Consider the following 112,987-nt stretch of genomic DNA (forward strand, 5'->3'; position numbering starts at 1 on the left):
GCGGCGGAGGACGTGGGCGGCGCGCGCTCGCGGACGGTGCGCCTGTTCCTGGACTCGGGCCGGGTGACGGTGCAGTCGGGCGAGGAGATCGCGCCGCTGTGACCGCGTGACCCCGCTCAGGGGAGCGCGCCGTCCGTGAGCCGCAGGAGCTCCGGGGCGATGCGGTCGAGCGGGAGCGTGCGCTCCACCGCCCCGGCCTCCACCGCGACCTTCGGCATCCCGTACACCACGCAGGATCCCTCGTCCTGCGCGACCGTGCGCGCGCCCGCCTCGCGCATCGAGAGCAGGCCCTGGGCGCCGTCGCCGCCCATGCCGGTCAGGATCACCCCCACCGCGTTGCGCCCGGCGGTGCGGGCCACCGAGCGGAACATCACGTCCACCGAGGGCCGGTGCCGGTTCACCCGGGGCCCATCCTTGACCTCGACCACGTAGCGGGCGCCAGACCGCCGGAGGAGCATGTGCCGGTTGCCCGGCGCGACCAGCACCGTCCCCGGCACCACCGACTCGCCGCCCTGCGCCTCGCGGGCGTCGAGGCCGGACTGGTCGCGCAGGCGCTTCGCGAAGAAGCGGGTGAACAGCTCGGGCATGTGCTGGGTGATCACGATGCCGGGCGCGCTGGGCGGGAGCGCCACCAGGATCCGCTCGATGGCGACCGTGCCGCCGGTGGAGGCGCCGATGGCGACCACCTGGTGCGTGGTCCGGGACAGGGCGCACGACGTCGCGGCGCGCGCCGGCGGCGGCAGCGGCGCGGGCGCGCGCACGCCGGCGGCGGCCGCCTCCTTCACCTTCTCCACCAGGTCGGCGGTCATCTCGCCCACCGAGTACGCCGCCCCGGGCTTGCACATCACGTCGCAGGCGCCGGCGGCGAGCGCCTCCAGCGCGAGCGCGCCGCCGGCGGGCGTGAGCGAAGACACCACGATCACCGGCGTGGGCCGGTAGCGCATGATCTTGTGGAGGAACGTGAGGCCGTCCATGCGCGGCATCTCCACGTCCAGCGTGATCACGTCGGGCGAGCGCTCCAGGATGAGGTCGCGCGCCGCGAACGGATCCGGCGCCGTCCCCACCACCTCGATCTCCGGGTCGGCCGAGAGCTCCTGCTGGAAGACGTTCCGCACCACGGCGGAGTCGTCCACCACCAGCACCCGGATGCGCCGGGGGCCGCTCGCTGGCGCGCCGGCGTCCACTAGAAGTCCCGGATCTCGGCGTCGTCGTCCATGGGGAACGCCTGCTCCGCGAGCGCGCGGGAGCTCGCGAGCGCGCCCGCGCCGTTCGTGCCGGGGCGCGGGCGGGCGCCGGGCGGCGCCGCAGGGGGCGAGCGGACCGGCGCGGCGGCGGGACGGCGCGGCGCCGCCTGCCGCTGCGAGCGGTCGAGCTGGAACGCGCCCACCATCGCCGCGAGCTCCTCCGACTGCCCGGACAGCTCCGAGGCGGCGGACGACGACTCCTCCGCCGAGGCGGCGTTCTGCTGGGTGACCTTGTCCATCTCGGCGATGGCCTTGTTCACCTGCTCGATGCCGGTGGACTGCTCCCGGGCCGCGGCCGCGATCTCCGAGACGATGTCGGTGACCTTGCCGATGCCCTGCACGATCTCGCCGAGCTTGGCGGCCACGTGCCGCGCGGTGACCTCGCCCTCGCCGGCCTGCTTCACCGAGTCGCGGATGAGGGCCTCGGTCTTGTTGGCCGCCTCCTTGGAGCGGAGCGCGAGCGAGCGCACCTCCTCGGCGACCACCGCGAAGCCGCGGCCGGCCTCGCCGGCGCGCGCCGCCTCCACCGCCGCGTTGAGCGCGAGCAGGTTGGTCTGGAACGCGATCTCGTTGATGTCCTTGATGATCTGCGCGGTGCCCTCGGCCGACGCCTTGATGCGCGCCATGGCGCCCTGCATCTGCTCGACCGCGGTCGCGCCCTCGGTCGCGGCGCCGCGCGCGGTCACGGCGAGCTGGTTCGCCTGCTGCGCGTTGTCCGAGGATTGCTTGGTCATGCCCGAGACCTCCTCGATCGAGCTGGAGGTCTGCTCCAGCGAGGAGGCCTGCTGCGAGGCGCCGGACGCCACCGCCTGCGACGAGGCGGCGATCTGCGCCGCGGCGCTGGACACCTGCTCCACCGCCTCGTTCACCTGGGCGAGCGCGTCGTGGAGCGCCGTCGCCGTGCCGTTCACCGAGTCGGCGATGCGGGCGTGGCCGCCCTGGTAGGTGCCCTGGACGCGCGCCCGCAGGTCGCGGTGCGCCAGCCTCTCCAGCACGCCGGCGGCCTCCTCCACCGGCGCGAGGACGGCGTCCAGCGTCCGGTTCACCCCCTCCACGATGCGCCGGAAGTCGCCCTGGTGGCGCGCGGCGTCGGCGCGCGCGTCGAGGCTGCCGGCGACCGCGGCGTCGGCCAGCCGGTTCGCGTCGGCCACGAGCGCGTTCACCGCGGCGATGCAGCCGTTCAGGTGATCCTTCAGCCGGACGAAGTCGCCGGACCAGGCCTCGGCCACCGGCGGCGGGATCGCGCCGCGCGAGATCTCGTCCACCACGTTCGACGCCACCTTGAGCGGGCCGACGATCGCGTCGAGCGTGCCGTTGACGCCCTCGACCAGCGTGCGCCAGTCGCCCTGGAAGCGGGCGGCGTCGGCGCGGGTCGACAGCCGCCCCTCCGCGGCCGCGGCGGTGAGCGCCTGGACCTCGGCGGCGACCGCGCGCAGGTTGTCGCGGATCCGGTCGCAGGTCTCGTTCGCGACCGCCTGCTTGCCCTTGCGCGGCGCCAGCTTCGGCTCGAAGTCGCCCTCGCCGTACGCGCCGAACGTGGTGAGCATCTCGAGGATCGCGGAGACGTGGGTGCGGAGCCCGGCGTTCATGCTCGCCGCGACGCGGCGGTAGGCGCCCTGGAACCGCTCCTCCTCGACGAATGCCTCGATGTCCCCCTCGTCCTGGGCCCGGCCGGTGGCCTCCATGGCGCCGAGGACGCCGGACAGGCTCGCGATGCAGCCGTTGAGCGCCTCCTTGATGCGGTCGAAGTCTCCCTCGTACCGGTCGGTGATGGGCTCGGGGATGTCGCCCAGTGCGATGCGGGTGACGCAGTCCGCGGCCATCCGGATCGGGCGCGCGTAGGCGTCCATGGTGGCGTTGATCCCCTGCACCACCGGGCGGAAGTCGGGGTCGACGCGCGCGAGGTCCCCTCGCACGTCCAGCCGCCCCGCCTCCACCGCCGCCGAGAGGCGGCCGGTCTCGGTCACCATGGCACCGATGGCCCGCGACACGCGCCGGGCGAGGAGCCACGCGATGGCCAGCATCGCGATCGAGCCCGCGATCACCAGGACCGCGACCGTGAGCTGGCTGCGGCCTGCCGCCACGGCGGACTCCGCCTCGAGCGCCTGCGCGTCCTTCGCCGACGCCTCGATCATCCCGTCGAGCAGCGGCGCGAACTCGACCTGCTTGGCGCGGAGCCGCTGGTACAGGGTCCAGCAGCGCTCGTCGGCCTCGGGGGTGAGCTGCGTCTCGCGCCGGCGGACCGCGTCCACGTAGGCCGCGACCAGGCCGTTCCAGGCATCCAGGGACCCGCTCACGCGCCCCCACACGTCGCGCTCCGCGGCCGCGTGCGTGAGCCCGTCGAGCACCTTCCGGGCCTGGGCGAGGTCCCGCAGCGAGCCCTCCGCCAGCGTGAACACGGCCTCGCGGGTCTCGGCGTCGCCGGAGATCCGCGGGCTCATCATCCCGTTCGCGGCGCGCATCACGCCGTTGACCGCCGCGCGAACCCGCGCCAGCGCCAGCGCTGCGGGCAGCTCCTGGTTGGTGACGGCCGTGAGCGAGCCGGACAGGCGCCGCACCGTGAAGAAGGAGGTGGCGCCGATGGCGACCGCCAGGATGTTCGCGGCGAGGAACCCCGCGAAGATGAGCTTCCCGTTGTTGGTGTTGCGGGTCTTCATGGCACGTCTCCCGTCGTCTCGGGGCCAGGGGTGACGCCGGCGGGCGCGCCGGCGCCGGACGCGCGGCCCAGCTCGCGGGCGTCGTCCGAGGAGAGGATCCGGGCGATGTCGAGCAGGAACACGATGCGCCGGTCGTGCTTGCCGACGCCGAGGATGAAGTCCTCCTCCGGCGCGGCCTGCCCGAGCGCGGGCGTCGGCTCGATCATCGCCGGGCCGATGGAGAGGACCTCGAGCACCTGATCCACCAGCAGGCCCATGGTGAGCGGCCTCCCGTCGACCGCGCAGTGCACCACGATGATGACGGTCTGATCGGAGGGCTCGCACCGCTCCATGCCGAACTTGAGGCGCAGGTCGATGACCGGGATGACCTTGCCGCGCAGGTTGATGACCCCGCGGATGAAGTCGCGCGTGCGCGGCACGCGGGTCATCTCCAGCAGCCCGATGATCTCGCGCACGGTGAGGATCTCGATCCCGTACTCCTCGCGCGCGAGCTGGAACGTCATGTACTTCCCGGCGAGGCGGCGGCCCAGCTCGGTGGCCGTGCCCGCCGCTCCGTCGGCCTTCGCCAGCTCCGTCGTCACGTGCGATCCTCCCGTCTCGTCTCGCGGCGTCGCGGCCGCGCCGCGGTCCTGGCGCCGCGAGCTCCGCGCCGCGATGGAGCACCCGGCGTGCCAGCCGGGCGCGAGCCGCCGGCGCGCGCCACGGGACCGGCGCGCCCGCCCGGAGCCGCGCCGGGACGCGCGCGCCGGGGCCGCGGCGGCGTCAGGAACGCGACGCGCGCGGCGCCTGCGGGCGCGTGCGGCGCGGGTGGCGACGCACCTGAGTCCCGCGGCTCGCCCCGGGCGGCGCGCGCCCGCGGCTGGGGCCGCCTCCACTCCGGGGTGCGTTTCACTGCGCGCGCGGGGTGCCCGCCGGATCCTCGCGCTGGGGGCCACTCTCGCGCCGGCGCCGTGGCCGGGGCGGGCGGGTCGCCGCGCACCGCGCCCATGAACCCCGGGTGAAGTCGGCGCCGCCATGCGCCGGCGACGCTGGCGCGTGCGACGCGGCGCGATTCCGGCGCGCGCGCGGGCGGTGGCACGGGCGGTGCTGAGCGGGGCGCTCGGCCCCCCCGGCCGGTGCCGGGGCGGCGCGACGCGGCGGTCTCGGCGCGTGGAGGATGAGCGAGCGCATGGAAGCCGTTCCGTCCGGACCGGCGCCGGAGGCCCCGGCGGCACTGCTCGAGGCGACCCGCGCGCAGCTGCGCGGCGTGGCCGAGCGCCTCTCTGCGCTCCTCGACGGTTCGGAGGACGTGTTCCTCGAGGCGGGCCACCGCCTCGGCGCGCTGGAGGGGCGGGCCCGCGGTATGGTGGACGCGGCGCGCCGGGCCGCGGGGTCGGGCGGGGCCGGGAGCGACGCCGACCCCGCGGCTGAGCTGGCCCCGGCGCTCGAGCGGCTCGCCTCGTACCTGGGCGAGAGCCGGGCCGGCGCCACGCGCCAGCGGGAGGCGCTGCAGGGGGTGGGGGCGCGCGCGGACGTGCTCGCCGCGGCCGGCGGCGCCCTCGCGGACGTGCCGCGCACGCTGCGGGCGCTCGGGGTGAACACGCGGATCGAGAACTGCCGGGCGGCGGTCCCGAACGCGGGGGTGGAGACGGTCGCTTCCGACGTGCGCCGCCTGGCCGACGAGGTCGAGGCGCGCTTCGCGGCCATGGTCGCCCGCGCGGGCGAGCTCGCCCAGGCGGTCGGGGCGGCCCGCGCCGCCGCCGAGGCGTTCGCGGGGCGCGAGCGGGCCTGGTCCGACCGGATGCTGGGCGACACGCACCAGGCGCTCACGGCGCTGCGGGCGCTCGCCGCCGCGCAGGCTCGCGTGGTGGCCGGGGCGGCGGACGCGTCGGTCGGGATCGCTGGGAGCGCGGCCAGCGTGGTGGTCGGCCTCCAGGGGCACGACGCCACCCGACAGATCCTCGAGCACGTGGCCGAGGTCCTGCGCGAATTCGACTCGGACGCCGGCGAGACGGCGGGCAGGTCCCCCGAGCCGGCGGCGTGGCTCGCCGAGGCGGCGGGGGTGTGCCGGCTGACCGGTGCGCAGGTGGGCGGGGCGCGGGCGCGGCTGCTGGAGGCGCTGGAGGGCATCCGCGAGAGCCTGCGCGCCATGGCATCGCGCGCCGACGCGCTCGGGCGCGAGCTCGGTCAGGTGGCGGGCGACGGGGCGGAGGGCGCTCCCATCGCGCGCGTGGAGCGCGGGGTGGGCGCGGCGACCCGCACGCTCGGCGAGCACCTGGCGCAGACGCGCGCCGGGGCCGACTCGGCGCGGCGGGTCGCCGAGGCGGTGGGCGGGATCGCCGAGCAGGTCCGCGCGACCCGGGCCATCGGGCACGCGGTGAAGATCATCGCTCTGAACGCGCTGGTGGAGACGGAGCGGGCGGGCGTCGGCGGGCGCGTGCTGGCCGTGCTCGCGCGCGAGATCCAGGTGGTCGCGGCAGAGGTGGTGCGGCGCACCGACGAGGTGTCCGCGTCACTCGACGCGATCACCTCGGCCGCGGCGGCGCTCGAGGTGGACCGCGCGGCCGCGGCCGCGTCCGAGGGCGAGGCGCTGACGGAGGCGATGGGCGCGCTCGTCGCGCGGCTGGGCGCGCAGCACCTCGCGCTCGCCGAGGGCACCCGGCGCCTGCGCGAGGACAGCGCGGCGCTGCGGCGAGAGGTGGACGAGATCGCGGCGCGGCTGGAGCGGCAGCTCGAGATCTCGCGCGGGCTGGACGCGCTCGAGCGGGAGCTCGCGAGCGCCGGCGCGCGCGCGGCGGAGGGGGCCGGCGCGGCCGCGCCGGCGGCGCGGGCGGGCGGGCGGGCCGCGCTGGAGCGCTACACCATGTCGTCGGAGCGCGACGTCCACGCGCGCGTGACGGGCGAGGCGGCGACGCCGGCCGCGGCGGGCGTCGCGGCGCCGGCGGCGGCCCACGACCTGGGCGCGAACGTCGAGCTGTTCTGAGGAGCGGGAGGAGCGGGATGCGGATCGAGCTGCCGGAGGACCTGACGATCGCGCGGGCGGAGGCGCTCCGGGCGCTGCTGCTCGAGGCGCTCGAGCGCGGGGAGGATCTCGCGCTGGGCGCCGGGGTGGTCGCGTCGGCCGATGCGGCGGGGCTGCAGGTGCTGTGCGCCGCCGCGCGCAGCGCCGCCGCGCGCGGCGTGCGGTTTGGGCTCGACGCGCGCAGCGAGGCGCTCGCGGCCGCGGTGGCGCGGTCCGGGCTCGGTCGCGCGCTCGAGGGAAGCTGGCTGGACGTGGAGGATCGAGATGGCTAGGTGCGTGCTCGTCGTGGACGACTCCGCGAGCGTCCGGCTCGCCGAGCGGGTCGTGCTCACCGGGGCGGGGTACGAGGTGCTGGAGGCGGTCGACGGGCAGGACGCGCTCGCGAAGCTGGCGGCGCGCCCGGTGCAGCTCGTGCTCACGGACCTCAACATGCCCAACCTCGACGGCGTCGGGCTCATCCGCGCGGTGCGCACCGACCCCGCGCACCGGCTCACGCCGGTGGTGATGGTGACCACCGAGTCGGAGCAGGCGCGCAAGCTGGAGGGGAAGGCCGCCGGCGCCACCGGCTGGATCGTGAAGCCGTTCACCCCCGAGCAGCTCCTCGCCGTGGCCGCGCGCCTGCTGGGCGCCTGAGGAGGACACGATGCGCTCCCTGGAGCAGCTGGCGGCGAGCTACCGCGAGGAGGCGGGCGAGCGGGTGGCGGAGCTGGAGGCCACCCTGCTCGAGCTGGAGCAGGCGCCGGACGACGCCGAGCTCGTGTCGCGCGCCTTCCGCGCGCTGCACACGATCAAGGGCTCGGGCGCGATGTTCGGCTTCGACGAGGTGGCGGCGTTCACCCACGAGCTGGAGACCGTGTTCGAGCACGTCCGCGGCGGACGGCTCGCCGTCACCCGCGAGCTGATCGGGCTCGCGCTCGCCGGCAAGGACCTGGTCCGCGGCATGCTGGACGGCGAAGGCGGCGCGGACGGGCGCGAGCGCGATCGGCTCGTGGCGGCCTACCGGGCCCTCGCGCCGGACGCGCAGGGCGGGGCGCGGGCGCCGGCCGTCGGCGAGCTGGCGGACGCCGGATGCGGCGCGGGCGGGGACGCGGCAGCGGCCCTCGGGCCGCGCACCTGGCGCATCGCCTTCGAGCCCAGCCCGGACCTGTTCGAGAACGGCACCAATCCGCTGGGGCTGCTGGACGAGCTGTCGACGCTCGGCCCATGCGTGGTGGTGGCGCGGACCGACGGGATCCCGCCCCTCGAGGAGCTCGCGCCGGAGCGGTGCCACCTGGCCTGGGAGGTGACCCTCACCACGGACCGCGGCGAGGACGCCATCCGCGACGTGTTCGCCTTCGTCGAGGACCGCTGCACGCTGCGCGTCCAGGCGCTCCCCGACGCGGAGGCCGCGCCTGCCGCCCCTGCCGCCCCCAGCCCGGCCCTGGCGGCCGGGGCCGGGGAGGTCGCGCGCTCCACCGGCGGCCCGGCCCGGTCGCCCGAGGCGGCCTCCAGCGTGCGGGTCGCAGCGGCCAAGCTCGACCACCTGGTGGACCTGGTGGGCGAGCTGGTGACCGCGCAGTCCCGGCTGGCGCGGCTCGCCGCGCAGGCGGAGGACGCGGAGCTGGCCGCGGTGTCCGAGGGGCTGGAGCGGCTCACCGCCGACCTGCGCGACACCGCGCTCGACCTCCGCATGGTGCCCATCGGTACGGCGTTCGGGCGCCTGCGGCGGGTGGCGCGCGACCTCGCGGCCGACCTCGGGAAGGAGATCGAGCTGGTGACGGAGGGCGCCGAGACGGAGCTCGACAAGACCGTCATCGAGCGGCTCGGGGACCCGCTCGTGCACGTGATCCGGAACGCCTGCGATCACGGCATCGAGACTCCCGAGGCCCGGCGCGCCGCCGGCAAGCCGCCGCGCGGGACCATCTCGCTCTCGGCCCGCCAGGCGGGCGGCAGCGTGGTCGTCGAGGTCCGCGACGACGGCGCCGGCATCGACCCGGCGGCGGTGCGCGCCCGGGCCGAGGCCCGGGGCCTGCTGCAGCCCGGCGCGCGCGTCGGCGAGGCGGACCTGCTCAACCTCGTGTTCCAGCCCGGGTTCTCCACCGCGCGGACGATCACCAGCGTCTCCGGGCGCGGCGTCGGCATGGACGTGGTGAAGCGGTCGGTCGAGGCGCTGCGCGGGACCGTGGCCCTGGAGAGCGCGCCGGGGGCCGGCACGGCGCTGCGCATCGAGCTGCCGCTCACGCTCGCGATCATCGAGGGGCTGCTGGTGGAGGTGGGCGGGGGCAGCTACGTGCTGCCGCTCGCGGCGGTGGAGGAGTGCGTCGGGCTCACCGCCGCGGAGGTGGAGGCCGCGCGCGGGGCGCACCTCGCGCCGGTGCGGGGCGAGCTCGTCCCGTACCTGCGCCTCCGGGAGGTGTTCGAGGTGCGCGGCGCGCGGCCGGAGCACGAGCAGATCGCGATCGTGCGGACCGAGGCCGGGCGCTGCGGCCTGGCGGTGGACCAGGTGGCCGGCCAGCTCCAGGCCGTCATCAAGTCGATGGGGCAGATGTTCCGCAGCGTGAAGGGGCTCTCCGGCGCCACCATCCTCGGCGACGGGAGCGTCGCGCCCATCCTGGACGTCGCGGCGCTGTTGAAGGAGCACGCGGCCCGCGCTGCGTGAGGCGAAGTCGACCGCAGGACGCCGGCCCCTCGGCGGGGCCGGCGCAGACGCGCCGCTCGCCCTCGCGCGCGACGCAACGGAGACCGTATGCGCTGGTACGAGAACCTCGGGATCACCGCGAAGCTGCTCGTCGGGTTCACCCTGGTCGCGCTGATGGCGGGGGTGGTGGGCGGGGTGGGGTACAGGCAGCTCAACACCCTGAACGCGGCCGACAGCTTCCTTTACCACAAGTGCACCCTGTCCCTGAAGTACCTCGCGGAGATGGTCGCGAGCTACCGCGGCCAGAAGTCCGAGCTCCAGGACGCGCTGGGCGAGAGCAACCGCTCGGCGCGCGAGGCGCCGCTCGCGAAGCTCGAGGCGTACGAGGCGCGCTTCCAGGACCGCATGAAGCGCTACCCGGAGACGTTCTCCACCGACGCGGACCGCAAGGCGTTCGCGGAGCTGGAGGGGCTGCACCGCGCGTACTCGGCCGCCCGCGACCGGGTGGCGGCGCACATCCGGGCGGGCGAGGACCAGCGCGCGCAGGAGGTGCTGCGCGGGGAGCTGGCGACCGCGTTCGAGGCCGAGCGCGCGGCGCTCCAGGCGATGCTGGACTCGAACGACGAGGTCGCGCGCCAGACCAGCGAGGCGAACGACGCGCTGGCCGAGCGGGCCAACCGGCTGATGCTGGTGATCGCCCTGGCGGCCATGCTGCTCGCGGTGGGCCTCGGGATCCTCGTCGCGCGCACCATCAGCCGGCCCATCGGGGCGATGGTCACCGCGGCGGAGCGGATGGCGATCGGCGATCTGGACGTCCAGCTCCGCGAGGACCGCAAGGACGAGGTGGGCGTCCTCGCCCGCGCGTTCGCGGCGATGAACCACGCGCTCGGCGGCATCACCCGGGCGGCGCAGGAGGTCGCGGGCGGCAACCTGCAGGTCCGGCTCGAGGCGCGCTCGGACAAGGACGAGCTGCTCCGCGCGCTCTCCGAGATGGTCCACCGGCTCACCGAGGTCGTGCAGGGCGTGAAGGTGGCCGCGGACGGCGTGGCAGCCGGCTCGGAGCAGCTCAGCGCCGCGTCCGAGCAGACCAGCCAGGGCGCCACCGAGCAGGCCTCGTCCATCGAGGAGATCTCCGCGTCGATGGAGGAGATGGGCTCGAACATCCGGCAGAACGCGGACAACGCCTCGCAGACCGAGCAGCTCGCGACGAAGGCGGCCGGCGTCGCGGCCGAGGGCGGCGAGGCGGTGGCCCGCACGGTGGAGGCCATGAAGCAGATCGCGGGCAAGGTCTCGATCATCGGCGAGATCGCCCGGCAGACGAACCTGCTCGCGCTGAACGCCGCCATCGAGGCGGCGCGCGCGGGGGAGCACGGCAAGGGCTTCGCGGTGGTCGCCTCCGAGGTGCGCAAGCTCGCCGAACGCAGCCAGAAGGCGGCCGGGGAGATCAGCGAGCTCTCCGCGAGCAGCGTGTCGGTGGCGGAGAAGGCGGGGGAGCTGCTCGGGCGCATCCGGCCCGAGGCGCAGAAGACCTCCGAGCTGGTGCAGGAGATCAGCGCCGCGAGCCGCGAGCAGGACACCGGCGCCGCCCAGATCTCCAAGGCCATCCAGCAGCTCGACCAGGTGATCCAGCAGAACGCGGCCGGCGCCGAGGAGATGAGCTCCACCGCGGAGGAGCTGACCGCCCAGGCGGTGAAGCTGCAGGAGCTGATCGCGTTCTTCCGCCTTGCGGACGGCGCCGGGCGTGGCGCGGTGCGCGCGGTGGCGCCGGCGCGACCGGCCGCCCCGCCGGCCCTGCGCGCCCCGAAGGCCTCGAAGGTTCCGAACGCCCCGGCGCGGCCCGCGCCGGGGGCGACGCCGCCGGTGCCGAAGCCGGTGCCGAAGCCGGCCCGGCCCGCCGCCGCGCCGTCCGAGGCCGGCGTCCGCATCGAGCTCGCCGAGGCCCCGGAGCCGGAGCCGGGCTACCAGGCCTACTGAGCGCCCCGCGCGACCGGAGAACGCCATGGACGCGTCGGCCTCGACCCGAAGCCAGCAGTACCTGACCTTCACGCTCGACGGCGAGCACTACGCCGTCGAGATCGAGCGGGTGCGCGAGGTGCTCGAGTTCACCGGGGTGAACAAGGTGCCGCGCACCCCCGACTTCCTGCGCGGCATGATCAACCTCCGGGGCGACATCGTCCCGGTGGTGGACCTGCGCCTGAAGCTCGGCCTCTCCCCCACGGAGCGGACCATCGACACCTGCGTCGTCATCACCGAGGTCACGGCCGACGGCGAGCCCCTCGTGCTCGGCGCCCTGGCCGACTCGGTCCAGGAGGTGATCGAGCTCGATCCGGCCGCCATCGCGCCGCCGCCGCGGATGGGCGCGCGGGTGGACACCGCCTTCATCCGCGGCATGGGCCGGCGCGAGGACCAGTTCCTCGTGATCCTCGACATCGAGCGGGTGCTCGCGGAGGACGGGCTGCGCGCCCTGACGGAGCCGCTGGGTGCGGGCGTCCCTCCGGGCGCGGCGCCGGACGGCGCCGGGGCGGAGCGGGTGGGCGATGCAGGGCTCGCGGGCTGATCGGCACGCGGCGGACGGCGGCCCGACCGGTCCGGCGGCGAGCTGGCTCGGCGGGCCGCCCGCGCTCTCGCCGCGCGACTTCGCGCGCCTGAGCGCGTTCATCGAGGGGCGCTGCGGCATCCGCATGCCCCCCTCGAAGCGGACGCTGCTGGAGTCGCGGCTGGGGCGCCGCGTCCGCGAGCTGGGGCTCGCCGGCTTCGGCGAGTACTGCGAGCACGTGCTGGGCGGCGCGGCAGGCGACGAGGTGGTCCGGATGGTGGATCACGTGACCACCAACAAGACGGACTTCTTCCGCGAGCCGCACCACTTCGAGCTCCTGGCCCGCGACGTGCTGCCGGCGCTCGCCGCGGAGCGCGGCGCGGGGACGCGGCGGCCGCTCCGGCTGTGGAGCGCCGGCTGTTCCACCGGCGAGGAGCCGTACACGCTGGCGATGGTGCTGCTCGAGGCCGGGCGGCAGGCGGCCGGGCTGCGCTTCGGGATCCTCGCCACCGATCTCTCCACCCGCGTGCTCGAGCGCGCGCGCGGCGCCGAGTACACCGAGGCGCAGGTCAGGCCCGTGCCGCTCGCGCTGCGGCGGCGATACCTGCTGCGCAGCGTCCGCGATCCGCAGGTCGTCCGGGTGTGCCAGCGGGTGCGCGAGCTCGTCGCGCTCGAGCAGCTCAACCTGCTGGACCCCGACTACCGGCTCCGCGACCGGATGGACGTGATCTTCTGCCGCAACGTGTTCATCTACTTCGAGCGCTCGGTGCAGGAGCGCGTCCTCCTCCAGTTCGCGCGCGTCCTCTCCCCGGGCGGCTTCCTCTTCCTGGGACACGCGGAGAGCATCGCCGGGCTGGAGGTGCCGTTCGATGCGGTGGCGCCGACCGTCTACCGCCGGCGGGAGGGCGGCTAGCGCATGCCGCCCGGGCCGGAGCGCCCCGCGCGGCGCGTGCGCGTGCTGGTGGTGGACGACTCGGCGCTGGTGCGCGAGACGCTCACGGCGGTGCTCGCCTCCGACGCCGGGATCGAGGTGATCGGCGCCGCCGGCGACCCGTACGCCGCGGTGGAGCGGATGCGCCGGCAGGCGCCCGACGTCATCACGCTCGACCTCGAGATGCCGCGCATGGACGGGCTGACCTTCCTGCGCAGGCTGATGGCGCAGCACCCGATCCCGGTGGTGATCTGCTCCAGCCTGGCGACGGCCGGCGCCGAGCCGGCCCTGCGCGCGCTGGAGTGCGGGGCGGTGGACGTGGTGGCGAAGCCGCGCGTCGGCACGCGGCGGTTCCTGGAGGAGTCGCGGGTGCGCCTCTGCGACGCGGTCAAGGCGGCCGCGCGGTCCCGGCTCGGCCGGCCGCGGGCCGGCGCGCCGCTGGTGCAGCCGAAGCTCACCGCCGACGCCGTGCTGGCCCGCCCGTGCCCGGACGCGGTGCTGCAGACGACCGAGCGGGTGGTGGTGGTGGGCGCCTCCACCGGCGGGACCGAGGCGCTGCGCGAGCTGCTCGCCGCGCTCCCGGGGGACGCGCCCGGGCTGGTGATCGTGCAGCACATGCCGGAGGTCTTCACCGCCGCCTTCGCGCGCCGCCTCGACGGGCTCTGCGCGATCGCGGTGAAGGAGGCCGCCGACGGGGACGCGGTGGTGCCGGGGCGGGCGCTGATCGCGCCCGGGAACCGGCACACGCTGCTCCGGCGCAGCGGCGCCCGCTACCACGTGGAGGTGCGGGACGGCCCGCTGGTGTCCCGCCACCGCCCCTCGGTGGACGTGCTGTTCCGATCCGCGGCGCGCTACGCGGGCCGGAACGCGGTGGGCGTCATCATGACCGGGATGGGCGACGACGGGGCGCGCGGCCTGGCCGAGCTGAAGCGCATGGGCGCCGACACGATCGCGCAGGACGAGGCCACCTCGGTCGTGTTCGGCATGCCGCGCGAGGCCATCCGGCTGGGCGCGGCGGACCGCGTGCTCCCGCTGCCGGCCATCCCGCCGGAGCTCTTGCGGCTGTGCCGCTGAGCCGCGCGCCGCGGCTACTCCTCCTGCGCCGCGGCCCCGAGCAGCTCGTCCTTCGGCTCCAGCTCCAGCACCAGCTCGACGCGCCGGTTCCGCTCGTGCGCCTCGGGCGTCGCGTCGCCGGAGAGCGGGTGCGCCGAGCCGAGGCCCACCGCGGAGAGCGCGGCCGGCCGGGCCGCGTGCGCCTGCTCCAGGTAGCCGACCACCGTGGCGGCGCGCGCCGCGGAGAGCTCCCAGTTGCTGATCCACCGCCCGCCGCCGCCCACCGGCGTCTCGTCGGTGTGGCCCTCCACCCGCAGCGGGCGGCCGAGCGGCACCAGCTCCTCCGCGATCGCGTCGAGCAGGGCCAGCGCCTGCGGCCGGAGCGCGGCCTGGCCCGGGTCGAAGAACTCGGTGGCGGCGAGCCGGACGGTGAGCCGGCGCCCCTCCACCAGCACCGAGACCACCGGCACCGGCCGGCGCTCCATCACGAACGGCCGCACGCGCCGCTCGATCCGCTTGCGCAGCAGCTCGATGCCGCGGTGCTCCTGGCGCATGCTGGTGCCGGCCTCGAGGGCCGGCCCGCCGCCCTCGCTGGGCGGCCCGTCGAACAGCGGCAGCGCCCCGGTCCCGCCGGTGCCGGAGAAGTGCATGGCCCAGCGGATGGACTCCGCCGCCTGGACCACGCGCTTGTTGTCCACGCGCGACACCGCGTACATGACCACGAAGAACGCGAACAGCAGGGTCATGAAGTCGGCGTAGGACACGAGCCAGCGCTCGTGGTTCTCGTGCTCCTCCTCGCGGCGTCGGCGGGCCATGGGTCCTCGCGCCGCCTAGGCGGCCTTGCGGCGGGGCTCCGCCTCGCGCGCGGCCGGCGGCTCCCCGCTGTAGGCGCGCAGCTTCTCCTCCAGGACGCGCGGGTTGATGCCCTCCTGGATGGCGAGCACGCCCTCGGTGACGAGCGTCTTGCGGTCGCGCTCCGCGGCCAGCTTGCGCTTCATCTTGTTCGCGAACGGGAGGAACAGGACGTTCGCGCTCCCCACGCCGTAGACGGTCGCCACGAAGGCGACGGCGATGCCGCCGCCGAGCTTGGACGGATCCGACAGGTTCTCCATCACGTGGATGAGGCCGAGCACGGCGCCGAGGATCCCGACGGTGGGGGCGAACCCGCCGGCCGCCTCCCAGACCTTCGCCCCGACCGCGCGCTCCTCGAAGTCCGCGTCCACCGCGGCCTCCAGGGTGGAGCGGGTCACCGAGGCGTCCACGCCGTCCACCACGAGCTGGAGCGCGCGGCGCAGGAACGGGTCCGGGATCCCGGGGAGCTTCCCCTCGAGCGCGAGCACGCCGTCGCGGCGCGCCACGCCGGCGTAGTCCACCAGTTCGCGCGAGAGCGCGCCCAGGTCCACCTTGCGCTCGGTGAATACGAGCTTGAGCTGCGAGAGCGCCCTGCCCACGTCGCGGCGCGGGAACGCCACCAGCACCGCGCCGAAGGTCCCGCCGAACACGATCAGCGCCGCGGTGGCCTGGAGGAGCGAGCCGACGTGCCCACCCTCCAGCGCCTGGCCCAGCAGGATGAGGCCCACGGCGACGACGATCCCGGCGATGGTGGTGACGTCCATGGCTCACTCCTCGGGTGCGGGGCGGGGGAGCGCGACGAGCGCGCCGGGCCGCGCCGGGCCCGCGGCGATCCGGCGGCGGAACGCGATCACCCGCTCGACCACCTCGTCCGGCGGCTCGCGCACCATGAGGTGCAGGCCGCCGTCGAGCAGCAGCACGGTGTCGGGGGTGGCCTCGGCGGTGAGGATCCGGTCGGCGTTGACGACGAGCGGCCTGCCGTCGAGGCGCGTGAGGACGATCATGAGCGGCTCCCGATCGTCCATCGGCACGCCGGGCGGCGGCCTTTAGCGCTTCATGGCGATGAGCTCGGAGAGGAGCTGATCGGCGGTGGTGATGGTCTTGGAGTTGGCCTGGAAGGCCCGCTGCGCCGCGATGAGCCGCACGAACTGCTCTGCCAGGTCCACGTTGGACTGCTCCAGCGAGCCGGCCACGATGGACGCGCGCCCGCCCGAGCCGGCCGCGCCCACCACCGGCTGGCCCGAGCCCGGCGTCTGCTGCAGCAGGTTGCCGCCGGCGCGATCGAGCTGGTCGGGCGCGGCGAAGCCCGCCACCGCCACCTGGCCGAGCACGCGGGTCTGGCCGTTGGTGAACACGCCGGAGATGACGCCCTCCGGCCCCACGCGGACGGAGGCGAGCTGCCCCGAGCCGTAGCCGTCCTGGCCGATGAACGTGCTGGCGGAGGCGGCCGCGAACTGGGTCACGCCGGCGAGGCCGGTCCCGCCGGCGGCGGTGGGATCGCCGAAGGAGAAGTCGAGGGGCTGGGGGGCGGCCTGGCCGGCCGGGGTGAAGCTCGAGGACTGCGTCATCGCGGTGAGCTCGCCCGCGTCGCCGAACGCGAGCGTGCCGCCGGCGATCTCGGTGAGCTGGCCGGCGGTGCCGCCGGCCACGCCGGCGCCGTCGGTGAGGGCGTGCCAGTCCCAGGCGCCGTCGCCGGTCTTGCGGAAGTAGACCTGCACCGCGTGGCTGCCGCCGAGCGCGTCGTACACCGTCATGGTGGTGGAGAAGTTCGAGGTCGCGCCCGGGCTGGCCGGATCCCACGCGGCGGCCGGCACCGCCGCGTCGGCCTGGAGGTTCGCCTTGAGCGTGAGCCGGGTGGTGGCGCGCGGCTGGGCGGAGGCGGTGCCGACGAGCAGGTCGGCGGGCAGGCCGGCCAGCGCGCCGGCGGGATCGGCGGGGAACCCCTGCACGCGCAGGCCCTCCAGGTTCACCAGGTAGCCGTCGTCGTCCACCGTGAACTGGCCGTCGCGCGTGTAGAACGTGCCGGTCTGGCCGGCGTGCGCGCCGCGCACCACGAAGAAGCCGTTGCCCTGCAGCGCCAGGTCGGTGGCGAGGCCGGTGGAGGCGAGGGCGCCCTGGGTCAGGATCTTCTGGACGCCGCCGAGGCGCGCGCCGAGGCCGATCTGGCCGTTGCCGCCGATGACGGTCTGCGAGAGGGCGTCCTCGAAGGCGGCGCGGCCGGACTTGAAGCCGACGGTGTTGGCGTTGGCGATGTTGTCGCCGACCACCGAGAGCTCGAGCGAGGAGGCCTGGAGGCCGGTGGTGCCGGAGGAGAGCGCGGTGAGGAGGGACATGGGGCTTCCTTTCGTGCGGCGGGGCTGGGGATCAGGCCGCGGGGGCGGCGAGCTGGAGGACGTCGGAGAGCTTCACGTGGCGCCCGCCCACCAGCAGCTCGGGCGCCTGGTTCTCGAAGGTGACGCCGGTGACCGTGCCGCGCAGGCTGGTGGCCGCGTCGAGCTCGGTGCCGTCGGCGCGCGTGGCGGAGACGGTGAGCAGGTAGTCGCCGGCCGGGAGCGGCTCGCCCGACGCGTCCCGGCCGTCCCAGCTCACCGGGAACGTCCCGGCCTCGCGCGCGCCGAGCGGGAGCGTGCGCACCACCCGGCCGCTCGCGTCGGCGAGGATCGCCACCGCCTCGCCGGCGTCGGCCGGGAGCGTGACCTCGAAGCGGGCGGGCGCGCCGGGGTCGAGGCGCACGCGGTCGGCGCGGAAGAGCACCTCCTTGCCCACCAGCGCCGCGGTGCCGAGCTGGTTCGACGAGGCCTGCGCCACCGCGAGCGTGTCGAGCTTGTCGCCGAGCGCGCCGAGCTGCTCGACCGACGAGAACTGCGCGAGCTGCGCCACGAACGCCTGGCTGTCCATGGGCGACAGCGGATCCTGGTGCTGGAGCTGCGTGGTGAGGAGCTTCAGGAACGCGTCCTTGCCGAGCGCGCTCGAGGCGGGCGCGGGCGCCTGGCCGGGCTGCGGGAGCGCGCCGAGGGCGCTGGTGACGGGGGAGGTGGACACGCGGGCTCCTAGGCGGTGACGTCGTGGGCGCCCCGGCGCGCGCGGGCGGCGCGCGCGGGGGCGGCAGGGAAGGGGGGAGGGGCGCGGCCGGCTCGCGCCCGGGCTCGCGGCCTCCGGAGCCGCCGCCGGAGCCGCCGCCGGTCGCGGCCTGGCCGGAGCGCTGCTCGACGGGACCCGCGGCCGGCGCGGGCGCGGCGCCGCGCGGCTCCACCTCGAGCCGGGCGAGGCCGAGCCCCTCCGCGGCGAGCGCGCGCGCGAGCTCGGGGGCGCGCGCCTCGAGCGCGGCCGCGGCGGCGGTCTCCACGCGCACGTGCGCCGCCCCATCGGCGATCCGCAGGTGCAGCGCCAGGTCGCCGAGCGCGTCGGAGCGGACCCGCAGGTGGGCGGCGGACGGGAGCAGCGCGCCCGCCACCGCGGGCTCGGCGGGCTCGGGCGGGAGCGGGGGAAGGGGCGCGCGCGGGGCCTCGGCGCGGGCCGCGGCCCCGGCATCCGGGGCGCGCGGGGTGGCGCCCTGGCCGCCCACCGGGCCGGCGCCCGCGCCGGCGTCCGCGGGTGCGGGGGCGCGCCGGTGCGCCGGCTCGGGCTCGGCGGGCGCGCCCGGGCCGCGGGGGCGGCCGCCGCGGGCGTCGCGGGCAGCCGGGATCCCGGTCTCGGCGTCGGCGAGCCGCGCGACGACCGCGGCGTGCACGGGGCTGCCGCCGGGCGTGCCCGCCGCGCCCGCGGCGGACGGGCCTGCGCCGGGCGCGCGACGGCCCGCGGGGTGCGGGCGCGGGGGCGCGGGGCGCAATCCGGTGGCGGACGCGTGTCCCCGTTCGGCCTGCGCGCCGCCGGGCGTCCGGGACGCGGCGCGGCGCGGTGCGCCCGCCTCCGGGCTCGAGGTGGTTGCCGGGCCGCCCATGCCGGGCACCGCGCCGGCGCGGTCGCCTCGGGCGCTCGCCTGGGACGGAGCGCGGGGCGCAGGGGACGGGCGGGGCGCGCCGGCGTGCGCGGCGGCCGCCAGCGCGGCCTGCGCCGCCAGCGCCGCGGGCGCGAGCGCGCCGCCGTCGGACCCCGGGGCGGCGTCGTCCACGCGCCGGCGGCCGGTCGCGGGCGCCGCGTGCCCCGGGCCGCCCGCGACGGTGCCGCCGGCGGCGCGGGCGGCGCGCTCGGCCGCGGGGTGGGCGGCGCGGAGCGCGTCCTCGAACGGCGACCCCGCGGCGTCGGTCTGCGCCGGGCGCGGCTCGGCGGCGGCGGTCGATGTGCCGGGGTGGACCGGTGCGGCGATCATGGCGCGGGGCTCCGGGCGAGCAGGGTGAGCAGCTCGGCGCCGGCGTCGGGCGCCATCCGGTCCACCACGGCGGCGGCGTCGGCCGGGCGCATCTCCCGCAGGATGGCGGCGGCCGCGCCGCGGTCCAGGTGGGCGAGCATCGCGGCGGCCTGCTCCGGGCGCAGGTTGCGGACGGTGCGCGCCGCGAGCGCCGCGGGCGTGGGCGGTGGCTTCGCGCCGGGGCGGAGGCCGGTGGGGCGCGCGGCGGGCGCGCGCGGTGCCTCCGGCGGCGCCGGGGCCTTGGAGGCGGCCGCGGCCAGCGCCTGCAGGCGGGCGGTCTCCTCGCGGAGCGCCGCGCGGGCGCGCTCGATGTCGGCGGCGAGCGCCTCGAGGCGCTGCCGCTCCTGCGCCAGCGCCGCCTGCTCGACGCGCCGGTCGCGCGCGGCGCGCTGCAGCTCCTCGCCGAGCGCGCGCCCGGAGAGCGCGGGCGGCACCGGCGCCGTGGCGGAGGGCGTCGCGGGTGCGGCCGCGGCCGGCGCAGGCGGAGCTGCGGGGGGAGCGGGCGCGTCCGCGGCGAGCAGCGCCGCGGCGAGGCAGAGGACGGCGAGGCTAGCCATGTGCGGCCTCCTTCCTCGCGGCCGGCGCGGGCGCGGGCGGGGAGAGCAGGCGCGCCAGGCGCTCCAGCGCCTCGGGCATCGGCGTCCGCTCCGCCGGGTCCTGCCGGAGGAACGTCCGGAGCGCCTCGATGCAGCGGAGCGCGCGGTCGACGCGCGGGTTTGAGCCGGCGGCGTAGGCGCCCACCTCCACGAGGTCGGCGGCCTCGCGGTGCGCCGCGAGCACCTCGCGCGCCTCGCGGGCCAGCGCCCGGTGCTCGGGCGGGACGACGTCGTTCATCACGCGCGACACCGACGCGAGCACGTCGATGGCCGGGAAGTGGCCCGACTCCGCCAGGCGGCGCGAGAGCACCAGGTGGCCGTCCAGCGTGGCGCGCGCGGCGTCGGCGATGGGATCGCCGGCGTGGTCGTCGCCCTCGGCCAGCACGGTGTAGAACGCGGTGATGCTGCCCGGGCCGGCGTCGTTGCCGGCGCGCTCGACCAGCCGCGGCAGGATGGCGAACGCCGACGGGGGGTAGCCGCGGGTGGTGGGCGGCTCGCCCGCGGCGAGGCCGATCTCGCGCTGCGCCTGCGCCACGCGCGAGAGCGAGTCCACCAGCAGGAGGACCCGGAGGCCGCGCCCGCGGAACCACTCGGCGGCGGCCGTCGCCGCCATGGCGGCGCGGAGCCGCTCGAGCGGCGAGGCGTCGCTGGTGGCCACCACCACCACCGCGCGCGCCAGGCCCGGCCCGAGGTCGCGCTCCACGAACTCGCGCACCTCGCGGCCCCGCTCGCCGATGAGGCCGACCACCACGACGTCGGCGGTGGCGGAGCGCGCCAGCATGCCGAGGAGCACGCTCTTGCCCACGCCCGGCCCGGCCATCACCGCCAGGCGCTGGCCCTCGCCGACGGTGAGGCACGCGTCCACCGCGCGGATGCCGAGCGGCACGGGCCGCTCCACCCGCCGCCGCGTGAGCGCGGGCGGCGGCGACGCGTGCAGGGCGGTGCGCTGCCGCAGCATGGGCACCGGACCGCCGTCCACCGGGCGGAGCGACGCGTCCACCACGCGCCCGAGCAGCGCCTCGCCCACCGGGATCCGATCGGCGCTGGCGCGCGGCACCACCGCGCAGCCCTCCGCCACGCCCTGGATCCCGGACAGCGGCATGAGGCGCGCCGTGCCGCCCTGGAACCCGATCACCTCCGCGAGCACCACCGCGCCGTCCTGCGCGTGGATCTCGCAGGCCGTCCCCACCGGCACCTGCGGGAGCAGCGCCTCCACGAGCAGCCCGGCCGCGCGCACCACGGTCCCGGTGAGCGGGGTGGGATCCGCGGCGGCGAGCGCGCGGGCGAGGGCGTCGCGATCCACGAGCGTCACGCGACCTCCTCCTCGGCGGCCGCCACGGCGGCGCGGTGCAGCTCCTCGAGCCGCGTGCGGAGGCGCCCGTCCACCCGGCCGAAGTCGGTGTCCACCAGGCAGTCGCCGCGCTCGAGCGACGCGTCGCCGACGAGCTCGATGGCCGCGGCCGAGAGCCCGGCGGCCTCGGCGGCGGCGGCCGGGGCGACCCGCGGCACGTCGTCGGGGTGCAGCCGCACCGTCACCCGGCGCGACCCTCCCGCCTTGCGCAGGGCCGAGCGCACCAGCGCGAACAGCGCGTCGGGCGAGGTGGCCACCTCCGCCTCCAGGATGCGCCGCGCCACCTGGAAGCCGACCTCCAGCGCGTCGGTGCGCGCCTGCTCGGCGAGGCGGGCGGCCTGCAGCCGGAGCACCTCGACCGCGTGGGCCACGCGCTCGAGCGCCTCGGCGCGCAGCGCCTCCAGCGCGGGCGCCTCGGCCGCGGGCGGCGGCTCCGGCGCGGCCCGCGGCTCGGCCGGGCGCGGCGCGGGCGGCTCGGCCGGCGGGGCGGCGGCCACCGCGAACGGCGCGGTCCGCACCGCGGGGGCAGCGGGGCGCGCGGCGAGGAAGGCGGGAGGTCTGGGCGTGCCGGTCATGGCGAAGGACCTGGCTAGAGCATCTTCTCGGCGGGGTTGACGATGGTGATGCGGCCCTCCTGCGCGAGCTCCTGGGCCGCCTTGGCGATCTCCTGCTGCGCCGCCTCCACCGAGGCGAGCTTCACCGGGCCCATGGCCGCGAGGTCGTCGGCGAGCATCTCGGCCGCGCGGGCCGAGAGGTTCTGCAGGAAGCGGTCGCGCAGCTCGGCGGTGGCGCCCTTCAGCGCGACGGTGAGCCGCTGCCCGTCGATCTCGCGCAGCAGGAGCTGCAGGTCGCGATCGGCCAGGCCGACCAGGTCGCCGAAGGTGAACAGCCGGCCCCGGAGCTCGCCGGCGAGCTGCGCGTCGTCGCGCTCGATCTCGCCGAGCACCTGCGCCTGCTCCTGCGGCGGCGAGCGGCGCAGGATCTCGAGCGCGGTGGCCTTGCCGTCCACCTTGCGCATCCCGCCCGCCACCACCGCCCTCAGCTCGGAGGAGAGCGCCTGGCCCACCTCGCGGAGCACCTCCGGCGCCACCGACTCGATGGTGGCCATGCGGCGGAGCACGTCCGGCCGGAGCTTCTCCGGCAGCCGCTCCATCACCCCCACGGCGCGGGGCCCATCGAGCGACGAGAGCACCAGCGCCACGGTCTGCGGCTGCTCGCGCTGCAGCACCATGGCGAGCGCCTCCGGATCGGCCTGCGAGACCGGGCCGAGCACCTCGTCCGGCGGGGGCGGCGGGACCACGCCGTCGAAGGCGCGCCGGGCCGCGTCGGCGCCGAGCGCGCGCTCCGCCACCTCGCGCAGCAGGTCGTCGCCGGCGGCCGCGTCGCCGCCCACCGTCTCCATGCTGGTGACGAACTGCTCCAGCGCCTCGGTGATGGCCTTCGGGCCGCGGGCGCGGAGCGCCTTGGCGCCGAGCGCGATGCGGCGCAGCTCGGCCTCGCCGAGCAGCTTGAACACCGCGCCGGCGACCTCCGGGCCGACGCCCAGCAGCACCGCGGCGGCGCGCTGCGCGCCGGGGCCGGGGCGCTCCGGGGCGGGCGCGGGCGGCGGGGAGGGTGGGGCGGGGGCGAGGTCAGGCATCGGCGTTGCTCCGCTCGGGCTGGACGGGCTGGCCCGGCTCCTGGGCGATCCAGGCCTTCAGGAGGTGGGCGGTGCGGGTGGGATCCTGGCCGGCGAGGTCGCGGGCGCGGTCGCGCAGCGTGGCGGAGGGGTCGGCCAGGGCGGCGGGCCGGGGCGCCGGCGCCCCGGGCAGCGCGGCGTCGCGGGCCAGCGCCGCCTCGATCTCGGCGACGCGGGCGCCGGGGCGGAAGGGCAGCGCCTCGGGCGCGGCGGGCGCGCGGCGGCGCAGCGCCAGCGCGAGGACCGCGAGCGCGAGCAGCGCGCCTGCGCCGAGCGCGCCCCACCGGATCGCAGGCCGCTCCAGCAGCGTGGGCGGCGGCGCCGGGGGCGGGGCGGGCTCCTCGGCGCGCACGAACGGCGACGAGGAGATCTCGAAGGTGTCGCCGCGGTCGGCGTCGAAGCCCACCGCGCGCTTGGCCAGCTCGCCCAGCCGCGCGATCTCGGCGTCGGGGCGGGGCTGCCCGCCGGCGCCGTCCACCAGCACCGCCACCGAGAGCCGCTCCAGGCGCGGCACGCGCGCCACCGAGGTGGTGGTGGTGGTGGAGACGTCGTAGTTGCGGGTCTGGTCCTCGGTGGAGGCGCTGCTGCGCCCGCGGCCGCCGGTCGCCGGGGCCGGCGGCGCGAGCGGCTGGTTGGCGGCGGCGCCGGCCACGCCGGCCGGCCCCGTGCCGTCGCTCGACGACTGCTGGGTGAGCTTGCGCTCGCTCCGCAGCGTGGCCGAGTCGGGATCGAGGACCTGGGCGCTGCTCTGGACCTCGGTCTGGTCCAGCGAGGCGGTCACGCGCGCCACCACCGCGCCCGCACCCACCGCCTGGCCGAGCAGGTCCACGATGCGCCGCTCCAGGTCGCGCTCCATCCGGCGCTGGTAGCCCATGGCCTCGCCCAGCGGGCCCTCGTCGGAGAGGACCTCGCCGCGGCCGTCCACCACCGACACGCCCGCCGGGGCCAGTCCGGGCACCGCGGAGGACACGAGGTGCCGGATGCCGGAGATCTCGCGCTGGTCGAGCGCGCGGCCCGGCTGCAGGTTCACCACCACCGCCGCCGCCGCGGGGCGGTCCTGGTCGCGGTAGAGCCCCTTCTCCGGCAGGGTGAGGTGCACGCGCGCGGAGCGGACCTGCGCGAGGCGCGAGATGGTGCGCGCCAGCTCGCCCTCGGTGGCGCGGCGCAGGTTCACCTTCTGCGTGAACTCGGAGACGCCCAGGTCGCCGCGGTCGAAGATCTCGAACCCCACGCCGCCGCCGCGCGGCAGGCCGGCGCCGGCCAGCAGCAGGCGCGCGTCGTACACGCGCGACGCGGGCACCGCCAGCGCCGAGCCGCCCGCCTCCAGCCGGTAGGGCACGCCGGCCGCGCCGAGCGCGGCGGCCGCCTCCGTCGAGTCCTCCGGCGTGAGGTTGGTGAAGGCGTACTGGTACGCCTCGGAGGAGCGAACCGCGGTCAGCGCGGCGACGCCGATGGCCGCGATCGCGCCCGCCACCAGCACCACCTTCAGGCCGCCGGGGAGGGCGCCGAGGAGGCGCGGGAGCTCGCGGAGCTGCTTGAGGAGGGGCTCCATGGACGGGTCCGGGGCGCGGCGCTACACGCTCATCCGCATGACTTCCTGGTAGGCCTCGACGAGCTTGTTGCGGACGCGGGTCGCGACCCGCATCGCCACGTCGGCCTTCTCCAGCGCGAGCGCGGTCTCGTGCAGGTTGCCCTCGCCGAGCGCGGAGCGCGCGGCCTGCGCGTCGGCCGCGCCCTGCAGCGCCTCGGCCTGCGCCAGCGCCTCGCCGAGCGCGCGTCCGAAGGCGCCGCCCTCCGGCCGCGCCGCCGGCGCCGCCGCGGGCTGGAAGAGGGCCGGGCCGATGCCGCGGATGCCGTCCATGGCCTACCTCGCGATCTCGAGGGCGCGCTGCGCCATCGTCTTGAGCGTGTCCACCGCGGTGGCGTTCGCCTCGTAGGCCTTCTGCGCCGACATGAGGTTCACGATCTCGTGCACCGGGTTGACGTCCGGGAGCGTCACGAAGCCGTCGGCGTCCGCGTCCGGGTGGGCCGGGCTGAACACGCGGCGCCCGGGGCCGTCGCCCTCTGCGATGGCGGCGACCCGCACGCCCGACGGCGACGGGCCGGCCGCGCCCAGCGCGGCGTCGAACGGCACCGCCTCGAGCACCGGGTCGAGCCGGCGGTACGGCCGGCCGTCCGGGCCGCGGGTGGTCTCGGCGTTCGCCAGGTTGGAGGCGGCGAGGTTGACGCGGACGCGCTCGGCGGCGAGGCCGGAGGCGCTGACGTTCAGGGCGGAGAGGAAGTCCATGGCGGCTCCCGGCGCTAGGCCGCGCCGTCGGAGGCGACGTAGCGGAGGATGGCGAGCTTCTTGGCGGCGGCCCGGGCGGCGGCGCCGTACTGGATGGCGTTCTCGGCGATCGCGGCGGTGGTGCGGTCGAGGTCCACCGCGTTGCCGTCGAGCCCCGGCGCGGCGCCCGGCACCTCCGCCACGAAGCGCTCCGGCGCCGCGGGGCCGGGCGGCGGCGCGACGGCGTCCGTCGTCATCACCGCGGCGAGCGTCAGGGGGATGTCGCCCGGGCGCGCCGCCACGGCCGGCGGAGGGGCCGCGGGCGCGGCCGGGCCGGGCGCGGGCGCGGCGGCCATGGCGGCGCGGAAGTCGAGGTCGAGCGGCGTGAAGCCGGGCGTGTTGGCGTTGGCGAGGTCGCCGCCGAGCACGGTCTGCCGGGCCAGCCGGACGTCGAGCGCGCGTTCCAGCGTCGAGAGCGTGGCGTCGAAGATCCTCATGCCGGCTCCCTTTGCGAGCGCCGTGCCCGGCGTCGCGTCAGGGGCGCGTCGCCGGGGCGGCGCCGAGCCGGGCCGCCTCCACCGCGGCGCGCGCGGCGCGGAGGTCCGGGTCGTCGGCGGGCGGGGGCGCGGCCGGCGCCGGCGCCGGGGCCGCGGGCGGCGCCGGGCGCAGCGCGGCGAGCGCGGCCCGCCAGGCCGGGCGCGCCAGCTCGGCGGCGGGGAGGCGGGTGCGCGCGAACCGCGCCACCTCCCGGCCGCGCACCGCGTCGCCGGCGGCGGCGTACAGCTCCACCACGCGCCGCAGGTGATCGGCGAGCTCGTCCTTCGGCACGCGGCCGGTCTGGCCCGCCAGCAGCGCGGCGGCGAAGCGCGGCGCGCCCGCCTGCAGCGCGCGATCGGCGGCGGCGCGCGCCAGCTCCAGCGCCAGCGGCCCGTCGGCGCGCCCCGGCACGTCCAGGTAGGCGGCGAGCGCGGCCGCCCCGTCCGCGCCGGGCTGGCGGAGGGCCACGAGGAGCACGTGCCGGCACCAGGCCGCCGCCGCGGCGCACGCGCCGCCGGGGCGCGAGTCGTCGGCGACCGCGCGGGCCGCGCCGCCCAGATCGCCCGCGAGCGCGCGGAGCCGGATGCGCCGCAGGACGAGGTCGGCCCGCAGCGGCCGCTCCACCGCGAGCGCGTCGAACACGGCGGCCCGCCCGCCCGCGGCGAGGCACCCCGGCTCGAGCTCGCACAGCCGCTCCGCCGCGAGCCGGCCCCACGGCGCCTCGGCGCGCGCGCGGCGCCAGCGCTCCACCGCCGCGGCGGGGCGGTCGTCGCGCAGGTCGAGGTCGCCGAGGCGGAGCTGGGCGTGCGCCGATGCCCCGGCGGCGAGCGCCTCCTCGAACGCGGCGCGCGCCGCCGCGAGGTCGCCGGCGGCGAGCGCGCACTCGCCGCGCGCGGCGGGCCGCTCGCCGGGGCAGGGGCCGAGTCCCAGCGCCGCCCCGTCGAACGGGACCAGCGGCGGCCCCTCCTCCTCCGGGCGCCAGGGCGGGACCGACAGCTCGAACAGCTCCAGCGACGGGCCGGGGACGCCCTCGACCACGGCGGCGCGGACCCAGCGCGCGGTGCAGCGCAGCACCACCTCGCCCGGCCCGGCGTCCACCGCCGGGCAGAGCCGCGACGCGCCGCGCAGGCGGCGGGCCAGCGCCGCCGTCGCGGCGGCCGGCACGCGCAGCGACACCCTGTGCTCCAGCGGGCGGGCCTCGAGTCGCACCGGGGCGGCCGCGGCCGGGAGCGCGATGCGCTCGGCCGAGACGGTGAGCGCGAGCGGGGGCGGCGCCGCGAGGGCGAGCGCCAGGAGCGCGGCGGGGGCCGTCACGCGCCCTCAGGCCTGGGCGGCGTGGGCGAGCGGCGTGCTGCCCGCCTCGCGGCTGCGGCGGCGCAGCTTCTCGACGAGCGTGGTGCGCTGCAGGCCGAGCAGGTCGGCCGCCGCCTTCTTGTTGCCGCCGGTGCGGGCCAGCGCGGCCGTGATGTACGCGTCCTCCAGCCGGCGCAGCAGGCCCGGGAGGTCCACCGGCCGGCCCGCGGCGAAGCTCGGCTCGGCAGGCGGGGGCGCGTCCTCGGTGGTGAGCGCGCGCAGCAGCGCCGGGTCGATCCCCTCGCCGAACGCGAAGGGTGCGCCGGCGGTGAGGGGCGCGACCTCGGCGGCGGTGCTGGGCGCGTCGCCGGACGGGACCGGCTCCGGGGCCGGCGCCGGGAGGGTGACGGCGGCCGGGACCGCCGGGACGGCCGCGGCCTCCGGGGCAGAGGCGCCGGGGACGGCGAGCGCGCGCGTCGCGTCGTTGGCGCGCCGGCAGCGCAGCGCGATGGGGAGGTCGGCCGCGCGGATGACGGAGCCCTCGGCGCAGACCGAGAGCCGCTCGACCAGGTTCTCCAGCTCGCGGACGTTGCCCGGCCAGTCGTACGCGGTGAGCGCCTCCGCCACCGCGGGCTCGATGGGACGACGCTCGCCGCGCGCGGCCCAGAAGTGCTGGAACAGGCGCAGCGCGTCGCCCTTCCGGGCGCGGAGCGGTGGGATCTCCAGCGGGCAGACCAGCAGGCGGTAGTAGAGGTCGCGGCGGAAGCGGCCGGCGGTCACCTCGGCGGAGAGATCGCGGTTCGTCGCGGCGACCAGGCGGAAGTCGGCGGGGACCGCCTCGGTGGAGCCCACCGGCTCGTAGGTGCGCTCCTGCAGCACGCGCAGCAGCTTCACCTGGAGCGCCAGCGGGAGCTCGCCGACCTCGTCCAGGAACAGCGTGCCGCCCTCGGCGGCCGCCACGCGCCCGCGCCGCGACGCCATCGCGCCGGTGAACGCGCCGCGCACGTGGCCGAACAGCTCGCTCTCGAGCAGCGCCTCGGGGATGGCGCCGCAGTTCACCGGGACGAGGGGCCGGCTCGCGCGCGGGCTGCTCGCGTGGATGGCGCGGGCGAACACCTCCTTGCCCGTGCCGGTCTCGCCCGTGAGCAGCACCGTCGCCTCGCTGCGCGCGATGCGCTCGCAGGTCCGCACCAGCGCGCCGAGCGGGCTGCCGGGCCCGAACACCAGGCCGTGGTGGTGATCCTGCGGCGCTGCGTCCGGCCCGTGGCTGGCGTTCGTCGTCATGGCGATGGCTTCCTCCCGTGCGACGCTGGGAGGCGCGTCGCTCGGCTGGCGCCAGAGCAAGGTCGGGGCCAACGCGTCAGGTCCCGGGCGTCAGGCGTTTCCCGCGCGATCGCGCCGGGCGCGGCGCGCCCTTCGGGGGGTGATGCTTCACCCGGCGTGCGGTGGCCACCCTCCACCATGAAATCGGCGCAGCGCCGGCCACCCGGGGGGTCGCGGCGGCGGGGCCGCGCCGAGTCCGCCGGGCGCGTGTCATCGACTCGCGGTGCAGGCGGCGGCGGCCGCTCGAGCGCGCCGCGCGCGCCGACCGTCCCCGGCCGTCGCCGCGTGCGCGGCGGCGGGCCGCCGCCGCCTTGACACCCCCGATCGGCCGCCGATACCCTCCGCGCTCCATGACCCACCGCAACGGCAGCGCCGGCGCGACCGCGGCCGCCGGGCGCGCCGCCTTCGTCTCCCCGGAGACCCGCTCGTTCCAGATCCCCGGCCCGTTCCCGCTGGAGCTGGGCGGCGCGCTGCCGGGCGTGACGGTCGGGTACCGCACCTGGGGGACGCTCGACGCCGACGGCGGCAACGCGGTGGTGGTCTGCCACGCGCTGACCGGCTCGGCCGACGCCGACCTGTGGTGGACGCAGATGTTCGGCCCGGGCCGCGCGCTCGACCCCGGGCGCGACTTCATCGTCTGCTCCAACATCCTGGGGAGCTGCTACGGCACCACCGGGCCGACCTCGATCGACCCGGCCACCGGCGCGCCGTGGCACGGCGCGTTCCCGGCCATCACCATCCGCGACATGGTGCGCGTGCAGCGCGCCCTGATCGACGGGCTCGGCGTGCGCCGCGTCCGCATGGCGGTCGGCGGCTCGCTGGGCGGCATGCAGGTGCTGGAGTGGGCGCTGCTCTACCCCGAGCTGGTCGAGTCGGTGGTGTTCGTGGCCTCGACCGCGCGCCACTCGGCCTGGTGCATCGGGCTCTCCGAGGCGCAGCGGCAGGCCATCTACGCCGACCCGCGCTGGAAGGACGGGCGCTACGACGCCGACCACCCGCCGGTGGCCGGCCTGGGCGCTGCGCGGATGATGGCGATGCTGTCCTACCGGAGCCAGCCGTCCTTCGAGGAGCGCTTCGGGCGCCGGCCGCAGACCGAGGACCTGTTCGCGGTCGAGAGCTACCTCCGCTACCAGGGCAAGCAGCTGGTGGACCGCTTCGACCCGGCCACCTACGTCACGCTCACCCGCGCCATGGACACGCACGACGTGTCCCGCGGCCGCGGCGACTTCGAGGAGGTCCTGCGCGGCGTCCGGCAGCCGACGCTGGTGGTGTCGATCGACTCGGACGTCCTCTACTGGCCCTGGGAGCAGCGCGAGGTGGCCATGCTGGTCCCGGGCGCGCGGCTGGCGGTGATGGACTCGCCGCACGGGCACGACGCGTTCCTCATCGACGTGGACCGGCTGAACGAGATGGTGGCCGACTTCCGGGGCCGCCCCGTCGCCGCCGCCGCGGCGGCGCCCGCCGCGCCGGGCGAGCAGGCCTTCGCCGAGCGCGGCCTGTCGCTGCTCGTGCTCGGGAAGGGCAAGGTCGGGCGCGAGCTGCTCGAGCAGATCCGGGTGCAGCGCACCGAGCTGGAGCGCGACTACGACGTGCTGCTGCGGGTGGTGGGCGTGGCGGACACGCGGGCCACCGTGCTCGACCCGCGCGGCCTGGACCTGGCGCGCTGGGAGGAGGCGCTCTCCGCCGCCCCGGCCACCGGCCCGGTGGACCCGCACTCGGCGCCGGCCCTGCTCGACCGGCTCGCGGCGCTCCCGCGGCCGGTGCTGGTGGACCTCACCGCGGCCGACGGCATGGAGGACGTCTACGAGCAGGCGTTCCGGCGCGGCATCGACGTCATCGCCTCCAACAAGCGGCCCCTGGCGGTCGCGCCCCGGCGGCTGGAGGCGCTGCGGGCCGCGCGCCGCCAGCACCACCGCCACTGGCACTACGACACCGCGGTGGGCGCGAGCCTGCCGGTGATCGGGACGCTGCGGCGCCTGGTCCGGACCGGCGACCGGGTGCAGCGCGTCGAGGGCTCGCTGTCGGGCACGCTGGGCTACCTCTGCACCGAGCTCGCGCGCGGGACGCCGCTGTCGCTGGCGGCGCGCTGGGCCATGGGGCTCGGCTACTGCGAGGCCGACCCGCGCGACGACCTGTCCGGCGTGGACTCCGCCCGCAAGGCGCTCATCCTGGCGCGCGAGCTGGGCGCGACGCTGGCGCTGGAGGACGTCGAGGTCGAGCCGTTCGTGCCGCCGGCGCTGCTCGCGCCCGGCACGCCCGACGCGCTCATCGCGGCACTGCGCGGGCACGACGAGGCGATGGCCGCGCAGGTCGAGCGGCTGCGCCGCGAGGGCAAGGTCCTGCGCTACGTGGCGCGCGTGGCGGTCGGGGAGGGCGGCCGGGTCGAGGCGCGGGTCGGGCCGGAGGCGGTGGCGCTCGATCACCCGCTGGCGCGGCTGGTGGGCGTCGAGGCCCACGTCGCGTTCACCACCGCCCGCCACGCCGAGCGGCCGCTGGTGGTGCAGGGCGCGGGGGTGGGCGGCGCGAACACCGCCGGCGGCGTGATCGCCGAGATCTTCCGGATCACGAGCGGGCGCGGGGCGCGGTAGCCGCGCGGCGCCGGCGCGCGGCGCGGGCTACGTGCCGGTCGGCCGGCCCGGGGCGCCCACGCCGTACTTCTTCATCTTCCCCTGCAGCGTGGTCGGGCGCAGGCCGAGCAGCGCGGCGGCGCCGCCCGGGCCGTAGACGCGCCCGCCGGCGTGCGCCAGCGCGCGCTCGATCAGCTCGCGGACCTCGTCGTCGAAGCGGCCGGGCGCGGCCGGCTCCGCGGCGGCCGCGGCGGCCGGGGAGGCCAGCGCCGCGGCGGTGGGCAGCGCCGGCAGCGAGAGGTCCTGGCCGGGCGAGAGGATCAGCGCGCGCTGCAGGAAGTTCTCCAGCTCGCGCACGTTGCCCGGCCAGCCGTAGGCCTCGAGCGCGCGCCACACGTCCTCGCCCACGCGCGGCGGGCGGCGGTGCATGAGCGCCGCCTGCTTCGCGAGGAAGTACGTCCCGAGCGGCCGGACGTCCTCGCGCCGCTCGCGGAGCGGCGGCAGCTCGATCGGGAACACCGCCAGCCGGTAGTAGAGGTCGGCGCGGAACGTGCCGCGCGCGACCATCTCCTCCAGGTTGCGGTTGGTCGCGGCGATGACGCGCACGTCCACCTTCACCGGCTCGGTGCCGCCGACCCGCTCCACCACGCGCTCCTGCAGGACGCGCAGCAGCCGCACCTGCACGCTGGGCGGCGCGTCGCCGACCTCGTCGAGGAACAGCGTGCCGCCGTCGGCCTGCTCGAAGCGGCCGGCGCGGCGGCGGGTGGCGCCGGTGAACGCGCCCTTCTCGTGCCCGAACAGCTCGCTCTCGATGAGCCCCTCGGGGATGGCGCCGAGGTTCGCGGCCACGAACGGCGCGTTGAAGCGCGGGCTGAACTCGTGGACCATCCGCGCCAGGCCCTCCTTGCCGGTGCCGGTCTCGCCGCGCACCAGCACGGTGGTGGTGGACGGCGCCACCAGGCGCACCCGCTCCACCACCGCGCGCATCCCCTCGCTCTCGGCCACGTAGCGCGAGTCGCGCTTGATCTGGCGGATCTCCTCCTTGAGGAGGGCGTTCTCGCGGCCGAGCAGCCGGTTCAGGCGCTGCACCTCCTCGACCATGAGGCTGTTGTGGAGCGCGATGGCCACCAGGTGCGCCACCTGCCGCGCCACCTCGAAGCAGCAGTCGAGCAGCCCCTCCGCCGGCGGGTGCGCGATGTCGAGCGTCCCGAGCAGCTCGTTCTCGAAGACGAGCGGGAACGAGACGAGCGAGCCGTAGCCGTACGCGGCGAGCAGCGGCTCCTCGCGCCAGCGCGGCTCGCGCGGGCGCAGCGGGTCCACCACGCACGGCAGCCGCTTCGCGAGCGCCTCGCCCGCGGCGGAGCCGGCCAGCGGGAACGAGGTGCCCACCTCGGGCGAGGGCTGGCGGGGGTCCGAGACCAGCACCACCTCGGCGCGCGTCGGGTCCTCCGACGAGAGCCGGTTGATGGCCACGCGCGTCTCGCCGAAGTGGCGGCGCAGGAGCCGTCCCGTGCGCTCGAGCACGGCCTGGAGATCGACGGTGGAGAGCACCAGCTCGATCGCCTCCTCGACGATCCGGCGGTGCACGTCGTCCTGTCCGACCACGGGGAGCCCGGTTCCAACCATGGAACGGTGTCTACCGAAATATCGGTGGAGAAGGCAACGGTCGATCGGTGCCTCAGGGGGCGCTGGCCAGGAAACGCCCGTGATTTCCGCAATATCGAGTTCGGCAGGCATCTTGCTGAGTGTCACGCGCGGGAGCAAAGCACCGGCGGTGCCGCCGGAAGAGAGGCCGAACGATGGATGCGATCGAGACGTTGATGGGCGAGCACCGGGTGATCGAGCAGGTGTGCGACGCCCTGGTGGGCTTCGCCGAGGAGCTCCGCCGGAAGGGGGCGACGGAGAAGGAGGAGCTGGGGCGCTTCGTCACGTTCCTCCGCGAGTTCGCCGACGGCTGCCACCACGGCAAGGAGGAGGACATCCTCTTCCGCACCATGACCGAGCACGGGTTCCCGTCGAACGGCGGGCCCATCGCGGTCATGCTCCACGAGCACGACCAGGGCCGCGCGCTCATCCGCGCCATGGCCGAGAAGGCCGCGCAGGACGCGCCCTGGAGCGCCGCCGACCTCCAGGAGGTCGAGGCGGCCGCGCACGGCTACTCCGGCCTGCTCCACGCGCACATCCACAAGGAGGACGCGATCCTCTACCCGATGGCCGAGCAGCACCTGCCGCCCGAGGTGATGGCGGAGGTGGGCGAGGCCTGCGAGCGCTTCGAGGCGGCGCGCACCGGCGCCGGCGCGCACGAGCGCTACCACGCGCTGGCCGAGGAGCTGATCCGCCGCCACGCCGGCTCCATCCACCCCGGCGTCCAGCCGTCCCCGCCGCGCTTCGGCTGCGCCGGCTAACCCCCCTTCCACGCAACAGGAGAGACGTCCGACATGAGCCCGAAGGCCCGCGCAGTCTCGCTGTTCGTCATCGTCGCCTGCTTCACCGTCCTCATCTTCGGCGGTGCGCAGATCTCGAAGCACAAGCCGCCCATCCCCGCCCGCGCGGTCGCGCCGTCGGGCGAGGTGGTGTTCACCGCCGAGGACGTCGCGCTCGGCCAGCGCCAGTACCTGTCCCGCGGCGGCCAGCAGACCGGCTCCGTGTGGGGCCACGGCGCGTACCTCGCGCCCGACTGGTCGGCCGACGCGCTCCACCGCACCGGCCTCGTCACCGCCGGCCTGAAGCACGGCCTCGCGCCCGCCGACGCCGCGCGGTTCACGCAGGCGGACCTCACGGCGCTGCCCGCCGGTGAGCGCGGCCGCGTCGAGGCCGAGGTGGCCGCGGAGCTGCGCGAGAACCGCTACGACCCCGCCACCGACACGCTGACGCTGTCGCCCGGCCAGGTCGCGGCGTACCCCGCGCTGGTGGCGTACTACACGCAGCTGTTCCGCGACGGGAACGACCCCATGTCGATCCCCGCGGGCTTCGTGCCGGACGCGGCCGACGCGAAGGCCATCACCGCGTTCTTCTTCTGGACCGCCTGGGCCGCCGGCACCAACCGGCCCGGCGAGACGTTCACCTACACCGCGAACTTCCCGTTCGACCCGCTGGTCGGCAACGGCCCGCTGCCCTCGTCGCTGGTCTGGTCGATCGTCTCGATGGTGCTGCTCATCCTCGGCACCGCCCTCGCGATCTTCTACTACCTGCGGATGCGCGCGAAGGACCCCGAGCACCACGTCAAGATCGCGCCGCTGCAGGAGCCGAAGCCCACGCCCAGCCAGCGCGCCGCGCTGCCGTACTTCGCCGTCGCCATCGTCCTCTTCATCCTGCAGGCCGCGCTCGGCTCGCTCACCGGCCACTTCGCCGTCGAGGGCAACAAGCTGTTCGGCATCGACCTCGGCATGCTGCTCCCGTACGCCGCCACCCGCGGCTGGCACCTGCAGCTCGCGGTGTTCTGGATCGCCACCTGCTGGCTCGCCACCGGCCTGTTCATCGGCCCGGCCGTCGCCGGCGGGCACGAGCCGAAGGGGCAGAAGGCGCTCGTCTGGACGCTGCTCGGCGCGCTGGTGGTGGTCGTGGTCGGCGCGCTCGCCGGGACCTACCTGGGCGTGCGCGGCAAGCTCTCCGGCCCGAACGGCTGGCTCGTCGGCAACCAGGGCTACGAGTACATCGAGCTCGGCCGCGTGTGGCAGGTGGCGCTCATCGCCGGCATGCTGCTGTGGCTGTTCCTGGTGTACCGCGCCATCAAGCCGGCGCTGAAGGCCGAGCAGGACCGCGGCGGCCTCACCCACCTGCTGCTCTACGCGTCGGTCTCCATCCCGCTGTTCTACTCGGTGGGCCTGTTCTACACGCCGGGCACGCACATCGCCGTCGCCGACTACTGGCGCTGGTGGGTGGTGCACCTGTGGGTGGAGAACTTCTTCGAGGTGTTCGCCACCGTCGCGCTCGCCTTCATCCTCTCGAAGATCGGCGCGGTGGGTGAGCGGTCGGCGACGCGCGCCACGCACTTCTCCATCCTGCTGTACCTGGGCGCCGGCATCATCGGCACCTTCCACCACCTGTACTTCACCGGCTCGCCGCTGTTCATCACCGCGCTCGGCGCCACGTTCTCCGCGCTCGAGATCGTCCCGCTCACGCTGCTCGGCTTCGAGGTGTACGAGAACCTGAAGCTCGCCCGCAGCGGCGGCAACGCCACCCCGTGGAAGTGGCCGCTCTACTTCTTCGTGGCGGTGGCGTTCTGGAACGCGGTGGGCGCGGGCGTGCTGGGCTTCCTCATCAACCCGCCCATCGTCCTCTACTACGCGCAGGGCCTGAACACGACGCCCATCCACTCGCACGGCGCGCTGTTCGGCGTGTACGGCTTCCTCGCCATCGCGCTCATGCTCTTCTCGATGCGCAACATCGTGCGGACCGCGGCCTGGAGCGACCGGCTCCTCAAGGTCGCGTTCTGGGGCCTCAACGCCGGCCTGGCGGGCATGATCGTCCTCTCGCTGCTGCCCGCCGGCATCTACCAGCTCGTCATCGCGGTGCGCGAGGGCCTCTGGTACGCGCGCAGCCCCGAGGTCACCGGCAGCGCCTTCATCCACGCGGTCACCTGGGCCCGCGTGCTGCCCGACCTGGTCTTCGTGGGCGGCGCGCTGGCGCTCCTCGGCTTCGTGGTCCGCGCCATCGTGCTCGACGTGAAGCTGCGCCGCGCCGACCCCGCCGGCGGCGAGGCGGCCACCGTGCGCAAGGCCGCGTAGGCGGCGGGCGGCCTCCGGGCCGTCGAGTGCTCCTCCCCGGGACGGCCGGGGGTGGGACCGGATCCTTCCGGCCCGCCCCCGGCCGTTCGCGTCCGCGGTGACCAGAGTCTCCGGGAAAGGAGGCGCCGTGAACGCCATCGAGATGCTGAAGCAGCAGCACCGTGAGGTGGACGAGCTGTTCGAGGAGTTCGAGGCCGCCGGGGAGGGCGCGAGGAAGACCCGGGAGCGGACCTGCCGCGAGATCGCCGACGCGCTCGCGGTGCACGCGACGATCGAGGAGCGGATCTTCTACCCGGAGGCCAAGGAGGCGGCCGAGGACGCGGAGGATCTGCTGCGCGAGTCGGTGGAGGAGCACCTGTCGGTGAAGCGCCTGCTGGCGGAGATCCTCGCGTCGAGCCTGGACGATCCGCAGCTCGACGCGCGGATGTCGGTGCTGAAGGAGCAGGTCGAGCACCACGTCGAGGAGGAGGAGAAGCAGCTGTTCCCGAAGGTGAAGAAGGCCTGCTCGGCGGAGCAGCTCGACGAGATGGGCAGCCGCATGCAGAAGCTGGTGGAGGAGCTGGAGGAGGAGGGGCAGCCGTCCGCGGCCATCCCCGACCAGACCGACGAGCCGGCGCCCATCTAGCGCGGCGCTGCGTCGGGCCGCCCGCCGCGTCGCGCGCCGCCCGCGCCGCGGCGGGCCTCGCGCGCCCCGCACGGCGCGGGCGCGCTGTTGCCCGGGACGGGTGATTCCCTTACAAACACCCGACGACCTGGGCCGTTCGAGCCCTGGGCCGGACGGAGGTCGTGCGGTGAGCGGATCGGAGCTGGCGGCGCACGCGAGGCCGGGGCGGAACGACCCCTGCTGGTGCGGCAGCGGGCAGAAGTACAAGAAGTGCCACCTCGACGCGGACTCGCGCGGCGCGCTGCAGGGGTCGCCCGCGCGGAACGGCCGGCGTCCGCTCGCGCCCGGCGTGGTCTCGCCCCGCCGCGCCGTGCCCGCGACCATCGCCCGCCCGGACTACGCCGTCAGCGGCCGGCCGCGGGCCCAGGGCAAGGACGTGAAGACGCCGGACGAGCTGGCGCGCCTGCGCCGCGCCTGCCGGGCGGCCGCGCGCGTGCTGCGCGTCGCCGGCGAGGCGGTGCGGCCGGGCATCACCACCGACGCGCTGGACGAGATCGCCCACGAGGAGACGCTCCGGCTCGGCGCCTACCCGAGCCCGCTCAACTACCGCGGCTTCCCCAAGGCCATCTGCACCTCGGTGAACGAGGTCATCTGCCACGGCATCCCCGACAGCCGGCCGCTCGAGGACGGCGACATCGTCAACCTCGACATCACCGTGTTCCGCGAGGGCATGCACGCGGACTGCTCGGCCACCTTCCTGGTCGGGAACGTGGACGCGGAGGGGCGGCGGCTGGTCCAGGCGGCGCAGGACTGCCTGGCCAAGGGCATCGCGGTGGTGAAGCCGGGCCGGCCCATCTCCGACATCGGCAAGGCCATCGAGGCCCACGCCTCGCGGCTGGGCTACGGGGTGGTGCGCTCGTACTGCGGCCACGGCATCGGCGAGAGCTTCCACACCTCGCTCCAGATCGCGCACCACTACGACCCGTCGCTGAAGCGGGTGATGGAGCCCGGGCTCACCTTCACCATCGAGCCCATGATCACCGAGGGCACCTGGGAGGACCTGCTCTGGGACGACGGCTGGACCGCCGTGACCGCGGACGGGAAGCGCTCGGCGCAGTTCGAGCACACCGTGGCGGTGACCGAGGACGGCGTCGAGGTGCTCACCGTCGAGGAGTGAGCGGTTCGCTCACACCTTCAGGCCGACCGCGCGCATGAGCGCGAGGGCGTTGGAGTGGCCGACCACGCCCGGCCGCAGCCGGTAGTCGAACGCGATCTCGCCGCCCTGCACCTGGTCCTCGAAGTGCGCGTTGCCGAGCGCGCCGTCCTGGCCGGCGAGCTCGGTGAGCGCGAGGTCGTGCGTGGTCACGAGCCCGAGCGCGCCGCGCGCCACCAGCCCGCGCACCACCGCCTCGGCGCCGATGCGCCGGTCGTGGCTGTTCGTGCCGTGCAGGATCTCGTCGAGCAGGAACAGCAGCGGGAAGCGCCCGCCGGCGAGGTCCATGAGCTGCTTCAGGCGGGTGATCTCCGCGTAGAAGCGCGACTTGCCGGCCTGGAGCGAGTCCTGGATGCGCAGCGTGGCGCCGAGCTGCACCGGCGTGAGGCGCAGCCGCGCCGCCCGCACCGGCGCGCCGGCGAGCGCCAGCACCACGTTCACGCCGACCGTGCGGAGGTACGTGCTCTTCCCGGACATGTTCGAGCCGGAGACGAGCAGCACCGCCGGCGCGTCGCCGCCCAGGCGCACGTCGTTCGCGACCGCGGCCGCGAGCAGCGGGTGGCGGAGCCCGTCGCCGTCGAGCCGCGCGCGGGGCGAGGCGTCCGGGTCGAGCACCTCCGGGAACGCGTCCGCCGGGTGCTCGAACGCGTAGCCCGCCAGCGAGGAGAGCGCCTCGAGGTCGGCCACCGCCTCCAGCCAGCCGCGCACCGCGCCGCCGTGCGCCGCGCGCCAGCGCTCGACCAGCGCCGCGTGGAGCGGCGTCCACTGCAGCGCGAACGCCACCGGCGCGAAGGCCTGGTTGTGCGCCCACTCCACCCGCGAGGCCAGCCGCTCGAGGCGGGCGATGCGCGCCGAGGCACGGCCGCCGTCCTTCGATCCGGCCCCGAGCATCTCCTGGAGCCGCAGGAGCCTCGGGCCGGTGAACGGCTCGCGCTCGAGCCGCGCCAGCAGCAGCGCCAGCACCCGCAGCTCCGCCGCCGGCCGCCCCACGCCGCCCAGCACGCCCGCGATGGTCCCGCGCAGCGCGCGGCCGAACGCCCAGCCCGCCAGCAGCGCCGCGAGGAACGGCACCGGCCCGTAGCCCGCGCCCCAGGCCCAGGCGGTCGCCACCGCCGCGGCGGCCAGCGCGAGCGCCGCGGGCACCACGAAGGCCGGGAGCAGCCGCGGCGCCTCGCCCCACGCGGCCAGCCGGGCCGGCTCCACCGCGGCGCGCACGGCCTCGCCCAGGACGGCGAGGTCCTCGCGAAGGTCGAGGCGCGGCGCCAGCTCCTGGACCGCGGCCTGGCGGGCCCGCACCTCGGCGGCGTCGGCGGGGGCGCGCAGCCACGCGGCGAGCCGGTCCTCGCCGGCGCGCGTCCGGGCGGCGCAGAGGAGCTCGAACAGCGACCCGGCGCCGAAGAGGTCGAGGTCCTCGGCGTACGGGTGGGCCGGATCGGCGAAGCGCTCCCCGGCGGTCCCGTGGCCGGCGAAGCGCCCCGCGATGCGCTCGAGCGCGGCCTCGTGGAAGGCGACCGCTCGGCGCGCCCGGGCGCGGGCGTGGAACACGCGATCGTGGACGACGACCAGCGCGACGAACGCCGCCGCGGGGAGGGCGAGCCAGCCCGCCGTGAGCGCGTGGGTGCCGAACACCAGCACCGCCGTCGCGATCGCGGCGATCGCGACCGCGAGGCGCGCGTGCGCGACCCAGGCGTCGGCGCGGTCGAGCCGGGCCACGCGGGCGGCGCGCTCGGCGAGGCGCGAGCGGAGGAGTACGGACGGGTCGTTCATGTCGGGGCGAAGGTACCCCGGACCTCCCCGTCCGTGTCGTGCGATCGGCTGCCCTGGTCCGGCGCGTCCGGCTGCACCCCTGCGAGACGGCACCTGCGCATTCGCGGCGGTGGCTGGTCGCCTCCCTCCGGCGGGAGGCGACCGCAGCGTCGATTCCGTTGCGGCGCCCCGTCCGCGTGGAGAGGTTTCCTGGCGTGCCCGGACCGCAAGCCCGCCGGACCGCCCCGGGGGAGGGCGAGCGCGCGGTGGACGCCCGCGCCGCCGGCTTGCGCGCACGCGCGGCCGAGGTGCGCCGGGCCACGGGCGCGCTGGCCGCGCGGCTCAGCCCCGAGGACGCGATGCTGCAGTCGATGCCGGACGCGAGCCCGGCCAAGTGGCACCTCGGCCACACCACCTGGTTCTTCGAGACGTTCGTGCTGGCGCGCGCCGAGCGGGCGCATCGCCCGTTCGACCCTGCGTACGGCTACCTGTTCAACTCCTACTACGAGGCCCTGGGCCCGCGGCAGCCGCGGCCGGAGCGCGGCCTGCTCTCGCGGCCGCCGCTCGAGGAGGTGCACCGGTACCGCGCCGAGATCGACGCGCGGCTCGACGCGGCGCTCGCGCGCGCCCGCGACCCGGCGCTGCTGGACGTGGTGGAGCTGGGGATCGCGCACGAGGAGCAGCACCAGGAGCTCCTGCTCACCGACCTGAAGCACGCGTTCTCGGCGAGCCCGCTCCGGCCCGCCTACGCGCCCGCCCCGCCGCCGCCCGCGTCCGGGCCGGCGCCGCGCCTCGGCTGGCTGGGGCACCCCGGCGGCCGCGTGGAGCTGGGCGCCGGCGCCGAGGGCTTCGCGTTCGACCACGAGCGGCCGCGCCACGCCGCGCTGGTGCCGCCGCACGCGCTCGCCACGCGCCCGGTGACCTGCGGCGAGTGGCTGGAGTTCATCGACGCCGACGGCTACCGCCGGCCCGACCTGTGGATGTCGGAGGGCTGGGACGCGGTGCACCGGCACGGGTGGACCGCGCCGCTGCACTGGATCCCGGACGGCGACGGCTGGCTCCAGTTCACGCTGGGTGGAGCACGGCCGCTCGATCCGGCCGAGGCGGTCGCGCACGTCTCCTGGTACGAGGCCGACGCGTACGCGCGCTTCGCCGGCGCGCGCCTCCCCACCGAGGCGGAGTGGGAGGCGCACGCCCAGGCGTGCGAGGGCGGCGACGGCACCTTCGCCGAGGACGGCCGGCTCCACCCCGCGGCCGCCACGCCGGGTCGCGGGGCGCGCCAGCTGCTCGGCGACGTCTGGGAGTGGACCGCGAGCGCGTACGGTCCGTACCCGGGGTACCGCCCGGCCGCGGGCGCGCTGGGCGAGTACAACGGGAAGTTCATGGTGGGGCAGCAGGTGCTGCGCGGAGGGTCCTGCGCGTCGCCGCGGCGCCACCTGCGCGCGAGCTACCGCAACTTCTTCCACCCGGACGCCCGGTGGCAGTTCACCGGCGTCCGGCTCGCGAGGGATCTGTGATCGGACTGGGAGAGGCGGAGAGCGGGATCGCGCAGCGGACGGAGGCGGACCGGTTCCTGGACGACGTGCTGCGCGGCCTGGCGGCGCCGCGGAAGGGCATCCCGCCGAAGTGGCTGTACGACGCGCGCGGCTCGGCGCTGTACGAGCTCATCTGCGAGCAGCCGGAGTACTACCCGGCGCGCACCGAGCTGCGGATCCTGGAGCGCCACGCGCCGGAGGTCGGCGAGGCGATCGGCCCGGACGCGCTGGTGTTCGAGTACGGCGTCGGCTCGGGGCGGAAGACGCAGCTCCTGCTCGCCGCGCTGGACCGGCCGGCCGCGTTCGTGCCGGTGGACATCGCCGGCGAGGCGCTCGCCGAGGCGGCGCGGCAGCTCGAGGCGCGCTTCCCCGGCCTGCCGGTGCGGCCCGTCGTGGCGGACTTCACCGAGCCGATGGCGCTGCCCGGCCTCGACCTGCCGTGCGCGCGCCGCCTGGCGTTCTTCCCCGGGTCCACCATCGGCAACTTCGATCCGCCCGAGGCGGTGGCCCTCCTGCGCCGCATGGCGCGCGACGCCGGCCCCGGCGGCGGGCTGCTGCTCGGCCTCGACCTGCCCAAGGACGCCGGCACGCTGGAGCGCGCCTACGACGACGCCCGCGGGATCACCGCCGCGTTCGACCTGAACCTGCTCGCCCGGATCGACCGCGAGCTGGAGGGCGACTTCCGCCTCTCGCAGTTCCGGCACCGCTCGCTGTGGGACCCGCGCCTGTCGCGCGTCGAGATGCACCTCGAGAGCCTGCAGGCGCAGGTCGTCCACGTGGCCGGCGCCCCGTTCACGTTCCGCGAGGGCGAGACCATCCACACCGAGAGCGCGTACAAGTGGGAGCCGCGCGCGTTCGACACGCTCGCCGCCATCGCCGGCTGGCAGCTCGAGCGCGCCTGGGCCGACGACCGCGCCTGGTTCTCGATGCGGCTGTACCGGCGGGCGGGGTAGGGGCGGGGCAGATCGCTTCGCTCGGTGCCGGTGACGGCTGCCCTCTCCGCTCGTGGTTCGACGGGCTCACCACGAGCGGAGGAAGAACGGGACCGCCCGGCGCATGAGGTTCCGCTCGCCCTGAGCCCGTCGAAGGGCGAGCGGGCGCGCGCTCACGACGGCTCGGTCACGGCCGGGCGCGCGGTCCGGGCGCCGGGGGCGCTGCTTGGCTTTGGACGATCCGTCACGTAGCGTGTCCTGCGGAACGTGCGTGGGCCGCAGTGCAGCCGGCGCGCACGGTGCGCGCCATGGGTCGACGTCGAAACGCGAACTCGGCGAGGACGCTCGCGTCGGCGTATCCGCCGCGGTGGGTGGCATGCGTTGTTCGGCGTGGGTCGAGCGCGCGAACGGAGTCGGTCGCGAGGCTTCCAGTTGGCGGGGCGGGGAGCTCCCGGAGCTGCCCGCGCCGGAGCTCTCGCTCCACGAGACGCTGGGCAGGGCTCCTGGACCGCGGACGGCGGGCTATCTCCGCGGCCGCCGCGGCGCGGCGGGCTTCGGCGTCCGCGCCGGTGCCGGGCGGGAAGCCGGGCGCGACCCTGGGCGGGAGGCCGCGCCGGCGTGGGCGCCGAAGCGAAGCGCGTCGAGGAGCAGGTCGGCCAGCCGGCCCGCCTGTGCGCGCTTGTCCTCGGCGCGCAGCGCGAACATCATCCCGCCGAGGCCGGTGAGCACGTCCTCGGCCTCGACGTCGTCGCGCAGGACGCCGGCCTCGACCCCCGCGCGCAGCAGCGACGTGAGCGCCGCGGTCATGTGCGCGCGGCTCTCGGAGAACGGGTTGCCGCCGGCCGCGACCACGGCGCGGAGCGCGCCGGCCATGCCCTGCTTGGCGATGGCGTAGTCGAGGAAGCGGTCCATCCAGCGCCGGAGCGCCACGTCGGGCGGGTGCGCCCGCCGCAGCTCCTCCGCGGACGCGCACAGCTTCGCCAGCTCGGCCCGGTACGCCGCCTCCACGAGCGCCTCGCGGGTGGGGAAGTGGCGGTACAGCGTGCCGATGCCGACCCCCGCGGCGCGCGCGATCCCGTCGAGCGAGGCCTCGGGATCCTGCGTGAAGGCTGCCACGGCCTCGGCGAGCAGCCGCTCGCGGTTGCGCCGGGCGTCCTTGCGCCGGGTGGGCTCTGGGCTCCTCACGGAAAAGCGACCTCCTCTCGCGGGACTGCGCGCACGGCTTGCAAACCGGAGGGGCCTCCGGTTAAGAGGTTCACCGAACCGGAGGGTCCTCCGGTTCGATCATAGCAGCTGACCCCGTCCTTCACCGAGGTTCTTCCATGCGGATCACCACCCCCTTCGACGCCACCTCCACCGCCGCGGACGTCGTGCGCGGCCTCGACCTCTCCGGCAAGCGGATCGTCGTGACCGGCGGGGCCTCGGGCATCGGCGTCGAGACCGCGCGGGCCCTGGCCGGCGCAGGGGCCGAGGTCGTCCTCGCGGTGCGCGACGCCGCCGCCGGGGCACGCGTCGCCGCGGACATCACCCGGACCACCGGAAACGGCCGGGTGACGGCGCGGCCGCTCGATCTCGCCGACCTGGCGTCGGTGCGCGCGTTCGTCGCCGCGTGGACCGGCCCGCTCCACGTGCTCGTCAACAACGCCGGGGTGATGGCCTGCCCGGAACAGCACACGCGCGACGGCTGGGAGCTGCAGCTCGCCACCAACCACCTCGGCCACTTCGCGCTGGCGGCCGGGCTGCGCCCGGCGCTCTCCGCCGCGGGCGGCGCCCGGGTGGTCTCGGTGAGCTCCTGCGCGCACGTCCGCTCGCCGGTGGTGTTCGACGACCTCCACTTCGAGCGCCGCCCCTACGAGCCGTGGTCCGCCTACGGCCAGTCGAAGACCGCGAACGTGCTGTTCGCGGTCGAGGCCACGGCGCGCTGGCGCGACGACGGCATCACCTCCAATGCCCTCATGCCGGGCGGGATCGCGACGAACCTGCAGCGGCACTTGGGCGGGGCGACGTACATGGCGCAGGCGGCCGAGCGCTTCCGCAAGGCCGGGAGGTCCCTGAAGACGCCGGAGCAGGGGGCGGCGACCTCGGTCCTGCTCGCCACCGCGCCGCTGCTGGAGGGGGTGGGCGGTCGATACTTCGAGGACTGCAACGAGGCGCTGCCCCACGACGGCACGAGCACGGTGGACGGCGTGGCCGCGTGGGCGCTGGACCGGGCGGCCGCCGAGCGCCTCTGGACGCTGTCCGAGCGCGCGATCGGGGCGCGCTGACGACACCGCCTCGAACCCTGGACGCGGAGCTGCGAACCATGACCGACCTGCAATGGCCCATCGGCTCCGGCTTCGGCGCCGCCTCCACCACCCACGACGTCCTCGAAGGCATCGACCTCTCCGGGAAGGTCGCGGTCGTCACCGGTGGCGCGTCCGGCCTGGGCCGCGAGACGGCGCGGGCGCTCGCCGCCGCGGGCGCCCGGGTGATCGTCCCGGCGCGGGATCCGGGGCGCGCCGCGACCGCGCTGGCGGGCCTGTGCGGGGTGGAGGTCGAGCCGATGGACCTGCTCGACCCGGCCTCCATCGACGCGTTCGCGGCGCGCTTCCTCGGCAGCCGGCGCCCGCTGCACGTGCTCGTCAACTGCGCCGCCATCATGGCGTGTCCGCTGGCGCGCGACGCGCGGGGCTACGAGTCGCAGCTCGCCACCAACCACCTCGGCCACTTCCAGCTCACGGCGCGGCTCCGGCCGGCGCTGCGGCGGGCGGAGGGCGCGCGCGTGGTCTCGGTCTCGTCCCTCGGGCACCGCTACTCGGCCGTCGTGTTCGACGATCCGAACTTCCAGCGGCGGCCCTACCACCCCTGGGCTGCGTACGGTCAGTCGAAGACCGCCAACGTGCTGTTCGCGGTGGCGCTGGACGCGCGCGGCGAGCGGGAGGGCCTCCGGGCCTTCTCGCTCCACCCCGGCGCCATCGTGGACACGGGCCTCGGCAAGCACCTCTCCGCCCAGGAGCTGCGGGCGGCCGGCGTCCTCGACGCGCAGGGGCGGCCGATCCGGGACCCGTCGCGGCAGCTCAAGACCGTCGAGCAGGGCGCCGCGACCATCGTCTGGTGCGCCACCAGCCCTCGCCTGGAGGGCCGGGGCGGCGTCTACTGCGAGAGCTGCGAGGTCGCCCGGGTCATGCCGGCGCAGGTCGGCCCGACCACGATGGCGGACGCGACGCGGCTGACCGGCGTCGCACGGCACGCGATCGACCCGGAGGCGGCGGAGCGGCTCTGGGCGCTGAGCGAGCGGCTCGTCGGGATCGACGCCGGATGACGGCGCCGACCCCGGCGGCCGCGGCGGCTCACACCGGGTCGGCCTCCGCCGGCACCGCCGGTCTCGCGGGCCCGGCGGCGGGCGCGGGCGCGGCGCGGGAGGGCGGGGCCTTGGGCCGCAGCGCCTCGACGGTGAGGTCGAGGCTCATGGCGCCGTGCTCGATCCAGGCGTGATCGCCGGCCAGCACCTCGCGGCCGACGGCGTAGGCGGCGTCGTCGTCGTTGTGCCAGAGCGCGCCGAACAGCGCGCGGACCTTGCGGCGGCTGCGCAGGCAGAACTGGTCGGCGAGCCGCGCCGCGGCCGCGGCCTCGGGGCGCCCGTCGCGCCGGAGCGCGTCGGCGCGGGCGACGCTCGCGGACATGGCGAACAGCTCGTTCGCGATGTCCACCAGCCGGAACAGGAACGCCTGCTTGCGCTCGGCGGCGGCCCGGAACACCACCATCGAGTGGAAGATCTCGCGCGCGAGCTTGCGGCTCGAGCGCTCCACGAAGCGGAGGTGGCGCGCCAGCCGGCCGAAGCCGCCGTAGCGCGGGGCGACGAGGCCGCGCAGCCACAGGCCGAGGTACCAGGTGGCGTAGAACGCGCCCACCTTCGGCAGCGTGGCGAGCTTCTTCCCGACCGGCACCTTCGGGTCGATGAGCGCGCCGGCGATCTGCAGGTGCTTGTCCACGGCCTCCCGGGCCATGAACAGGTGCATGATCTCCGAGGAGCCCTCGAAGATGAGGTTGATCCGCGCGTCGCGCATCCAGCGCTCCACGCCGACCGGCGTCTCGCCGCGGGCGGCCAGCGACCGCTCCGTCTCGTACCCGCGGCCGCCGCGGATCTGCATGGTCTCGTCGACGAGCCGCCAGGCCTGGACGGTGTTCCACTCCTTTGCCGCCGCGGCCTCGAGCCGGATGTCGTAGCCCTCGTGATCGGCGAGCGACTGCGCCAGGTCCGACACCGACTCCATCGCGTACGCCGTCGAGGCCATGTCGGCGAGCTTGTGCGTGATGGCCTCGTGCTTGCCGATCTCCTGGCCCCACTGGACGCGCGCGGCGGCCCAGGTGCGCGAGAGCGCCAGCGCGTTCTTCACGCCGCCGGCCACCGCCGCGGGCAGCGAGAGCCGCCCGGTGTTGAGCGTGGTGAGCGCGATCTTGAGGCCGCGTCCCTCCTTGCCGATGAGGTTCTCGGCCGGGACCTTCACGTCGGTGAAGCGGAGCGCGGCGTTCGCGATGGCGCGCAGGCCCATGAAGCGGCAGCGGTGCGTCACCTCCACGCCGGGCCAGGAGGTCTCCACCACGAACGCGCTGATGGCGTCGGTCTTCGGGTCGCGCGCCATCACCACCAGCAGCTCGGCGAGGGTGCCGTTGGTGCACCAGAGCTTCGAGCCGTTCAGCACGTAGTGCGTGCCGTCCGCCGACCGCTCGGCGGTGGTGGCGAGGCGGGCCGGGTCGGAGCCGACGTTGGCCTCGGTGAGCGCGAACGCGCTCACGGCGCCCTTCGCGATGCGCGGGAGGTACTTGTGCTTCAGGGCGTCCGAGCCGAACAGCTTCAGCGGCTGCGGGACGCCGATCGACTGGTGGGCCGAGAGCAGCGCGGTCAGGTTCGCGTCCCAGCTCCCCAGCAGCGCCATCACCTTGCCGTACTCGACCTGGTCGAAGCCGAGGCCGCCGTACTCCACCGGGATCTTCATCCCGAAGGCGCCGAGCTTGCGCAGGCCCTCCATCACGTGCGGCGGGTACTCGCCGGTCTCGTCGATCGCGACCGGGTCCACCTGCTCGCGCAGGAACGACTCGAACGCGCCGTACCAGCGGGCGAACTCCGGGCGCTCCTCCCCGCCCAGCGGGTAGGGGTGGATGAGCCCGATGCGGAAGCGTCCGAGGAACAGGTCGCGCAGGAACCCGGCCCCCCGCCACTCGGCCTCGCGCGAGGCCTCGGCCACCTCGCGGGAACGGCGGATCTCGTCGCCGGCGTGAACGGACTCGGTCATGGCGTCCTCGCTCGCTCGGCCTGCCGCCCTCGGGGGTGCGGCGGCCTGTCGATTCTGTAATCAAGCTAACGCGCTGCGCCGGCCGCACAACGGGGCCGGCCAGCCCCCTTCGAGGTTCCAGCGGAGCGGCGATGGGGCGGCCGGGCGGGCGCGCGCGTGAGGGAGGAGAGGGCGCTGCGGAATCCGCTCATGGTGAGCCCCGTCGAACCAGGAGCGCCGGTCGCGCGAGCACCCGTCACGGACCGTGAACGCGGCCCCGGCCGCTCACGGCACCAGCACCGCCGCCCCGCGCAGCCGGCCGGCGCGCAGGTCGGCGAGCGCGTCGTTGGCCCGCTCCAGCGGATACGGGACGACCTCGGTGCGGAGCGGGACCTCGGGCGCGAGCGCGAGCAGCGCGTCGCCGTCGGCGCGGGTGAGGTTCGCGACCGAGCGGAGCGTCCGCTCGCCCCAGAGCAGCGCGTACGGGAACGAGGGGATGTCGCTCATGTGGATGCCGGCGCAGACCACGGTGCCGCCCGGCACCACGTCGCGGAGCGCGATCGGGACGAGCGCGCCCACCGGCGCGAACAGGATGGCCGCGTCGAGCGGCTCGGGCGGCACGTCGCCCGAGGCGCCGGCCCACTCGGCCCCGAGCTGGAGCGCGAACGCCTGCGCCTCCGCGTCCCCGGCGCGGGTGAACGCGAACACGCGCTGCCCGGCGTGCCGCGCGAGCTGCACCACCAGGTGCGCCGCGGCCCCGAAGCCGTAGAGGCCGAGCCGCTGCGCGCCGCGGACCGGCGCCCAGGCGCGGTGCCCGATGAGGCCGGCGCAGAGCAGCGGCGCCGCGTCCGCGTCCTCGTAGTCGCCCGGGATGCCGAACGCGTAGCGCGCGTCCGCCACCGCCAGCTCGGCGTAGCCGCCGTCGCGGTGGTAGCCGGTGAACCGCGCCGCGCTGCACAGGTTCTCGCGGCCGCTCCGGCAGGCCGCGCACCGGCCGCACGTCCAGCCCAGCCACGGCACGCCCACCCGATCGCCGGGCCGGAACCGGGTGACGCCGGGCCCGACCCGATCCACGCGCCCCACGATCTCGTGGCCGAGCACGAGCGGCAGCTTCGGGTCCGGCAGCTCGCCGTCGGCGACGTGCAGGTCGGTCCGGCACACGCCGCAGGCGCCGACGCGCAGCCGCAGCTCGCCGGGGCCGGGCACGGGATCGGGGAGCTCCGCCGCGGCGAGCGGGGTACCGGGGCGTACGAGGACCATCGCGCGCATGCGCTCGACGGAACACCGTGCGGGGGAGCCGGTCAAGGCGGCGGGGCGGGGGCCCTCGGCCGCGGGGCGGCGCCGGACGGACCGTGCGACCCGACCCCGGGTCCCGGCCGCACCGGTCAGCCACGCCGGGGGGAGCCGCATCTTCTCGTTGCCCCGGCCCCGCCCCGGGCCGCATGCTGCCGGCCGGGATTCACGCACCGGAGACGAGATGGCGCACCCGACCGACGACCGCAACTTCCGCCTGCCCACCACCGTCCGCCCGACCGCCTACGAGGCGAGCCTGGCGGTGGACCTGGACGGCAGGCGCTTCACCGGCCGGATCCGGATCGGGCTCGCGCTCGCCGCCCCGACGTCCGAGCTGGTGCTGCACGCGGCCGCCCTCGAGATCCCCCGCGCCGCGGTGACGGCCGGCGGGGGCCGGCGCGAGGCGGCGGTGCGGCTGGCCACGGCGAGCGAGACGGCGGTGCTGTCCTTCGACGCGCCGGTTCCCGCGGGCCCGGCCGTGCTCGAGCTGGAGTTCGCGGGCGCCATCGTCAACGGCCTGCGCGGCCTGTACCTGGCCGGCCCGGGGCTCGCCGCGACGCAGTTCGAGGCCGCCGACGCGCGCCGGGTGTTCCCGTGCCTGGACGAGCCGGGCTTCAAGGCGCCGTGGCGGCTCACCGTCGAGGCGCCGCGCGACGCGGTGGTGCTGTCCAACGGGCGGCCGGAGCAGGTCGAGGAGCTCGAGGTCGAGCGCCGCGCCGTCCGGCGGGTGCGCTTCGCCGAGACCCCGCCGCTCCCCACCTACCTCGTGGCGCTGGTGGTGGGCCGGCTGGAGGCGCTGCCGGAGGTCTCGGTGCGCGGGATCCCGGTGCGCACCTGGGCCTCGCCGGAGAAGCTGGGGCTCACCGGCTTCGGCCAGGACGTGGCGGTGGAGGTGCTGCCGCGGCTCGAGGACTACTTCGGCGTGCCGTACGCGTTCGGCAAGCTCGACCAGGCCGGCCTGCCCGAGTTCGAGGCGGGCGCGATGGAGAACGCGGGCCTCGTCACCTACCGCGAGGTGGCGCTGCTGCTCGACCCGGCCACCGCCTCGCTGGCGCAGAAGAAGCGGGTGGCGGAGGTGGTGACGCACGAGCTCGCCCACCAGTGGTTCGGCAACTGGGTGACCATGACGTGGTGGGACGACCTCTGGCTCAACGAGGCGTTCGCCACCTGGATGGCCTTCAAGATCGTGGACGCCTGGAACCCGGGCTGGCGGGTGTGGCTGGAGTTCGACCAAGGCAAGGCGGCGGCGATGCACCTCGACGCGCTCCGCTCCACCCACCCGATCCGCGCCGACGTGAACAACGTCGCCGAGGCCGGCGAGGCGTTCGACCTCATCACCTACGAGAAGGGCGGGGCGGTGCTCCGCATGATCGAGGGCTACCTCGGCGAGGAGCGCTTCCGCGACGGCATCCGGCTGTACATGCGCCGCCACGCCCGCGCGAACGCGGTGGCGGACGACCTCTGGGGCGCGCTCGCCGAGGCGTCGCGCGAGCCGGTGGTCGAGCTCGCCAACGCCTGGATCCGCCAGCCCGGCTTCCCGCTCGTCACGGTCTCGCGCGCCGGCCGCACGCTGCGCCTCGAGCAGCAGCGCTTCTGGTCGGATCCGGCGCGGGCCGGGGAGGAGCCGGCCGCCGGGTGGCCGGTGCCGCTGGTGCTGCGGGTGGGGCAGGGCGGGAAGGTGACCGAGCAGCGGGTGCTGCTGCGCGGCCGGACCGCCGAGGTGGCGCTCGCCGGCGAGGGCGAGCCGGACTGGCTGTGCGCGAACGCGGGGGCCACCGGCTTCTTCCGCGTGAAGTACGACGCCGCCGGCCTCGCGGCGCTGGGCCGCAACCTGGCGGCGCTCGCGCCCGCGGAGCGGATCCAGCTCCTCTCCGACGAGTGGGCGCTGGTGCGGTCCGGCGCGCGCGAGATCGGGGCGTTCCTCGACCTGTGCGCCGGGTTCGCCGGCGAGGAGGACCACGCGGTCCTCGACGAGCTGGTGGCGCGGCTCGCCACGGTGGAGCACCGGCTGGTGGCGGACGCGGACCGTCCGGCGCTGCAGGGCTTCGTGGCGCGCCTGTTCGCGCCGCAGCTCGCCGCCACCGGCTGGGACGCGGCGCACGGCGAGCCGGACACGGTGCGGCTCCGCCGCGCCGCCGCGGTGCGCGCGCTCGGGCTGGTGGGCCGCGCGCCCGGGCCGGCGCAGGAGGCCCGCGCGCGGCTCGATCGCTGGCTCGCCGGCGACCGCGCCGCGGTGGAGCCGAACCTGCACGACGCGCTCGTGGCCATGGTGGCGCGCGACGGTGACGCGGCGCGCTTCGAGGCCTTCCAGAAGCTGTTCCGCAAGGAGGCCGACCCCGCCTTCCGCCGCCGCTACCTGCTCGCGCAGGCCGCGTTCGAGGATCCGGTGCTGGCCGCCCGCGGGATCGAGGTGCTGCTCGGCGGCGAGGACGTGCCGCTGCAGGACGTCGCCTCGTACTCGGCCGCGCTGCTCGCGAACCGGACCGCGCGCGGACCCTACTGGGCCCGGCTGCGGGGCGAGTGGGGCGCGCTGCTCGCGCGCGTGCACGGCGCGCCCATGCTGCTGCGCCGCGTGGTGGAGGGGCTGGGGGCGCTGGTGGAGCGGCGGGAGCTGGAGGAGGCCGAGGCGTTCCTGGCCGCCAACCCGGTGGAGGAGGCGCGCCAGGCCATCGCGCAGACGCTGGAGCGGCTGCGCCAGGACGTGGAGCTGCGCGAGCGGACCACCGCCCAGGTCGGCGCATGGCTGGCGCGGGGCGGACGGTAGCGCGCCGGCCGCGAGCCGCTACAATCCGCCGCCGTGACCACCCCGCCCGCCGGCCCCGCCCCGGCCGATCCCGCGAAGCCGACCCCGCCCTGGATCTTCCTGTTCCTCGACTTCCCGTTCGGCGCGGCGGTCGGCTACCTCTCGCTGGGCGTGCCGTTCTGGATGGAGCGGCGCGGCTTCTCCATCGAGGCCATCGCCGCGGTGGCGGCCGGCGCGAACCTGGCGCACGCGTTCAAGCTGCTGTGGATCCCGGTGCTCGACCTCGGCGCGTACCGGAAGATCTGGTACCTCGCCATGGCCGCCACCACCGCCGCGCTGCTCGCGGTGATCTCGGCGCTCCCGGACCCGCTCGCGAACCTGCCGCTGTTCGCGGCGCTGCTCACCGCGCTCCAGGCGGCGGCCACCACCGGCCACGCCGCCAACAACGCGCTCATGGCCACGACCACCCGCTTCGCCGACAAGGGCAAGGTGGGCGGGTTCGCCATGGCCTCGAACGTCGGCAGCACCGGGCTGCTCGGCGCGGTGGCGATCCTGGTCTCGGACGCGATCTCCCCGCGGGCGGCGGGCCTGACGCTGGCCGCGCTCGTGCTCGTCGGCGCCGCGTTCGCGCTGCGCATCGTCGAGCCGCGCCTGGTGGATCCGGCGGTCCGGGCGGCGCACGGCCTGGCCCGCGCCACCGCCCGGCACCTCGCCGCGATGCTGCGCGACCTCTGGTCCACCGTGCGCAGCCGCGAGGGCTTCACCGGCCTCGTCATCTGCCTCGCCCCGGTCGGCTGCCAGGCGATGTCCAACCTGTTCACCGGCATCTCCGAGCAGTACGGCGCGAGCGCGCGGCTGGTCGGGATGGCGAACGGCGTGGGCGGCGGCATCGCCAGCGCCGTGGGGGCGCTGCTGGGCGGCGTCCTCGCCGACCGGATGAGCCGGCGCGTCGCGTACGCCGCCTCCGGCGGGCTGACCGCGCTCTGCGCCGTCGCGATGGCCGCCGCGCCCATGACCGAGTGGACCTACGCCTGGGGCACGTTCACGTACCTGTTCGCCGGCGGCATCGCCTTCGCCACCTGGGCCGGCATGGTGCTCGAGATGGTGGGGCTCTCGGCCGCCACCGCCACGAAGTACGCGCTGTTCAACGCCTCCGCCAACCTCGCCATCAGCTACGTCACCGCCGCCGACGGCCTGGGCGGCGCCTGGCTGCACCGGACGCTCGGGATCGCCGAGGCGCGCGGCGTGCTCCTCACCGACGCGGCGCTCACGCTCGGCGGGATCGCGGTGCTGCTCGCCATGCTGCTGGTGACCCGTCGCCCCGCGCCCGCGGCGCGGCCCTCCTGACCGGGATCGCCCTCGGCGCCGGTGCGGGACCTGTCGCCCGCCGCCGCCGTCCACAACGTGGAGCGGATGGCGTCACAGGACGCGAAGGCCCTGCCCACCGCGGCGCCGCCGATCTTCTTCCGCTCCCTCCGCGACTTCCTGCGCGTCCTGCCCGGCGCCGCCCAGCGCTTCTGGGTCCTGGTCATCGCGACCGGCGCGCTCTCCGGGCTGGGCTCCGGCGCGCTGCTCCTGGCGCTCTCGGGCGTGCAGGAGCTCGCCTGGCCACAGGCGCCGCGCTTCGTGGACGCGGTGGACGTCTCGTCGCCCGGGCGGCGGGTGCTCGTCCCGGCGCTGGCCGGGCTGCTCGTCGGCCTGGCGGCCCTGCTCTGGCGGCGGCCGCTCGGCGGGCACGGGACGGCGCGCATCCTCGAGGCCATCTGGCACCGCGGCCGCGAGCTGTCGCTGGGGCGGACGCTGCTGCGCGGGCTGCTGTCGATCACCTGCGTCGGCATGGGCGCGTCGCTCGGCCGCGAGGGCGCGCTGGTCCAGGCGGGCGCGGCGAGCGGGTCCTGGCTGGCGAGCCGGCTCGGGGTGAGCGAGCGCCAGGCCAGGGTGCTGGTGGCGTGCGGCGCCGCCTCGGGGATCGCGGCCGCCTACGACGTGCCCATCGGCGGCGCGCTCTTCGGCCTGGAGGTGCTGCTGGGGAGCTTCGCGCTCGAGCTGCTCGGGCCCATCGCGGTGTCGTGCGTGGTCGCCACCGCGGTCGCGCGCACGCTGCCGGTCCCGCACGCCGCCTACGAGATCCCCGAGTACGCGCTCCTCCACCCGGCCGAGCTGCTCCTCGGGCTCGCGCTCGCGCCGGTGCTCGGGCTCGCGTCCGCCATCTACGTGCGCGTGATGGGCTGGGTGGAGGTCCGCTTCGACCGGGTGCCGGCCCGGCTGCGGCCGATGCTGCCGGTGCTGGGCATGGGCGCGGTCGGGCTGCTCGCGATCCGCTTCCCGGCGGTGCTCGGCAACGGGTTCGACACGGTCCACCAGACGCTGCTCGGCGAGCTGCCGCTGCGGCTGCTGCTGGTGCTGCCGCTCCTGAAGCTCGCCGCGAGCGCGGTGTGCGCCGGCACCGGGGTCCCCGGCGGCCTGTTCACGCCCTCGCTGTTCTTCGGCGCGGCCATCGGCGGCGCGGCCGGGGAGCTGCTGGCGCGGGTGCTGCCGGGCGCGCCGCCCTCCGGCGCGCTGGCGCTGGTGGGGATGGCCGGGGTGCTCGCCGGCACCACGCACGCGGCGGTGTCCTCGGTGCTGATCGTGTTCGAGCTGACCGGCGATTACGGGGTGATCCTCCCGCTCATGCTCTCGGCGGCCATCGCCGCCGCCACCAGCCGCGCCATCGAGCCGGACTCGCTCTACACCGCGCCGCTGCGGCGCAGCGGGGTGGCGCTGCCGGAGCTGCCGCGCCCCGAGTGGCTGCGCACCACGCCGGTGGCGGCGCTGGTGGAGCGCGACGCCGAGCGCGTCCCGCCCACGCTCCCGTTCGACGCGCTGGTGAAGAAGCTGCTCGCGCTGCCGCCCGGCCACGATCTGTACGTGACCGACGGCGAGGGCGTGCTGCTCGGCGTGCTCCGGCTGGACGCGCTGAAGGGCACCATCTCCGACCAGGCGGACCTCGGGATGATCGTGGCCGCCGACGTGGTGGACCGGGACGTCGAGCCGATCACCACCGCCATGACGCTCGCGGAGGTCGCGGCGCGGTTCGGGGAGGGCGACCTGGAGCGGCTCCCGGTGGTGGACGGGCAGCGCCGGCTGGTGGGCGTGGTCGCCATGCGGGACCTCATCGCCCGCGGGACCTTCTGACCCCAGTCGGAGGGCCGGGATCGCGCCGGGTCAGGCGGGACCCGGAGACGGGCGTGCCCGCCGCACGGCGGCGTAACCGCGCGGAGCGCCTTGCCGCACGCCCGCTGGAACGCCCCATCCGGACCGGCCGTTGATTGATCCGCGTCAACTGACGGCGGTCAAGACGGGGGTAGCCTCCCCGCCGCACAGGGAGGTGCGAATGGGCTACGTACGACCGAGGATCGGGGCGCTCGCGGTGGTGGCGGCGCTGGCCGTCGTCCCCGGGTGGGCGGGCGCCGCGGAGGCGGCACCGGGAACGACCCCGAAGGCGCCGGCGGCGAAGGCGACCCGGCCCGAGCCGAAGCCGCCGCTGCTGGTGCAGGCGGAGGCGCCGCCGTTCTCGGAGGGGATCTACCCGTGCTCGGCGTGCCACGCCGGGATGCCCAAGAACGGAACGCGGCGCGAGCTGGTGTTCCACGACGAGCAGCAGGCGATCTTCGACCACGGCGCGGACCAGCGCTGGTGCCTCGACTGCCACGACCTGCAGGACCGCGACGTGCTCCGGCTCGCCAACGGCGCGCCGGTGCCGTTCACCGAGTCCTACCGGCTGTGCGGCCAGTGCCACGGCGACAAGTACCGCGACTGGCGCGTGGGCGTGCACGGCAAGCGCGTGGGGCACTGGAACGGCGAGAAGACCTATTTCCTGTGCGTGAACTGCCACAACCCGCACTCGCCGCGGTTCAAGGGCGTCCAGGAGATCGTCTCCGGCGGGAAGAAGACCGTGGCCCCGACCCTGACCTACCTCAAGCCCGAGCCGCGGCCGAAGCGCCCGGAGGAGCAGCGCCGATGACCCCGAACAAGAGCCTCCCGGTCCTCTCGGACGCGGCCGCGCCGCCCCCGTCGCCGCGCGACGGCGTCGATCCCATCGGCGACGGCCCGCTCGACCCGGCGCGCCGCGCGTTCCTCCGCACCGCCGCGGCCGGCACCGCGGTCGCGGCGCTCGCGTCGTGCAGCAGCGGCGTGGACATGGAGGACTTCCTCCGCAAGCACTTCAAGGAGCTCTCGCCGGACGAGCTGAAGAAGGTGCTCGCCAAGGTGGAGAAGCGGAACCAGGAGCGCTTCGGCAAGAGGACGACCGTCTCGGCGAAGGGGCCGCAGCCCGGTGTCGAGTACGGCTACGGGCTCGACATCTCGCGCTGCGTGGGCTGCCGCCGCTGCGTCTACGCCTGCGTGAAGGAGAACAACCAGTCCCGCACCGCGCCGCAGATCCACTGGATCCAGGTGCTGGAGATGGACAAGGAGCACGGCGTGGACCTGGCCCACGCCGACCTCTACTACGAGGCCGACGCGGTGCCGCGCCCGGGCAAGTTCTACTTCCCGGTGCAGTGCCAGCAGTGCCGCAACCCGCCCTGCGTGAAGGCCTGCCCGACGCAGGCGACGTGGAAGGAGCAGGACGGCATCGTGGTCATCGACTACGACTGGTGCATCGGCTGCCGCTGCTGCATGTCGGCCTGCCCGTACGGCGCGCGCCACTTCAACTGGGCCACGCCGAACCTGCCGCCCGAGGAGCTGAACCCGGACCAGCACTACCTGGGCAACCGCCCGCGCCCGAAGGGCGTGGTGGAGAAGTGCACCTTCTGCATCCAGCGCGTGCGCGAGGGCCGCTACACGGCCTGCGTCGAGGTGTGCCCGGTGGGCGCCCGGAAGTTCGGGAACCTGCTCGACCCGGAGAGCGAGATCCGCAAGGTGATGGAGACGAAGCGCGTCTTCGTCTTCAAGGAGGAGCTCGCCACGCACCCGCAGTTCTACTACTTCTACGCGACCTAGCGGAGAGGGCCCGACGATGTCCGGAATCCTCGAGTTCGTGAAGGGCTGCGTCCGCCAGGTGCTCTCGGGCGGCCGCGCCTACAAGGCGTGGATGGCGTTCCTCCTCGCCATGATCGCGGTGGGCGTGGTGTCCTACGCGCACCAGGCCACCACCGGCCTCATCGCCAGCAACATGCGCGACGACGTGTCCTGGGCGTTCTACATCGGGAACTTCACGTTCCTGGTGGGCGTGGCCGCGGCGGCGGTGCTGCTGGTGGTGCCCGCCTACGTCTACCAGTGGAAGCCCATCAAGGAGGTGGTGGTCCTCGGCGAGCTGCTCGCCATCAGCGCCCTGGTCATGGCGCTGCTGTTCATCCTGGTGGACATGGGCCGCCCCGACCGCTTCCTGCACATCGCGCCGCTGATCGGGACGCCCAACTGGCCCGCGTCGATGCTGACCTGGGACGCGCTGGTGCTGAACACGTACCTGGGGCTCAACCTGGTGCTGGTGCTGTACCTGCTGTTCAAGACCTACCGCGGGGAGCACTACGACAAGCGCATCTTCCTGCCGCTGGTGCTGCTCTCGATCCCGGTGTCCATCTCGACGCACACCGTGACCGCGTTCCTCTACAACGGCATGGCGGCGCGCCCGTACTGGAACGCGTCGATCCTCGCGCCGCGCTTCATCGCCTCGGCGTTCTGCTCCGGCCCGGCGGTGATGATCATCCTGTTCCAGCTGCTCCGGAAGGCGTTCAAGTTCGACATCAAGGACGAGGCGATCTGGAAGATCGCCGAGCTCATGTCGTACGCGATGTTCCTGAACCTCTTCCTGCTCGGCGCCGAGCTGTTCAAGGAGTACTACTCGGCCACCGAGCACCTGCTCTACACGCAGTACCTGTGGGGCGGGATCGGCGAGCACACGGTGCTGGTGAAGTACGCCTGGCTGTCGCTCGCGTGCAGCGTGATCGCGTTCCTGCTGTTCCTCGTGCCGCGGACCCGCAAGAACTTCCTCACCCTGAACATCGGGTGCGTGCTCATCTGGGCCGGCGTCTACATCGAGAAGGGGATGGGGCTGATCATCCCCGGGTTCACCCCCTCGACGCTCGGCCAGATCTACGAGTACACGCCCACCAGGATGGAGTGGGGCGTCGCGGGCGGGGTGTTCGGCATCGGCTTCCTGACCTTCACGATCCTGGTGAAGATCGCGGTGCCCATCCTCGTCGGTACGTTCAGGGCGCCCGAGCGCGCGCACGGCCATGCGCCGGCGGCAGGGTACCCGGTTCCCTAGAAGCGTCCACACGCCGCACCCACACCTGGAGGTCACCATGAAGCGTCTCGTCGCCGTCCTCGCCTTCGCCGCCTTCGCCGCCGCCGCCCGCGCCGACGACGGCGCCGCCGTGTTCGCCCAGAAGTGCGCCGTGTGCCACGGCAAGGACGGGAAGGGCGCGCCCGCCGGCAAGGCGCTCGGCGCGAAGGACCTCACCACCGTGAAGCTGTCCGAGGCCGAGATCGTGAAGGTGGTCGAGAACGGCAAGGGCAAGATGACCGGCTTCAAGGGCAAGCTCAGCGACGAGCAGGTGAAGTCGGTCGCGAAGTACGTCAAGGGCGGCCTGAAGTAGGTCTTCCCGGTCCCCGCAGCACCGCGGCGCCCCCGGGGGACGGTCCCGTCCCTCGCGGGCGCCGCTTCGCCTGCACGGTGGCCCGTTCCGTGCTATAGCGCGCAGCGCCTTGTCCGACGGCAGCCTCACGATCCCCCCGAAGGCCCCCCGCATCCCGACGCTGGACGCCGCCCGCGCGGTGGGCGTGGTGGCCATGGTGTTCGGCCACACGCTCGACGCGCTGCTCTCGGCGGAGGCGCGGGCCGCGCCGGGGATGGTCCTGTACTGGAAGGCGCGCGGCTTCACCGCGCCGCTGTTCATGCTGGTCTCCGGCTGGGCGGTGACGGTCGCGATCCGTCGGGGCCGGGCCAGCGGCCTCGACATCCCGCGCGGCCGGCTCGGCCGCGTGCTGCTCCTGCTCGCGATCGGCTACGGGCTGCGCTGGCCGGGGTGGGGGATCGACCAGCTCCGCGCCGGCGACCCGGCGGTGTGGAGTCACCTGCTCGCGTTCGACGCGCTCCACGTGATCGGCGTGTCGCTGTTCCTGGCGGCGCTGGTCCTGGCGCTGCCCTGGACGTCGCGGGAGAAGGTGGGCGTGTTCGCGCTGCTCGGCGTGCTCGCGATGGCGCTCGCCATGCGGCCGCCCGCGCCGGTGCTGCCCGCGCCGGCGGAGCTGCCGTCCCCCCGGCTCGGCATGGCCGTGGCGCAGGCGCTGGGCGGCACCTCGCCGTTCCCGCTGCTCCCGTGGTGCATCTACTTCTTCGCCGGCGCGGTGGTCGGCCTCACCGCCCCCGCCGACGCGCGCCGCCGCACCGTGGCGCTCACGCTGGCCGGCGCGGCCATGTTCGCGGTCACGCTCTGGACCGGGCTCGAGGACCTGCCGCCCGCGCACCCCGGCCTCGTGGCCTACCGGATCGGCGCGGTGCTGCTGCTGCTGGCGGCGCTCTCGGCGGTGCCCGCGGCGGCGGCCGCGCGCCTCGCGCCGGTCGGCAAGGCGTCGCTCGGCGTCTACGCCATCCACATCCCCATCGTCTGGGGCTGGTCCACCTGGCACGGGCTCGCGCTGCGGATCGGCCCGTCGCTCTCGGCGTGGAACGCGGTGCTGGTCGCGGCGATCGTGCTCGCGGCGAGCTTCGGGCTCCACCTCGCGTTCAAGCACGCCCGCGGCGCGGGCGCGGCCGGGCTGCGCCGGGTGCGCGCGGCGCTGGACCGGGTCGCCCTCGATCCCTGAGCCTCAGCCGGCCTGCGCGGCGCCCGGCGCGGCGCGGGCCAGCTCCGCCGCGAACGCCGCGGCCCGCAGCTCCGCCCAGAAGCTGGGCCGGAACGGCGCCCCCGAGACGAAGCCCACGTGCCCGCCGGCGGTCGTGGCCACCAGCTCGACGCACGGGTTGGCGCGGGCCGCCTCCATCGGCAGCGCGTCGGCCGGGACCATCGGATCGTCGAGCGCGGCGAGCGCCAGCAGCGGCCGGCGGACGCCCGCCACGAACCGCCCCGCCGAGCAGCGGGTCCAGTAGTCCTCGGCCGAGGCGAAGCCGTGGAGCGGGGCCGTCACCGCGCCGTCGAAGCCGGCGAAGGTGGTGACCGCGCGGATGGCCGCCGCGTCGAGCCGGTCGGGGAAGCGGGCCGCCTTCTCGAGCGCCTTGGCGCGCAGCCGCCGCAGGAAGCGCTCGCGGTACACCCAGTTCCAGAAGCCCGGGCCGTCGATGGCGCGCGCGGAGCGGGCGAGGTCGAACGGCACCGACACCACCGCGGCGCCCCGCACCTCGGGTGGGAGGTCGTCGCCGCGCTCGCCCAGGTACTTCGCCACCACGTTGCCGCCGAGCGAGAACCCGGAGAGCACCAGCGGGCGCCCCGGGCGCTCCGTCGCCAGCCGCCGGACCACCTCGCCGAGGTCGCCGGTCTCGCCCGAGTGGTAGAAGCGCGGCAGCCGGTTCGGCGCGCCGGAGCAGCCGCGGAAGTTCATGGCCAGCGCGGCCATGCCGTGCGCGAGCGCCAGCGCCACCAGGCCGCGGACGTACGGGGCGCGCGACGAGCCCTCCAGGCCATGGCAGACCACCAGCACCGGCGCGCCGGCGGCCGGCCCGGCGAAGCGGTCCACGTCGAGGAAGTCGCCGTCGGGGAGCTCCCAGCGCTCGCGGACGGCGGGCGGGCGCGGCAGCGGGCGCGCCACGCTCGCGAACACCGTCATGGCGTGGGCGCCCGGGAGCCAGCGGCTCGGGCGGTAGGCGGTCACGCGACCTCCTCCTCGCGGCGCGCCGCGAACTGCGGGTGCGCGCGCACGCGGGCGAGCGCGTCGGGCGGCGCGTCCGGCGGGAACGGCGCCGAGGAGCGCTCGAGCCGCGCCAGCCAGCGCGCGTCGAGCGGGCGCGCCAGGAGCGCCGGGTGCGTCGCGGCCGCGGTGGTCTGCTCCTTCGGGCCGCTCGGGTCGCCCACGCCCACGCGGAAGCCGGCGAGCAGCAGGGCCGAGCGCGTCGCGGTGGCGGTGCTGTACGTGTACAGCGCGCAGCGCGGGCCGGAGCGCGCCCAGGCGGCGCCGAACGCGGCCAGCGTCCACAGCCCGGGGTTCGCGCGCGGGCTGAACGGATCCCAGAAGATCACGTCGGCGCGGAGGTCCTGCCGCGGCAGCGTCTCCAGCAGGTCGCCCAGGACCAGCCGCCAGCGCGCCCGCCCCGAGCCCCAGGCGCCGTCGCGCAGCAGCGCGCGCGCCGCGGCGACGTCCTCCGGCGCGAGGCCCAGCCGCGCCGCGCCGTCGTCGGACGCGGCGAGCGCCAGCGCCCCGAGGTCGCGCTCGAAGCTGACGAGCTCCAGCGCGCGGCCGCCGGGCGGCGCCGCCGCGGCGGCGCGGAGCGCGGCGAGCGCGTTCGCCCCGGCGCCCAGCCCCACGTCGAGCAGCACCAGCGGCGGCCCCGGCTCGGCCAGCCGCTCGCGCAGGCGCGACTGCGCCACGTAGAGCCGCTCCGCCTCGACCGCCGGGCCGATCACCGGGTGCATGACCTCGCCGGACTCCGCGTCGCGCACCGCGGGCGCGCCCAGGGAGGTCACGACGAGGTGGAAGCGGGCGCCCTCCGGCGGCGCGGCCACGGCCGGCGCGCCGGGCGACGCGGGCGCCTCGGGCAGGCGGCGGCGGCCCGGCGGGCGCGCGCTCCGGTCGTGCTCGTGGCGGTCGAGCGCCTCGAGCCGCTCGCGCTGGTAGGCGCCGTAGCGGCCGGCCTCGATGGCGGCGCGCGCGCCGCGCATGAGGTCGAGGTAGTGGCGCAGGTTGTGGACGGAGACGAGGCGTGGCCCGAGCGGCTCGCGGCACTTGAACAGGTGGTGCAGGTAGGCGCGGCTCCAGCCGCGGCAGGTCTCGCAGGCGCAGGCTGCGTCGAGCGGGAGCTCCGAGAGCCGGTGCTCGGTGCGGGTGAGGCGCACGCGGCCGGTGGAGGTGAAGGCGGTGCCCTGCCAGGCGAGCGTGGTGGGCAGGATGCAGTCGAACATGTCCACGCCGTGCCCGATGGCCTCGAGGAGGTCGGGCGGCGTGCCCACGCCCATGAGGTAGCGCGGGCGGTCCGGCGGGAGCAGCTCGGCCGCGCGCGCCACCACGTCGCCGCGCTCGTCGCGGGTGTCGCCGACGGCGAGCCCGCCGATGGCGAACCCGTCGAACGGGTGCTGGGTGAGGAAGCCGGCCGAGGCGGCGCGCAGCGCCGGGTCGAGGCCGCCCTGGACGATGGCGAACAGCGCCTGCTCGGGGTTGGTGCGCGCGGCCAGGCTGCGCAGGGCCCACCGGTGCGTGCGCTCCATGGCGGCGCGGATCTCCGGCGCCTCGGCGGTGGACGGCAGGCAGACGTCGAGGACCATCATCACGTCCGAGCCGATCGCCGTCTGCATCGCGATCGACGACTCGGGGGTGAGGAGCTGCGGTCGGCCGTCCACGTAGCTGCGGAAGCGCGCACCGGCCTCGGTGATGACGCGGTCGTGGGAGAGCGAGAAGATCTGGAAGCCGCCGGAGTCGGTGAGGACCGGGCCGTCCCAGCGCATGAAGCGGTGGATGCCGCCCAGCGTGCGGAACGCCTCGGGGCCGGGGCGGAGCAGCAGGTGGTAGGTGTTGCCGAGGATGATCTCGGCGCCCGCCTCGCGCACGTCGGCCGGGGTGAGCCCGGTGACGCTGGCGCGGGTGCCCACCGGCATGAACGCGGGCGTCTCGACGCGCCCGTGCGGCGTCTCGAGCGTGCCGCGCCGGGCGCGGGTCTCGGCGTCCTTCGGGCCGGGGTGGAAGCGGAAGGGCATCGCGGATCCTATGCGCGGGGGAGGTGGCCGTGCGCGGCCTCGGCGCAGCCGGCCTCCCAGGTGCCGCGCAGCCTGAGGACGCGCTCCACCGCCACGGCGTGCAGCCCGAGGAGCCGCTCCGCCGCGTCCGGGGCGCCCAGCGCGGAGAGCGCGCCGGCCATCGCCTCCAGCGTGGACATGCCGTCGGCCCGCGGGGGCCGGCGCAGGCGCAGGCCGCCGGGCGGCCCGCCCAGCGTCAGGCGCGGGAGCCGCTGGAGCGCGGGGATCCGCTGCATCATCCGGCGCGCCTGGCTCCAGGTGCCGTCCGGCACCACCACCAGCCGCGGCGGCGCGGCGGGCGGCGGGGTCGGGACCGGGGAGGGGAACAGCGCCACCGCGCCGGCGGCGGCGAGGTCGGGCAGCGCGAGGGGCTCGCCCGGCAGGCCGTGCTCCAGGATCTCGGTGCCGGGGAGCGCCAGGGCGGCCCAGCGCGCGGTGTTGGTCATCCGCTCCCGCTCGCTGGCGTGGCGCACGATCAGGAAGCGCACCGGGGCGCGGAGCCGCGGCACCTCGGCGCACAGGCAGAGCGCGATCGGGAAGGCGCAGCGCGGGCAGCGGTCGGGGGCGGGGGGCACGGCGACGCCGATCTACCACGGGCGGCCGCGCCGCGCGCGGTGGGGTGGAAGCGGGGCCGTCCTCCCGTTAACTCTCCCGCATGCCTGCGCGCCTGAGACTCTTCACCGACTTCGTCTGACCGTTCTGCTTCGTCGCGGAGCGGAGCAGCCTGGTCAGGCTGCTGGACGAGTACGAGCTGGAGCTGGAGTGGGTGGGATACGAACTCCACCCCGACACGCCGCCCGGCGGCGTCGCGGTGGCGGAGCGCTTCCCGAACGCGGAGGCCATGTCCGGCTACCTGCGCTCGTTCGCCGCGGGCTTCGGCATCGACGACCTGCGCCCGCCGGACCGCATCCCCAACACGCGCCGGGCGCTGGCGGTGGCGCAGCTCGCGCGGGAGCAGGGCCGCCTCGAGCCGTACCGGGCCGTGGCGTTCGACGCGCACTGGCGGCGCGGCTGGGGCATCGAGACCGACGAGGACCTGCGCTGGCTGGCGCGCGAGGCCGGGCTCGACCCGGTCGCCGCGGTGGCGGCGGGCTCGGACCCGGCGCGGCTCGCCGCGGTGGACGCGGCCCGCGCCGAGGCGGCCCGGGCCGGCGTCACCGGCATCCCCACCTTCGACTTCGGCCCCGCGCTGCGGGTGGTCGGCTGCCGCCCGTACGACGTGCTCGCCGACGCGGCCCGGCGCGCCGGGGCCCGGCCCCGCGCGTAGCGGGCCGGGCCGCGGCGCCGGGCTACGGCAGCACGCGGATCGCCGCCGCGCCGCCGGCGGTCGAGACGTGCAGCGTCGGCGGCGCCGGCATCCGGTCCACCTCGATCGCGGTCACCCGGTCGCTCGGCAGGCCGCTCCCCGCGCGCATCGAGCGGGAGGTCCGGGTGGCCGGATCCCAGATCGAGATCCCGGTCGTGTAGCCGGCCACCACCACGCGCCCGTCGGGCAGGCAGGCGATGTCGCGCACCGGCCGCTCGCCCAGGCCGAGCGCGCTCGACAGGTAGTGCGTGAAGCGGTGGCCGTCCCACGAGGCGACCGTCTCCATCACCCCGTCCGCCGGGCCGGCGCTGGAGAACCAGACCGTGCCGTCCGGGCAGACCGCCACCCCGGTCAGCAGGACGTCGTGCCCCTCGTTCGCGACCGGGAACACCGGCATGTTGCCGGTGCCGTCGGGATAGTACGGATCGCCGAACGCGACCTTGAACGCGGCGCCGTTGCGGGCGAACCAGTGGAACGGATCCGGGTCCCAGGTGATGAGGCCGGCGGCCCACCTGCCGGCGTGCCAGAGGTCGCCGTTCGCGTCGATGGCGAGGCCCGCCCAGTCGCCCAGCCGCTGGTTCGCGCCGGTGCCGTCGCAGGGCGCGTCCTTGCAGACGCTGGCGTGCAGGTGGTCGCCCATGTAGTCGTCGTTGAACGAGTCGAGCCACTCCATGGGCGGATCCGGCCACCGGAACCTGTCCGGGAACAGCAGGTCCACGCCGTGCTCGGTGCCGGCGTAGAGCGTGTGCGGGTGGGCGAAGTGGTCGTAGACCATCCGGTAGATGGAGCGGTCGTGCCAGTACTTCGCGCCGTGGTTGCCGGCCAGCAGGTCGAAGCGCTCCACCGACAGCGTCCCGTCCGCGTTCAGCCGGACGCGGTCGATCTTGCCGCTGTGGCGGTCGGGATCGCACCAGTCCTCGCCGTCGCCGTTCGCGGCGCAGTCCCAGCCGCTCGCGTGGACGCCGTGGTAGCCGACGAACACCTCGTCGGGTCCGCCGCCCACGATGGAGCGGATGCCCTCGGGCGCCGCCACACCCCAGCTCACGTCGGCGTCGGCGCAGGGCGTCTCGGGGCGCACCGGGCGGTCGCGGCAGTAGCGCATCCGGTTCGCGCCCATGTGCAGCCCGTCGCGCTCGTCGAAGCGGCGGAACTGGGTCTCGCCGGGCCGCAGGAGGTAGAGCGCCGAGGGGGTCGCCAGCCACCGGTTCTGGTTCTCGTCGGTGCTGAGGCCGACCACCGGCGTCTCCTGGATGCCGGCGCTCGCGTCGTAGGTGGCGTTCTCCACCGCCCAGGGCCCCTGGGTCCCGAACTGGAAGCGCGGCGGGGTGGTCCCTCCGCCCCCGCCGCCTCCACCCCCACCGCCGCCCCCACCGCCGCCGCCGCCGCCTCCTCCTCCGCCCCCAGCGGGCGGCGTGACCGGGGCGGGAGTGCTCCCGCCGGAACCGCAACCCGCGACCGCGACCGCGACCACCACCGCCAGCGCCACCCACGCGCCGCCTCTTCCGAGCATCTCCCCTCCGTCGTCGAATGCGCGGCCCGCGCGCCGTGCAGGAACGGCGGCCCGCTGTGCGAGCGGCGGGCCAGCGCCCGGCGCGCGCCGCCGCGGCGGAATGGCGGCGGCAGGTGGGTGGCGGTGGGCGATCGGTGGAAGGCGCGTTCCACGACAGGTGAACGGGCCGCGCAGCGCCGGCCGCCCGGCGCTCGCGCGCGGGAGCGGTCGGCCGCCCGGCCATGGGCCCCCGCGGGCCCGGTTCCTGCCGGCGGCCCGGCTGGGCTACGCTGACCGGACGAGGAGCCCGCCATGCCGGCCACCCGCGAACCCGCCGCCCTGAACCTGCCCCCGCGCGTGCCGCTCGCCCGGCTGCCCACGCCCATCGAGCCCTCGCCGCGGCTCGGGGCCGCGCTCGGGCTCGACCTGCTCTACAAGCGCGACGACCTCACCGGCCTGGAGCTGTCCGGCAACAAGGCGCGGAAGCTCGAGTACCTGCTCGCGGAGGCCGAGGCGGCGGGGGCGGACACGCTCGTGACCTGCGGCGGCGTGCAGTCCAACCACTGCCGCGCCACGGCGTTCGCGGCCGCGAAGCGCGGGCTGCGCGCGGTGCTCCTGCTGCGCGTGCCGGACCCGGCGCGGCCGCCCGCGCCCGAGGCGAACGTGCTGCTCGACCTCCTGGCCGGCGCGGAGCTGCGCTGGGTCTCGCACGAGGAGTACCGGCGCCGCGCCGAGCTCATGGACGCGGTGGCCTCGGAGCTGCGCGCGGCCGGGCGGCGCGCCTACGTGATCCCGGAGGGCGGCTCGTCGCCGCTGGGGAGCCTGGGCTACCTGCTCGCCGTCGCGGAGCTGCGGCGGCAGCTCCCGGAGGCGTGGCGGAGCGGGCCGCTGACGCTCGCCTACGCGGCGGGCTCGGGCGGCACCGGCGCCGGCCTCGAGCTCGGGGTGCGCGCGCTGGGGTGGAAGGACGCGCGGCCGGTGGGCTTCGCGGTCTGCAACGACGCCGCGTACTTCCGCGCCACCACCGCGGCGCTCTGCGCGGACGCGCGCCGCCGGTGGCCGGCGCTGCCGGAGGTGCCGGCGGACGAGCTGCGGATCGACGACGGGTTCATCGGCCCGGGCTACGCCCAGGCCACGCCGGAGGGGCTGGAGATCATCCGCCGCGCGGCGCGCGAGGACGGCGTGCTCCTCGATCCGGTCTACACCGGAAAGGCGATGCTGGGCCTGGCCGCGCGGGCGCGCGAGCCGGGCGGCCTGCCCTCGCCGCGCGTCGTGTTCTTCCACACCGGCGGCGCGTTCGGCCTGTTCCCGTTCGCGAGCGCGCTGGCCGGCTGACGGCGCACCCCTGGCCTCGGTCCCGCGGGGCGGGGATGGCGCGGACGGCCCCCCGGCGGTATGCAGCCGGGAGGCCGGTCACTCGCCGTGGTTCCGCGACGCGGAAGGGGGCGTGCGATGCCGAGGGTCAAGCAGATCTCCGCGTGGGTGGCGGATCGCCCGGGGGTGATGGGCGAGGTCGCCGACGCGCTGGGCCAGAAGGGCGTGAGCATCCGCGCCTTCATGGCGAGCGTGCTGGACGGGCGCGGCTTCCTCCGGATGGTGGTGGACAAGCCGGCCGCCGCGCGGCGGGCGCTGACGGCGCACGGCTGGGAGATCACCGAGGACGAGGTCGTCGAGGTGACGCTGCCGGACCGGCCCGGCGCGCTGGGCGAGGTCGCGGACCGGCTGGGCGCGAAGGGCATCAACGTCCAGTACGCCTACGTCGGGACCGCCGGCAGCGCGAAGCAGGTGAACCTCTACCTCGCGGTGGCCGATGTCGCGGCCGCGCTGCGGGCGCTCCGGTGAGGCCGCGGCCGGTGCCGCGGTGCGGCGTCGGCGCTAGGTTCGAGACGTGGGCCACACCGGTCTCGTCCTGACGGGCGGCGGCGCCCGGGCGGCGTACCAGGTCGGCGCGCTCCGCGCGCTGGCGGAGATCGCCGGGCCGGGGCCGATCCCGTTCGGCGTGCTGGCCGGGATCAGCGCCGGCGCGATCAACGGCGCGGTGCTGGGCTGCGGCGCGGGCGACTTCGCGACGGCCGCCGAGCGGCTCCAGGCCACCTGGGCCTCGCTCACGCCGGATCGCGTGTTCCGCACCGGCGCGCTGGCGCTGGCCGGGGTGGGGAGCCGGTGGCTGCGCGACCTGTCCGCGGGCGGGCTCGTCGGCAAGACCGGGATCAACTACCTGCTCGACCCGGCGCCGCTGCGCGCGCTGCTCGCCGGCGCGCTGCCGATGGGCCGGCTGCGGCGCCACCTGCGCACCGGCCGGCTGCGGGCGGTGGCGCTCTCGGCCACGAACTACCACACCGGCGCGGGCGTGACGTTCTTCGAGGGCGCGCCGGACATCGAGCCGTGGATCCGCTCGACGCGCGTGGGCGTGCGGGCGCGGCTCACGCTCGACCACGTGATGGCGTCGGCCGCCATCCCCATCTTCTTCCCGCCGGTGCGGATCGAGCGGACGTTCTACGGGGACGGCTGCGTCCGCATGATCTGCCCGCTCAGCCCGGCCATCCACCTCGGGGCGGAGCGGATCGTTGCCATCAGCGTGCGCCACCTGCGCAGCGCCGCGGAGACGGCGCGGGACGAGGTGCGCGGCGCGGACGACGCGCTGCCGCTCTCGGAGATCGCGGGCGTGCTGCTGAACGCGGTGTTCCTCGACTCGCTCGACTCCGACGTGGAGCGGCTCCAGCGCATCAACCGGACGCTGGCGCTCATCCCGCGCGAGCGGCTCGGGCGCGGCGAGCTGGAGCTGCGCGAGGTGCCGGCGCTGGTGCTCCGCCCGTCGCTCGACCTCGGGAAGCTCGCCGCCGACGAGTACGGCCGCTTCCCGCGCATGCTCCGCTACCTGCTGAAGGGCATCGGGGCGACCGGCCACGCGGGCGAGGACCTGCTCAGCTACCTGGCCTTCGAGCCGGTGTACGTGCACCGGGTCATGGACCTCGGCTACGCGGACACCATGGCGCGCCGGGCCGAGGTCGTGGAGTTCCTGTCGCCCGGGGAGCGGCGCGAGCGGAACGGCCGCGCCGCGGGCGGCCTACGCGCGCGGTGAGCCGGCCCGCAGCCGGGGCGCGAGCAGCGCCGGCGCCAGCGTGCGCCAGGCGGTGGCGGCCAGCACCACCGCGCCGCCGGCCAGCGCCCACGGGCCGGGACGCTCGCCGGCCAGCAGGAACGTCCAGATCGGGTTGAGCACCGGCTCGAGCAGCACCAGCAGCGACGCCTCCAGCGCCGGGACCTTCTCGAGCCCGCGGGCGAAGCACAGGTACGCGAGGCCGAGCTGGAACACGCCCAGGTACGCGACCAGCGCCAGGTCGAGCGCCCGCGGCGCCGGGCCGGTGGGCCAGAGCGGCAGCGCCACCGCGGCCGCGAGCAGGTTGCCCCACACCAGCGCCGGCGGGCCGGAGGCGTTCAGCCGGCGCAGGCCGAGGATGCAGAGCGCGAACGCCACGCCCGACCCGAGCGCCACCACGTTCCCGGTGAGCTGTCCCGGCGTCAGCTCGTCGAGGAAGAACAGCGCCAGCCCGGCGCCGAAGACCGGCACCGCGAGCAGCTCGCTGCGGGCGGGGCGCTCGCCGAGCAGCGCCGGCGAGAGCAGCAGCACCCACAGCGGCGCGGTGTCCTGGATGAAGATCGCGTTGGCCGAGGTGGTGAGCTTGTTCGCGAGCGCGAACAGGACGACGGTCGCCGCGTAGGCCACCGACACGAGCAGCACGCCGCGCGAGGGGCGGCGGCGGGCCTGGGGCACCGCGGTCAGCAGGAACAGGCCCGCCACCAGCGACCGGCCGCCGGCGATCTGCCAGCCGGAGAGGTCGCACAGCTTCATGGCGGCGCCGGCCGTGGACCAGAGGCCGGCGGCGGCGAGGAGCAGGAGGCGGCTGCGCAGCATGGGGCGGCGCAGTCTAGCAGAGGGCGGCGCCCGCGCCGATCAGGCCGTCACCCAGTCGCGCAGGACCCGGTCGATCTGCTCCTCGGAGAGCTCGCCGGCGTCCGCCAGCTCCTTGATGCGCTTGGTGAGCGCCTTCAGCTCGGTCTCGCCGAACGTGATGCCCATCTCGCGCGCCCGGTAGGCGATGGCGTGGCGGCCGGTGAGGCGGCTGCCCAGGATCAGCCGCCGGGTGAGGCCGAACGCCTCCGGGGGGATGATCTCGTAGGAGCCCGGGTTCGCCATCATGGCCTTCAGGTGCATCCCGGCCTTGTGCGAGTAGGCGGTCTCGCCGGTCACGTAGTTGTTGAACGGCACCTCGATGCCGGTGACCCGCGCCACCAGCCGCTCCAGCTCGCGGAGCTGGCCGAGGCGGTAGCGCTCCGCCACCGTCTGCGGCTCGATCGAGAACATGCGCGCGATGATGCCGCCGAGCGGGGTGATCCCGACGCGCTCGCCGATCCCCAGCACCGCCACGTCCACGTGGGTGGCGCCGGCGGCCAGCGCCTCGTAGGCGTTGGCGATGGCGCAGCCGGTGTCGTTGTGGCCGTGGAAGCCGATGTCGCAGCGGACCGCGCGGCGGATCTCGCGCACCAGCGCGAAGACCTGGCGCGGGGTGGCGATCCCTACCGTGTCGGCGATGCCGACGCGGTGGACGCCGAGCCGCTCGGCGGCCTGGTAGACCGCCACCAGGTCGGTCACCTCGCTGCGGAACGCGTCCTCGGCGGAGAAGCGCGTCTCGAGCCCGGCCTTCAGCGCCAGCTCGATGGGCGGTCCCATGGCGTCGATGATCTGCTGGATCGACTTGCCGTGGGACGACTCGCGCAGGATGCGGCTGGTCGCGAACAGCAGGCCGATGCCGCGGACGCCGGTGTCGATGGCGGCGCGCACGTCGTCGAGGACGCAGCGCGAGTGGGTGATGACCCGCGCGCCCAGCCCCAGCTTCACGATGCTGCGCCGCGTCGCGCTGCGACTGCGGCGAGGCGGCCGGGCTGGTCACCTCGACGTACTCCACGCCGAAGGTGTCGAGCGCGCGCGCGATCTCGAGCTTGTCCTCGGTGCGGAACGTCCCGTGGGCGAACTGCTCGCCCTCGCGGAGCGTGGAGTCGATGAGCTTCCAGGTGGACTTGGTCATGGCGCTAGAGCGGGAAGTCGTCGGGCTCGATCTCGCGGACCAGGCCGCCCGAGGTGGGATCGGTGCGGAAGCCGAAGCGGCGCAGGTACTCGGGCTGGAAGTAGCCGGTCTCCATCCGGCGCACGCCGCGCGCCTTGAGCCGCCGCGCAAACTCGCGCATCAGGCCGTCGGCCACGCCGCGCCCGCGGAGGCGCCGCCCCACCACCAGCTTCTCCATGTGCACGCGGTCCGGCGCCACCTGCCGGTAGAAGAGCCCTCCGATCACGGTGTCCTTCGGGTCGAGGCAGAGCAGGAACTCGTGCTCGGTGGTGAAGGTCACCTGCAGGTTCGACTCGTGGAACATGTGGAGCAGCCGCGCCACCTCGCGCGGCGACACCGGGCCGCGCACCGTGAAGCGCTCCCCCGCCTCGTCGGTGAGCGCCACCACCACCTCGGTCACGTAGTGGCCGCCCGACGGCATGGAGATGAGCGCCACCTCGTCGGTGGGCGCCAGGTACCGGTACGTCATCCGCGCCAGGAAGTAGTCCTCCTCGGAGGTGGGCCGGGCCGCGCTGCGCACCGCCGCCACCTGCTCCTCGAGGTCCAGCCCGCCGGCGGGGAGCACCCGGGCCCGGTTCATGATCCGGTCGAGCGCGGCGCCCAGCTCCGGGCGCACGTTCGCGAACACGGTGTGGCGGAAGAAGCGCACCCGGGTGTCGGGCCAGGCGGTCTCGACCTCGGAGAGCCGGTAGGTGCCCCACAGCTCGCCGAGCATCTTCCCCTGGGCCTCGAACGTCGCCTGGGGGTTGACCTCCAGCCAGCGCCGGTAGCGCCGGGCCGCGAAGTGGACGCGCTGCGGGGTGAAGCCGTCCTCGCGCAGCCGCTCCAGGAACGTCTCGATGGCGACGGCGCGCCGCGAGGTCTGCGACACCTCCTCGAGCAGCGCGGTGCCGCGCTCCAGCCCGAGCGCCTCCACCACCGCGGAGAGCACGATGGCGTCGTCGGCGCCGCCCTTCAGCTCGGGGCGGGACCGCTCGATGCGCTGGATGAACGTCTCCTCGAACCGGTCGAGCAGCTCGTCGAACCCGGTGCAGGGGGAGCGGTCGGAGATGGACACCAGCCGCGCGCCGGAGTGGTAGTCGTGCGAGGGCACGATGAACGCGGCCGGCGAGGGCTCGCGCAGCGCGAGCCGCCGCCCGGTGCGGTCCCAGAACCGGACGTGCCCCTCCACCGCGGTCCACACCAGGAACGGCCAGAGGAGCTGGAGGCGCCGCGTCTCGCCCTGGCGCACCAGCCGCGCCACCTGCCGCTCCACGTCGGACCCCGGGATGAACTCCTCGGTGAAGATGCCCCACTCGGCGAAGTAGCCGCCGAACTTCTCCACCAGCGGCGGCGGCGCCCCGGCGGCGAGCAGCCAGTTCACCTCCTGGCGCAGCTCGGCGAAGGTCATGTCCTCCGCCACGTTCATGGCGAAGTCGAACACCTCGCGCGCGCGGGTGTGGATGGAGACGCGGTAGACGCTCTTGCCGTGCTGGCGGCCGAGCAGCGAGACCGCCAGGCCGCCCGGCGGGATGTCGGCGAGCGAGAGCAGCACGCCGCGCCCCAGCTCGAACACCGAGGCGCGCACGATGGTGGCGTCCTCGAAGGCCGAGAGCAGCGACGGGCGCACCTGCACCGGCACGCTGTCGTCGAACACCAGCACGTGGTGCCAGCCGTACTCGACGCCGGTCTGCGGGTCGATCGCGAGCCGCAGGTTGGGGCCGACGAAGTTGGAGAAGCCGCGGCGCAGGCGGTCCAGCTCCTCGCCGGCGCGGGCGGCCACCTCGGGATCCTCGTGCAGCGTGAGGCGGGCGAGCGGCACGCGCACGCGGCCGAAGTAGACCGGGTGCGCGATGGCGCAGGCGGTGAGCAGGCGCATCGCGCCCACCAGCAGCCGCCGGTCGGAGGGATCCGCCGGGGCGGCGTTGGCGCGGTCGGAGGCGAGGTGGGCGAGCAGCACCTGGACCTGCGCGTCGGAGAGCCCGCGCTCGCCCAGGTCGGCCAGGTCCTCGTCGCGCAGCGCCATCGCGCCCATCCGGTCGAGGAACAGGCGCACCGTGGCGAGCGTCTCGGCCGCGTCCTCGTTGGGCAGCAGCACCCGGAACGCGCGGCGCCGCACGTCCTCGTCGGGCGCCTCGGCGGCCCGGCGCAGCAGCGCGCGGCACAGCGAGGCGTGCTCGCTCTGCGCGGCGGCGAGGCCGATGTGGAGGTGGCTGATGGCGCGGCGCGCCTCGGGGCGCTCGGCGCGCAGCAGCTCGCCGGCCACGTGGATGGAGTGGAAGGTCACCTCGCCGGCGTCCACCACGTCCAGCATGTCGCGCAGCCGCTCCGGCGCCGGCGCGGGCCAGAGGCGGGCGTCGAGGCGCAGGTCGGTGGTGCCCTTCCGGCGGCGGGACACGAGCGAGAGGAACGCCTCCTCGCCCAGGAACGCGCGCAGGGCCTCGTTCCCGAGCCAGAGCGAGGGGCGGGCGAGCAGCGCGCCCAGGTCGATGACGGTGCCGTCGGCCGCGTAGCCGAGGTCGCCGATGCGGAGCGCGCCGGGCGCCGCGGGATCGGGGCCGATGCGCAGGCTGCGCTCGCCGGCGCGGAGCACGCCGGCGTCGAGCGCCACCTCGTGCTGGAGCACGCCCATCTCGCGCAGCACCCAGTTCGGGATGCGGAGGAAGAAGCCGTCGAGCGCGAGCGCGAGGTGCTTCTGCTCGTACATCCGGTCGATGAGGTCCTTCCAGTTCTTCTCGACCGCCTCGCGCTTGAAGGTGAGCTTGTGCGTCAGCTCGCCGTGCGCGTCGTCGAGGGCGCGCGGCAGCACCTGGAACGCCACCACGCGCTCGAACGGCGCCAGGAAGCGGTTCGCGCTCGCGACGAGCGACCCGAGCAGCTCGCGCTGCTCGTCGGGCGAGCGGCCCCCGACGGCGGCCGACTGCTGGTTCGGCCAGACCAGCAGCGTGTTGTACTCGCGGTGGTCGCCGACCAGGAACGCCTGCGAGATGGCCTCGAAGTCGCGGAACAGGTTCTCCACGCGCTGCGGCGCGATGGTCTGCCCCTGGCGGTTCTTGTAGATCTCCTTCTTGCGGCCGGTGATGTGGAAGTGGCCGGCCGGGTCGATGGAGACCAGGTCGCCGGTGCCGAACCAGCCCTCCGCGTCGGCGCCGTGGTCGTTCGGGCCGGGGTGGTAGTAGCCGGGCGAGACGTACGGGCCGCGGATGAGCAGCTCGCCGTCGTCGGCGCGGCGGCACTCGATGCCGGGGAGCGGCTTGCCGATGGAGCCGTCCACGTACTCGCCCACCGGCGTCATGGTCACGCCGCCGGTGGCCTCGGTCATGCCGTAGCCGGAGCAGAGCTCGGTGCCCGCGCGGTGGAACGCGCGGAACACGACCGGGTCGAGGTAGCCGGCCGCCGACAGGCCGTAGCGGAGCCGGCCGCCGGTGATGACGCGCAGGTGCGCCGCCACGTCGTCCGGGTCGTCGGAGGCGGCCTCCCAGACCGCCGCCTCGTGCAGCTCCATCCACTTCTTCGGGACCGAGATGAAGACGGTCGGCTTCACCCGCTTGAAGTCCTCGAGCAGCGACGCCTGCGCGGTGGAGCGGGCGAACACGTACGTCGCGCCCCACCACAGCGTGCCGCTCAGCTCCAGCCAGCGGCCGAACGTGTGGTACAGCGGCAGGTAGCAGAGGAAGACGTCCCCCTCGCCGACCTCGCGCAGCGCGTACCCGCGCGCCAGCCGCTTCGTCACCAGGTTCTGGTGCGTGAAGACGATGCCCTTGGGCTTCCCGGTGGTGCCCGAGGTGTACATCACGGTGGCGACGTCGCCGGACCGGACGCGGCCGGCGCGCGCCGCGCGCGCGTCGTCGTCGAAGTCCGCCCCCTGGCCGATCATCTGCTCGAGCGAGAGCAGGCCGTTGCGCTCCGCCGCCGCGCGCGAGAACACCACGATCTCGCGCAGCTCGGGCAGGGCCGGCAGCGAGGGGAGCACCTTCGCGACCTGCTCCTCGTCGGAGGCGAGCAGCACCCGCGCCCCGGAGTGCTTCAGCATGAACACCACCTGCTCGGCCACCGCGTTCGCGGGGAGCGGGTAGTCCACGATGCCGTTGGTGAGGCAGGCGAGATCGCACAGCGCCGCCTCGAGGCAGTTCTCGGAGAGGATCGCCACCCGCGCGTCGGGGTGGTCGTCCACCAGCGCCAGGACGCCGCGCGCGATGGCCCGCGTCCGCCGGGCCACGTCCGCGACCGTCAGCTCGCAGGCGTCCTGCCCGAGCACCCGGATCGCCACCGTCTTCGGGTCGGTCTCCTCGCGCGAGCGGAGCACCTCGCCGAGCGTGCAGTCGGCCCGGGCGATGACCGGGAAGAGCAGCTCCAGCCACGGGTCCACGTCGTCGGGCCGGAGCTGGCTGGTGAACAGCCGGCGGCGGGCGCCGTCGAGGAGCGCGAGCAGCGCGCGGCGCGCCTGGGCGCGGCGGGGGCCGTCCAGCCGGCCCAGCAGGATCCGGACGAGCGGCGCGACCTCCGCCCGGTCGCCGGGCCGGACGGCGGCGAGCGCCTCGCGCGTCAGCTCCAGCGTCTCGGCGTCGGGGCCGTCCGCGGCCGACCAGCGGTCGGCCAGCCCTGGGAACGGGGACTCCTGCTTGACCTGGAACATGCCCTCCCAACAAACCACGGATGTGCGGCCATGTCGACGCGCGCCGGAGGCCGCACCGCGGGTGATGCGCGCCGCGCCGCGCACGCGGGTCGCGCCCCTCCGCGCGACCCCACGGGTGCTGGAATCCGTCCGGGCGGGCGGCGTTCCGTCCGCTTACGCTTGCCCCACGTCAACGACGGGAGGCGGCATGGACATCGGGATGGTGGGCCTGGGACGGATGGGCGGCCGGATGGCCCGCAGGCTGCTCCGCGGAGGGCACCGGGTGGTCGGGTTCGACCCGGACGCGCGCGCGGTGGCGGACCTGGCGGCCGACGGCGGGGCCGGGGCCGCCTCGCTGGACGCCCTGGTGGCGGCGCTCGCCCCGCCGCGCGCGGTCTGGCTGATGGTGCCGGCGGGCGCGCCCACCGAGCAGGCGATCGCGGCGCTGGCGGAGCGGCTCGGGCCCGGCGACGTGGTGGTGGACGGGGGGAACTCCTGGTTCAAGGACGACGTGCGCCGGGCCGAGCTGCTGCGGGCGCGCGGCGTGCGGTTCCTCGACGCCGGGACGAGCGGCGGGGTGGCCGGGCTGGAGCGCGGCTACTGCCTGATGGTGGGCGGCGACCGCGAGGCGTTCGACCGGCTGGAGCCGGTGCTCCGGACGCTCGCGCCCGGCCGCGCCTCGGCGCCGCCCACGCCCGGGCGCACCGCGGGCGGGACCGCCGAGGAGGGCTACCTGTACTGCGGCCCGGCCGGCGCCGGCCACTTCGTGAAGATGATCCACAACGGCGTGGAGTACGGCCTCATGCAGGCGTACGCGGAGGGCTTCGACCTGCTGCGGGGCGCTGCCGGCGAGGGGCTGCCGGAGGCGATCCGCTACCGGCTCGACCTCGCCGAGGTGGCCGAGCTGTGGCGGCGCGGGAGCGTGGTGACCTCCTGGCTGCTCGACCTGTCCGCCGCGGCGCTGGCGCGCGACCCCGGGCTGGACGCGTTCGAGGGCGCGGTGGCCGACTCCGGCGAGGGGCGCTGGACCATCCAGGCGGCGGTGGAGGAGGGCGTGCCGGCCCCGGCGCTCTCCGCGGCGCTGTTCGCGCGCTTCCGCTCGCGCCGGGCGAACACCTTCGGCGAGAAGCTGCTGAGCGCGATGCGCCGCGGGTTCGGCGGGCACCACGAGGCGGTGAAGGGAGGCTCGCGGTGACCGCGCCCCCTGCCAGCGACCGCCCCGGCGACCCCTGCGCGTTCGTGATCTTCGGCGCGATGGGCGACCTCGCCCGGCGCAAGCTCCTGCCGTCGCTCTACAACCTGCGCCTGAACGGGCTGCTGCCGCGCGACTTCGCCATCGTGGGCGTCTCGCGCCGGGCGCTCGACGACGCCGCCTACCGCGACGCGGTCACCGGCGCGCTCCGCACCTTCGCGACGCGGCCGGTGGACGACGCGATCTGGTCGGAGTACGCCGAGCGCGTCCACCACGTGCAGGGGGACTTCGAGGACCCCGCCACCTACGAGCGGATCGGCGGCGCGCTCGCGCACGCGGCGCAGAAGCACGGGACCGCGGGCAACGCGCTGTTCTACCTGGCCACGCCGCCCACCGAGTTCTGCCACATCGTGCGCGGGCTGGGCGCGGCGGGGCTGCTCGGGGAGAGCGCGGGGTGGCGGCGGGTGGTGATCGAGAAGCCGTTCGGCCGCGACCTCGACTCGGCGGCGGCGCTGAACCGCGAGCTCGCCACGGTGGTGCGCGAGGAGCAGATCTACCGGATCGATCACTACCTCGGGAAGGAGACGGTCCAGAACCTGATGGTGTTCCGGTTCGCGAACGGCATCTTCGAGCCGATCTGGAACCGCCGCTACGTGGACCACGTGCAGGTCACGGTGGCCGAGGAGCTGGGGGTGGAGGGGCGGGGCGACTACTACGAGCAGGCCGGCGCGCTCCGCGACATCGTCCAGAACCACATCCTGCAGCTGCTCACGCTCGTGGCGATGGAGCCGCCCTCCACGCTCGGCGCCGAGGCAGTGCGCAACGAGAAGACCAAGGTGCTGGAGTCGATCCGGCCCATGTCGCCGGAGGACGTGCTGCGGAACACGGTGCGCGGCCAGTACGGCGAGGGCTACCTGGGCGGCCAGAAGGTGCCCGGGTACCGGGCCGAGCCGAGCGTGTCGCCGGCCTCGCAGACCGAGACCTACGCCGCGCTGAAGCTCCAGGTGGAGAACTGGCGCTGGGCCGGGGTGCCGTTCTACGTGCGCGCCGGCAAGCGGCTCGCGCGGCGCGACACGCAGATCTCCATCCAGTTCCGGCGGCCGCCGCTGCTCCTGTTCCAGGAGGCGGGCGTGGAGGGCATCGAGCCGAACCGGCTCGACATCCTCATCCAGCCGGAGGAGGCCATCTGCATCTCCATGAAGGCGAAGCGGCCCGGGCCGTCGATCCAGCTCCAGCCGGTGCGGCTCGACTTCAGCTACGCCGACTTCGGCGGCCTGCCGCCCGCCACCGGGTACGAGCGGCTGCTCCACGACGCCATGATCGGCGACGCGACGCTGTTCCACCGCGCCGACATGGTGGAGGCGAGCTGGCGCATCGCCACCCCGGTGCTCGACGTCTGGTCCACGCTGCCGGCGCGCGACTTCCCCAACTACGCCGCCGGGAGCTGGGGACCCGCGACGGCGAGCGAGCTGCTCGCGCGCGACGGGCGGCGCTGGGCGGACCGGGAGTGAGCGCCGTGGCGCCTCCGCCAGGGCCCACGCTGGTGCGCGCCGCCGACCCGGCGGGGCTGGCGCGCGCCGCCGCCGAGGAGGTGGCGCGGCGCGCCGGCGAGGCCGTGGCCGCGCGGGGGCGCTTCGCGGTCGCGCTCGCGGGCGGGAGCACGCCGCGGGCGCTGTACGAGGTCCTCGCGGATCCGGCGGCGCCCTGGCGCGGCCGGGTGCCGTGGGCGCGCACGGAGGTGTGGTTCGGCGACGAGCGCTGCGTCCCGCCGGACCACCCCGACTCGAACTACCGCATGGCGCGCGAGGCCCTGCTCGACCGCGTCGCGCCCGCCGCGGTCCACCGCATCGAGGGCGAGCGGCCGCCCGCGGAGGCGGCCGCGCGGTACGAGGCGGCGCTGCGGCGGGCCGCCGAGCCCGACGGAGCCCCGCCGCGCCTCGACCTCGTGCTGCTCGGGCTCGGGGCCGACGGCCACACCGCGTCGCTGTTCCCGGGCAGCCCGGCGCTGGACGAGCGGGCGCGCTGGGTGGCGGCGCCGTTCGTGCCCGCGGTGGGCGCTCACCGCGTCACGCTCACGCTGCCGGTGCTGGAGCGGGCCCGCGCGATCGCGTTCCTCGTGTCGGGTGCCGGCAAGCGCGCCGCGCTCGGGCGGCTCCTGGCCGCCGGGCCGCCCGCGATCCCGGCGGCGCGGGTGCGCCCGCTCGACGGCGCGCTGCTCGTGCTCGCGGACGAGGCGTCCCTGGCGTAGCGGCGGGCGCCCGGGCGGGGTCGCGCCGCGCCGGGGCCCGGCCGCTCGCCCGCCGAGGCGGCGTCGGAGGGACCCCGCGGCCGGTGCGTCCTCCTGGCGCAGGGTCCCCCGCAGGCGGTTGGAGGGCCAACCGACCGGACATAGGATGGTCCGATGCGCGCGGTCTTGAAGGTCCTCGTCCCGCTGATGCTCCTCCTGGGCGCCATCGCCTGGGGGGCGTCGGTCCTCGTGGAGCACACGGCCCGGCGCTGGTTCGACCGCGACACGCGCATGCGGGCGGAGCTGGCGGTCTCCGGGGCCCGGGACGGGCTGGAGCGGGCGCTCCGCAAGGGGGAGCGTGCGCGGGTGCGCCGCATCCTCGGCGAGGTGGCCCGGGACGAGCGGGTGCTCGGCGCGGCGGCCTGCGATCCCGAGGGCGCGCTCGTCGCGAGCACGTCCGAGTATCCGGCGCCGTTCGACTGCGGCCGGATCCGGGCGCACGCCTCCGCGGGCGCGGCCTCGCCCACCACATGGGCGTTCGAGGCGCCCTACGGCGACAGCCGCGTGCACCTCACCGCGGTGCCGCTGGCGGACGCGGACGGGCCGCTCGGGTTCGTGGCGCTGGTGCACGACATGAGCTGGGTGGCGACGCGCGAGGAGCAGACGCGCGGGTTCCTGGCGGTCGCGTTCGCGATCGTGGCGCTGGCCGCGGCGGTCGCGACCACGCTCGCGGCGCGCTTCTCGTGGCGCGGGTGGAGCGCGGAGCTGCAGCGCGTGCTCCGGGCGACCTGGCTGATGCCGGGGCCGTCGGCCCCGCCGCGCACCCGGCGCGAGTTCCAGCCGCTGCTGTCCGACGTGCGCGCCCTGGTCTCGGAGCTCGCGGCGGAGCAGTCGGAGGGCAGGGCGGGGCTCTGGTCGCCGGCGCGGCTGCGCGACGCGCTCGCCCGGCACCTCCCCGGCAGCGAGGTGATCGTGGTCGCCAACCGCGAGCCCTACATCCACGAGCGGCGCGACGGGACGCTCCGGGTGCAGCACCCGGCCAGCGGCCTCGTCACCGCGCTGGAGCCGGTGGTCCACGCCACCGGCGGCACCTGGATCGCGCACGGCAGCGGCTCGGCCGACCGGGAGGTGGTGGACCGGCACGCCCGCGTGCGCGTGCCGCCCGACGACCCCGCCTACACGCTGCGGCGCGTGTGGCTCACCGCGGCGGAGGAGGAGGGCTACTACTACGGCTTCTCGAACGAGGGGCTGTGGCCGCTGTGCCACGTGGCGCACACCCGGCCGACGTTCCGCGGCGCCGACTTCGCCGCCTACCGCGACGCGAACCGCAAGTTCGCCGACGCGGTGTGCGAGGAGGCGACCGGCCCGGATCCGGTGGTGCTGGTGCAGGACTACCACTTCGCGCTGCTGCCCCGGATGATCCGCGAGCGGCTGCCGCGCGCGACCATCATCACGTTCTGGCACATCCCGTGGCCCAACTCCGAGCGCTTCGGGATCTGCCCGTGGGGCCCCGAGATCCTGGAGGGCATGCTCGGCTCGAGCATCCTCGGGTTCCACGTCCAGGCGCACTGCAACAACTTCCTCGACTCGGTGGACCGCTACCTGGAGGCGCGGCTCGACCGCGAGCGCCAGAGCGTGGTGCTGGGCGGCCAGGAGACGCTGGTCCGCGCCTACCCGATCTCGATCGACTGGCCCACCCGCTGGGCGGCGGACGCGCCCGCCGCGCCCATCTGCCGCGAGCGCGTCTTCGCCGACCTCGGCCTCGCGCCCGACGCGCTGCTGGGCGTCGGCATCGACCGGCTCGACTACACGAAGGGCATCGAGGAGCGGCTGCTGGCGGTGGAGCGGCTGCTGGAGCGCTTCCCGCAGTTCCGGGGCCGGTTCACGTTCGCGCAGCTCGCCGCGCCCAGCCGCACGCGCATCCCGCGCTACCAGGAGCTGAACCGGAGCGTGGAGGAGGTGGCGCAGCGGGTGAACGAGCGGTTCGGCGAGGGCTCCTACCGGCCCATCGTGCTGCTCCGGGAGCACCACGAGCCGCCCACGGTGTTCCGCTACTACCGCGCCGCGGACCTCTGCTACGTCTCCTCGCTGCACGACGGCATGAACCTGGTCGCGAAGGAGTTCGTGGCCGCCCGCGACGACGAGGCGGGGGTGCTCGTGCTCTCCCGCTTCACCGGCGCGTCGCGCGAGCTGGGCGAGGCGCTGCTGGTGAACCCGTACGATCTCGAGGAGGCCAGCTCGGCGCTGGCCGCGGCGCTGGCCATGCCGCGCGAGGAGCAGCGCGAGCGCATGCGGGCGCTGCGCACCTTCGTGTCCGAGTTCAACGTGTACCGCTGGGCCGGGCGCATGCTGGTGGACGCGGGCCGGCTGCGCAAGCGCGACCGCGTCTCCGGGCGCATCACGGTGCCGTTCCGGACCGTGCCGGGCGAGGCCGGCGGGCGGCGCTGAGCGCGGGGCCGGGGCTCAGTCGCAGTCGCCCTCCGGGCAGCGCCCGGAGCGGTGCGGCGCCGGGCCGCTCAGGCCCAGCGCGGCGTTGACCAGCGCCACGTGCGAGAACGCCTGCGGGAAGTTGCCCACCAGCCGGCGCTGGACCGGGTCCCACTGCTCGGCGAGCAGCCCGACGTCGTTCGCGAGCCCCACCACGCGCTCGAAGTAGCGGGCCGCCTCGGCGTGCCGCCCCTGCATGCGGAGCGCGTCCGAGAGCCAGAGCGTGCACGCCAGGAACACCCCCTCGCCGGGCGGGAGGCCGTCCACGCCGGTGCGGCTGTCGTACCGGTGCACCAGGCCGCCCTCGGTCAGCTCGCGCTCGATCGCGGCGATCGTCCCGCCCACGCGCGGATCGGTGATCGGCAGGAACCCCACCTGCGGCACCAGGAGCAGGCTGGCGTCGAGCGCCTTCGACCCGAACGCCTGCGTGAACGCGCCGCGCTCCGCGTCGTAGCCGCGGGCGCACACCTCCGCGTGGATGCGCGCCCGCAGCGCCCGCCAGCGATCGAGCGGGCCGTCGAGCCGCCCGGCGCGCGCCGAGCGCAGCGCGCGGTCCACCGCCACCCAGGCCATGACCTTCGAGTGCGTGAAGTCCCGGCGCGGCCCGCGGATCTCCCAGATGCCCTCGTCGGGATCGTCCCAGTGCGACTCGAGCCAGTCGAGCAGCGCGCGCTGCACGGTCCAGGCATCGGCGCTGAAGGGGAGGCCGGACAGGTGCGCCTGGTGCAGGCAGTCCAGCACCTCGCCGAACACGTCGAGCTGGAGCTGCGAGGAGGCGGCGTTGCCGATCCGCACCGGGCGCGCGCCCTCGTAGCCCGGGAGCCACGGCAGCTCGAGCTCGGTGAGCCGCCGCTCGCCCGCGATGCCGTACATGATCTGCAGGTCCTCCGGCTGGCCCGCGACCGCGCGCAGCAGCCAGTCGCGCCAGGCGCGCGCCTCGTCCACGTAGCCGGCGCCCATGAGCGCGAGGAGCGTGAAGGTGGCGTCGCGCAGCCAGCAGAACCGGTAGTCCCAGTTGCGCACGCCCCCGGGCGCCTCCGGGAGCGAGGTGCTGGGCGCGGCCACGATCCCGCCGGTGCGCGCGTAGGTGAGCGCCTTCAGCACCACCAGCGACTGCACCAGCAGCGCGTGCCAGCGGCCGCCCGCGGTGCAGCGCCCCGACCAGCGGCGCCACCACGCCTCGGTCGCCTCCAGCGCCGCGCCGGGCTCCGGCGGCGTGGGCGCGGGCTCGTGCGACGGGTGCCAGGTGAGCACGAACGGCGCCGACTCGCCGGCGGCCACCGCGAACCGGGCGCGGATGGTGCCGTGCTCGGCGCGGAGCGGGACCTCGCCGATGAGGTGCAGCGTGTCCGGGCCGGCGCTCGCGGAGAGGTGGCGCCCCCGGCCGCGGATCCACGGGCGGCGCGCCCCGTACCCGAAGCGCGGCGAGAGCTCCAGGTCGAGCTCCACCCGCCCGCGGAGCCCCTGGACCAGGCGCACCAGGTCGGGCGCGGCGCCGCGCGGCGGCATGAAGTCCACGATCCGCACCGCGCCCTCGGCGGTGGACAGCTCGGTGTCGAGCACCAGCGTGCCCGGCCGGTAGGCGCGGCGCACCGCGCGCACCTCGCCCGCCGGGCGGAGGGAGAAGCGGCCGTGCTCCGGCGCGCCGAGGAGCGCGGCGAAGCAGGCGTCGGAGTCGAAGCGGGGCCAGCACAGCCAGTCCACCGAGCCGTCCCGCCCGACGAGCGCCGCGCTCTGCGCGTCGCCGACCATCGCGTACTCTTCCAGCCGCTGCGCCACCCGGCACCTCCGCGGCGGTCCGGCCCGGCCGGCGGCGGCATGCCGCGCGGCCCGGGACCCTCCGCCCGTCGCCCCATCCCAATGGATGCGCCCGGCCGCGCGCCGGTGCGCGCGGGAGATGGGGCGCAGCAGGAGGGCGCTCGTCAGGCGCCGGCAGGGTGGCGAGCAGGCGGATCGGCGATCGCCTGCAGGAACACCCGCGCGATCTCCGCCTCGCCGACGTAGCCGGTCACCCGGCCACCCTCGAGCACCGGCAGCTGGCGCAGCCCGCTGTCCACCAGCAGCTCGCCCACGCGGGCGAGCGTGGTCTCGGGCGCCACCGCGGTCCACCGCGCCGCCACGTCGGCGAGCACCGCCCAGCCGAGGTGCGGGTCGGCGGCGGCCGCGCGGATCGCGTCCACGTCGGCGATCCCCGCCCACGCGCCGGCGGGGCCGAGCAGCGGCAGCACGCGCTGGCGGGAGGTGTGGCCGGCCGCCGCCAGCCCCTCGGCGAGCCGCGCGCCCGCCTCGGCCGGCCCGGCCTCGGCGGGCACCGCCACGTCGCGGACGGTGACGCGGGCGAGCAGGTCGCGGGCGCGCAGCTCCGGGTGCGCCGGCGACTCGCGCTGGTTGCGCGGCTGCGCGGGGTAGAGCGTCCAGCGCCGCAGCGCCACGTATGCCACGCCGATGGAGAGCATCATGGGGACGAGCAGGTCGTAGCTGCCGGCCAGCTCCGACACCAGCACCAGCGCCGAGAGCGGCACGTGCGCCAGCCCGCCGTACAGCGTGCCCATCCCCACCAGCACGAACGCGGCCGGCTGGAGCGTGGGATCGCCGGTGAGGAGCGCGGCCCCGTGGCCGAACGCCGCGCCCAGCAGGCCGCCGATGGTGAGCGCCGGGGCGAAGTCGCCGGCGGAGCCGCCCGAGCCGATGGTGAGCGAGGCCGCCACCACCTTCGCGGCGGCGAGGCCGAGCAGGAGGACGACCAGCGACCACCCGGGCTGCATGCCCGGGGAGCCGGCGATGGCGGCCTGCACCGCGCCGTAGCCGCCGCCGAGCAGCCCGATGCCGCGGTCCTCGGCGCCGTACAGGTGACCGACGAGCAGGATGATCGCGGTGGCGAACCCGCCCATGAGCAGCCCGCCCACGGCCGGCCGCAGCCAGGCCGGCCCGGGCAGCCGCCGGAACACCCGCGCCACCGTGCGCAGGCTCACCGCGAACGCCACCGCGCCGAGCGAGACGAGGAGCGCGAGCAGCGCGTACAGCGGGAGGTGGCGCGGCACGAACGGGAACGCCGGGAGGCGGCCGAACAGCGTGGCCTCGCCGTAGATGGACGCGACCAGCGAGTACGCGACCACGCTCGCCAGGATGGCGGGCACCAGGGCGTCGGACTCGAAGTCGTCGCGGTAGAGCATCTCGACCGCGAGCAGGGCGGCCCCGAGCGGCGTCCGGAAGACCGCCGAGATGCCGGCCGCCACCCCCGCGACCATCAGGATGCGCCGCTCGCGCGGGCTGGTGGGCAGCAGCCGGCCGGTGAGCGCGCCGAGCGCGCCGCCGATCTGCATGGTCGGCCCCTCGCGGCCGCCCGCGCCGCCGGTGGCGAGCGTCAGGACCGACGCGAGCGCCTTCACCGGCGCCACCCGCGCGCGCATGCGCGCGCCGTGGAGGTGGTAGGCGTCGATGGTGGCGTCGCCGCCGCCGCCCCCGCACTCGGGCGCGAGCTTCGCGGTGACGAGCCCGCTCGCCAGCCCGCCGAGCGCGGGCAGCAGGACCAGCACCCAGGGGCGCAGGGGTCCGGCCGGCTCCCTCCCGAAGACGAGCTCGCCGGCGGCGCGGAGCGGCAGGTACCCGGCGAGCCCGCCGAGCAGCAGGCGCTGCCCGAGCTCGAGCGCGGCGAAGAAGCCCGCGCCCACCAGGCCCGCCACGCAGCCCAGCACCGCCGCGTGCAGCAGGGTGCGGCCCAGGAGCCGGAGGTCGAGGGGGCCGCCGAGCGGCGTCATCCACGCCAGGCCGGCGCGCAGGGCGCGGGCGGTGAGCGGCCTTCGGTCCTCCCGCGCTGGGTCCGGCATGGGTCCGGGCATTCTATTCGCGGCCGCTCGGGGGGCGAGCGCGGCGTTCAACCCCGCGAACTTTCATGTGGGTGTACCATATGGGGCGTGGCGCCCGGCTGGATGGTGCCTAACGTGGCGTTCACCAGGGCGGCCGCCCGGGGTGGGGTCCAGGGGTGGATCGGGGACCCGGGCGGCGCCGAGACGGCCGGACACGTTCCGGGGAAGGAAGCAGAGCCCATGCCTCACATCGACGTCGAGATCCTCACGCCGTTCACCGCCAAGTACCTGGAGGGCCGCAGCCTGACGCCCGCCGAGCGCGCGGAGGTGCTCCGGCTGGCCCAGGGTTTCGCGTGCAAGGACTCCGCGGCCGCCGCCAACGTCTCCCCCGAGACCATCCGGGCCCGCCGCAAGCGCATCTACCGCAAGCTGGACGTCCCCGGCTCCGGCGAGCTGATCTCCGAGCTGCTGGCGCTCTCGCTCCGCATGCTCGCCGCCGGCGAGCGGATCGAGCCGCGCCCGGTCGCCCCCGCGCAGCCGCAGGACCCGGCCGCCGCGAGCGCGCCGACGCTCATCGCGGCCCGCTGAGCCGGCGCGGGCGAGCGGACCGGCGCGCCGGCGCACGCGCGTGCGCGCGCTGCGCGGCGGCGCCCTCGCCCCGCCTCCGGGTCCCCCCCACAGACGTGCGCTCCGCCCGGTGGGCGGGCGTACAATCGGACTGGTCCAGCCGGCGCCCGCCGCGGACCGGGGCCGAGCGCCGGGGGATCCGGAGGTGCGCCATGGCCGGCTGGAAGAAGATCTGCTGCGCGGTCGATTTCTCGGAGCCGTCGCGCCGCGCGATGCACGAGGCGGCGGAGCTCGCCCGCCTCATGGGTGCGGAGCTGACGCTGCTGCACGTCTACGTCTCGCCGCCGGCGATGGCGACGGACATGCTGGTCGCCGCCCGCGACCTCGGGCCGATCATCGCCGAGGAGGTCGAGGGGACCGTCACGGCCTGGCGCGGCGAGGCGGAGCGGCTCCTCGGCGCGCCGGTGTCCACGCACGTCGCCCCGGGCCAGCCGGAGGACGAGATCCCCCGCTTCGCCGCGGAGCACGGGACGGATCTCCTGGTGATCGCCACCCACGGCCGGAGCGGCCTCCGCCGGCTGGTGCTGGGCTCGGTGGCGGAGGCGGTGGCCCGCCGGGCGCCGTGCCCGGTGCTGGTGGTGCGGAGCGGCGCCGAGGCGGCGCACGAGGACGTCGCGGCCGAGGCCGCGCAGTACCACTGACCCCGGCCTGCCCCGCCGCGCCGGCGCGGGCGGGAGGCCGGGAAGGGCGCGCACCGGCGCGCCCGGGGAGGCGCCATGCGGTCCTGGCACCGGATCCTCTGCGCGGTCGATCTCAGCGAGGCGTCGCGCGCCACGGTCACGACGGCCGCGGACCTGGCCCATCGCACCGGCGCCGAGCTGGCGCTGGTGCACGTCCACGAGCCGCTCGCGAGGGCGGAGGCGCGCGCGGCGGCCCGCGATCCCGCGCGGCTGGAGGCGCAGGCGCAGCGGCTCGGCGCGGAGCTGCAGCGCTGGCGCGGCGTCGCGCAGGGCATGGTGGGCAGGCCGGTGCGGGCGCTGCTCGCGAGCGGCGGCGCGGCGGGCGAGATCCTGCGGGAGCTGGGCGAGGGCGGGTACGATCTGGTGGTGATCGGCGCGCACCCGCACCGGCGCCTCGGGCGCACCGTGGGCGGCGCGGTGGCGGCGCGCGTGGTGCGCGAGGCGCCGTGCCAGGTGCTGGTCGCGCACCAGCCCGCGCACGCCGTCGAGGCGGCCGCCGCCCTCTGAGGCGGCCGGCGGCCCCGGGAGCGCGGAGGTCAGGGGCGCGGCTCCTCCCCGCGGGAGGACGCCGCGAACGCCCGCGCCCTCGCGGCCAGCGCGTCCAGGCTGGCGGCCACGCGCGCGTCGAGCGTGCCCACCGGGAACCGGCCCTCCGCGTCGGGCGCGCCGGGCGGCAGCCCCGTCAGCAGCTCCATGCCTTCCTCCACCGTCTCGACCGGGAAGATCCGGAACCGCTCCTCGGCCACCGCGGCGAGCACCTCGTCGCGGAGCACGAGGTGCGGCACGTTCGCGGCCGGCACCAGCACGCCCTGCTCGCCGGTGAGCCCGCGCGCCCGGCAGACCTCGAAGAAGCCCTCCACCTTCTCGGTGACGCCGCCCACCGCCTGCACGCGCCCGAGCTGGTCCACCGAGCCGGTCACCGCGAGCGACTGGCGGAGGGGCGTCTCGGCGATCGCCGACAAGAGCGCGTACAGCTCGGCCGACGAGGCGCTGTCGCCCTCCACGCCGCCGTAGGACTGCTCCATCACCAGCGTGGCCGCGAGCGTGAGCGGTCGGCCGCGGCAGTACCGGCCGCCGAGGTAGCCGGCCAGGATCAGCACGCCCTTCGAGTGCAGCGGCCCGCCCAGCTCGACCTCGCGCTCGATGTCCACCACCTCGCCGCGCCCGAGCCGGACCCGGGCGCTGATGCGGGTGGGGCGCCCGAACGCCACGCCGCCGGAGGACGCCACCGAGAGCCCGTTCACCTGGCCGACGCGCGCGCCCGCGGTCTCGACCCGCAGCGTCCCCCGCAGCACCTCCTCCAGCAGCCGCTCGCGGATCCGCCCGGAGCGCCGCTCGTGGGCGCGGGCGGCGCGCTCCACGTCCGCCGGCGCCACCGCCGGCCGCCCGTCGGCCGCGGCGCGGTGGTCCGCCTCGCGCAGCAGGTCCTCCAGCGAGGACACGTCGGCGCTGATGCGGGTCGCGTCGCCGGCGCGGCGGCAGGACTCCCGCAGCACGCGCTCCACCGCGGGGCGGTCCAGCGGCCGCAGCCCGCCCCGGCGCGCGATGGTCGCCACCAGCCGGGCGAAGCCGAGGTCGGCGTCGGCCGACCGCGCGATCTCGTCCTCGAAGTCCGCCTGGATCCGGAACAGCTGCGAGAACTCCGGGTCGTACAGGCAGAGCAGGTGGTGCAGGAGCCGGTCGCCGATGAGCACCACCTTCACCTCCAGCGGGATGGGCTGGGGCTCGAGGGTGGAGGTGCCGCCCAGGCCGAGGAGCCGCTCGGGCGGCTCGATGCGGATCTCGCGGGAGCGGAGCGCCCGCTTCAGCTCGTCCCAGGCGAACGGCTGCGCCAGCAGCCGCCGCGCGTCGAGGATCAGCCAGCCGCCGTTGGCCCGGTGGAGCGCCCCGGACCGGATCAGGGTGAAGTCGGTGACCAGGGTGCCGAAGTGCGCGTGGTGCTCGACGCGGCCGGCCAGGTTCGCGACGTTGGGCAGGTCCTCGAACACCACCGGCGCGCCGGCCTGGTCGGAGCGATCCACCATCACGTTCACGCCGTACCGGCGCAGCGCCGGGGTCTCGGAGAGGAGCTTGCGCACCTGCGAGGGCACGTCGCCGTCGCCCTCGGCGCCGGACAGGAACTCCTGCACGTTGTCCACCACGTCGCGCTCGACCGCGGCGAGGTGGTCGAGCACCTCCGGGAGGTCGGCCCACCGGCGGCGCACGTCCTCCAGCAGCCCGCCGGCCGCGGCCAGCGCCGCCTCGCGGTTGGCGGCCTTCACCCGCTCGCGGTGGCGCCGCTCCAGCGCGGGCATCCCGCGCAGCACCGCCTGCAGCTCGTCCTGGAGCCGCTCGATGTCGCGCTTGAAGCGCTCCTGCACGTCGTCCGGGAGCTGGCGGAACGCGTCCGGCTCCACCACCGCGCCGTCGTGCACCGGCGCGAAGCCGTAGCCCACCGGCGTCCGGGCCAGGGCCACGCTGCACGCCTCGGCGTGGCGGCGCACCTCCTCGATGGCGCGCTCGCGCGCCTCCTCCAGCTCCTTCTCCAGCGCCTGGAGGCGCGCCCGGTGGTGCGGGCTCTCGAACGCCGCGGGGAGGGCGAGCCGGAGCTCATCGATGAGCCGGTCCAGGTCGGCGCGCAGCGCGACCGCGCGCCCGGGCGGCAGCTCCACCGCCCTCGGCCGGCGGGGATCCCCGAAGCCGTTCAGGTAGCACCAGTCCGACGGGGTGGGCGCGTCCAGCGCGGCCCGCTCCAGGCGGCGGCGCACCAGCGCGCGCTTCCCCGCGCCCGGGGGGCCGGTGACGAACACGTTCCCGCCCTCGCCGTGGATCGCCACCGCGAGCGCCAGCGCCTCCACCGCGCGCGCCTGCCCCAGCGGCTCGTCGAGATCCTCGAGGTCCTCGGTCGTCTGGAACGCGACCTCAGGGGCGAGCCCCCGGTCCCGCAGCGCCCCGGCCGACAGCGGCGCGATCGCCATGCGACACCCCCCGTTCCGTCCTGCCAGTGTACGCGCCCGCCGGAGCGGCGGCGTGCGGGTGCGGCCGGGTGCCTCGCCCGCGACGGGGGGCGGCGACCCGCGGCCGCAGGCCGCGCCGGAGTCCCCCGGGTGGCAGCGGGCGCGCCCGCGCGAAGGGCGTACGCTCGACGGCGGGAGGTGGGAAGGATGGTGGAACGGATGAAGATCTGCTGCGCGGTCGACTTCTCGGAGGCCTCCCGCTTCGCGATGGTGGAGGCGACGGACCTGGCGCGGCGCTTCGAGGCGGAGCTGGAGCTGGTGCACGTGCACGAGCTGCCGGTGGCCGCCGCGGCCGACATGCTGGTGCCGCCGCGGGCGCTGTTCGAGCTGGTGGCGGTGGACCTCGAGCGCGACATCGCGGCGTGGCGGGGCGACGCGGAGCGCAGGCTGGGCCGGCCGGTGCACACCAAGGTGCTCGCCGGCACCCCGGCGGTGGAGATCCTGCGGCACGCGCGGGACGAGTGCGTGGACCTGCTGGTGGTGGGCACGCACGGACGCACCGGGCTGAAGCACCTCGTCCTCGGCTCGGTGGCGGAGCGGGTGGTGCGCCAGGCGCCCTGCACGGTGGTGGTGGTGCGGACCAAGGAGACGTGCGCGACCGCGCGGACCGTCGCGGACCCGGCGTGGGCCGAGCTCCCCTAGGCGAGCGCGCGAGGAGGCCGACATGAGGGTGAAGGACGCGATGACCATCCGCGCCGAGACCATCGGCCCGGACGCGACGCTGCAGGAGGCGGCGCGCATGATGCGCTCGCTGGGCATCGGGATCCTGCCGGTCTCGGAGCACGACCGGGTCCTCGGCGTGATCACCGACCGCGACGTGGTGATGCGGAGCACGGCGGAGGGCGGCGACCCGCGCGTCGTGAAGGTGCGCGACGCGATGACGCCGCAGGTGATCCACTGCTACGCGGACGCGGAGCTGGACGACGCCGCCCACGAGATGGAGCAGCACGCGGTGCGCCGCCTGGTGGTGCTCGACGCGCGGCAGCGGCTGGTCGGGCTGCTCAGCGTGGACGACCTCGCCATGGTGAGCCGGGCGCTCGCGGCCGAGGTGATCGAGCAGAGCCGCGAGCCGGGCCGGCGCCCCGTCCCGGCGGAGCCGCCGGGCGGCGGCCTCGTGCCGCACTGAGCGCGCGCGCCCGCGGACGGGCCCGCCGGTCCGCGCCGGCGGGCTAGGCGAAGCCGTACTTCTTCAGCCGGTCGATGAGCGCGCCGCGGCTCACCCCGAGGCGGCGCGCCGTCTCGGACTGGTTGCCGCCGGTGGCGGCCAGCGTCCTGGCGATGATGTTCCGCTCGACCGCGTCGAGGTGCTCGTGCAGCGTGAGCGCGCCCTCCGGCGGCGGCTCCACGCCCGGCTCCCGCGCCGCGGGCGCGGCCCCCGCCTCGAGCGCCTCGGGGCCGAGCTCGCCCCCGTTGCTCAGCGCCACCAACCGCGCCACCTGGTTCTCGAGCTGGCGCACGTTGCCGGGCCACTCCGCCGCCGCCAGCCGCTCCAGCAGCGGCGGCGAGAGCCGGACGTCGTCCACGCCGAAGCGCGCGGCGAAGCGCCGGGCGAACTCCTTCGCCAGCGCCGGGATGTCCTCGCGGTGCTCGCGGAGCGGCGGGACCACCAGCTCCACCACCGCGAGCCGGTAGTACAGATCCTCGCGGAACCGGCCGGCGCGCGCCTCCTCGGCGAGGTCGCGGTGCGTGGCCGCCACGACGCGCACGTCCACGCGCTCGACGCGGCCGGCGCCCACCGGCTGGATCTCGCCCTCCTGCAGCGCGCGGAGCAGCTTGGCCTGGAGCGGCAGCGGCAGCTCGCCCACCTCGTCCAGCACCAGCGTCCCGCCGTCGGCCTGCGCGAAGAACCCCTCGCGCGCCTGCACCGCCCCGGTGAACGCGCCGCGCGCGTGGCCGAACAGCTCCGCCTCGGCCAGCTCCGCCGGGATGGCCGCGCAGTTGAAGCGGACGAGCGGGCCGGAGGCGCGGCGGCTCTGCGCGTGGAGCAGGGACGCGATCAGCTCCTTGCCGGTGCCGGTCTCGCCGCGCACCAGCACCGTGACGTCCTTCGGCGCCACGCGCGCCACCGCGTCGAGGAGCCGCTGCATGGCCGGGGCGTCGCCGACGATGCTGCGACCGAGCGCCTTCTCGACGGCCAGGCGGCGGTTCTGGACGCGCAGCGCGCGGGTCTCGAGCGCCCGGTCCAGCACCAGCGTCATCTCGTCGATGTCGAAGGGCTTGGTGACGTACTCGTAGGCGCCGGCCTTCATGGCGCGCACCGCCACGCGCTCCGACCCCTGCGCGGTGAGGACCACCACCGGGAGCGTGGCGTCGCGCTCGTGGATGGCCTGCAGCAGCTGCAGGCCGTCCATCTCCGGCATGGCGTAGTCCGTGACCACGGCGTCCACGCCCTCGAGGCGCTCCAGCGCCTCGGCGCCGGAGCGCGCGGTGACCGGCTCGTGGCCGTTCGAGCGCGCCAGCTCCTTCAGCGCGTAGAGCACGGCGGGCTCGTCATCGACCAGCAGCAGCCGGGACATTCTCGGTGGCCTCCTGGTGCACCCGGGGCAGGGTGCCGGTTGCGGTGGTGCCCGCGTCGGGGGCGCTCGCGTACTCGAGCGTGCCGCCGTGCTGGACGAACGCGCGCCGGGCGAGCAGGACGCCCAGCCCGGTGCCCTGCTCGCGGGTGGTGAAGAAGGGGGTGCCGAGCCGCGCGACGACCGCCGGCGGCATGCCGCGGCCCGTGTCCCGGACCGCCACCTCGACCGCGCCGCCGCGGTCGGAGACGAGCACCTCGACCCGGTCGCCCCGGCGGCTCGCCTCCACCGCGTTCGCGATCAGGTTCAGGAGCGCCTCCTTCAGGCGGCGCGGGTCGGCGTCGATGCGCGCGTCGCCGCGCCGGTGGAGGCCGACGCCGGCGGCGGCGGCGCGGCCCTGCAGCACCGAGAGCACCTCGTCGGCGAGCTCGCCCAGCGAGAGGTCCTCGCGCTGCAGGCACTCGAGCGGCCGCGAGAACGACAGGTAGCCGTCGAGGATCTCGCGCATGCGCTCGACCTCCGACGAGACCACCTTGAGCCGCTCGCAGGTGTCGCCGTCCGAGGCGCCGCGGGCCGAGATCTGCACCAGCGCCTTGATGGCGCCGAGCGGGTTCTTCAGCTCGTGCGAGATCTGCGAGCTCATCAGCTCGAGCTCGCGCGCGCGGGTGAGCGCCTGGCTCGCCACCTCGTCGCGGGCCCGCAGCATCCCGCGGACCGAGTCGGCGACCGTCTCGCCCAGGATCACGACGTAGTCGGCGTGCACCGCCACCGTCCCGACGAGCGCCACCAGCGCGACCAGCGCGAACGTGCCCTCCGGGACCGGGGGCCCCATCCAGCCGGGCGCGAGCAGCATGACCAGGCCGGCGGCGGCCAGGGCCCAGAGCGCTCCCGCGGTCTCCCGCCGCCAGCCGCAGCGGACCACCAGCACCGAGACGGTGGGGGGAGGGCGACGAGCAGCGGGCTGCGCAGGCCGCCGGTCAGCGCCACGGACGCGAGCGCCATGGCGAGCGGGAGGCGGAGGTCGGCGGCGTTCACGGCGGTGCAGAACGGGCCGTTCGCGCGGACGCAGGCGCGCGCCGCGTGCAGCGCCAGCGCGAGGCCGAGGAGGCCCAGGAGGGCGAGCACCCGCCAGCGCGGGTAGCCCTGGAACCAGAGCAGCACGACGAAGGCGATCCAGGCAGCGTAGAGGGCGACCACCAGCGCGGGCCGGCTCCGGCGCCAGCGCTCGTCCGCCGCGGCCAGGTTCGAGCGTCGCAGGTGCTCGTGCTGCGCATGGCTGCCCATGCCCCGATCCTTCGCAAGATCCGGGCCCTGGGCGATCGGCATCTCCATGCCCCGATTATCTGCGGGTCCGGGCCCGCCGGCCACCCCGCCTGTACGTCGGGCCGACAATCGGGGCGGCTCCTGTCCACGGACCCGACACGGCGGCGGCCGTGGAACGAGCCCATTCGCCTGCGGGGCGCGCGTTCGATGCCGCAGCGCGGCGGGGCACGGTCCTTGCGGTGTGGAGGGGCATGTCCCTGTGGCCCCACCTCCTCGCGTCCGTCCGGAGCCCGCTCGGCGCGGTCGCGGCGCTGGCGGTGCTGGCGTCGGGGTGCCTCGAGTACAGCCCGTACGCGCTCCCCGAGAACAAGGGCCTGAACCGGAAGGCGGTGGGGGCGCTCCTCGCCACGCCGCCGGCGGAGCCGCTCCGCGTGGCCCTCCTCGGCGACACGCAGCTCGCGTTCGACGAGGCCGAGGACGCGGTCGGGCTCGTCAACGGCCTGGACGGCGTGTCGTTCGCGATCCAGCTCGGCGACTTCACCGACCTGGGCCTGCTCCGCGAGTACGAGCTGATGCACGACGTCTTCGCCCGGCTGCGGGTGCCGTGGCTGGTGGTGCTCGGCAACCACGACATGCTCGGCGGCGGCGACGCGATCTACGACCGGATGTTCGGCGCGCGGAACCTGGTGTTCACCTGGGGTCGCACCCGCTTCGTGCTGCTCGACACGAACGCGCGCGAGTACGGCTTCCCGGAGGACGTGCCGGACCTCGAGTGGCTCGACGCGCAGCTCGCGCCGGACGGCGCGCACGACCGCGCGGTGGTGGTGGCGCACGTGCCGCCCTGGCACGAGGACTTCAACGCGGCGCTGCGCCAGCCGTACCTCGACCTGCTGGCCGCGCGCGGCGTGACCGACTCGTTCTACGCGCACGTCCACCGGTACGGGGTGCGCGAGGAGTCCGGCGTGCGGCTCTGGACCGCCGACGCGCTCACCGGGCGGTCGATCCTGCTCCTCACGCTGCCGGCCGCGGGCGAGCCGCTGGTGGAGCAGGTGTCGTGGTGAGGCCCGCCCGCGCCCTGGCGCTCCTCACGGCGCTCGCCGCCGCCGTCGCGCCCCCCGCGCCCGCGCGGGCCGAGGCCGAGCACGCCTCGCTCGACCGCGCCTACGAGCGCGACGAGGGCGGCGATCGCCACTGGCTGCTCCCGGACCACCTCACCGCGCAGTTCGCGGGGAACGTGGGCCTCCTCGCGGTGGGCGGCGGCCACGCTTGGCGCGACGACCACGTGCTCGGGGATCTCCTGTTCGGGTGGGTGCCGGAGTCGGTGGGCGGCACCGACATCTACCAGCTCTCGGCCAAGGTGACCTGGTCGCCCTGGATCGTCCGCCTCGGGCAGGGCTGGAAGGCGCGCCCGTTCACGGTCGGGCTCCAGGTGACCTACCTGCTCGGCGGCGACTACTTCATCGTCCAGCCCAGCCGGTACCCGAACGGCTATTACCCGGTCCCGACGGCGCTGCACCCCGGGTTGACGCTCGGGACCAGCCTCGCCGTCCCGAAGCGCTACCTGGACGTGCCGGTGTCGATCTACGTGGAGGGCGTGGCGCTCGGGCACATGCTCCGGGTGTGGGCCGCCAACCCGCGGACCATCGGGCCCGCGGACGTGTTCAGCTTCACGGCGGGTGCACGCGTCCGGCTGTAGGGGCCCGGCGGGCGAGCGCCCGGGCGGCGCGCGTGCGCGCGCTCGGCGCGCGGCATCCCTCGCACAGGGCGGGCTTCCGGGCCGTTGCCGCACGGGCGGGCGAGCTTCATCTCGTCGGGCATGGTTCGCCGCGGGATCCTGCTCGCGCTGCTCGCCTCCGCCGCCGCGGGGTGCAACGACTACAACTTCAGCCCGGTCGGCCACTGCCTGCTGCAGCCCGGCAGCGTGCGGGTGCAGCTCTCGAAGGTCTCGAGCGCCGACATCCTGTTCGTGGTGGACGACTCCCCGTCGATGGACCCGAAGCAGGACGGCCTCGCCGCCAGCTTCAAGGACTTCATCACGCGGATGGTCCAGGCCAACACGGCGCGCGCCGCCCGCGGCCTCGACCCGGTGGACTTCCGGATCGCGGTGACCACCACGTCGGTGTTCTGGGCCGGGCCGAACGGCCGGTCGTGCGTGGCGGGGAGCGGCGGCAACCAGTGCTGCCGCACCTCGGCCTGCACCGACGTGGCCTCGTGCACGCCGGGCACCGCCGCGGGCTGCGGCGGCGGGCAGGTGTGCGTGACCACCCCGGTGCTCGACGCGGACGGGCTCCGCGTGACCGGCTCGAAGCAGCAGTGCTGCGCGCCCAGCGACTGCACCGCCGCCGGGGCCGGCTGCGCGCCCGGCGACGCCTGCACCACGCTGCAGACCGCCTACTCGAACCCGTTCCCGTCGTCGTCCTTCTGCACGCCCGGCTACGCGGTCGCCGGCGCCCCGTACCCCGGCGGCGCGCTCGTGTCCGCTCCCGGCAACCCGCGCATCCTCGAGTTCGCGAAGGAGCTCGACTGGGCCTCCTGGGGCACCGCGGCACAGGACGCGCGGCTGACGCAGCTCGTCCAGCAGTTCGCGCAGAACATCAAGGTCGGGAGCTGCGGCTCGGGCCAGGAGCAGGGGCTCGAGGCGGGGCGGCTCGCGCTGCAGAAGGCGCTCGCCGGCCAGCTCCCCGGCGTCGCGCCCGGCACGTTCCCGCGGGCAGGGGCGAAGCTGGTGGTGGTGTGGGTGGGCGACGAGGACGACTGCTCCAGCCCCGCCGCCGCGCCGGTGCCCATGGCGACCTCCACGCCGGGCGCGGACGCGTGCGTCCTCGACAAGCACCAGCCGGCCGGCGCGCAGCGCGAGTTCCCGGTCTCCGACTACGCGTCGTTCTTCGCCTCGCTGGTGCGGGCCGACGGCCCCGCCGACCTGGGCGCGGCGTTCATCGTGTCGAGCGTGCGCTGCGCCGACGGATCTACGCGGCGGCCGACTCGTGCAGCGGCACCGCCTCGTGCCCGGTGGCGCCGCCGCTCACCTGCCACCCCGCCGCGCCCGCCTGCGGCGGCGCGTTCGCCGCCGGCGAGCGCTTCCTGCAGCTCGGCGACCAGCTCCGCGCGCGCGGCATCGGCGTGGTCGAGGGCACGGTGTGCGACGCCTACCCGCCGAGCACGTTCGGCCCGGTGCTCTCGGCCATCGCGGACCTGGCGCGCCCGCTCGACGGCCTGCGCCTCCCCACGCTGCCCGCGGCCCGCGCGGTGACGAACCTCCGCATCGCCGACGCCTCGGGGACGACGCGCCGGACCTGCGCCTACGGCACCGACTGGTGCTTCGTCGCCTGCGACGACCCGAGCACCACCCCGGCCTGCCTCGCGGCCGGCACCTCGCAGTGCATCTCCATCGACCCGTCGGCGGCGTGCGTGGCGAACCCCGGCGAGACCTACGCGGCCGAGTACCTCGGCACCGTGCCCGCGGGCGGCTGCGCCAGCGCCGGCGAGTGCGCGCAGGCGCTGGGCGGCAAGGAGGCGGACTGGGCCTGCCACGTCGAGCCCGGCGCCTCGCGCGGCAGCTGCGCCTGCGCCGGCGGCGGGTAGGGCGCCCTTCACGTCGACCCGCTCACCCTGAGCCCGTCGAAGGATCGCCCCGAGCCTGTCGAGGGGCGGGCGGATGGCGCGCTAGGGCTGCAGCGCGCCCACCTCCCAGCCGTCGCCCCGCCGCACGTAGACGGTGCGGTGGTGCAGCCGGCCCGGCCCCGAGCGCCAGAACTCGATCCGCTCGGGCGCGACGAGGTAGCCGCCCCAGAACGGCGGGCGCGGGATCTCCTCGCCCGGGAAGCGCGCCTCCACCTCGCGGACCGCCGCCTCCAGCTCGGCGCGGTCGCCGAGCGGCGCGCTCTGCCTCGACGCCCAGGCGCCCACGCGGCTCTCCCGCGGCCGGCCGCGAAAGTACGCGTCGGCCTCGGCGTCGGGGAGCGGCGTGACCGCGCCCTCGACGCGCACCTGCTCCTCCAGCGCCGGCCAGTGGAAGCAGAGCGCGGCGCGCGGGTTCGCGGCGAGGTCGCGCGCCTTGCGGCTCTCGCGGTTGGTGAAGAACGGGAAGCCGCGCGCGTCGGCGGACTTCACCAGCACCATCCGCACCGAGGGCGCGCCGCGCGCGTCGGCGGTGGCGAGCGCGGCGGCGGTGGCGTCGTGCGGGGAGGCGGCCGCGGCGCGGGCGAGCGCGTCGAGGAAGCGGGCGATGGGGTCGGGGGCGGCGCTCGGCGGGAGGGGCATGCCCGCGTTCTTGCCGCCCCCGCGCGCGATTTCAAGCGGCGCGCGCGGCGGGCGACGCCGGGGGCATCGTTCCACCTTCGCAACAGAGAGGTGCGGAACGGCTTGCTGCGCGTCGCAAGGAACGATGCCAGATCACGGGGCGTCCGGACGGGCGGCGACGCCCCCGCCCACCAACGACCGAAAGGAATCGCCCCCCATGAAGAAGCTCCTGTCCGCCGGCCTCGCCCTCGCCCTGGCCCCCGCGCTCGCCCTGGCGGCGCCCAGCACCTGGACCCTCGACGCCTCCCACTCGAACGCCGGCTTCGCGGTGAAGCACCTCGTCATCTCCACCGTGCGCGGCTCGTTCACCACGCTCTCCGGCAAGGTGGTGCTGGACGAGGCCAACCTGGCGAAGTCCACGGTCGAGGCCACCATCGACGTGAACAGCATCGACACGCAGGTCCCGGATCGCGACACGCACCTCAAGTCGCCCGACTTCTTCGACGTCGCGAAGTACCCGACCATCACCTTCAGGTCCACCAAGGTCGCGAAGGCCGGCAAGGACGGCCTGAAGGTCACCGGCGACCTCACCATGCACGGCGTGACCCGCCCGGTGACGCTCGACGTGACCGCGTCGCCCGAGGTGAAGGGCATGGGCGGCGAGACGCGCCGCGGCTACGCCGCCACCACCAAGGTGGACCGCAAGGACTTCGGGCTGGTGTGGAACAAGATGGTCGAGGCGGGCCCCGCCGTCGGCGACCAGGTCACCATCACGCTCGACCTCGAGGTCGTGAAGGATCAGCCGAAGACGGCGTCGAAGTAGCTCCTCGCTGCACGATCGCCGTCGCCGGGCCAGCTCGCCACGCGCGGGCCGGCCCGGTGCCTTTCGGCGTTCGCGATCGCGCGCCGGTCAGCGCTGCGCCGGCGCCGCGGGCGCCGCGGCCCGCCGCCGGAGCGGCGCGACCGTGCTCGCCTGCGGCCCCTCGTCGCCCGGCTCCTCCACGAAGCGCACCGGGCTGCCGATCTCCAGCCGCTCGAAGCCGCCGCGCAGCACGCTGCGCGCGTCGAAGTAGATCTCGCGGTCGTCCGGCGTCCGCAGGAACCCGAAGCCCTCGCCGTGGAAGATCCGCGCGACCACCCCGTGCGGCGGCGCCTCGTGCGCCTTCACGCGGCCGTCCATGCGCCGCTGCCGGTCCTCGAGCTGGCGCCGCACGTCCCGGAACGCCGCGTTCAGCGCCGCGTACAGGTCGGCGCGGTCGCGGCTCTTCGGCGGCGCGCGGCCGACCACGGCGCGCCCGCCCGGGAACCTCAGCTCGATGCGGACCCGGTACTGGGCGCCGGCGTTCCGGTGGTGCCGGCTCGGCGCCTCCAGCGCGACCGTGCACCCGGTGATGCGCCCGTGGAATCGCTCGAGCCGCCGCACCGCCTCGCGCACGCGCTCGGCCAGCGGCTCGGAGGGCTCCACGTGAATCCACGCCAGCTGGAGCGGGGTCTCCATGGTCACCTCCATCGCGATCGTACGCGCGCCCCCCGGCGCGCGTCGGGGTCCTTCGGGGAGCCGATCGCGGGCGGCGCGCACGCGGCCGGCCGGGCGTGCGCCCGCTCCCCCGTCCGCGTGCGCGCGGCGTCGCAACCCAAGTGCGCGCGGCGCGGCCGCCGCGGCCCGGGCCGCCCCGTGGGCATGCTGGGGGGCGCCGGAAGGAGGACGCCATGGAGCTCGCCGCGGTCCGGCTCGAGAAGCCGGAGGACGTGAACGTGGTGGTGGGCCAGGCCCACTTCATCAAGACCGTCGAGGACCTGCACGAGGTGCTGGCGCAGAGCGCGCCCGCGCTGCGCTTCGGGATCGCGTTCTGCGAGGCGTCCGGGCCGCGGCTGGTGCGGCGGTCCGGGAACGCGCCGGACCTGGTGGACCTCGCCGTCCGGAACGCGCAGGCGATCGGCGCCGGCCACGCGTTCGTGGTGCTGCTGCGCGAGGGGTTCCCGGTGAGCGTCCTCAACGCGCTGAAGGCGGTGCCGGAGGTGTGCACCGTCTTCTGCGCGACCGCGAACGACGTCGAGGTGCTGGTGGCGCAGACCGCGACCGGGCGCGGGATCGTGGGGGTGGTGGACGGCGGCGCGCCGCTCGGCGTGGAGGGCGAGGCCGACGTCGCCGAGCGGAAGGCGCTGCTGCGTCGCTTCGGCTACAAGCTCTGAGCCGCGGGGCGGGCCCCCGCCTCGCCGGTGGCGCGCGCGGCACGGGTCGAGGTATCGGATCCGCATGCCCGACGCCACCGTGCCCCGCGTCCTCATCCGCGCCAGCGAGCGCGGCCCCGCCCACACCGCCGGTCACCCGTACAACCCGCGCGCCGAGGTGCACGGCTGGATGCTCTCGCGCGCCGCCGGGCTGGGGCGCGTGGCGGTGAACCTCGCCTTCCTCGAGCCCGGCAAGGAGAGCGCCGTCTACCACCTGCACCACCGCGAGGAGGAGTGGGCGTACGTGCTCGAGGGGCAGGGCGTGGTCGAGCTGGACGGGACCGACCACCCGATCGCCGCGGGCGACTTCGTCGCGTTCCCGCCCGGCGTGGCGCACCAGGTCCGCAACGGCTCCGCCGGCGCGCGCCTGTGGCTGCTCGAGGGCGGCGAGGTGATCCCGGACGTGGAGGTGGCCGACTTCCCGAAGCTCGGGCGGCGCCTGGTCCGCACCGGGACGCGCCATGCGGTCTACCCGCTCGACGCCGAGGTGCCGTTCCTGCCCCCCGGCGTCGAGCCGCCGGGGGAGCTGTTCGGGCTGCCGCCGCCCGGCGCGCCGCCCCGGCTGCTCGTCCGCGCCGGCGAGCGGGCCGCGGCGCGGCCGTACTCGCACCCCCAGAACCCGCGGTCCGAGGTCCGCCTCCAGTGGCTCTCGCGCCCCGCGCTGAAGCGCATCTCGGCCGGGATCGCCGCCGTGCCGGCCGGGCGGGACTCGTTCGTCCGGCACGTGCACCGCCACGACGAGGAGTGGATGTACGTGCTCTCCGGCCGCGGCGTCGCGCTCCTCGGCGATCGCGAGGAGCCCATCGGCCCCGGCGACTTCCTGGGCTTCCCGCCCGGCGGCGAGCCGCACAACGTCCGCGCCGCGGCCGACGCCGAGCTGGTGTACCTGCAGGGCGGCGACGCCTGGTCGCGCGAGACGCTCGAGATCGTGGACATGCCCGAGCTCGGCCTGCGCAAGACGTTCGTGGGCACGCGCAGCGCCATGACCTTCCCGGTCGACGCCGCGCTGGAGGGAAAGGGGGCCTAGCGGGGAGGCCCCACGTGCGGGCGGCCCGGACCGCGGCGTTGCCGGATGACACTGAGCGTATGAGCCTGGGATCGTCGCGGACGGCGGAGGGGCCATGGCGGATCAGGCGCGTCACCCGGAGGAGATCCACCGCTCCGAGGCAGCGTACTTCGACGCACAGGCGGCGACGCTCGAGCGCGCCGGGTGGCGGCTCGACCCGGCGGTGGTGGCTCGGTACCGCCGGCCCGCCCGCTTCTGGTTCAACAAGGAGTACCGGTTCCGGCGCCTCGGCGAGGTGCGCGGGCTGCGCATCCTCGACGTGGGGTGCGGGCTCGGGGACAACGCCATCCTGCTCGCATCGCACGGGGCGCGCGTCACCGCGGTGGACCTCTCGCCCCGGTCCGTCGAGCTGGCGCGGCGGCGGGCGGCGCGGGCCGGCCTGGCCGAGCCGCCCGAGTTCGTGTGCGCGCCGCTGGAGCAGGTTGACCTCCCCGAGGCGGCGTTCGACGTCATCTGGGGCGACGGCGTCCTGCACCACGTGCTGCACGACCTCGACGGCGTGCTGCGGTGCCTGGCCCGGGCGGCGCGGCGGGACGCGCGCTTCCTGTTCTCCGAGCCGGTCGATCGCGTCCCCGGGCTTCGGAGGCTGCGCCTGCTGTTGCCGGTGCCGCCGGACGGCACGCCCGACGAGCGGCCGCTCCGCGAGGCGGAGCTGCGGCGGATCCGCCGCTGGGTGCCCGATCTGCGGGTGCGGCCGTTCTCGTTCGCCGGACGGCTGAACCGCTTCCTGCTGCCCGGCGGCGCCTACGAGTCGGCGGGCCCGCTGCGCCGCGCCGCCGCCGACGGTCTCTGCCTCGCCGACTGGGTCGCGCTCGCCGTGCCGGGCCTCGCGCGCCTGGGCGGGATGGCGGTGCTGGAGGGGCACCTGCGGAATGCCGCGCGGGCCGCCTCGAGGGGCGCGGCCGCGGAGGCGGGCACGGTCCAGGCGCAGGCCGAGGGATAGCCGCTACCGCGGCGTCGCCGCGAGGAGCGGCCGCGCCGGTGCGGCGTGCGCCGGCGGGCGCGCCGCGCTGCCGGGGCGGGCCGCGGCGTCGAGCCGGAACACCGCCACCAGGGCCTGCAGGGCCTCGGCCTGGGTGCTCAGCTCCTCGGCGGTCGAGGCGAGCTCCTCCGACGCCGACGCGTTGCGCTGCGCCACGTCGTCCACCCGCCGCATGGCGCCGTTGATCTGGGCGACGCCGGCCGCCTGCTCCCGGCCCGCCGCGGCGACGGTCTGGACCAGCGCGGCGGTGCGCTGGATCGTGGGGACGAGCGCCTTCAGCAGCTCGCCGCTCCGGGCGGCGCTGTCCATCGAGCGCGCGGCGAGGCCGCCGATCTCGGCCGACGCGGTCTGGCTGCGCACCGCCAGCTTCCGGACCTCCGCCGCCACCACCGCGAAGCCGCGCCCCTGGGCGCCGGCGCGCGCCGCCTCGATGGCGGCGTTCAGCGCGAGCAGGTTGGTCTGGTAGGCGATCTCCTCCACGATCCCGATCCGCTCGACGATGGCCCGCATCGCGTCCACCGTCTCCGCCGCGGCGCGGCCGCACGCCTCGGCGTCGGCCGCGCCGGCGGTCGCGATGCGGTCCGCCTCCTGGCCGTTGCGCGAGTTGTGCTCGATCGAGGCGCTCATCTCCTGCAGGCTCGCGGTGGTCTCCTCCACCGAGGCCGACTGCTCGCCGGTGCCCTGCGAGAGCGCCTGCGAGGTGGCGGACACCTGCCCCGCGGCGGAGGCGAGCGCGTCGGCGCCGCCCCGCACCTCGCCGAGCACGCCCGCCAGGCGCTCGGCCATGCCGCGCATGGCGCCCTCGAGCGCGGCGACCTCGTCGCGGCCGTGCGGCGCGATGCGCGCGGTGAGGTCGCCCTCGGCGATCCGCGTCGCCACGCCCACCGCGCCGGCGAGCGGGCGCACGATGCTGCGGGTGATCGCGACCGCCACGCCCACCGCGAGGAGGAGCGTCGCGGCGGTGAGGCCGCCGATCGCGAGGAGCGCGACCCGCGTCCGCTCCGCCTCCTGCTCCACCGTCTCGACCATGTAGCGCTTCTCCAGCGCCACGAGGTCCATCCAGCCCTGGCGGTAGGCCTCGAGCCGCGGCATCAGCTCGCGCTGGAACAGCGCCGCGGCCTCCTCGCGCCGGCCCGCGGCGAACGCCTTCGCGACCTCGTCGCGCGTCGCCTGGTACGGGCCGCGCAGCTCGCCGACCCGCCGGTACAGCGCCTGCTCCTCCGGCGTGGAGAGCGCGCCGTCGAGCCACGCGATCGCGGCGGAGCAGTCGCGCTTGTTCCGGGCCAGCACGGCGCCGAGCGCGTCCAGCTGCGCCTGCGTGTAGATCCCGGCGAACAGGAACTGCTGCCAGCTCGCGCGCGTGCTCGACTCGGTGGTCTGGACGCAGACGCCCGCCTTCTCGACCAGCGCGTAGCGCTGGCTCACGACGCGCTCCAGCGCCTGCGACTGGAGCCGCATCCGGGAGACGCCCAGCGCGCCCACCGCGACCATCATCGCGATGAGCCCGGCGAAGGCGGCGGCGAGCCGCGAGGAGATCTTCCAGTTGCGGACCATGGCGGGCGGCTCCTGCGGCGCGGCGAGGACCGCCGCGCGTGCGTCGAGGGGGCGCAGGTTTCTCGCAGAAGGACGGCGGAGGGGAGGCGGTTTTCCGCCGCGGCGGGCCGACCCGGGCCCGCCACCCGGGGGCGCGGCCCACCCGCCGCACGATCCGTGCGGTAGGCCGCCCGACCGCGGCGGCGCCGCCGCTCGCCTGGGAGGCAGCCGCGACGTCCGGCGCCGAGGCGCGACGGCGTCCGCACGGCGCGGCGGACGCCGGGCGTACGCTCAGCGCCGACCGCGATCGCGGCCCTTGCCCGTGTCGTGGCAGGTGCCGTCGCTCCACTGGTGGCCCGGCGGGCACTTCTTCGAGGCGGCCGCGGGCTGGACCGACTGGACGGAGCGGCGCTGCACGGGGAGCTGCACGGCGCAGCCGGTGCCGAGGGCCGTGAGGGTGGTGACGGCGAGGGCGGGGGAGGGGCAGTGTAGCGACCGCCTCCCGCGCTCGAAAGGGCGGCGCCATCCGACATCCGCCCGCCGGCGCTCGCCCCCCTTCGCGGCCCGCCTCGCCCGGCCCGTTGCTTCGTGCCGGGGCGGCGGACCGCGGGTATACGAAGGCCATGTACTTCGCGCTCCTGTACGAGACGGTCCCCGACTACGTCCAGCGCCGGGCGGCGTTCCGCGACGAGCACCTCGCGGCGGCCCGGAAGGCCCGGGAGGAGGGGCGCCTCCTCCTGGCCGGCGCCTTCGATCCACCCGACGGCGCGCTCCTCGTCTTCAAGGCCGACGGCGCCGAGGAGGTCGAGGCGTTCGCGCGCGCCGACCCGTACGTGCGGAACGGCCTGGTCACGTCCTGGCGCGTCCGCCCGTGGACCGTGGTGGTGGGCGGGGAGGGGCAGTAGCCGGGGAGGACCGCCGCCCGCCCCGGAGCCTCGCCGCGGGCCCGGCGTCCTGCTCCCGCTGGCGCCGGGGTTGTGGTAAGCCCAGGCCTTCGCAAGGCCGGCCCCGTAGCTCAGCTGGATAGAGCGGCGGTTTCCTAAACCGTAGGCCGTGGGTTCGAGTCCCGCCGGGGCCACTACTCTACTGCGCGATCTGCCTCCCGATTTCCTGGGCGGCACTGCCCGTCTCCCCCACGTCTCCCCGCGCTGCGTCGAGTGCCCCGATGGCCTCTCCGTCGGCGCCCCAGCGTTTACGTGCATGTACCGCGTGGTCGTCTCGGCTCGTGGTGGCGTAGGGCTTTGCGCCCGTGTTCTACGGGGAGCAGGGCTCCGCGCGGAAGGCGCTCCCGGTCCTCGGCCGCCCCATGGAAGACGCGCACGGGCCGCGTGCGGGCGGTGGCCATGGTCAACCTCGACCGCCTCGACCGCGGCATGTGCAAGTGCATCAACCGACTCGCGAAGTTCGGCGGTTACGGCGCCGCGTGCTTCTCCGTGCGCGAGTCGTCGGTCGAGGATGCCGGGCAGACGGGCAGACGCGCGGACTCCTCGTCGGCATCTTCGGCTGGATGGCCGACGATGGAGCGCGGGAACCTGATCGCCAGGCCAAGGCGGGCCTCGCGCGCTCGCCGCAAGGGGAAACTGCTCGGGCGTCCACGCGCGCCTATGCCGGTCGAGGTCGAGAAACTCCGCGGCCTTGTCGCCGGGGGTTGTCGCAGCGGAAGGCCACCGAGGCGCTCGCAGTGAACGAGAGCACGGCCCAGTTCGTCCTTTCGCGCGCTGCCACCGCCGCGTCGGCCGGCGGCTGGTCCCCCGGGGTGGCTTGATCGAGCAGAGGCCCACCCGACGGTTGTCCTTCGCTCCCGTCGCGAGGTCGACTGATTGCGAGGGCGTCCTCTACTCTGCAAGGAAATGCGCGACTCCCTTGGAGGTGACGGGCGCATTCGATCTCTCGCGCCACCGAGCAAGCAACAGATTCCACCGCCTCCAGTCTATGCTATCACCTGGCATGGCCTCGACGACCGCGCCCAAAATAGGAGCAATGGTCGGCTCGCGTTCGATGTGAAGAAGGTCGACCGCTAGCGCAAGCGCCCCGCCCGCGCTGTGACCGACAGCGGCGCTTTCAGTGAATAGTTCCGGGTAGCGAGAAGGCGCTGAGCGATCGCCGAGTGGATGGAGCATGAGCAGCAACGCTGCGGCGGCCCGGACCTCTGCGGGATGCGCACTGTCGACGAGGACGTCGTCGAGATCTCGGGCGCGGGGTACGTAGGCCTGGACTAGCGAGCAGCAGGCTTGCAGACGTTCATCCCGCCCCGTCAACCGCCCACGCCGGAACGCTATATCCGTACCGAATGAGTTGTGAGCTGAAATTACGTCGCTGGCCAGTCTTGGAAGCAGGCGCACCTCTTTCGGCAAGTCGAGAACAACGGGGCGAAACTGAATCTCGTCGTCAATCCACCAAGGACCATATCCCAGTTCAGGGTTGAATCCGTCCGCGACAACCTTCTCTCGGAGCGCTGCGCCACCCCGAGACGCGCCGAAGGCCAATCCCCAAACCGGTGCGGCAAGTTCGCGTCGAGCCGCGGCGGTCTGAAGAGCCACGGTGACGGCTTCATTGGTCACGTCGCCTGAAAGCGCAAGGGCCTCACCAACGCCTACTTGGCGAACCCACCACATTACGGCCCACCTAGGATACTTCGCGAAAAGAGCAGAGATCTTCGCGTTCGACAGCAGGTCCCGCTCGCCAGACCCGATTTCCCAGATGCGGTTGTCCTCAAATCTAAGATGTCCGAATGCCCGAGCACTAAGAGAATGAGCAAATTGCTCTTCGGTCAAACTTGCTACGGCATCAGCTAACTTGGAAGGCGTAGTCTCTGTGACGCGCGGGAAGCGCATGTAAATGTCGGACGGAAGTTCGTATAGCCCCGACCAATCGCTTCCTAATGCGCTGAGGACGCTAAGGTAACTTGGCTTATCTTGAAAACAAGCAAAGTGAGTTGCTGCGACCGTGAATCCGACAAACCCGGTCATCTCTTCTGGATGCGCATGGCTTGCCCAGTTGCGGATCTGTGGATCGTCAAAGGGGCCGGAAGGCGCGACGGCGAGTGTGAGCCAGCCGTAGTCCTCGCGCACCATGTTATCCTGGCGCAAATGGCGCTCGCGGCGGTACAGGTTAAAGATGCCTGCGATCCTGGGGCCAAAGCGTTCTCCGAGCTTATCAGACACGGCTTTCGCCAAGTCATGTGACTCGAATGCTCGAGCAAAGAGTCGGGCTCCGGCGAAATCCGGGACGGGCCACTGGGAGCTGGCGTCCGCGAGCAGGTCGACGACCCAGCGTCGGCGTGCCGAATCTGTAGTGGGCGCCGCGACCAAGGATTCCAGCAGTGCGCGGCGATACCATCCCGGCGCCGCACTTATGGTCGAGAGGAGGGCAGGAAGAAACGCGTGATCGTCGCGAATCGTCAGAACCAAGTAGAGGGCTGCTCCGAGCGAGGATTTTGTGTCGAGTTCCCGCAAGTACCGAGCCATTTGGTCCGTGATCCAGGCCTCGGACGCAGGTCCGCGCACAGACAAGAGTGGGGCGAGCGCATTGGGATCTCGGATCGAGGCAACGCGAGGCATCATGTCCTTGAAGATGTTGCGGACGCCTTTGTCTGGTTCGAGAACTCCGTCCTGAAGGAGTCGAGCGGCAACGAGACCGCCACGCGCTAGCGCTCCGGCAAACGCGCTATCGAGACCCTCGCTCTCGCCATCGTCCGTGGAGCGCAACGCCTGATAAGCGACTGCAAGTTCGGCTTTGCGTGACCCCAAGGCAAGGGCGCTCAATAGAAAATGCACGACTTCGCGCCAATGAGCGTCACCAACAATGTTTTCGAGGCGCCTTCCGAGCGCATCCGGGGTTGCGCCGTAGTACAGGTACTCGGCAGCGAAGTATTCTTGTAGTTGGCGAACATCAAATCGGACGTGAGCGCCATCATCGGGCGTGCTAATCAGCACAAGTCGCTCGGTCGTGGCGCTGAGGACCGTCTCTGTGATGGCGTCGATGTAATGATCTTTCTGCTCGCGCACGACCGTTTCGACCATTGTTCGGAAATCTGCTCTGCTGAGTTTGGCTTGCGCCCCTTGTGCTCGTTCAGCCTCGGAGTGGAGTAGGAACCCGAGTCGATTGTGAACCGCTTTGAGTAGCGCGTGATCCTCGCGAAGGAGAGCCCGCAGTGCTTGGTCCGGGAGTTCGCGGTTTGCCTCGCGTGTCCGAATGACATCATAGAATCTATTGTAGAGCTCCCACTTCTTCTCCGGGGGGCGTTGGCCACCACGCACAATGATAGCCATGATGTGGGATTGAAGCGGAGTCGTCATCAGTTCCTGGACGGCCGGCGAACGCAGCGCGGCCTTGAGTACCTCGACGGATCTCTCGGACTCTGCTCGCGGGAGCGTTTGCTTTATAAGGAGCGCTCCGCATTTAAACGCGGTGGACTCCGGTAGTTTCGCGAGTTCCGCGGAAGCGACCCCGTATAGAGAGTCGAACTGGCCGGAGTAGCCTTGCGGCCGTGATGTGCAGATGGTCAGAACGTCGGCGTCAGCCGAGATGTCGCGGAGGAACGCGTGGACCTCCTTCGCAATGGCGTCCTTTACTGCTGCTGGAACCTCATCCAGTCCGTCGAAGACCACAACCCAAGAACGAGCCGCCAGCAGGCGCCGCAGCGTACCCACTGCGACGGGTTGCTCGATTTGTGCGGAAAGTAGGGCGGAAACGTACGTCAGGACTCCGCGTGGATCGGGGCCTCGCCTTTCTGCGTACCACTTTGCGTATTCCTTCAACTCAAGTTGAATCGGGATTCGCGGAACCGTGGGCCAAACGGCGGGGGCATTGGGAGAGGTTCGGATCTCCTGTGCGAGTTGGCGAACCTCGGGATGCACGTTTAGGCCGTCGCCCTGGAGGACGAGTGCTGCCCGCTGGATCTGGCAGAAGTACTGCCCGATCGTCGACTTGCCCTGACCCGGGCCTCCCTTGATGAACCAAACGGGAGCGCGCGACGGATGGCGCCTCCATTGAAGCCATGTGTCTGCTGTGGGCGGATTCGGGTCTAGCCGCTGAACCTGCGACGCCGCGGTTGCGAGGAACTGCGTTGCGAGACCAGTCAGTTCGTGCTCGGCGCAGCGGAATGGCAGGTCGACAAACAGATTGTGAATGCCTGGGCGCTTGTCCGCTTCGGAGCCCGCCTGCTCGAGCTTTGTGTGCTTGTGGTCTTCGAGTCCTGACACAATAAGGTGTCGTACGATCGCTTCACCGCTCGCTCTAGCATCCCCCAGTTCGCTGTAAAGCTTCGAGATTACATGCCCAGGCGAGAGGAAGTGCCCATACTTTGCGGCGATGTCGGGGAACTGACTGAGGAACTCGACAAGCTTTGTGCCGCCCCAGATATCAAAATGGTCGACCAGTTTGCGTCTAGCATTTCGTACGAGCGTCCGCGCTCGGTCGAAAGAGCCGGTTTTGGGGGTCGGGGTGGGATCAACGTTTGTTACAATAATCCAGTTGTCGGGCCACTCCCGCGAGTTCTGCGGGTTGCGAAAGGCTTTTAGCTCCTCACGAATGCGATCGAGCAGCCATTTCTGGGGATCGTGCGACAGGTGCGGAGCATGAAATTTGGCCTGAATGTACCAAGTCCCGTCCCATCGATTGACGTTGCTCGGATACGGCGCAGGCCCGTGGAAGTATCCGTCGCGTCCGCCGTCGGGTCCAGGCGCAAAGCCTGTGTGGCCGGCCCCGAGGATGCGCATCGCTATCGCGTTCGAAAGGTGCTCGAATGAGCGTGGGTCGAGGTTCGTCAGGTCATAGGCAGAGGGCATCTTCGTTCCCCTTCGGCGCAGCGGCGGTGCTTGCTCGTGCTGCCTTGCGGTCGCTCATGGGCTGGGCGGGACGCGGAGCGGATGGTGCACTCTGCGTATATCAGCATGTGGCGCTAAGCGTGTAAATGGACAATGTGCAGTCCGCTCGAGCGCTTGCGTGTCTCAGGTGTTCGATTCGGCAGGGTGGACCGAGGCGAGGGCTCATCCGCATCTCCGCTTGAGGTTGCTTCCCGAGTTGCCGACCAACCGCGAGTGGCTCAAGCCCCCGCAGCGGACCGCGCGCCTCAAGATCGGGCGGCGTGCTGGCGTCGGCGTGGAGGATTCGAAGAGGAGGATCACCCTGGTTACTGCGGGCGGCGAAGGGGCCGAGTAACTTGTCCAGAACGTTCACGACCGTGGGACCCGTCCTGTAACCTCCACCATCCCAGGGCCAACGGGGCCGCAACGGTCCAGCGAGGTAGGGAAGGCCACAGCAAGCCGGCGCGTGCCGGTGGCGACGCGTCCATCCGCCTTGACGCGTTCACCGAGGGTGATAGCATGCCCGCATGCGAGCCCGACTGGTTGCGGTTCTCCTGCTCCTCGGCGTGAACGCGGCAGGCTGCGGGGAGGACGAGTGCCCCGTCTGCTCGCCTTGCCCGCACTGGGGCGCACTCACCGTCGAGGACGCGGTGAGCTCGGGCCCGGTGCCGGGGGCGACGGTCGTCGGCGCCAGCGTGACCTGGACCTGCGCCGACAGCGGCGGCGTGACCCGGTGCACCACCGCCGAGCAGCTTCCCGTCGAGCCCGTGTCGCTCGAGGTCGCCGCGCCCGGCTACGCCTCGAAGGCGGTCGTGCTCACGCCCGCGGGGGGCGAGATCGATGCCTGCGGCTGCGCGAGCTGCGTCACCTACTCGCCGAGCACGGTCGCGCTCGCGCGGGCGCCGTAGGCGCAGGGCCGCTCATCCTCGCGACGCGTACTTCACCGTCTCGACCCGCCTGGCGCAGATGCGCGCTCCGGCCTCAGCGCTCGCTCGTGCCCGCGCCCTTCGTGCGCTCGATGGCGGTGTCCACCTCGGCGAGGATGCGCCGGGCGTGGGACAGGAAGACCTCGCCGGCCGGTAGGAGCCTCATCCCGCGCGGCGTCCGCTCGAAGAGACGGGTCCCGAGCTCGTCCTCTAGCGCGAGGATGTGGCGGGACAGCGGCGGCTGCGTGAGGTGAAGCTTCCGGGCGGCGCGGCCGACGTGGCCCTCCTCGGCGACCGCGACGAAGGACTGGATGTACGTGAGGCTCACGAGGGCGAACGTACCCGAAGGGCGGCTCGCGCGTCAGGGCCCCGCGGCGGGCCGGCCTCCGGCAGGAAGGCGGGCCCGCGCGCGGGGTCCTCGATACCGAGACGGCATTGGATCGCCTGCGCGGGCGCTGGCACCTTGCCCGGCATGGGGATTCCGCTCCTGGGAGCGCTCGGCATCGAGCGCATGCGGCGCGCCGGCGCGGCGGCCGCGGCGACGCTGGCGCACGTGGCCGGGCGCCTCACCGCGGGGATCACCACCGCGGACATCGACCGCTGGGTCCGCGAGGACACGGCGCGCCGGGGCGGCAGGCCCAGCCAGCTCGGGTTCCACGGCTTCCCCGCGGCGGTCTGCACGAGCCGGAACGACGTCGTGTGCCACGGCATCCCGCGCAGCGACGAGCGCCTGCAGCCCGGGGACATCGTGAACGTGGACGTGACCACGCTCCTCGACGGCTTCCACGGGGACACCTCGGCCACCTTCTGCATCGGCGAGGTCTCCCCGGACGCGCGGCACGTCGTGGAGGTCGCCCGCCGCTGCCGGGACGCGGGGGTGGCGGTGGTGCGGCACGGCGTGCGGCTCGGGGACGTCGGCGCAGCCATCGAGGAGCTCGCGCGCGCGGAGGGCTGCAGCGTGGTGCGCGACTACGGCGGGCACGGCATCGGCAAGGCGATGCACGGCCCGCCCACGGTGATGCACGTCGGTCCGAGGGGGCAGGGCGTGAGGCTGGCGGCAGGCATGGCCATCACCATCGAGCCGATGGTGAACCTGGGCCGGCCGGAGGTGAGGCTGCTCGCCGACGGGTGGACCGTGGTCACCGCGGACGGGAGCCCCTCGGCGCAGTTCGAGCACACGGTCGTCGTGACGCGCGACGGCTGCGAGGTGACGACCGGCTGAGCGCCGGGGGCGGCTACCGCGCGTCCGCGGCGCCGGCCCGGACCGCCGCGCCCGCGCGCGCACCGGCGAGCACGAGGTCGACGAGCTGCTCGGCGGAGCGGAGGTCCGGCTCCTCGTTCATGACGAACACGCGGAACTGGAGCGTCGCGAAGATCGGCTCGAGCACCAGGGCCGGGTCGGTCCCGGGCGGAAGCTCGCCGCGGGCGACGCCGCGCTCCACCGCGGCGACGATGGGCTGGTGCGCGCGCTCGGTGACGAGGCGCCCCAGGGCCCGGAGCTCCTGGTCGTCGAGGTCGCCCAGGTTCGCGCGCATGAGCCCGATGGCGCGCTCGCGCTCCCGTGAGTCGTCGAGGAGCCGCACGCGCGCGAGCTCGATCAGGTCGCCGCGGAGCGTGCCGGTGTCCCGGGCCTTCGGGAACACGTCCACCAGCCGCAGGAGCGCGGCGCGGACCAGGTCCGGCTTGGTGGGCCAGCGCCGGTAGACGGTCGTCTTCGAGACGCCGGCGCGCGCGGCGACGGCGTCGAACGTCATGGCGGCGTAGCCGGCGCGGGCGAGGACGTCGAGCGCGGCGTCCAGGACGTCGTTCACGACGCGCGCGCTCCGGCCGCCGGTCCTGCGGCGCGGCTCGCTGGAAGGGGGGGAGGGGCGGGCACGTTCCATGGCGCCCCGGATCGTAACCTGGGTGCGTTAGTGAAGCAACCAAACGCAACTGAACGCTGAGAGCTGCGTTCGATAAACACCTGAAAAAATCGACATATACAGCATAACGCAACTTCATAGTTGCGTTTAAGTACGAGTCCGTGCATCTTAACGCCACCGCTGAGTTGCGTTAACGCCGGACGCGCACCGCGCCCGCCCCGAGGCCCCCGATGACCCAGTCCCGCCGATTCCTCCTGTTCGCCCCCACCCTCGCCGCGGCCACGCTGCTCGGCTGCTCCCGCGGCGACGCCGCGGCGCTGCCCACCGCGAAGGCGGAGCCGCCCGCCCTGGCCGTGCGCGCCGAGCGCCCGATCGACCGCCTGGAGGGCGAGACGGCGCGCGCCACCGGCGAGCTGCGCGCCAAGCTGCAGGCGACCGTCTCCGCCAAGGCGGCGGGCACGATCGTGCGCGTGCGCGCGCAGGTGGGCGACCGGGTCCGCAAGGGCGATCCGATCGTCGAGCTCGACGCGGCCACGGTCGCCATCCAGCTCGATCAGGCCCGCGCCGCGCGGAAGATGGCGCTCGCCGTCCGCGACGACGCCCGGACCGATCTCGGCCGGACCGAGCAGCTCGCCCAGGCCGAGGCGGCCGCGCCGGCGCTCCTCGACAAGGCCCGCGCGGGCGCGCAGCAGGCGGAGGCCTCGCTGGAGCAGGCGGACGCGCAGGTGCGCCTGCTGGAGCAGACGCTGCGCGACCTGGTGGTCCGGGCGCCGTTCGACGGCGTCGTGACGGCGCGCGCGAGGAACGTCGGCGACTACGTGTCGATGATGCCGCCCACGCCGATCGCGACCGTCGTCGCGTCGGACGCGCTGGAGGTGCGGCTCGCCGTGCCCGAGGGGCTGGTGGATCCGCTGAAGGCGGGCGCCGTGCTGCGCGGCCGGAGCATCCCGGGCGGCGCGCCGTTCGAGGCCAGGGTGACGAGCGTGGGCGCGACGGTGGATCCGCAGACCCGGTCGGTCGAGGTGCTCGCGGACGTGCGCGCCGGGGCGGGCGCCGGCGCCCTGCGCTCGGGCGGGCTCGCCGAGGTGGACCTGGGCGGCTCGTCGGCGGCGCAGGGGCCGTTCGTGCCGGCGCAGGCGGTGGTGCGGGAGGGCGCGCGCCGGTTCGTGTGGGTCGCGGAGGGCGGCGTGGCGCGCCGCCGCGAGGTGCAGGCCGAGGCGGTCACGCCGCAGTGGACGCGCGTGCGCGCCGGGGTGGGCTCGGGCGACGCGGTGGTGGTCGAGGGCGTGGCGGGGCTGAGCGACGGCGCCCGCGTCGCGGTCGCGAAGTAACGGGAGCGAGCCATGGACGCGATCAAGACCTTCATCACCCGGCCCGTCTTCACCGCGATGCTCGTCCTCGCGGTGGTGGTCTTCGGCCTGAACGCCTATCCGAAGATCGGCGTGGACCAGCTCCCCGACGTGGACGTGCCGGTCGTCACGGTCACCACCGTCCTCGCCGGCGCCGACCCGGAGTCGATCGAGCGCGACGTCAGCGATCCGCTGGAGGAGGCGCTGAACGGCCTCGCCGGGCTGGAGAGCATGCGCTCGGTGAACGTGGAGTCGGTGTCGCAGGTGATCCTCCAGTTCTCGCTCGAGACGAAGGTGGACGTCGCCGCGCAGGACGTCCGCGATCGCGTCCAGGCCACGCTGTCGAAGCTCCCGGCCGACGCGGACCTCCCGGTGGTGGAGAAGCTGGCGTGGGCGCCGCGCCCATCCTGACGCTGGCGCTCTCCGGGCCGGTCCCTCCCGAGGAGCTGACGCGGCTCGCCGAGGACGAGCTCAAGCCGGCGCTGCAGCGGCAGGGCGGGGTGGGCTCGGTGGAGGTGGTGGGCGGGCGCAAGCGCGAGATCCGGATCGTGGTGGACCCGGCCCGGCTGCGCACCTTCGGCGTGGCGGCCTCCGAGGTCGCGCAGGCGGTCCGCGGCCAGAGCGTGGACGTCCCCGCCGGCCGCGCCGAGGACCCGCGCGCCGAGGCGGTGGTGAAGGTGAGCGGCGAGGCGCGCTCCGTGGACGAGCTCCGCGACCTGGTGGTGGCCACGCCGGGCGGCGCGCCGGTGCGGCTCCGCGACGTCGCCGACGTGGTGGACGGGCCCGCCGAGGCGCGGTCGTCCGCGGCGGACGGCGGCCGGCCCGCCGTGGCGCTGGTGGTGAAGAAGCAGTCGGGCGCGAACACCGTGCAGGTCGCCGAGCGCGTCACCGGGGCGCTGTCGAGCCTGGAGAAGCTGCTCCCCGAGGG

General features: G+C 75.4%; 94 protein-coding genes, 1 tRNA gene and 3 pseudogenes (2 of these 98 running past the window's edge). 53 read left to right on the plus strand and 45 right to left on the minus strand.

The features are described 5' to 3' along the window. Window positions 1-102 carry the 3' portion of a chemotaxis protein CheD gene (locus tag ACOQFB_RS08750; RefSeq protein ID WP_059439256.1) on the plus strand. Its footprint begins 378 nt before the window's first position, so 102 of the gene's 480 nt are visible here — the last part of the coding sequence; the start codon falls outside the window, past its left edge; the stop codon is at window positions 100-102. Between the two features lie 14 nt (window positions 103-116). On the opposite strand, the gene ACOQFB_RS08755 is transcribed toward ACOQFB_RS08750, so the two are convergent. The 3 genes from ACOQFB_RS08755 to ACOQFB_RS08765 are packed head-to-tail and all read right to left on the minus strand — an operon-like array spanning window position 117 to window position 4,482. Continuing rightward, window positions 117-1,184, minus strand: a complete 1,068-nt coding sequence (locus ACOQFB_RS08755; protein ID WP_421610866.1) for a protein-glutamate methylesterase/protein-glutamine glutaminase — start codon at window positions 1,182-1,184, stop codon at window positions 117-119. Next, the gene (locus tag ACOQFB_RS08760) at window positions 1,184-3,901 is read right to left on the minus strand and encodes a methyl-accepting chemotaxis protein (RefSeq protein ID WP_421610865.1); all 2,718 of its coding nucleotides are present in this window, start codon (window positions 3,899-3,901) and stop codon (window positions 1,184-1,186) included. Before ACOQFB_RS08760 ends, ACOQFB_RS08755 begins: the two co-directional genes overlap by 1 nt. Beyond that, complete coding sequence (locus tag ACOQFB_RS08765; RefSeq protein ID WP_421610864.1) at window positions 3,898-4,482, minus strand: chemotaxis protein CheW; 585 nt, start codon at window positions 4,480-4,482, stop codon at window positions 3,898-3,900. The genes ACOQFB_RS08760 and ACOQFB_RS08765 overlap by 4 nt, the downstream gene beginning before the upstream one ends. Window positions 4,483-5,069: 587 nt before the next feature. Here ACOQFB_RS08765 and ACOQFB_RS08770 point away from each other — a divergent pair. From ACOQFB_RS08770 to ACOQFB_RS08805, 8 genes are all read left to right on the plus strand, one after another. Further along, complete coding sequence (locus ACOQFB_RS08770; protein WP_421610863.1) at window positions 5,070-6,863, plus strand: methyl-accepting chemotaxis protein; 1,794 nt, start codon at window positions 5,070-5,072, stop codon at window positions 6,861-6,863. Window positions 6,864-6,880: 17 nt separating this feature from the next. Beyond that, window positions 6,881-7,174, plus strand: coding sequence for an STAS domain-containing protein (locus tag ACOQFB_RS08775; protein ID WP_421610862.1), 294 nt, complete (start codon window positions 6,881-6,883; stop codon window positions 7,172-7,174). After that, window positions 7,167-7,535, plus strand: a complete 369-nt coding sequence (locus tag ACOQFB_RS08780) for a response regulator (protein WP_012633700.1) — start codon at window positions 7,167-7,169, stop codon at window positions 7,533-7,535. The genes ACOQFB_RS08775 and ACOQFB_RS08780 overlap by 8 nt, the downstream gene beginning before the upstream one ends. A 10-nt stretch (window positions 7,536-7,545) precedes the next feature. Next, window positions 7,546-9,540: a chemotaxis protein CheA gene (locus ACOQFB_RS08785; RefSeq protein WP_421610861.1), complete on the plus strand. Its 1,995-nt coding sequence runs from the start codon at window positions 7,546-7,548 to the stop codon at window positions 9,538-9,540. A gap of 87 nt (window positions 9,541-9,627) precedes the next feature. Next, window positions 9,628-11,493, plus strand: coding sequence for a methyl-accepting chemotaxis protein (locus tag ACOQFB_RS08790; protein WP_421610860.1), 1,866 nt, complete (start codon window positions 9,628-9,630; stop codon window positions 11,491-11,493). A gap of 25 nt (window positions 11,494-11,518) precedes the next feature. Beyond that, window positions 11,519-12,076 carry a chemotaxis protein CheW gene (locus ACOQFB_RS08795; RefSeq protein WP_421610859.1) on the plus strand — a complete coding sequence of 186 codons (558 nt, stop codon included), beginning with the start codon at window positions 11,519-11,521 and terminating at the stop codon, window positions 12,074-12,076. Further along, entirely contained in the window at window positions 12,057-12,968 is a 912-nt protein-coding gene (locus ACOQFB_RS08800) for a CheR family methyltransferase (protein ID WP_421610858.1), read from the plus strand. The genes ACOQFB_RS08795 and ACOQFB_RS08800 overlap by 20 nt, the downstream gene beginning before the upstream one ends. Window positions 12,969-12,971: 3 nt before the next feature. Further along, complete coding sequence (locus ACOQFB_RS08805) at window positions 12,972-14,060, plus strand: protein-glutamate methylesterase/protein-glutamine glutaminase (protein WP_421610857.1); 1,089 nt, start codon at window positions 12,972-12,974, stop codon at window positions 14,058-14,060. Between the two features lie 14 nt (window positions 14,061-14,074). Here ACOQFB_RS08805 and ACOQFB_RS08810 read toward each other — a convergent pair whose 3' ends face one another. The 16 genes and pseudogenes from ACOQFB_RS08810 to ACOQFB_RS08885 all read right to left on the minus strand — a co-directional run bounded on the left by ACOQFB_RS08810 (window position 14,075) and on the right by ACOQFB_RS08885 (window position 28,244). Next, a complete protein-coding gene (locus ACOQFB_RS08810) occupies window positions 14,075-14,854 on the minus strand; it encodes an OmpA/MotB family protein (RefSeq protein WP_421610856.1) in 780 nt (259 codons plus the stop codon). 15 nt (window positions 14,855-14,869) lie between these two features. Next, on the minus strand, window positions 14,870-15,655 hold the full coding sequence (locus ACOQFB_RS08815) for a flagellar motor protein (RefSeq protein WP_059438740.1): 786 nt from the start codon (window positions 15,653-15,655) through the stop codon (window positions 14,870-14,872). Between the two features lie 3 nt (window positions 15,656-15,658). Then, window positions 15,659-15,895 (minus strand): flagellar FlbD family protein, encoded by a 237-nt coding sequence (locus ACOQFB_RS08820; RefSeq protein WP_059438749.1) that lies wholly within the window; start codon window positions 15,893-15,895, stop codon window positions 15,659-15,661. Between the two features lie 42 nt (window positions 15,896-15,937). Beyond that, a complete protein-coding gene (locus tag ACOQFB_RS08825) occupies window positions 15,938-17,224 on the minus strand; it encodes a flagellar hook protein FlgE (RefSeq protein WP_421610855.1) in 1,287 nt (428 codons plus the stop codon). A 31-nt stretch (window positions 17,225-17,255) separates the two neighbouring features. Then, window positions 17,256-17,933, minus strand: coding sequence for a flagellar hook assembly protein FlgD (locus tag ACOQFB_RS08830; protein ID WP_421610854.1), 678 nt, complete (start codon window positions 17,931-17,933; stop codon window positions 17,256-17,258). A 259-nt stretch (window positions 17,934-18,192) separates the two neighbouring features. Beyond that, window positions 18,193-19,200, minus strand: a pseudogene (locus ACOQFB_RS08835) (flagellar hook-length control protein FliK); the annotation flags it as partial. Continuing rightward, a complete protein-coding gene (locus tag ACOQFB_RS08840; protein WP_421611021.1) occupies window positions 19,197-19,796 on the minus strand; it encodes a magnesium transporter MgtE N-terminal domain-containing protein in 600 nt (199 codons plus the stop codon). The pseudogene ACOQFB_RS08835 and the gene ACOQFB_RS08840, both read right to left, overlap by 4 nt. Then, window positions 19,789-21,147, minus strand: a complete 1,359-nt coding sequence (locus tag ACOQFB_RS08845; RefSeq protein WP_421611022.1) for a FliI/YscN family ATPase — start codon at window positions 21,145-21,147, stop codon at window positions 19,789-19,791. The genes ACOQFB_RS08840 and ACOQFB_RS08845 overlap by 8 nt, the downstream gene beginning before the upstream one ends. Then, window positions 21,144-21,761: a FliH/SctL family protein gene (locus tag ACOQFB_RS08850; protein ID WP_421611023.1), complete on the minus strand. Its 618-nt coding sequence runs from the start codon at window positions 21,759-21,761 to the stop codon at window positions 21,144-21,146. The genes ACOQFB_RS08845 and ACOQFB_RS08850 overlap by 4 nt, the downstream gene beginning before the upstream one ends. A 14-nt stretch (window positions 21,762-21,775) precedes the next feature. Continuing rightward, window positions 21,776-22,825, minus strand: a complete 1,050-nt coding sequence (locus ACOQFB_RS08855; RefSeq protein WP_421611024.1) for a flagellar motor switch protein FliG — start codon at window positions 22,823-22,825, stop codon at window positions 21,776-21,778. Further along, window positions 22,818-24,416, minus strand: coding sequence for a flagellar basal-body MS-ring/collar protein FliF (fliF, locus tag ACOQFB_RS08860; protein WP_421611025.1), 1,599 nt, complete (start codon window positions 24,414-24,416; stop codon window positions 22,818-22,820). Before fliF ends, ACOQFB_RS08855 begins: the two co-directional genes overlap by 8 nt. Window positions 24,417-24,437: 21 nt before the next feature. Then, window positions 24,438-24,725 carry a flagellar hook-basal body complex protein FliE gene (fliE, locus tag ACOQFB_RS08865; RefSeq protein ID WP_059439593.1) on the minus strand — a complete coding sequence of 96 codons (288 nt, stop codon included), beginning with the start codon at window positions 24,723-24,725 and terminating at the stop codon, window positions 24,438-24,440. A 3-nt stretch (window positions 24,726-24,728) separates the two neighbouring features. Next, window positions 24,729-25,151 (minus strand): flagellar basal body rod protein FlgC, encoded by a 423-nt coding sequence (gene flgC / locus ACOQFB_RS08870; protein WP_059439592.1) that lies wholly within the window; start codon window positions 25,149-25,151, stop codon window positions 24,729-24,731. Between the two features lie 14 nt (window positions 25,152-25,165). Continuing rightward, the gene (locus ACOQFB_RS08875) at window positions 25,166-25,627 is read right to left on the minus strand and encodes a flagellar basal body rod protein FlgB (RefSeq protein WP_059439595.1); all 462 of its coding nucleotides are present in this window, start codon (window positions 25,625-25,627) and stop codon (window positions 25,166-25,168) included. Between the two features lie 37 nt (window positions 25,628-25,664). Continuing rightward, on the minus strand, window positions 25,665-26,981 hold the full coding sequence (locus ACOQFB_RS08880) for a hypothetical protein (protein ID WP_494492536.1): 1,317 nt from the start codon (window positions 26,979-26,981) through the stop codon (window positions 25,665-25,667). A 6-nt stretch (window positions 26,982-26,987) separates the two neighbouring features. Beyond that, complete coding sequence (locus ACOQFB_RS08885; RefSeq protein WP_421610319.1) at window positions 26,988-28,244, minus strand: sigma-54 interaction domain-containing protein; 1,257 nt, start codon at window positions 28,242-28,244, stop codon at window positions 26,988-26,990. A 389-nt stretch (window positions 28,245-28,633) separates the two neighbouring features. On the opposite strand from ACOQFB_RS08885, the gene metX reads away from it, so the two are divergent. Further along, entirely contained in the window at window positions 28,634-30,871 is a 2,238-nt protein-coding gene (gene metX / locus ACOQFB_RS08890) for a homoserine O-acetyltransferase MetX (RefSeq protein ID WP_059436865.1), read from the plus strand. 27 nt (window positions 30,872-30,898) lie between these two features. On the opposite strand, the gene ACOQFB_RS08895 is transcribed toward metX, so the two are convergent. Continuing rightward, window positions 30,899-32,455 (minus strand): sigma 54-interacting transcriptional regulator, encoded by a 1,557-nt coding sequence (locus ACOQFB_RS08895; protein WP_494492537.1) that lies wholly within the window; start codon window positions 32,453-32,455, stop codon window positions 30,899-30,901. Window positions 32,456-32,649: 194 nt separating this feature from the next. On the opposite strand from ACOQFB_RS08895, the gene ACOQFB_RS08900 reads away from it, so the two are divergent. The 4 genes from ACOQFB_RS08900 to map (ACOQFB_RS08915) all read left to right on the plus strand — a co-directional run bounded on the left by ACOQFB_RS08900 (window position 32,650) and on the right by map (ACOQFB_RS08915) (window position 37,358). Then, window positions 32,650-33,255: a hemerythrin domain-containing protein gene (locus ACOQFB_RS08900; protein WP_059436863.1), complete on the plus strand. Its 606-nt coding sequence runs from the start codon at window positions 32,650-32,652 to the stop codon at window positions 33,253-33,255. 33 nt (window positions 33,256-33,288) lie between these two features. Beyond that, window positions 33,289-35,577 (plus strand): nitric-oxide reductase large subunit, encoded by a 2,289-nt coding sequence (locus tag ACOQFB_RS08905; protein ID WP_059436862.1) that lies wholly within the window; start codon window positions 33,289-33,291, stop codon window positions 35,575-35,577. A 127-nt stretch (window positions 35,578-35,704) separates the two neighbouring features. Continuing rightward, window positions 35,705-36,202 (plus strand): hemerythrin domain-containing protein, encoded by a 498-nt coding sequence (locus tag ACOQFB_RS08910; protein ID WP_059436861.1) that lies wholly within the window; start codon window positions 35,705-35,707, stop codon window positions 36,200-36,202. A 166-nt stretch (window positions 36,203-36,368) separates the two neighbouring features. Next, complete coding sequence (gene map / locus ACOQFB_RS08915; RefSeq protein ID WP_421610320.1) at window positions 36,369-37,358, plus strand: type I methionyl aminopeptidase; 990 nt, start codon at window positions 36,369-36,371, stop codon at window positions 37,356-37,358. 9 nt (window positions 37,359-37,367) lie between these two features. Here the strand turns inward: map (ACOQFB_RS08915) and ACOQFB_RS08920 are convergent, their stop codons facing one another. Beyond that, on the minus strand, window positions 37,368-39,161 hold the full coding sequence (locus ACOQFB_RS08920) for a MutS-related protein (protein WP_059436859.1): 1,794 nt from the start codon (window positions 39,159-39,161) through the stop codon (window positions 37,368-37,370). A gap of 194 nt (window positions 39,162-39,355) precedes the next feature. On the opposite strand from ACOQFB_RS08920, the gene egtB reads away from it, so the two are divergent. Both egtB and egtD read left to right on the plus strand, forming a co-directional pair. Then, window positions 39,356-40,657 carry an ergothioneine biosynthesis protein EgtB gene (egtB, locus tag ACOQFB_RS08925; RefSeq protein ID WP_421610321.1) on the plus strand — a complete coding sequence of 434 codons (1,302 nt, stop codon included), beginning with the start codon at window positions 39,356-39,358 and terminating at the stop codon, window positions 40,655-40,657. Continuing rightward, window positions 40,654-41,628: an L-histidine N(alpha)-methyltransferase gene (egtD, locus tag ACOQFB_RS08930; protein WP_059436857.1), complete on the plus strand. Its 975-nt coding sequence runs from the start codon at window positions 40,654-40,656 to the stop codon at window positions 41,626-41,628. Before egtB ends, egtD begins: the two co-directional genes overlap by 4 nt. 501 nt (window positions 41,629-42,129) lie before the next feature. Here egtD and ACOQFB_RS08935 read toward each other — a convergent pair. After that, window positions 42,130-42,792: a TetR/AcrR family transcriptional regulator gene (locus ACOQFB_RS08935; RefSeq protein ID WP_421610322.1), complete on the minus strand. Its 663-nt coding sequence runs from the start codon at window positions 42,790-42,792 to the stop codon at window positions 42,130-42,132. Window positions 42,793-42,929: 137 nt separating this feature from the next. On the opposite strand from ACOQFB_RS08935, the gene ACOQFB_RS08940 reads away from it, so the two are divergent. Both ACOQFB_RS08940 and ACOQFB_RS08945 read left to right on the plus strand, forming a co-directional pair. Next, a complete protein-coding gene (locus ACOQFB_RS08940) occupies window positions 42,930-43,871 on the plus strand; it encodes an SDR family NAD(P)-dependent oxidoreductase (RefSeq protein ID WP_059436852.1) in 942 nt (313 codons plus the stop codon). A gap of 38 nt (window positions 43,872-43,909) precedes the next feature. Continuing rightward, entirely contained in the window at window positions 43,910-44,908 is a 999-nt protein-coding gene (locus ACOQFB_RS08945; protein WP_421610323.1) for an oxidoreductase, read from the plus strand. A 28-nt stretch (window positions 44,909-44,936) separates the two neighbouring features. Here ACOQFB_RS08945 and ACOQFB_RS08950 read toward each other — a convergent pair whose 3' ends face one another. Further along, window positions 44,937-46,880 carry an acyl-CoA dehydrogenase family protein gene (locus ACOQFB_RS08950; RefSeq protein WP_421610324.1) on the minus strand — a complete coding sequence of 648 codons (1,944 nt, stop codon included), beginning with the start codon at window positions 46,878-46,880 and terminating at the stop codon, window positions 44,937-44,939. Between the two features lie 264 nt (window positions 46,881-47,144). Continuing rightward, a complete protein-coding gene (locus ACOQFB_RS08955; protein WP_059436849.1) occupies window positions 47,145-48,128 on the minus strand; it encodes a zinc-dependent alcohol dehydrogenase family protein in 984 nt (327 codons plus the stop codon). Window positions 48,129-48,336: 208 nt separating this feature from the next. Here ACOQFB_RS08955 and ACOQFB_RS08960 point away from each other — a divergent pair, with 208 nt between their 5' ends. From ACOQFB_RS08960 to ACOQFB_RS08995, 8 genes are all read left to right on the plus strand, one after another. After that, the gene (locus ACOQFB_RS08960; protein ID WP_421610325.1) at window positions 48,337-50,916 is read left to right on the plus strand and encodes a M1 family metallopeptidase; all 2,580 of its coding nucleotides are present in this window, start codon (window positions 48,337-48,339) and stop codon (window positions 50,914-50,916) included. 33 nt (window positions 50,917-50,949) lie between these two features. Further along, a complete protein-coding gene (locus tag ACOQFB_RS08965) occupies window positions 50,950-52,242 on the plus strand; it encodes an MFS transporter (protein WP_421610326.1) in 1,293 nt (430 codons plus the stop codon). 66 nt (window positions 52,243-52,308) lie between these two features. After that, on the plus strand, window positions 52,309-54,069 hold the full coding sequence (locus tag ACOQFB_RS08970) for a chloride channel protein (RefSeq protein ID WP_421610384.1): 1,761 nt from the start codon (window positions 52,309-52,311) through the stop codon (window positions 54,067-54,069). A 199-nt stretch (window positions 54,070-54,268) separates the two neighbouring features. Next, window positions 54,269-54,898: a hypothetical protein gene (locus tag ACOQFB_RS08975; RefSeq protein WP_421610327.1), complete on the plus strand. Its 630-nt coding sequence runs from the start codon at window positions 54,269-54,271 to the stop codon at window positions 54,896-54,898. Beyond that, window positions 54,895-55,875, plus strand: a complete 981-nt coding sequence (locus tag ACOQFB_RS08980) for a 4Fe-4S dicluster domain-containing protein (RefSeq protein WP_421610328.1) — start codon at window positions 54,895-54,897, stop codon at window positions 55,873-55,875. The genes ACOQFB_RS08975 and ACOQFB_RS08980 overlap by 4 nt, the downstream gene beginning before the upstream one ends. Window positions 55,876-55,891: 16 nt before the next feature. After that, window positions 55,892-57,142 carry a sulfate reduction electron transfer complex DsrMKJOP subunit DsrP gene (dsrP, locus tag ACOQFB_RS08985; protein WP_421610329.1) on the plus strand — a complete coding sequence of 417 codons (1,251 nt, stop codon included), beginning with the start codon at window positions 55,892-55,894 and terminating at the stop codon, window positions 57,140-57,142. A gap of 37 nt (window positions 57,143-57,179) precedes the next feature. Further along, a complete protein-coding gene (locus tag ACOQFB_RS08990) occupies window positions 57,180-57,473 on the plus strand; it encodes a c-type cytochrome (RefSeq protein WP_059436842.1) in 294 nt (97 codons plus the stop codon). Between the two features lie 109 nt (window positions 57,474-57,582). Next, window positions 57,583-58,683 carry an acyltransferase family protein gene (locus tag ACOQFB_RS08995; protein ID WP_421610330.1) on the plus strand — a complete coding sequence of 367 codons (1,101 nt, stop codon included), beginning with the start codon at window positions 57,583-57,585 and terminating at the stop codon, window positions 58,681-58,683. A 3-nt stretch (window positions 58,684-58,686) separates the two neighbouring features. Here the strand turns inward: ACOQFB_RS08995 and ACOQFB_RS09000 are convergent, their stop codons facing one another. Genes ACOQFB_RS09000 through ACOQFB_RS09010 form a run of 3 tightly spaced genes read right to left on the minus strand, consistent with a single transcriptional unit; the run spans window position 58,687 to window position 62,332 of the window. Continuing rightward, on the minus strand, window positions 58,687-59,685 hold the full coding sequence (locus ACOQFB_RS09000; RefSeq protein ID WP_421610331.1) for a YheT family hydrolase: 999 nt from the start codon (window positions 59,683-59,685) through the stop codon (window positions 58,687-58,689). After that, complete coding sequence (gene tgt / locus ACOQFB_RS09005) at window positions 59,682-61,718, minus strand: tRNA guanosine(34) transglycosylase Tgt (protein ID WP_421610332.1); 2,037 nt, start codon at window positions 61,716-61,718, stop codon at window positions 59,682-59,684. The genes ACOQFB_RS09000 and tgt overlap by 4 nt, the downstream gene beginning before the upstream one ends. An 8-nt stretch (window positions 61,719-61,726) precedes the next feature. After that, window positions 61,727-62,332 carry a tRNA-uridine aminocarboxypropyltransferase gene (locus tag ACOQFB_RS09010; protein ID WP_421610333.1) on the minus strand — a complete coding sequence of 202 codons (606 nt, stop codon included), beginning with the start codon at window positions 62,330-62,332 and terminating at the stop codon, window positions 61,727-61,729. Between the two features lie 176 nt (window positions 62,333-62,508). Here ACOQFB_RS09010 and ACOQFB_RS09015 point away from each other — a divergent pair, with 176 nt between their 5' ends. Further along, window positions 62,509-63,024, plus strand: a complete 516-nt coding sequence (locus ACOQFB_RS09015) for a DsbA family protein (protein WP_494492577.1) — start codon at window positions 62,509-62,511, stop codon at window positions 63,022-63,024. 22 nt (window positions 63,025-63,046) lie between these two features. Here the strand turns inward: ACOQFB_RS09015 and ACOQFB_RS09020 are convergent, their stop codons facing one another. After that, window positions 63,047-64,348, minus strand: coding sequence for a ligand-binding sensor domain-containing protein (locus ACOQFB_RS09020; RefSeq protein WP_421610334.1), 1,302 nt, complete (start codon window positions 64,346-64,348; stop codon window positions 63,047-63,049). A gap of 516 nt (window positions 64,349-64,864) precedes the next feature. Between ACOQFB_RS09020 and ACOQFB_RS09025 the strand changes: the two genes are divergently transcribed. From ACOQFB_RS09025 to ACOQFB_RS09035, 3 genes are all read left to right on the plus strand, one after another. Beyond that, window positions 64,865-65,887 (plus strand): D-cysteine desulfhydrase family protein, encoded by a 1,023-nt coding sequence (locus ACOQFB_RS09025; protein WP_421610335.1) that lies wholly within the window; start codon window positions 64,865-64,867, stop codon window positions 65,885-65,887. Window positions 65,888-66,004: 117 nt separating this feature from the next. Continuing rightward, entirely contained in the window at window positions 66,005-66,394 is a 390-nt protein-coding gene (locus ACOQFB_RS09030) for an ACT domain-containing protein (RefSeq protein WP_059436783.1), read from the plus strand. A 46-nt stretch (window positions 66,395-66,440) separates the two neighbouring features. After that, on the plus strand, window positions 66,441-67,634 hold the full coding sequence (locus tag ACOQFB_RS09035; protein WP_059436784.1) for a patatin-like phospholipase family protein: 1,194 nt from the start codon (window positions 66,441-66,443) through the stop codon (window positions 67,632-67,634). Here ACOQFB_RS09035 and ACOQFB_RS09040 read toward each other — a convergent pair. The 4 genes and pseudogenes from ACOQFB_RS09040 to ACOQFB_RS09055 form a co-directional block, all read right to left on the minus strand. Continuing rightward, window positions 67,620-68,468, minus strand: coding sequence for a DMT family transporter (locus tag ACOQFB_RS09040; protein ID WP_421610336.1), 849 nt, complete (start codon window positions 68,466-68,468; stop codon window positions 67,620-67,622). The two genes, ACOQFB_RS09035 and ACOQFB_RS09040, sit on opposite strands and share 15 nt — an antisense overlap. A gap of 39 nt (window positions 68,469-68,507) precedes the next feature. Then, window positions 68,508-69,452 (minus strand): hydroxymethylglutaryl-CoA lyase-like TIM-barrel protein, encoded by a 945-nt coding sequence (locus tag ACOQFB_RS09045; RefSeq protein WP_494492538.1) that lies wholly within the window; start codon window positions 69,450-69,452, stop codon window positions 68,508-68,510. A gap of 79 nt (window positions 69,453-69,531) precedes the next feature. Beyond that, window positions 69,532-69,639 (minus strand): annotated as a pseudogene (locus tag ACOQFB_RS09050) (hypothetical protein); the annotation flags it as partial. Between the two features lie 4 nt (window positions 69,640-69,643). After that, complete coding sequence (locus ACOQFB_RS09055; RefSeq protein ID WP_421610337.1) at window positions 69,644-74,293, minus strand: GNAT family N-acetyltransferase; 4,650 nt, start codon at window positions 74,291-74,293, stop codon at window positions 69,644-69,646. Window positions 74,294-74,357: 64 nt separating this feature from the next. Between ACOQFB_RS09055 and gnd the strand changes: the two genes are divergently transcribed. From gnd to ACOQFB_RS09075, 4 genes are all read left to right on the plus strand, one after another. Beyond that, window positions 74,358-75,467, plus strand: coding sequence for a phosphogluconate dehydrogenase (NAD(+)-dependent, decarboxylating) (gnd, locus tag ACOQFB_RS09060; protein WP_421610338.1), 1,110 nt, complete (start codon window positions 74,358-74,360; stop codon window positions 75,465-75,467). After that, window positions 75,464-76,975 carry a glucose-6-phosphate dehydrogenase gene (zwf, locus tag ACOQFB_RS09065; protein ID WP_421610339.1) on the plus strand — a complete coding sequence of 504 codons (1,512 nt, stop codon included), beginning with the start codon at window positions 75,464-75,466 and terminating at the stop codon, window positions 76,973-76,975. The genes gnd and zwf overlap by 4 nt, the downstream gene beginning before the upstream one ends. Before the next feature lie 5 nt (window positions 76,976-76,980). Beyond that, window positions 76,981-77,712 carry a 6-phosphogluconolactonase gene (pgl, locus tag ACOQFB_RS09070; RefSeq protein WP_421610340.1) on the plus strand — a complete coding sequence of 244 codons (732 nt, stop codon included), beginning with the start codon at window positions 76,981-76,983 and terminating at the stop codon, window positions 77,710-77,712. A 153-nt stretch (window positions 77,713-77,865) separates the two neighbouring features. Beyond that, the gene (locus ACOQFB_RS09075) at window positions 77,866-80,139 is read left to right on the plus strand and encodes an alpha,alpha-trehalose-phosphate synthase (UDP-forming) (RefSeq protein WP_421610341.1); all 2,274 of its coding nucleotides are present in this window, start codon (window positions 77,866-77,868) and stop codon (window positions 80,137-80,139) included. Window positions 80,140-80,154: 15 nt separating this feature from the next. Here ACOQFB_RS09075 and ACOQFB_RS09080 read toward each other — a convergent pair whose 3' ends face one another. Then, window positions 80,155-81,957 (minus strand): glycoside hydrolase family 15 protein, encoded by a 1,803-nt coding sequence (locus ACOQFB_RS09080; protein ID WP_421610342.1) that lies wholly within the window; start codon window positions 81,955-81,957, stop codon window positions 80,155-80,157. Between the two features lie 143 nt (window positions 81,958-82,100). Beyond that, on the minus strand, window positions 82,101-84,005 hold the full coding sequence (locus ACOQFB_RS09085; RefSeq protein ID WP_421610343.1) for a chloride channel protein: 1,905 nt from the start codon (window positions 84,003-84,005) through the stop codon (window positions 82,101-82,103). A 219-nt stretch (window positions 84,006-84,224) separates the two neighbouring features. Here ACOQFB_RS09085 and ACOQFB_RS09090 point away from each other — a divergent pair, with 219 nt between their 5' ends. From ACOQFB_RS09090 to ACOQFB_RS09100, 3 genes are all read left to right on the plus strand, one after another. Then, window positions 84,225-84,572: a LuxR C-terminal-related transcriptional regulator gene (locus tag ACOQFB_RS09090; protein ID WP_059436793.1), complete on the plus strand. Its 348-nt coding sequence runs from the start codon at window positions 84,225-84,227 to the stop codon at window positions 84,570-84,572. 191 nt (window positions 84,573-84,763) lie between these two features. Then, entirely contained in the window at window positions 84,764-85,252 is a 489-nt protein-coding gene (locus ACOQFB_RS09095; RefSeq protein ID WP_059436794.1) for a universal stress protein, read from the plus strand. Between the two features lie 75 nt (window positions 85,253-85,327). Beyond that, window positions 85,328-85,798: a universal stress protein gene (locus ACOQFB_RS09100; RefSeq protein ID WP_059436795.1), complete on the plus strand. Its 471-nt coding sequence runs from the start codon at window positions 85,328-85,330 to the stop codon at window positions 85,796-85,798. A 29-nt stretch (window positions 85,799-85,827) separates the two neighbouring features. On the opposite strand, the gene ACOQFB_RS09105 is transcribed toward ACOQFB_RS09100, so the two are convergent. Further along, on the minus strand, window positions 85,828-88,248 hold the full coding sequence (locus tag ACOQFB_RS09105) for a Lon protease family protein (RefSeq protein WP_421610344.1): 2,421 nt from the start codon (window positions 88,246-88,248) through the stop codon (window positions 85,828-85,830). A gap of 186 nt (window positions 88,249-88,434) precedes the next feature. Here ACOQFB_RS09105 and ACOQFB_RS09110 point away from each other — a divergent pair, with 186 nt between their 5' ends. Both ACOQFB_RS09110 and ACOQFB_RS09115 read left to right on the plus strand, forming a co-directional pair. Continuing rightward, complete coding sequence (locus tag ACOQFB_RS09110; protein ID WP_421610345.1) at window positions 88,435-88,929, plus strand: universal stress protein; 495 nt, start codon at window positions 88,435-88,437, stop codon at window positions 88,927-88,929. A gap of 22 nt (window positions 88,930-88,951) precedes the next feature. After that, the gene (locus tag ACOQFB_RS09115) at window positions 88,952-89,413 is read left to right on the plus strand and encodes a CBS domain-containing protein (protein ID WP_011420505.1); all 462 of its coding nucleotides are present in this window, start codon (window positions 88,952-88,954) and stop codon (window positions 89,411-89,413) included. A gap of 43 nt (window positions 89,414-89,456) precedes the next feature. Here the strand turns inward: ACOQFB_RS09115 and ACOQFB_RS09120 are convergent, their stop codons facing one another. From ACOQFB_RS09120 to ACOQFB_RS09130, 3 genes are read right to left on the minus strand one after another with little or no spacing between them, the layout of a single operon-like run. Next, window positions 89,457-90,803: a sigma-54-dependent transcriptional regulator gene (locus tag ACOQFB_RS09120; RefSeq protein WP_059436798.1), complete on the minus strand. Its 1,347-nt coding sequence runs from the start codon at window positions 90,801-90,803 to the stop codon at window positions 89,457-89,459. Further along, on the minus strand, window positions 90,778-91,632 hold the full coding sequence (locus tag ACOQFB_RS09125) for an ATP-binding protein (RefSeq protein WP_494492539.1): 855 nt from the start codon (window positions 91,630-91,632) through the stop codon (window positions 90,778-90,780). The genes ACOQFB_RS09120 and ACOQFB_RS09125 overlap by 26 nt, the downstream gene beginning before the upstream one ends. Further along, window positions 91,542-92,132 (minus strand): hypothetical protein, encoded by a 591-nt coding sequence (locus ACOQFB_RS09130; RefSeq protein ID WP_494492540.1) that lies wholly within the window; start codon window positions 92,130-92,132, stop codon window positions 91,542-91,544. Before ACOQFB_RS09130 ends, ACOQFB_RS09125 begins: the two co-directional genes overlap by 91 nt. A gap of 182 nt (window positions 92,133-92,314) precedes the next feature. Here ACOQFB_RS09130 and ACOQFB_RS09135 point away from each other — a divergent pair, with 182 nt between their 5' ends. From ACOQFB_RS09135 to ACOQFB_RS09150, 4 genes are all read left to right on the plus strand, one after another. Beyond that, entirely contained in the window at window positions 92,315-93,124 is an 810-nt protein-coding gene (locus tag ACOQFB_RS09135) for a metallophosphoesterase family protein (protein WP_059436800.1), read from the plus strand. Continuing rightward, on the plus strand, window positions 93,118-93,759 hold the full coding sequence (locus ACOQFB_RS09140; protein ID WP_059436801.1) for a hypothetical protein: 642 nt from the start codon (window positions 93,118-93,120) through the stop codon (window positions 93,757-93,759). Before ACOQFB_RS09135 ends, ACOQFB_RS09140 begins: the two co-directional genes overlap by 7 nt. 120 nt (window positions 93,760-93,879) lie before the next feature. Beyond that, entirely contained in the window at window positions 93,880-95,313 is a 1,434-nt protein-coding gene (locus tag ACOQFB_RS09145; protein ID WP_494492541.1) for a hypothetical protein, read from the plus strand. Beyond that, window positions 95,235-95,645, plus strand: coding sequence for a hypothetical protein (locus ACOQFB_RS09150; protein WP_494492542.1), 411 nt, complete (start codon window positions 95,235-95,237; stop codon window positions 95,643-95,645). The genes ACOQFB_RS09145 and ACOQFB_RS09150 overlap by 79 nt, the downstream gene beginning before the upstream one ends. An 81-nt stretch (window positions 95,646-95,726) precedes the next feature. Here the strand turns inward: ACOQFB_RS09150 and pdxH are convergent, their stop codons facing one another. After that, the gene (gene pdxH, locus ACOQFB_RS09155; RefSeq protein WP_421610347.1) at window positions 95,727-96,323 is read right to left on the minus strand and encodes a pyridoxamine 5'-phosphate oxidase; all 597 of its coding nucleotides are present in this window, start codon (window positions 96,321-96,323) and stop codon (window positions 95,727-95,729) included. A 196-nt stretch (window positions 96,324-96,519) separates the two neighbouring features. On the opposite strand from pdxH, the gene ACOQFB_RS09160 reads away from it, so the two are divergent. Then, window positions 96,520-97,125, plus strand: coding sequence for a YceI family protein (locus tag ACOQFB_RS09160; protein ID WP_421610348.1), 606 nt, complete (start codon window positions 96,520-96,522; stop codon window positions 97,123-97,125). Window positions 97,126-97,212: 87 nt separating this feature from the next. On the opposite strand, the gene ACOQFB_RS09165 is transcribed toward ACOQFB_RS09160, so the two are convergent. Then, window positions 97,213-97,800: an HPF/RaiA family ribosome-associated protein gene (locus tag ACOQFB_RS09165; RefSeq protein ID WP_059436808.1), complete on the minus strand. Its 588-nt coding sequence runs from the start codon at window positions 97,798-97,800 to the stop codon at window positions 97,213-97,215. Window positions 97,801-98,012: 212 nt separating this feature from the next. Between ACOQFB_RS09165 and ACOQFB_RS09170 the strand changes: the two genes are divergently transcribed. The 3 genes from ACOQFB_RS09170 to ACOQFB_RS09180 all read left to right on the plus strand — a co-directional run bounded on the left by ACOQFB_RS09170 (window position 98,013) and on the right by ACOQFB_RS09180 (window position 100,543). Further along, complete coding sequence (locus ACOQFB_RS09170; protein ID WP_059436805.1) at window positions 98,013-98,495, plus strand: adenosine-specific kinase; 483 nt, start codon at window positions 98,013-98,015, stop codon at window positions 98,493-98,495. 64 nt (window positions 98,496-98,559) lie between these two features. Further along, window positions 98,560-99,561, plus strand: coding sequence for a cupin domain-containing protein (locus ACOQFB_RS09175; RefSeq protein ID WP_421610349.1), 1,002 nt, complete (start codon window positions 98,560-98,562; stop codon window positions 99,559-99,561). Window positions 99,562-99,655: 94 nt separating this feature from the next. Continuing rightward, window positions 99,656-100,543, plus strand: a complete 888-nt coding sequence (locus tag ACOQFB_RS09180) for a class I SAM-dependent methyltransferase (RefSeq protein ID WP_421610350.1) — start codon at window positions 99,656-99,658, stop codon at window positions 100,541-100,543. A 3-nt stretch (window positions 100,544-100,546) separates the two neighbouring features. On the opposite strand, the gene ACOQFB_RS09185 is transcribed toward ACOQFB_RS09180, so the two are convergent. Together ACOQFB_RS09185 and ACOQFB_RS09190 are read right to left on the minus strand one after the other, a co-directional pair. Continuing rightward, complete coding sequence (locus ACOQFB_RS09185; RefSeq protein ID WP_421610351.1) at window positions 100,547-102,136, minus strand: methyl-accepting chemotaxis protein; 1,590 nt, start codon at window positions 102,134-102,136, stop codon at window positions 100,547-100,549. 270 nt (window positions 102,137-102,406) lie between these two features. Beyond that, window positions 102,407-102,544: a hypothetical protein gene (locus ACOQFB_RS09190; protein ID WP_421610352.1), complete on the minus strand. Its 138-nt coding sequence runs from the start codon at window positions 102,542-102,544 to the stop codon at window positions 102,407-102,409. 194 nt (window positions 102,545-102,738) lie between these two features. On the opposite strand from ACOQFB_RS09190, the gene ACOQFB_RS09195 reads away from it, so the two are divergent. Both ACOQFB_RS09195 and ACOQFB_RS09200 read left to right on the plus strand, forming a co-directional pair. Beyond that, window positions 102,739-103,020 (plus strand): YciI-like protein, encoded by a 282-nt coding sequence (locus ACOQFB_RS09195; RefSeq protein ID WP_421610353.1) that lies wholly within the window; start codon window positions 102,739-102,741, stop codon window positions 103,018-103,020. A gap of 99 nt (window positions 103,021-103,119) precedes the next feature. Further along, a tRNA-Arg gene (locus tag ACOQFB_RS09200) sits at window positions 103,120-103,193 on the plus strand. 757 nt (window positions 103,194-103,950) lie between these two features. Here the strand turns inward: ACOQFB_RS09200 and ACOQFB_RS09205 are convergent. Then, window positions 103,951-107,904 carry a hypothetical protein gene (locus tag ACOQFB_RS09205; RefSeq protein ID WP_421610354.1) on the minus strand — a complete coding sequence of 1,318 codons (3,954 nt, stop codon included), beginning with the start codon at window positions 107,902-107,904 and terminating at the stop codon, window positions 103,951-103,953. A 545-nt stretch (window positions 107,905-108,449) separates the two neighbouring features. Between ACOQFB_RS09205 and ACOQFB_RS09210 the strand changes: the two genes are divergently transcribed. Further along, window positions 108,450-108,830: a hypothetical protein gene (locus tag ACOQFB_RS09210; protein ID WP_421610355.1), complete on the plus strand. Its 381-nt coding sequence runs from the start codon at window positions 108,450-108,452 to the stop codon at window positions 108,828-108,830. Window positions 108,831-108,903: 73 nt separating this feature from the next. On the opposite strand, the gene ACOQFB_RS09215 is transcribed toward ACOQFB_RS09210, so the two are convergent. Then, a complete protein-coding gene (locus ACOQFB_RS09215; RefSeq protein WP_421610356.1) occupies window positions 108,904-109,176 on the minus strand; it encodes a LysR family transcriptional regulator in 273 nt (90 codons plus the stop codon). A 144-nt stretch (window positions 109,177-109,320) separates the two neighbouring features. Between ACOQFB_RS09215 and map (ACOQFB_RS09220) the strand changes: the two genes are divergently transcribed. Continuing rightward, entirely contained in the window at window positions 109,321-110,070 is a 750-nt protein-coding gene (gene map, locus ACOQFB_RS09220; protein ID WP_421610357.1) for a type I methionyl aminopeptidase, read from the plus strand. Between the two features lie 13 nt (window positions 110,071-110,083). Here map (ACOQFB_RS09220) and ACOQFB_RS09225 read toward each other — a convergent pair whose 3' ends face one another. Next, complete coding sequence (locus ACOQFB_RS09225) at window positions 110,084-110,659, minus strand: TetR/AcrR family transcriptional regulator (RefSeq protein ID WP_421610358.1); 576 nt, start codon at window positions 110,657-110,659, stop codon at window positions 110,084-110,086. A gap of 281 nt (window positions 110,660-110,940) precedes the next feature. Here ACOQFB_RS09225 and ACOQFB_RS09230 point away from each other — a divergent pair, with 281 nt between their 5' ends. Together ACOQFB_RS09230 and ACOQFB_RS09235 are read left to right on the plus strand one after the other, a co-directional pair. Beyond that, complete coding sequence (locus tag ACOQFB_RS09230) at window positions 110,941-112,041, plus strand: efflux RND transporter periplasmic adaptor subunit (RefSeq protein ID WP_421610359.1); 1,101 nt, start codon at window positions 110,941-110,943, stop codon at window positions 112,039-112,041. Window positions 112,042-112,053: 12 nt separating this feature from the next. Then, window positions 112,054-112,987, plus strand: a pseudogene (locus tag ACOQFB_RS09235) (efflux RND transporter permease subunit) (it continues 2,152 nt past the right edge of the window).

Origin of the sequence: Anaeromyxobacter sp. Red801, from assembly GCF_049201065.2 — a bacterium.
GTDB lineage: Bacteria > Myxococcota > Myxococcia > Myxococcales > Anaeromyxobacteraceae > Anaeromyxobacter.

Bases quoted from the DNA above. Each gene is read 5' to 3' on its own strand.
- ACOQFB_RS08760 (WP_421610865.1), bottom strand. From the start codon at position 3,901: ATGAAGACCCGCAACACCAACAACGGGAAGCTCATCTTCGCGGGGTTC.
- ACOQFB_RS08770 (WP_421610863.1), top strand. From the start codon at position 5,070: ATGGAAGCCGTTCCGTCCGGACCGGCGCCGGAGGCCCCGGCGGCACTG.
- ACOQFB_RS08775 (WP_421610862.1), top strand. From the start codon at position 6,881: ATGCGGATCGAGCTGCCGGAGGACCTGACGATCGCGCGGGCGGAGGCG.
- ACOQFB_RS08780 (WP_012633700.1), top strand. From the start codon at position 7,167: ATGGCTAGGTGCGTGCTCGTCGTGGACGACTCCGCGAGCGTCCGGCTC.
- ACOQFB_RS08785 (WP_421610861.1), top strand. From the start codon at position 7,546: ATGCGCTCCCTGGAGCAGCTGGCGGCGAGCTACCGCGAGGAGGCGGGC.
- ACOQFB_RS08790 (WP_421610860.1), top strand. From the start codon at position 9,628: ATGCGCTGGTACGAGAACCTCGGGATCACCGCGAAGCTGCTCGTCGGG.
- ACOQFB_RS08795 (WP_421610859.1), top strand. From the start codon at position 11,519: ATGGACGCGTCGGCCTCGACCCGAAGCCAGCAGTACCTGACCTTCACG.
- ACOQFB_RS08800 (WP_421610858.1), top strand. From the start codon at position 12,057: ATGCAGGGCTCGCGGGCTGATCGGCACGCGGCGGACGGCGGCCCGACC.
- ACOQFB_RS08805 (WP_421610857.1), top strand. From the start codon at position 12,972: ATGCCGCCCGGGCCGGAGCGCCCCGCGCGGCGCGTGCGCGTGCTGGTG.
- ACOQFB_RS08810 (WP_421610856.1), bottom strand. From the start codon at position 14,854: ATGGCCCGCCGACGCCGCGAGGAGGAGCACGAGAACCACGAGCGCTGG.
- ACOQFB_RS08815 (WP_059438740.1), bottom strand. From the start codon at position 15,655: ATGGACGTCACCACCATCGCCGGGATCGTCGTCGCCGTGGGCCTCATC.
- ACOQFB_RS08820 (WP_059438749.1), bottom strand. From the start codon at position 15,895: ATGATCGTCCTCACGCGCCTCGACGGCAGGCCGCTCGTCGTCAACGCC.
- ACOQFB_RS08825 (WP_421610855.1), bottom strand. From the start codon at position 17,224: ATGTCCCTCCTCACCGCGCTCTCCTCCGGCACCACCGGCCTCCAGGCC.
- ACOQFB_RS08840 (WP_421611021.1), bottom strand. From the start codon at position 19,796: ATGGCTAGCCTCGCCGTCCTCTGCCTCGCCGCGGCGCTGCTCGCCGCG.
- ACOQFB_RS08850 (WP_421611023.1), bottom strand. From the start codon at position 21,761: ATGACCGGCACGCCCAGACCTCCCGCCTTCCTCGCCGCGCGCCCCGCT.
- ACOQFB_RS08855 (WP_421611024.1), bottom strand. From the start codon at position 22,825: ATGCCTGACCTCGCCCCCGCCCCACCCTCCCCGCCGCCCGCGCCCGCC.
- fliF (WP_421611025.1), bottom strand. From the start codon at position 24,416: ATGGAGCCCCTCCTCAAGCAGCTCCGCGAGCTCCCGCGCCTCCTCGGC.
- fliE (WP_059439593.1), bottom strand. From the start codon at position 24,725: ATGGACGGCATCCGCGGCATCGGCCCGGCCCTCTTCCAGCCCGCGGCG.
- flgC (WP_059439592.1), bottom strand. From the start codon at position 25,151: ATGGACTTCCTCTCCGCCCTGAACGTCAGCGCCTCCGGCCTCGCCGCC.
- ACOQFB_RS08875 (WP_059439595.1), bottom strand. From the start codon at position 25,627: ATGAGGATCTTCGACGCCACGCTCTCGACGCTGGAACGCGCGCTCGAC.
- ACOQFB_RS08885 (WP_421610319.1), bottom strand. From the start codon at position 28,244: ATGACGACGAACGCCAGCCACGGGCCGGACGCAGCGCCGCAGGATCAC.
- metX (WP_059436865.1), top strand. From the start codon at position 28,634: ATGACCCACCGCAACGGCAGCGCCGGCGCGACCGCGGCCGCCGGGCGC.
- ACOQFB_RS08900 (WP_059436863.1), top strand. From the start codon at position 32,650: ATGGATGCGATCGAGACGTTGATGGGCGAGCACCGGGTGATCGAGCAG.
- ACOQFB_RS08905 (WP_059436862.1), top strand. From the start codon at position 33,289: ATGAGCCCGAAGGCCCGCGCAGTCTCGCTGTTCGTCATCGTCGCCTGC.
- ACOQFB_RS08920 (WP_059436859.1), bottom strand. From the start codon at position 39,161: ATGAACGACCCGTCCGTACTCCTCCGCTCGCGCCTCGCCGAGCGCGCC.
- ACOQFB_RS08940 (WP_059436852.1), top strand. From the start codon at position 42,930: ATGCGGATCACCACCCCCTTCGACGCCACCTCCACCGCCGCGGACGTC.
- ACOQFB_RS08945 (WP_421610323.1), top strand. From the start codon at position 43,910: ATGACCGACCTGCAATGGCCCATCGGCTCCGGCTTCGGCGCCGCCTCC.
- ACOQFB_RS08950 (WP_421610324.1), bottom strand. From the start codon at position 46,880: ATGACCGAGTCCGTTCACGCCGGCGACGAGATCCGCCGTTCCCGCGAG.
- ACOQFB_RS08955 (WP_059436849.1), bottom strand. From the start codon at position 48,128: ATGCGCGCGATGGTCCTCGTACGCCCCGGTACCCCGCTCGCCGCGGCG.
- ACOQFB_RS08960 (WP_421610325.1), top strand. From the start codon at position 48,337: ATGGCGCACCCGACCGACGACCGCAACTTCCGCCTGCCCACCACCGTC.
- ACOQFB_RS08970 (WP_421610384.1), top strand. From the start codon at position 52,309: ATGGCGTCACAGGACGCGAAGGCCCTGCCCACCGCGGCGCCGCCGATC.
- ACOQFB_RS08975 (WP_421610327.1), top strand. From the start codon at position 54,269: ATGGGCTACGTACGACCGAGGATCGGGGCGCTCGCGGTGGTGGCGGCG.
- ACOQFB_RS08980 (WP_421610328.1), top strand. From the start codon at position 54,895: ATGACCCCGAACAAGAGCCTCCCGGTCCTCTCGGACGCGGCCGCGCCG.
- dsrP (WP_421610329.1), top strand. From the start codon at position 55,892: ATGTCCGGAATCCTCGAGTTCGTGAAGGGCTGCGTCCGCCAGGTGCTC.
- ACOQFB_RS08990 (WP_059436842.1), top strand. From the start codon at position 57,180: ATGAAGCGTCTCGTCGCCGTCCTCGCCTTCGCCGCCTTCGCCGCCGCC.
- tgt (WP_421610332.1), bottom strand. From the start codon at position 61,718: ATGCCCTTCCGCTTCCACCCCGGCCCGAAGGACGCCGAGACCCGCGCC.
- ACOQFB_RS09025 (WP_421610335.1), top strand. From the start codon at position 64,865: ATGCCGGCCACCCGCGAACCCGCCGCCCTGAACCTGCCCCCGCGCGTG.
- ACOQFB_RS09030 (WP_059436783.1), top strand. From the start codon at position 66,005: ATGCCGAGGGTCAAGCAGATCTCCGCGTGGGTGGCGGATCGCCCGGGG.
- ACOQFB_RS09040 (WP_421610336.1), bottom strand. From the start codon at position 68,468: ATGCTGCGCAGCCGCCTCCTGCTCCTCGCCGCCGCCGGCCTCTGGTCC.
- ACOQFB_RS09055 (WP_421610337.1), bottom strand. From the start codon at position 74,293: ATGTTCCAGGTCAAGCAGGAGTCCCCGTTCCCAGGGCTGGCCGACCGC.
- gnd (WP_421610338.1), top strand. From the start codon at position 74,358: ATGCGCGCCGCGCCGCGCACGCGGGTCGCGCCCCTCCGCGCGACCCCA.
- ACOQFB_RS09075 (WP_421610341.1), top strand. From the start codon at position 77,866: ATGCGCGCGGTCTTGAAGGTCCTCGTCCCGCTGATGCTCCTCCTGGGC.
- ACOQFB_RS09085 (WP_421610343.1), bottom strand. From the start codon at position 84,005: ATGCCGGACCCAGCGCGGGAGGACCGAAGGCCGCTCACCGCCCGCGCC.
- ACOQFB_RS09090 (WP_059436793.1), top strand. From the start codon at position 84,225: ATGCCTCACATCGACGTCGAGATCCTCACGCCGTTCACCGCCAAGTAC.
- ACOQFB_RS09095 (WP_059436794.1), top strand. From the start codon at position 84,764: ATGGCCGGCTGGAAGAAGATCTGCTGCGCGGTCGATTTCTCGGAGCCG.
- ACOQFB_RS09100 (WP_059436795.1), top strand. From the start codon at position 85,328: ATGCGGTCCTGGCACCGGATCCTCTGCGCGGTCGATCTCAGCGAGGCG.
- ACOQFB_RS09105 (WP_421610344.1), bottom strand. From the start codon at position 88,248: ATGGCGATCGCGCCGCTGTCGGCCGGGGCGCTGCGGGACCGGGGGCTC.
- ACOQFB_RS09110 (WP_421610345.1), top strand. From the start codon at position 88,435: ATGGTGGAACGGATGAAGATCTGCTGCGCGGTCGACTTCTCGGAGGCC.
- ACOQFB_RS09115 (WP_011420505.1), top strand. From the start codon at position 88,952: ATGAGGGTGAAGGACGCGATGACCATCCGCGCCGAGACCATCGGCCCG.
- ACOQFB_RS09120 (WP_059436798.1), bottom strand. From the start codon at position 90,803: ATGTCCCGGCTGCTGCTGGTCGATGACGAGCCCGCCGTGCTCTACGCG.
- ACOQFB_RS09125 (WP_494492539.1), bottom strand. From the start codon at position 91,632: ATGGGGCCCCCGGTCCCGGAGGGCACGTTCGCGCTGGTCGCGCTGGTG.
- ACOQFB_RS09130 (WP_494492540.1), bottom strand. From the start codon at position 92,132: ATGGAGATGCCGATCGCCCAGGGCCCGGATCTTGCGAAGGATCGGGGC.
- ACOQFB_RS09135 (WP_059436800.1), top strand. From the start codon at position 92,315: ATGTCCCTGTGGCCCCACCTCCTCGCGTCCGTCCGGAGCCCGCTCGGC.
- ACOQFB_RS09145 (WP_494492541.1), top strand. From the start codon at position 93,880: ATGGTTCGCCGCGGGATCCTGCTCGCGCTGCTCGCCTCCGCCGCCGCG.
- pdxH (WP_421610347.1), bottom strand. From the start codon at position 96,323: ATGCCCCTCCCGCCGAGCGCCGCCCCCGACCCCATCGCCCGCTTCCTC.
- ACOQFB_RS09160 (WP_421610348.1), top strand. From the start codon at position 96,520: ATGAAGAAGCTCCTGTCCGCCGGCCTCGCCCTCGCCCTGGCCCCCGCG.
- ACOQFB_RS09165 (WP_059436808.1), bottom strand. From the start codon at position 97,800: ATGGAGACCCCGCTCCAGCTGGCGTGGATTCACGTGGAGCCCTCCGAG.
- ACOQFB_RS09170 (WP_059436805.1), top strand. From the start codon at position 98,013: ATGGAGCTCGCCGCGGTCCGGCTCGAGAAGCCGGAGGACGTGAACGTG.
- ACOQFB_RS09175 (WP_421610349.1), top strand. From the start codon at position 98,560: ATGCCCGACGCCACCGTGCCCCGCGTCCTCATCCGCGCCAGCGAGCGC.
- ACOQFB_RS09180 (WP_421610350.1), top strand. From the start codon at position 99,656: ATGGCGGATCAGGCGCGTCACCCGGAGGAGATCCACCGCTCCGAGGCA.
- ACOQFB_RS09185 (WP_421610351.1), bottom strand. From the start codon at position 102,136: ATGGTCCGCAACTGGAAGATCTCCTCGCGGCTCGCCGCCGCCTTCGCC.
- ACOQFB_RS09195 (WP_421610353.1), top strand. From the start codon at position 102,739: ATGTACTTCGCGCTCCTGTACGAGACGGTCCCCGACTACGTCCAGCGC.
- ACOQFB_RS09205 (WP_421610354.1), bottom strand. From the start codon at position 107,904: ATGCCCTCTGCCTATGACCTGACGAACCTCGACCCACGCTCATTCGAG.
- ACOQFB_RS09210 (WP_421610355.1), top strand. From the start codon at position 108,450: ATGCGAGCCCGACTGGTTGCGGTTCTCCTGCTCCTCGGCGTGAACGCG.
- map (WP_421610357.1), top strand. From the start codon at position 109,321: ATGGGGATTCCGCTCCTGGGAGCGCTCGGCATCGAGCGCATGCGGCGC.
- ACOQFB_RS09230 (WP_421610359.1), top strand. From the start codon at position 110,941: ATGACCCAGTCCCGCCGATTCCTCCTGTTCGCCCCCACCCTCGCCGCG.